This is a genomic window from Pseudomonas sp. LBUM1679, assembly GCF_059695565.1.
Map to the genome: position 1 here is coordinate 4,650,708 of NZ_CP166774.1, position 115,343 is coordinate 4,766,050.

A 115,343-nucleotide genomic window follows, 5' to 3' on the forward strand; every position below is an offset into this window, starting at 1 on the left:
GTACTGGTTGATCCAGACACTGCCCGCACGCAGGGCTTTTGCCGCCAGGTGCGCCTTCGACAAATCCCGCGTCCAGACCGCTGCCGCAAGCCCGTACGGGCTGTCGTTGGCGATCTCTACCGCCTGCTCCAGGGTGTCGAAGGCGATCACGGACAGCACGGGACCGAACACTTCTTCCCGGGCAATCCCCATGGCATTGTCGACCTCGTCAAACAGTGCCGGCTCGACATAGGCACCGCCACTTTCAACACGCATTTGCCGACCGCCACTGCGCAAGGTCGCGCCCTGTTTTTGCGCCTCGGCAATGTGCGCCAGGACGCTTTCCAGGTGCTGGTGATCCACCACGGCACCCGCCATGCTCGAAGGATCCAGGGGATGTCCGGGTGTCCATGCCTGCAACGCTTCAATGACCTTGGCAACGAACTCGTCTTTGATACTGCGCTCGACCAACAGGCGCGAACCCGCCGTGCAGACTTCACCCTGATTGAATGCAATTGCCGCCGCTGCGGCTTGCGCTGCCAACTCCAGATCCGGAGCGTCAGCACAGACAATATTGGGGCTTTTACCGCCGGCTTCGAGCCAGACCCGTTTCATGTTCGACTCCCCGGCATACACCAGCAACTGCTTGGCAATACGGGTGGAACCCGTGAACACCAATGTGTCGACGTCCATATGCAGCGCCAGTGCCTTGCCAACGGTATGACCATAGCCGGGCAACACGTTGAACACACCCGCGGGAATGCCCGCGTCCAGCGCCAGTTGAGCCAGACGAATCGCGCTCAATGGCGAGCGCTCCGAGGGTTTCAGAATCACCGAGTTGCCGGTGGCGAGTGCGGGTCCGAGTTTCCACGCACTCATCATCAAGGGGAAATTCCACGGCACGATTGCCGCGACTACGCCGATCGGCTCCCGCGTCACCAGACCCAATTGATCGTGAGGCGTGGCAGCTACCTGGTCGTAAATCTTGTCGATCGCCTCGCCACTCCAGCGGATGGCTTCGGTGGTTGCTACCAGGTCCATTCCCAGCGCATGAGCGATGGGCTTACCCATGTCCAGGGTTTCCAGCAACGCCAGTTCTTCGCTGTGCTGCTCGATCAACGCCGCGAAACGCAACATGATCTGTTTACGAGCGCTTGGCGCCTTGCGAGACCAGTGTCCGACTTCAAATGCCTTGCGCGCCGCGGCTACAGCCAATTGCGCATCTGCGGCGTCGCAGCTGGACACTTGACCCAGCACACGACCATTCACCGGGCTAATGCACTCGAACGTTGCACCGTTCATGGCCGCTGTATAACGCCCATCGATAAACGCACGGGTTTCGATCGGCAGCGACAGAGCACGCTGCTGCCACTGAGCATGGGTCAATTGGGGCATGGGAATTCCTTGGCAATAGAGGGAGGTCAATCAGCGGTGCAGATCGCTCATGCGCATGTCCGGACCGAGAAGGTCCTGGGGGATGCGTATCTCGATGATGCTGAACGTGTCGCTGCAGAGCGCTCGATCAAGCGCCCCGGCGAATTCTTCGGTCTTGATCACCGTTTCACCGTGACCACCGAAAGCGCGGGCGTAGTCGGCGAAATCCGGGTTCACCAGATCGGTGCCGCTGATGCGCTGAGGATGATGGATTTCCTGGTGGGTCCTGATGGTCCCGTACATGCCGTTGTTCAAGACGATAATCAGCGGCTTCACGCCCAAGCCTCGGGCCACCGTCAGCTCTTGGCCGTTCATCATGAAGCAACCATCGCCGGCCACCGAGACCACTTGGCGCTGTGGATGCGCCAAGGCGGCAGCGATGGCGGCCGGAACGCCGTAGCCCATCGACCCGTTGCGTGGTGCCAATTGCGATGGGTAGCCGTTAAAGCGCAAGTAACGTCCGGCCCATCCGGCATGATTACCAGCCCCCCATGTGCCGATGGCATTGTCTGGCAGCGCTCGCTGCAAGTGCTCGAAAATAATATTGAGGTCGATATCACCGCCCAGATTGGGCGGCTGACGGTAGCGTTCGCCCGCCTCACGCAGCCCTCGGGTACGGTCGCCCCAGCGCACCGCTGAAGATGGCGTCAGGGTGTCCAGTGCGCAGGCAAAACCGGGCATGTCCGAAATGATGCGCAACGCTTGAGGATGCATCGCGCCCAGGCAATCACTGTCAGGTAATACTGTCAGCAATTTGGAGGCATGACCTTGTACCGGCAGCAGTGCCCAGCTATCGGTCACAATGTCGCCCAAAGGTGAGCCAATCCCAATGACTAGATCAGCTTCTCGCAAGGCATCAGCCATGGTTTGCGAGCGACCATAACCCAGTGACCCGACATAAGACGGTGACCGATGGTCGATCAGGTCCATGCAGTTAAAGTCGACAGCCACTGGCAACTCATGCCGTTCGGCCCAATGCTGGATCTGTCGGGTGGCCTGCGGCGTCCAGCCTCCACCGCCGAGAATCACCAGCGGCTTCAAAGCAGTGGCCAACAGGTGCTCCAACTGGGCAATGGCGTCCTGTCCGGGGACGCTTTGCAGTGTACGGATGGGTTCGACTGCCTGAGCCTGCACGCGATCACGCAGCATGTCCTCCGGCAGTCCGATGACTACCGGGCCCGGCCGACCTGTGCGCGCCAGCGCAAAGGCCCGAGCAACGATTTCAGGAATACGCTCGGCGTGCTCAATCTGGAATACGCCTTTGGTGGTGGTACCGAACCAGCCATTCAGATCGAACTCCTGGAAAGACTCTCGGTAGGTTTCAGCGCGTGGAATGAGCCCGACAAATAGCACTAAAGGCACACTGTCTTGCCAGGCAGTGTGTAACGCAACCATGGCATTAGCCGCACCGGGACCTCGCGTCACCATGAACACGCCCGTCTTTCCAGTCACTCGAGCGTGGGCATCGGCCATGTAGCCCGCCCCACCCTCCTGCCGACAAACAACCAGCTTGATGGGCGAATCGCGCAACGCATCAAGCACTTCCAAATAACTTTCACCCGGAACGCAAAATACTGTCTGCACGCCTTCATTCGTTAATTGATCAACGACAAGTTGGCCACCACTGCGTTCGGACATCGCCCATTCCTCGATAATTTTGAGATACCGGGCGCGCCAGGCGCCTTAGGTAATGCGGCAAAGCCTAAGGACACGGAACAATGTCGTCTAATGCTGAATAATTGTAGTTTCAATGCTTTTTTTACATGGCTATCACTGCTCTATTTCGCAGATGAATACTTGGCTGATACTGATGTGACGGCCACTCGGATTAACGGCCCCGCAACCGCCAACAACGTCGCCGCCCCGCCGGCTTACGGGGGACGCCCCTACAAGTGGAGGAAACTCGCTACTGGAGAAATTCTTTATACTGATAGAATCGTACTAGCTGCTCATAACACCCCTCTGAGAATTGGCATGAACCCAGAATTAACTGAAGAAGAAATGCGCCGGGCCCTTTTTGGTGCTGACGAGCAGGTTGTGCAGGGCAATGCGCCTGCAGTGCAAAAGCCTCTCCCGGATAGCGTGATCACGCCGTCGGCGAAGGTGGCAGAGAAAAAGAAGGTCGCGAAAGCCTATACACCCAGGCTGAGAGTCACACTTCGGGTGGGTAATGAATTTGAAGGCCAGACGCACGAGATGGTCCATGAGGCCGATACGTTGAGTACCCTCCTGGCTGAGCAAGAAGCGACTAAGGCGGCCAGGAAAAAATTCCGCTTTGTGGAAGTGGTTTCGACCCAGTCGATGTAGATGGATGTTCAATGACGTGCACTCGATCAAATCCGAGGATCCAGGGCCGTCAATACTTCGTGGGCGGCTTTCACCCTCGCAGGGATGGGATAGTTCTTGTTTGCCAGCATCACGAAGCCCAAACCCTTGGCTGGAATAAAGGCCACGTAAGCACCGAAACCTTCCGACGAGCCTGTCTTGTTAATGAGCACGTTGCCCTGCGGTGGCAGCGGAGAGTTGAGTCGGGTAATTTCATGGGCCTCAAAGATCATTTTGTACGCGTTACCCGCGAGCAAGCGGTCGAGCTCTATTGGATAAGGGTAAAACTCCCATCCCAGGCCCTGTGTCATATCTGCGACCTTGTAGTAGCCTGTATGCGTTGCAGTGATCGCACGTTGCAGAGGCTCATCCAGATCCGCCGCCTGCATGTTTGCCTCGACGAAATGAATCATGTCCGCCGAGCTGGATTTCACGCCATAAGCCTCGGCATACAGAACAGCTGGGGCCATCCTCGCCGGTTTGCCCTCTTTGCTATAGCCGTACGCGTAATGACTCATCTGCGCTTGAGGAACCCTGATGTAACTTTGCTTCAGGCCGAGCTTGGGAAACAGCCTCTTTTCCAGTAGATCTTCGAAAGGCTCGCCCATGCTCTCGGCGGTCAGAAAACCGAGCAGACCGATGCTCGGGTTCGAGTAGACCCTGTATGTTCCGGCGGCATAGGTCGGTTGCCAGTTTTGGAAATAGCCGATCATCTTTTCGTGACTGTCCACATCGCCCGGAAACTGCAGCGGTAGACCGCCGGCCGCGTAGGTTCCAAGATCGAGCAGGCTGATGCTGTCGAGACTGCTGCCACGCAACGAAAGCAGATAGTGGCTTGCGGGATCAGACAGCGAGAGCTTTGCGCTTTCCTGCGCGTAGGATGCGAGTGTCGCCGTAAAGGTTGTACTGAGCGAGCCGATCTCGAAAATCGTCTCCTCGGTGACCTTCTGCGCTCCTTCTTCCATGGAGATGACGCCGTAGTTAAAGTAATACTGCTTCCCATGGAGTGTTACCGCCACCGCCATGCCAGGAATGGCATGCTCTTGCATAACCGGCCGAATAGCGGCGTCCACGACAGCCCTGACCCTGTTTTCTACATCATCCCCAGCGACGCAACTGCCTGCGCCGAGGAAAAATGCGGTAACGGCAAAGCCGCCCAGCCAGGCCATCGTCTTTTCGTACATGATTGAAAGATCCCCATGTAATGTGATGGGCTTGAGCGCTGGTGATGGTCTGCTCCCAACTAACAACGGCTTTACCTGGCACGGTTATAACTATTTAAAGTCGCACCACCTTAATGACCGGCGAACAACTCAACCTCACACCCCTATATATTCAAAGCGTATTTTCTCGTCGGCTTGATATTAGCCCGCCAATATCGACACATTAGAATCAATGGAAATATTTATTATAGCCCTCATAGGGCTATATAAATCACACGACTGACTGCGCAAATGATCCGACACCCGCCATGTCGGCCATTGTCAAAGTCCGCCCCCTCCAGGGTCGCGCGCAGCATCATTTCACCGTCGCCAAACCCGTGACGCATTCGCACCTCCTGCTCCTCTACCCCGCCTTTGGCACTCTTCAGCAACCACGCGATGCGCAGTCCCTTGCGCCAGGCAATGATGCAATCACCCTGTCCGATGCATTCACAGCGGAGCGGGCTCTGCGCTGGATACCCTTGATGTTTTCACAAAGCACATTACAAGTATCATTTGATAACTCATCACATTTGCGTATGATACAGATTCTCATTAACAACAAGCCAAATGTGAGTGCACATGTACACCCCAATCTCCCTGTGTTCACAAAACACCGTTCCGCCCCGCGCGCAGCTGGCTGTGCGTCCCCTGGCCCTGGCCGTACATATGCTTGCAGCCGGTATCGCCTTCGCTGCGCCATCTGCGCAGGCGGCGGAACAGACTGAGCAAACAGAGACAGGGAGTTCTCTGACCTTGGCACCTATCGCTGTCACGGAGACGGCCACTCGCGAGCGCAACGCGGTCACCGAAGACACCCACTCGTACACGACCGATGCGGCACGCACGGCCACGCCACTGAGCATGTCCCTGCGGGAGACGCCGCAGTCGGTCAGCGTCGTCACCCAGCAGCGCATCCAGGACCAGGACCTGCATACGATCCTCGACGTGGTCAACAATGCCACCGGTGTCTCGGTCAACCGCTACGAGACCAGCCGGGCGCAGTTCAACGCCCGTGGCTTCGAGCTCAACTCGCTGATGATCGATGGCGTGCCCACCATCTACGAGCAGCCATGGAGTTCGGGGGAGATTTTCAGCAGCCTGGCCATGTATGACCGCGTTGAAGTGGTCCGTGGCGCCAACGGCTTGATGACCGGTGCCGGCGACCCTTCCGCGTCCATCAACATGGTGCGCAAGCGCGCCAGCAGTACTGACCTTAAGGGTTCGCTGGAACTGAGCGCCGGCTCATGGGACACCTATGGCGTCGAGGCTGACGTGTCCAGCGCGCTGAACCAGGAAGGCACCATTCGCGGACGATTGGTCGCCGAGAGCAACGAGGGCGACACCTGGATCGACATGAACTCGAACAAGCGCCAGACCGTCTACGGCACCATGGACATCGACCTGACGCCCGACACCACGCTCTGGTTCGGCTTGAGCCGCCAGGAAAGCAACGCCGACTCGCCGATGTGGGGCGGCTTGCCGGTCTGGTACGCGGATGGCGGCCGTACCAACTGGAGCCGCTCGAAGTCGACCTCCGCCAAATGGAGCAAGTGGGACACCACCTACGAGACCTACTTCGTCAATCTCGATCACACCTTTGCCAACGACTGGCAAGTCAACCTCAGCTACAACCGCGGCGAGCGCACCGGCGACTCTTCCCTGCTCTACCTGTCGGGCAATCCAGGCCGGAACGGCAGCTCCGGCATGTTTTCGTTCCCGGCGACCTACAAGACCGAGACCACCCAGGACGACTACGCCATCCGCTTCAATGGCCCGTTCAAGCTGTTGGGCCGTGAACACGATCTGGCCTTCGGTTATGTGGACAGCAAGCAGAAGTTCGACGCCGACTCGCTCGACGCGCAAACAGGCTTTGACGGCGTTGCCGATTTCGATGCCTACAACGGCAATTTCGCCGAGCCGGTTTGGGGCCCACGGACAGACTACGGCTACAGCGAGACCCGGCAGAAGGGCCTCTATGCGGCCACCCGCCTGAACGTGACCGACGATTTGAAAGTGATTCTTGGCGCCCGTGAAAGCTGGTACGAGAAGACCAGTGATGACATCTTCTCGGACGTGAGCAAGGTCGATGTCGATCATGAGCTGACGCCTTATGCAGGCGTCGTCTACGACCTCACCGACAACCTCTCGGCCTATGCCAGCTACACGGAAATCTTCCTGCCGCAGTCGGTACGCGACAGCAGTGGCCAGGTATTGGAGCCGATCGTTGGCGAGAGCACGGAAATCGGCCTGAAGGGTGAGTACTTCGACGGCCGCTTGAACGCCTCCGCGGCCATTTTCCAGATCAAGCAGGATAACCTGGGCCAGAACACCGGCCAGCTGATCGATCCTTCGAACCCGGTCGGCGGCTTCGCCTACGAGGCCAGTGAAGGCGCGACCAGCAAAGGCTTCGAGCTGGAAGTGTCCGGCGAACTCGCCACCAACTGGAATGCATCGGTGGGCTACACCCAGTTCACCGCCGAAGATGCCAACGGCGACAACGTCAACACGCTGTACCCGACCAAGTTGCTGCGGACCTTTACCACCTACCGCCTGCCAGGGGCTTTCAACAAGCTGACCATTGGCGGCGGGGTCAACTGGCAGGACTCGATCTACACCTACGCCACCAATCCGGCAGGCAACTCCGAGAAGATCCAGCAGGACGCCTATGCGCTGGTCAACCTGATGGCCCGCTACGAGATCACCGAAAACCTCTCGGCCCAGGTGAATGCCGACAACATCACCGACCAGAAGTACTTCGACATCTTCGATGCCTATGGTGCCCTGACGTACGGCGCTCCACGCAGCATCACGGCTTCGGCGAAGTATCGCTTCTGAGGTATCCGGCTGGGTGGCGCTCCTCTACCCGAGATGAACGCGAAGAAGAAAAAAAAACACCGGCCTCGCGCCGGTGTTGTGCCAATCCCCTGTAGGAGCCCGGCTTGCCGGCGAAGGCGTCATCACAGCCGCCGCAAGACTCAAGGCCGCCTTCGCTGCGGTGCGGCGATCCGACAAGCCAGCAGTTGATTTTCACTGCACACGAAATCCCTGAACGAAACCAATCCCCTGTAGGAGCCCGGCTTGCCGGCGAAGGCGTCATCACGGCCGCCGCAAGACTCAATGCCACCTTCTGCTTTGCAGCACGCCGACAACTGGAATCCGCACGGACAGGACAGAATTTAATGATATGTTATAGAATATCATTAAATATGCTATCGGTTATCTACCGACAGCACTATTCACCCCCTGCCTGCGACTTGCGATGACCCACTTCACTCAAATCCCCCCCGCCACAAGCGTCAACCAACGCCTGATGTCCATCGATGCCCTGCGGGGATTGGTGATCATCTTCATGCTGCTGGATCACGTGCGCGAAACGTTCTTCCTGCACCGTCAAGTCGCCGACCCGATGGCCATCGACACCACTGACCCGACGCTATTCTTCAGCCGGACGCTCGCGCATTTATGTGCGCCGGTATTCGTTCTGCTCACGGGCCTGTCCGCTTACCTGTACGGAGAAAAGCACCAGGGCAAGAGCGATGTGTCGCTGTTCCTGTTCAAGCGTGGCCTGTTCCTGGTTTTGCTGGAATTCACCCTGGTGAATTTCGCCTGGACATTCCAGTTGCCGCCCACCGTGATCTACCTGCAGGTAATCTGGGCGATTGGCGTCAGCATGATTGCCCTCGCTGCACTGGTCTGGCTACCTCGGCCAGTCCTCTGTGTCCTGGGCCTGATCATCGTCGCCGGACACAACCTGCTCGATCCCCTGCACTTCCCGGTCGGATCAACGATGCATGTGCCATGGGCGATCTTGCATGACCGAGGCTGGCTCGAATTCTCGGACAACCTGCGCCTGCGCAGTTCATACCCGGTACTGCCATGGATCGGCGTGATCGCCCTGGGTTACTGCATCGGCCCCTGGTTCTCTCACTCAGCCTCTACCGCCGTGCGTCAGCGCTATCTGTTACTGACCGGGGCCGGCGCGTTGATCGGCTTCGTTGCACTGCGCCTGGTCAACGGTTATGGCGAGGCGCATTGGCTGGTCTATGAAAGCACCCTGCACACCGTCATGAGCTTCTTCAACATCACCAAATACCCCCCTTCCCTGCTCTTCCTTTCCCTGACGCTAGGGGTGGGCCTGCTACTGCTGCTTGGCTTTGAGCGGGCCCAGCAACGCAAGTGGATCAGCACCTTGGCGGTATTTGGCGCGGCGCCGATGTTCTTCTACCTGCTCCACCTGTACATACTGAAAGTGATGTACCTGATCAGCGTGGCAATGTTCGGCTTGAATCATGGCAACTACTTCGGCTTCGACGGTATCTGGGCGGTGTGGCTGACGGCGGTGCTGCTGGCTGCAACGCTGTATCTGCCGGTGCGCTGGTTCGCCGCATTGAAGGCGCGCCGTCGCGATATTGGATGGCTTAAGTACTTTTGAACGGGACACAGGTGGCGGGGGCGTGCGCTGGCAAGGCGTTTGTCCACACCTTCTTTTTCCGATGCTGACCGAGCAGGTGTCGGCCGCAGTCAATCAAATGGCGGCCACCACGCAGGAGGCGATTTAACCGATAACTCATCTACTTTTGTCTAGTCCTGAAATAGGTTTACACCTGTTTCACCCGAACGCCCGATGTACAGCCTCGGTCGGTTGCTGCCCTTCGCAATAGGCAGGAATCGGCCAACAGCGGCACCCCGACAAGGTGGGTCAATATCTCCAGAAAACTGGAGTTACGAGTACCAACACAGTCAGGATTTCCAGCCTGCCTAGAAGCATTCCAACGGTCAGTAGCCATTTGGCGGCATCCGGTAATGATGAGAAATTACCTGCCGGCCCAATGATCGTGCCAAGCCCTGGCCCGACGTTACACACCGCAGTAGCTGCGCCGCTCAATGCTGTTGTCCAATCAAGTCCAATGAGAGCCAAGCCCAACGCGATGGCAGCAATAGTGATGGTGAAGAAAAACGAGAAGGTCAAAAGCGAGCGCAAGATCTCCTCGTCGATGGGATGACCGTTGTACTTCTTCTGAATCACGGCTCGAGGATGGATCAACTGCTTCAAACTACTGACCAGTAGGGCGCCAGCAACCTGAAAACGGAAGATTTTAAGACCGCCTGCAGTTGAGCCTGAACATCCTCCGACAAAGGTCAGATAGAAAAAGAGCAAGACAGCGAAGCTGCCCCATAACGTGTAGTCGCCAACCGCAATTCCGGTGGTCGTGACGACCGAGGTCACATTGACTGCCACGATACGAAACGCATCCCACCATCCGTAATCGCTGTGAAAACACAGCCAGGTACCCACAGCCAGCGATGTGACGAGCAAGAATCCAATGAATCCGCGTACCTGGTGGTCCTTGATCAGCGCACGCCGATCGCCCCGCAATGACGCGACGTACAAGGTGAATGGCAGGCTGCCCAGAATCATGATAGCCACTGCCACCCAGTGAATCTCTGGTTGCGTCCAATGCCCAAGTGAGGCATCCGAAGTTGAGAACCCCCCGGTAGAGATCAACGACATGGCGTGGTTGACCGCTTCAAATGGCGTCATCCCGGCGAGCCAGAGCGCCAGAGCTCCGATGCCAGTAAGCCCCAGATAGAGTAAAAGAATGTACTTGGCTGCCACATGGGAACGCGGTGTCACTTTCTCCGACCAATCTGAGGACTCTGTCTGGAACAGACGCATGCCGCCTACTCGCAACAGTGGAAGGATCGCCACAGCCATGCCGATAAAACCGATGCCTCCCAACCAATGCAGCATGGAGCGCCATATCAACAAGCCGGGAGATGAGCTATCCAAACCGGTGAGTACAGTCGAGCCAGTGGTTGTGATGCCAGACATCGTTTCAAAGAATGCGTCGGTGTAGCTGATATCGCTGATAAACACCATTGGCAATGCTGCGAATATGCACACAACTACCCAGCTTGCGGTAGTCAGCAGGTACATATCCCTGGGACGAAGCTGGCCAGCATCCGGGCGCCCCCGCACGATCAACAGGAGGCCACAGATGAAGGTAATCAAACTCGACCAGAGAAATGCCGACAGATCGTCGCTACGCTCATAGACCACCAAAGTGATCATGGGAATGGCCATGCTTACGGCCAGCGTGATCAGAAAAATGCCTAAGATGAAGCCGATAAGCCGAATTGCTGCGAGGGACATAACAGTAGCGTTCCAAATTAGCACCGCGCAGTATCGGATGCCCAACCTAAATGCCCCGTAAATTTTGCGTAAAACTTTTACGAGCAATCGGTCGGGCAGCGCGCTGAACTAATCCTCGTCTTCACACAACAGCTCTGTAGATCGAAACAGAAGGAAGTCGAACCCTCCACTGCGACGGTAGAGGCTAGCCGTCGCTGTCCGGGCAAAAGCGGCCGGTGGTCGTTGCATTTCGCTTGTCGCTGGCGTGTGGCTAAGCTTAATAAATCGGGGTTAATTGAAACTTGGGTGATAGCGGCCATCAGCAGATCTGGATAGGCATCAAGACGCTGCTCCCAAAGGAGACGACTATGTATGCGGTTATAAGAACCTACTTGGGTACTGGAGCAAAGCAGCTTTTCGAGCTTTTGGAAGAGCGCAAAACCGACGTCGAAGCTACCCTGCGGACAGTGCCTGGCCTCGTAAGCTACACACTGCTGAATACTGGTGATGGTGGTATGTCGGTGACTGTTTGCACGGACAAGGCCGGCAGCGATGCGAGCTTGAAAGTCGCACGTGAGTGGATTCAGAAAAATGCATCAAATATTCACGCGGACCCGCCGATCGTAACGGAAGGTCCGGTCATTGTGCAGATCAATTAACGCGCCCGTCTTGCATAAAATCTGTCGGTGTTTGGATAGTCAGCAGACCTGAACGTTACGTAGGAACGCTTAAGAAAAGCCCGCAGCTCGACTGCCGATTTGTGCAAGGCTGCTTACTCGGTGACGGTGACGAGCCCGAATGGGGCAACCTAAGCGCCAGGAAAGATGACGTGACACGGCAGACCGCCGGCTACTTTTCGACTCGCCTGAGCCTCACCGATGACCTGTCCCTGCTGCTGGGTTCGCGCCTGACGGACTACCGCCTGACCGGCAGCAACGACTCCAGGGAAACCGGGAAACTCATCCCTTACGCCGGCCTGGTGTATGACCTCGACGAACACTTCTCGGCGTACGCCAGCTACACCGAAATTTTCATGCCGCAGATGCTGCGCCCCGACCGAAACAACAAAATGGTCGAGCCCGACGAAGGCAAAAACTACGAAGTGGGCATCAAAGGCGAGTTCTTCGACGGACGCCTGAACACCAGCCTCGCCTACTTTGAAATCCATGAAGAAAATCGGGCTGAAGAAGACACCGAATACAACAACAACCTCCCGCCCAACGCGCTGGTGGATTGGGCCTACGTCGGCATCAAGGCAAAAACCAAAGGCTACGAAGCGGAGATCTCCGGCGAACTGGCACCGTGCTGGCAAGTTCAAGCGGGCTACACCCACAAGGTGATCCGTGACGACAGCGGGAAAAAGTTTTCGACCTGGGAGCCTGAAGACCAGCTCAACTTCTACACCGGCTACAAACTCACCGGCAGCCTCGACCGACTCACGCTCGGCGGGGGCGCGCGCTGGTAAGGCAAAGGCTGGCAAGACGTGTACAACAGCGGCAAAGGTGTGACTCAAGAGTTTTCCCAGGACCCGTACTGGCTAGTCGACCTGATGGCGCGCTACCAGGTGAGCAAAAACCTGTCCGCCTCAGTGAATGTGAACAACGTGCTCGACAAGAAGTACTTCACCAATATTGGGTTCTACAGGTCGTCGTACTACGGAGACCCGCGGAATGTGATGGTGTCGACGCGCTGGGATTTCTGACCTCTGCTCTCATCGGCAAATAGCGCAGCAGACAACAACAAACTCTTTCCTGTGGTGCGCTCGCCCCCCATCAATCTTTAACTGAGACCACGAAACCTGCACAATTGCCGGCTTTTTCTCGACAGGAAGTCCGACCATGCAACGGATTGTAATTCTCGGCAACGCCGGCAGCGGCAAATCCACCCTCGCCCGCGCCCTCGGCAGGCGCCTTGGCCTGCCCGTGGTGCACCTGGACACATTGTTCTGGGAGCCCGGCTGGGTCGAACCCGACGCTGAGCAGTTCCGCGCACGGGTCAGTGAAGCGATTGCGCCGGATGCGTGGATTTGTGAGGGCAACTATGCGCGGCGTACATTCGATCTTCGCCTGCCCCGTGCTGACTTGATCATTTGGCTCGATACGCCGCGGGTTACCTGTTTAGCCCGGGTGATCGTGCGCAGCGTGATGAACCGGCCTCGGCCTGATCTGGCAGCAGGTTGCACAGAGAAGATTGACCGGGCGTTTTTGACCTTTCTGGATTTTGTGTGGAATTTCGATCGTGGGTATCGTCCGGGTATCGAGGCGGTGCGGTTGGCTGTAGGGCCGCAGATTCGAACGGTACATTTGTGTGGTAGTCGGCAGATTGCAGCATTTCTTGATGGCTTGCCTGCGATGGCTGAAGGCTGTCTTGGATAGATCGACAGCGGCATTTGCCACCCTATGGTTATGCGAAGACACCTACGGTCGTACGTGATGAGGGACGAGCAGAAACGGCCTCCATCACGAACGTCCGGTGCAGGTCGGTTGCAACACTTCGCGACAGGCAGCAACCGGCCCAGACCTCGGCAATCGCATGTGCAAGGCTACGTCGTATCATCTCACTAACATAGGCGTACCCTTTGCGACAGAGTAAACTGCGATCCAGGTCCATCGGAGCAACTTTTAATCAGGAATTACTGTGTCCAAACCAGTTGAGGATAATGCATCCCTCGAGTCCTTTTCGCTCGAAAGCCCTTCCCCGCTATATGCACGGGTCAAGCAAATCATCATGCAGAAGATTCGCTCTGGTGCGTGGCTACCCAATTCCAAACTGCCCTCTGAAAGTGAACTGCTGAATCTGCTCGGTGTGAGTCGCATGACCATCAACCGGGCGCTGCGAGAACTGACTATCGAGGGTTCGCTGGTGCGCATGCAGGGTGTAGGCACTTTTGTAGCCGAGCCAAAAGGCCATGCGGCGCTGTTCGAGATCCACAATATTGCGGAAGAGATTGCGGCCCGAGGTCATGAGCATCGCTGTGAAGTGGTCGTGCTTGAAGAGATGCCTGAACGGGCGCGAGCTTCGATGCCCTTTCCCCTCGAGGGGGTCAAGCGCTTGTTCCATTCGGTTGTCGTGCATCACGAAAATGGTGTGCCGGTGCAAATAGAAGAGCGCTTCGTCAATGCCGAGGTCGCACCCGCCTATCTGCAGCAGGACTTTACCAAGGTCACGCCTTACGCCTATCTGATTCAACTGGCCCCGCTGACCGAAGGCGAGCACGTGGTCGAGTCGATTCACGCCAAATCTGCCGAGTGCAAACTTCTGCAAATCAAACGCTACGAACCGTGCCTGCTGATTCGTCGCCGCACATGGGCGGCAATGGGTCAGGTGGGTTGCGCACGCTTGGTCTACCCAGGTTCGCGCTATCGCCTGGAAGGCAAATTCGGCAACTGACTCACAAGTCGAGCGGCCCCCGCCTGCCGCTCGATAGACATCTCCCCTAGCCATCCCTCTGAAGCTGTTACCCGCGCCGCCCCCATTGGCAAAATGGTGACACTCCTCAAGCAGCACGCTAAAAAGTGTTACATAACGCACAGCTGTGGTGACTACCCATCGAAGAATTGCAACAACATTTTCGTCCCTCTCGTTTTGTTCAGAACTTTAAAAAAATCTTAACTATTTGATTTACAAATATTTTTTATATTTAAAAATTTTGACGTGGCTTTCATCAGGCGATTTTGGCCCTTCACTTGCATTCACTTGTACATACAGGTTGGTATAAGCTAATACACACATCGTAAACGTGACGACCACCCCGCTAACCACTGAATGAGGAGATAACCATGACCACCAAGACCACTCGCCTGCGTGATGTCGAAATCCGCTCTGCCCGCGGTAACAAACTGACCGCCAAGAGTTGGCTGACTGAAGCGCCGCTGCGCATGCTGATGAACAACCTCGACCCGGAAGTGGCCGAGAACCCTAAAGAACTGGTGGTTTACGGTGGTATCGGCCGCGCGGCACGTAACTGGGAATGCTACGACAAGATCGTCGAAAGCCTGACCAATCTGAACGACGACGAGACCCTGCTGGTGCAATCCGGCAAGCCGGTCGGCGTGTTCAAGACCCACACCAACGCCCCGCGCGTACTGATCGCCAACTCCAACCTGGTGCCACACTGGGCGAGCTGGGAACACTTCAACGAACTCGACGCCAAAGGCCTGGCCATGTACGGCCAGATGACCGCCGGCAGCTGGATCTACATCGGTAGCCAGGGCATCGTCCAGGGCACCTACGAAACCTTCGTCGAAGCCGGTCGCCAGCACTACAACGACAACCTCACCGGTCGTTGGGTCCTGACCGCAGGCCTCGGTGGCATGGGTGGCGCTCAGCCACTGGCTGCAACCCTGGCCGGTGCGTGCTCGCTGAACATCGAATGCCAGCAGAGCCGCATCGACTTCCGCCTGAACAGCCGCTACGTCGATGAACAAGCCACCGACCTCGACGACGCGCTTGCGCGCCTCGACAAATACACCCAAGAAGGCAAGGCGATTTCCATTGCCCTGCTGGGCAACGCGGCTGAAATTCTCCCGGAGCTGGTCCGTCGCGGCGTGCGCCCGGACATGGTCACCGACCAGACCAGCGCCCACGACCCGCTCAACGGTTACCTGCCAGCCGGCTGGACCTGGGAAGAGTACCGCGCTCGCGCCAAGACCGAGCCTGCTGCCGTGGTCAAAGCCGCCAAGCAATCGATGGCTGTGCACGTCAAAGCCATGCTCGAATTCCAGAAAATGGGCATTCCAACCTTCGACTACGGCAACAACATCCGTCAGATGGCCCAGCAAGAAGGCGTGGAAAACGCATTCGACTTCCCAGGCTTCGTACCGGCTTACATCCGTCCACTGTTCTGCCGTGGCATCGGCCCGTTCCGTTGGGCTGCGCTGTCTGGTGACCCGCAGGACATCTACAAAACCGACGCCAAGGTAAAAGAACTGATCCCGGACGACGCCCACCTGCACAACTGGCTGGACATGGCCCGCGAGCGCATCAGCTTCCAGGGTCTGCCGGCACGTATCTGCTGGGTTGGCCTGGGCCTGCGCGCCAAGCTCGGCCTGGCGTTCAACGAAATGGTGCGCAGCGGTGAATTGTCCGCGCCAATCGTGATCGGTCGTGACCACCTGGACTCCGGTTCGGTCGCCAGCCCGAACCGCGAAACCGAGTCGATGCAGGACGGTTCCGATGCCGTGTCCGACTGGCCACTGCTCAACGCCCTGCTCAATACCGCGAGCGGCGCGACCTGGGTTTCCCTGCACCACGGCGGCGGCGTCGGCATGGGCTTCTCCCAGCACTCGGGCATGGTGATTGTCTGCGACGGTACTGACGAAGCGGCCGAGCGTATCGCTCGCGTGCTGCACAACGACCCGGCGACTGGCGTCATGCGTCACGCCGATGCCGGTTACCAGATCGCGATCGACTGCGCCAAGGAACAAGGCCTCAACCTACCGATGATCGGCAACGTCTAAGCCCCGGAATCGAGGAGCCTGCACCATGAGCAGCATTCCGTTTACCCAACAACTCCAAGGCATTCGCGTGCTGGATTTGAGCCGCGTTTTGGCCGGCCCACATTGTACGGCCATGCTCGCTGACCTGGGCGCCGACGTCATTAAATTCGAAGTCCCTGACCACGGCGATGACAGCCGCCATCTGGGCCCTTTCAAGGATGGCGAGAGCGTCTATTTTGGCCTGATCAATCGCGGCAAGCGCAGTGTCGAAATGGACTTCAAGTCCACTGCTGATCGTGCCCGGCTATATGAGCTGGTCCGTGACGCGGACGTCGTCGTGGAAAACTTTCGTCCCGGCGTGACACGGCGCCTGGGTATCGACTTCGATACCCTCAAGCAATACAACCCCAAGCTGATCTACGCGAGCATCTCCGGTTTCGGCCAGCATGGTCCGCTGTCGGGTAACCCGGCCTATGACATCGTCGCCCAGGCAATGTCGGGTTTAATGAGCGTCACTGGGTTTGCAGAGACAGGTCCTACCCGCAGTGGCGAAGCCATCGGTGATCTGTGCGCCGGCGTTTATGCGGCGTGGGCCATCAGCTCGGCGCTGTTCGCTCGCGAACGTCATGCACCCGGCGCCCAGTACATCGACGTCGCCATGTTCGATGTGTTGTTCAGCTTGCAAATGACCGGTCTGTCCAATCTTTTCGCCAATGGCGTTGCGCCTGGGCTGGTGGGCAACCGCCACCCGGTTTCGACACCCTTTGACACTTACCGCGCCGCCGACGGCCAGGTGGTCATCGCCGTGGCGAGCAACAAGCTCTTCCAACGGTTATGCGATTGCCTGGGCAGGCCAGAACTCGGCAAAGACCCACGCTTTGCCGATGACCCGCAACGCACACTCAACGAGCCCACACTACGAGCCGAAATCGAAGCCTGGACGCAGCGACTCAGCGTTGATCAAGTCTGCGACATCCTGCTCGAGGCGGGCGTGCCGTCCTCCCCGGTGTGGAACCTCGCCCAGGCGGCCAGCAGTGAACAGGCCCAGGTACGACAGTTGCTGATTCACCCCGAGGGCTCTGCGCAGCCGCTGGTACCGCAACCGGTTTTCTTCAATGGCCGCAAACCCCACGCAACTACCCACGCCCCACGCCTCGGCGCCGACAACGATGCATTCGGACTGAACAAACAGGAGCTTTCCCATGAACTTTGAATTAGATCAAGTCGAACTGGCCGTTATCGAAACCGCTGAAAAACTGGCTCGCGAGGTGATCCAGCCGCGCGCCCAACATTACGACGAAACCGAGACGTTCTGTGCCGAGAGCCTGCAAGCATTGGCCGAGCTTGGTGGCATGGGTATCAATTTGCCCGAAGAATATGGCGGACTGGGCATTGGCAGCCTGGCCATGAGCCGCGTCGTTGAAGCCGTGGCTGGCGCCTGCGCCTCCACTGCATCGGCGTTGACTGCGCATTTCCTGGCAACCGACTCGATCCTGATCGGCGGCACCGAAGAACAGAAACAGGAGTGGCTGCCTCGCGCAGCGAGCGGAGAATTACTCGGCGCCTTCGCACTGACAGAGCCGGCAGCGGGCTCCAATCCAGCCGACATGCGCTGCCGTGCACTGCGTGAAGATGGCGGTTGGCGGGTGCGTGGCAGTAAGCACTACATTACCAATGCCCGTGAAGCAGGCTTCATTGTGCTCTATGCCAAGACCGACGCCGAAGCCGGCCACAAGGGCATCAGCGCCTTCATGATTCCCCAGGGCACCGCAGGGATCAGCTTCTCCAATCCGGAAAAAACCATGGGGCTGCGTGGCAGCACGATCTATGAGCTGGCGCTGGACTGCTGGTTGCCCGATTCGGCATTGCTGGGCATCGAAGGTGCCGGCTTCAACACGGCCATGGCGGTGTTGGATCGGGGTCGCGTTGAAGTGGCGGCCATGTCGCTGGGTATCGCCAATGCCGCCTTGCAAGCGAGCTTGAACTGGGCCCGCGAACGGCAGATCGGCCCCAAGCCGCTTGCCGCCTACCAAGGCACACAGTGGCGCCTCGCCGATATGTACGCACAGCTGGAAGGTGCCCGCATGCTGACCTGGAAAGCCGCCGCCCGCCGTGACAGCGGTGAACGCTTCAGCCTGGACTCGGCCACCGCCAAACTGGTCGCCGCCGAATGCGCCGGTTTCATCACCGATGCTGCGCTTCAGCTCCATGGCGGTTATGGCTACATTCGCGACCTTCCACTGGAACGCTACGTACGCGACGCACGGATCCTGCGAATTTTCGAAGGCACGTCCGAAGTGCAGAAAATCATCATTTCGCGAAGCTTGCTCGACGCCCAGCGCTGATCGAGCGAAAAACCGGGCCTGTTTAACAGGCCCTCCCCCTGAGTCACTCCCCCCACGAGAAGGCTGTCGTACTGTACGACGCCCGAGAGGAACTGCCATGTCCGCCACCAAAGAAAGTGCGCAGCGCAAGACGTATATAGAACGGCGATCCATCGATTACATACCTGAGTCCGAGCGTCATGGTCGGCTGCTCAGTCAGTTCACTCTGTGGTTCGGCGCCAACCTTCAAGTCACTGCGATCGTCACTGGCGCGCTGGCTGTCGTATTGGGCGGCGATGTGTTCTGGTCACTGATTGGCTTGTTGATCGGGCAACTGTTGGGCGGCGCAATCATGGCGCTGCATGCTGCTCAGGGCCCCCAGTTGGGCCTGCCGCAGATGATCTCCAGTCGCGTGCAATTCGGCGTATACGGCGCCGTCATCCCTATCGTCCTGGTCTGCCTGATGTACGTGGGCTTTTCTGCCAGCGGCTCGGTGCTTGCGGGCCAGGCCATCAGTCAACTGGTCAATGTCAGTGACGCCGCTGGCATCCTGATTTTCGCGGTGATGATCGTTGTGCTCACCGTGCTGGGATATCGGACTATCCATTTGATCGGACGCCTGTCGAGCCTGATAGGCGTGGTGTCTTTCTTCTACTTGTTCTACCGCTTGCTGTCAGCTCATGACATCAGCGAGCTGCTGGGAAATCGACACTTTTCACTGGCCAGTTTTCTCTTGGCAATATCACTCTCGGCTTCCTGGCAGATCGCATTCGGCCCCTATGTCGCTGACTATTCGCGCTACCTGCCGAGAAAGACTTCGGCCTGGAAAACCTTCTTGGCTGTGGGCCTGGGCTCAGTGATCGGCACTCAAATCTCCATGATCTTCGGTGTATTCGTCGCCGCCCTGGCGGGTGATCAGTTTGCCGGCCACGAGGTGTCCTACATCGTCGGTATGGGGGCCAGCGGCGTCGTCGCGTCACTGCTGTTTTTCAGTATCGTGTTCGGGAAGGTGACCATTACCACACTCAACGCCTACGGTAGTTTCATGTCTCTGGCTACCATCATCAGCGGTTTCAGAGGCAACCAGGAAATTTCCAAAATCGTACGGTTGATTTACATCCTGATCATGGTCGGATTCGCCACTGCACTGGCGCTGTTGGGGAGGCATTCGTTCCTTCATGACTTCTCAGCGTTCATCCTGTTCCTGCTGGCCTTTTTCACGCCCTGGAGCGCCATCAACCTGGTTGACTTTTATCTGGTGACCAAGGAGCGCTATGACATCCCCGCCCTCTCCAATCCGGATGGTCGATACGGACGCTGGAATGTCACCGGCATAGCGGTCTACGCCCTCGGCGTAGTGATTCAGATGCCCTTCATTACGACCAGTTTCTACACCGGCCCCTTGGTTGAAACCTTGGGTGGGACGGACATTTCGTGGTTGATCGGCCTAACCGTACCAGCCTTCATTTACTACTGGGTGGCGCGTAATTCAACGCAACGGATTCCCGCGCAACTGATTCTTCCGGAAGAAGCTAATCCAGCCTGATTACACACTCACGACAGGGCGGTCCACCAGGACCGCCACTGCATAACTCTCTCAACGCCGAGCGCCTGACCTCCTATGCTTGCCGCAAACTTACCAAAGCACCCCGCACCGAGTGCCCGCGACCGCCTGCTCGATGTAGCACTGGAACTCTTCGCGACGCGCGGTTACCAGGCCATTGGCCTGCGCGACCTGGCTGGCCAGTTGGGGCTGCATGCCGGCTCGCTGTACAACCATATCGAGAACAAACAAAGCCTGTTGTTCGAACTGATCGAAGGCGCGGTCTCCGACCTGTTGGCCGGTACCAAGCGCCGCATGCGGGGAGCCCGGACGCACCGCGACCGTCTCCAGCGCTTTGTGCACGCATTTGTGGTGTTCAACCTGACCGAGAAACACCGACTAATGCTGGTGACACGAGAGTTCGTCAACCTCAGCGATGAGCAACAACAGGAGATCAATCAGCTGAAGAGGAGCTACGCCACGCTGCTGAAGGCCATCGTTTCCGCCGAGTGTGGCGAAACTGGTTGCATCAGTGACCGCACAGGCCTGATCACAGAGGCCGTCATCGGTATGCTTTACGGACAATCCCTCTGGCAAAGCATTGACGTCCCGGAGCAAAAACTCACGGATGCCCTGACTCACTTTGCCTTGGGCATCATTGCCTGCAGCAGAGACTCAGGGCTCAAGGCTTGAGCACTATGCACCCGTTACGACATTCGCTTCATGACGAACTGCACGCCCGCCCTTCCCTGTACTTCAGCGAGCCGGCTTATGTTTTTCACCTGGCCGTCATGGGCAGCGACAATGAGCGCCTGGCACTGCTCAACAGCCTCTACGACGAACCGGTCAGTGGTGAAATCCCCCAAGGCATTACCAGGTTTGATGAGCATTGGCTGAAATGGGAGCGACATGCCGAGTTCTTTACTCTTACTTACGTCGTCACCGCGACCACGGATCGCCCGCACTGGACTTCCTTGCCTGAGGCCCTGGCGGCAAAGATCAGCCCTTACACCCAGCTGCTGATCAACAGCGTGCAAATTGTGGTGCGCAACCATGACTCATGGGACGGGGATCTTGCGGCGTACGGATTCAAGGACCCGTGCGGCTCGTCCATCGGGGGTGGCGATGCGGCGGTTTGGAGCGACTTCCGGCTGAGCAAATGCGGTGAAAACAGATTTTTGTTCATCAACACTCACCTCAACGCCTACCGCCAAGGGCGAATGATTCGCCGACTACTTGAGATTGAAACCTATCGCATGATGGCCTCGCTTGCGCTTCCAACAGCGAAGCAATTGAGTTCGCAACTCAATGCCTTCGATAGAACCCTTGTCGACCTGTCGGAGCGAAACGCTGCGCCCGACTCCAGCAATGCAAAAAAACTACTTTCAGAAATTGCAGCATTGTCGGCCAAAGTCGTCAGTCTCTCAGCCAGGCACCGGCATCGCTTCAGTGCCACACAAGCTTACGCGCAGCTCGTATTCGAACGACTGGCAGAACTGCGAGAGAATCGCGCAGGTGACTACCAGCGCCTGGGCATCTTCATTGAGCGACGCTTCAAACCGACGGTAAGGTACTGCGCCGTGATGGAACAACGGCTCGATGTGCTGGCCAAGAGCGTGGCCAATCTGGGTGACCTTTTGCAGGCGCGCGTCCAGGTAGAGATGGAAGAACAGAACGCCGAGATCCTGAAAAGCCTGAATGCTCGGGCCGATGCTCAGATCAAGATTCAGCGGGCGGTTGAAGGCCTTTCCATTATTGCCATCACGTACTACGTGCTGAGCTTGTTGAAACTACTGTATTCGGGCGTCCATCTGCTGGGAGTGGACTTGTCACCAAGATCTGCCGTGATTGTAATTGCGCCCGTTGCAGCACTCATACTTTTACACATAATGATGCGGCTTAGAGCCGTAAAACATCACTAAATCGTACTGCAAACTGCACTATCAAGAGGTGGGTGACCCCACCTTACTGTTGATATGACGTTCTTTACGATGAGTCAGCCCAGGCCGAAATCAGCTGACCGCAACCGACTGCTTTCAGTTGAATCCACAGTCGAAATCAGCCCTTAACGACAGGCACCTATCGGCCCAGAGTGTGTAAAAACGCCTTCGCAAACCCTTGCTATGATTTCTGAGGATTTCATCGCAAGGATCGCCCATGAAGCGCTTTATTCAAGGTGAACATCGAGGCCAAAGTACCTTCCTTCCCGAAAGCCTCGACGACTACGTCACGGATACAAATCCGGTGTGCGTAATCGACGTCTTTGTCGACGAACTTGACCTGGTCAAACTGGGTTTTGAAGGCGCTATACCGGCAGATACTGGCCGGCCGGCGTACCACCCCGCTGTCCTTCTGAAGATCTATATCTACGGCTATTTGAACCGCATTCAGTCGAGCCGGCGCCTGGAACGAGAAACCCAACGCAACGTCGAGCTGATGTGGCTGACCGGGCGTTTGATGCCCGATTTCAAGACCATCGCCAACTTCCGAAAAGACAACAGCAAGGCCATCCGAGGCGTCTGCCGCCAGTTCGTGATGCTGTGCCAGCAGCTGGGATTATTCGGAGAAAATCTGGTTGCCATCGACGGCAGTAAATTCAAGGCAGTCAACAATCGCGACCGCAATTTCACCAGCGCCAAACTGAAGCGGCGCATGGAAGAAATTGAATCGAGTATCAATCGGTATCTGACTGCGCTCGACGAAGCCGATCAGCAAGAACCCTCAATCGCTCAGCCCAAGGCTACCCGTCTGCAAGAGAAAATCGACAAGCTCAAAGCCCAGATTAAAGAGTTACAGGTCATTGAAACTCAGCTCAACGAATCGCCAGACAAACAGGTCTCACTGACCGATCCAGACAGCCGCTCCATGATGACGCGCGGCACGGGAATCGTCGGCTACAACGTGCAGACAGCGGTCGATACACAGCACCATTTGATCGTTGCGCACGAGGTGACCAACGTCGGTTCCGACCGCGATCAACTCAGCTCAATGGCCAAGCAAGCCCGCGAGGCGATGGCGGCAGATACGTTGTCGGTAGTGGCTGACCGAGGTTACTTCAAAAGCGAACAAATCCTGGCTTGTCACGATGCAGGCATCACCGCCTATGTGCCCAAGCCGATGACCTCTGGAGCCAAGGCTGACGGGCGTTTCAATAACGATGCCTTCATCTATGACGCGGCAAAAAAACGAATACATTTGCCCGGCTGGAGAGGCGCTGATCTGGCACTATTCCTACGTTGAAAAAGGCCTGAAGTTGCATCGTTACTGGAGTTCGAAATGCCGGGGCTGTGCAATGAAACCGCAGTGCACACCGAGCACAGAACGGCGGGTTTGATGCTGGGAGCATGAAGTCGTACTGGAGGAAATGCAGGACAGGCTAAGCAACGCGCCGGAAATGATGCAGATCCGAAAACGGACTGTTGAGCATCCCTTCGGGACGCTCAAACAATGGATGGGTGCGACGCACTTCCTGACCCGAAAGCTGGCCGGGGTGAGTGCGGAGATGAGCCTGAATGTGCTCGCCTACAACATGAAACGGGTCATGAAAATCATCGGCACTACTGGCTTGACGAAAGCATTAACGGTGTAAAAACCGTTCTTTTTTTACCCCATCCGAAGGGCTTTAACAGGCTACTGAGCCGTTTTAACTGTTCCTGAAAATGTCGTGACCTTGATCAGGTTGCGAAGCGTGAGCACGGTCTCCTAGCGTCGATATAGAAACCCAATCTCACGTTTTTACACACTCTGGGCCAGAAGCGAACAACGATCGATACTACGATCAGTCTTCACGCTCGTATTGCTGACTTGCCAACCCAGTACCGCGCAGCTACTGTCAGCCCTATGAACCAACCACCAATTACCTTGACCACGACTACCACGACCGCCAAAGGCGGGTCGTCAGAGGTGTCGTGAGCCGATAACGCACGAACTTCAAAGGCCCGCCAGTGATGGACAGGGCCTTTTCTTTTGCCCTTGTGTCGCTGGCTAAAAACGCAAGGAAAAGCACTATGTATGCACTGTTGATTCTCGATATGCAGGTTGGATTGTTTCATGGCGCGGATACGCCATGGGCTGGCGAAGCGCTGGTAGACACCTTGAACAATCTGTTGAATAAAGCCCGGAGTGCGGGCGCCCCCATTTTTCTCGCCCGTCATATTGGTCCACCAGGTTCGCCAATCGAGCCTGGAAGCCCGTTGACGCAGTTGGTGCAGGACCTGGTGCTGCAGGGCGACGAAGTGATTTTCGAAAAAAGTCGACCCAACGCCTTCACCAAGACAGTTCTGGCCGATCAGCTGCGGGCTTGTGGTGCTCAGGGTGTGGTCATTGCCGGAATGAAGACCCAATACTGTGTCGATAGCACCTGCCGCGCCGCACGAGACTATGGTTTCGATGCGGTGCTGATCGCCGATGGTCATACCTGCACGGACACCTCTGCGCTGAAGGCCGAAGAAATTGTCGCTCATCACAATGCGACCCTCGCGGGTCCATTCTGTCGTGTCGTAAACGCTGAGGACTGGTGTTTCTAACCGCCATCGACGGACCGGTCCACGTCAGGGCCGATCCTTCCACTCTGGATCGTTTTCAGCCCTTTGTGCAAGGCAGAAATCGGCCAAAAGCAGACGATCGAGACGCCTACGAAGTCAGGGGCGATCAATTTGCTGATCGCGTTCCAACGTTAATACCGTTAATTAGATCCATCTGGCAATTGCACCTTTCTCTTAAGGCTTTTGAAAAGCAAAACAGTGCCTGCGAGCAAGAGTGGAAGGTAGAGTGCAGGATAGTGGATGGTCTGTATCCCGAACCCGCCTGCCAAGGCGCTGAAAGCGCCTACTACTGTAAATCCCAGAAAGATTGGCCAAAACCCAATACCGAAGGCAGTACCTGCCGCTGCTATTCCGATGTTACCTACAATTACCCAGACACCGGCTCCGAGAGCTGCGGAGGCGGCTCCGCCGATCATTACCGGTCCTATCCCAGGTAATTTGAGCGCGATTGCACTACCAAAAAAATGGGCTATCAGTAGCCCTCCTGTGATCAGGGTAGCTGCAACCAATCGCATCAGTGCGTCGCGGCGCTTCCAAGCGAGAGCTAACCCGGCCAAAGCTACTAACAACAGCACGATGGTAAAGAAAAGTCGCATTTTCATTCGCTCTCGAGTCGATTCGCTACTTTACATGATTCCACTACACGTCCTCCGATGATCTAGTTACTAGAGCAGACAAGCCGTGAAGGGCAGCTATGGGTCGATTCTGTCGAAAAAGTCGGAATTTCAGGCTGAAAGGCTTCGAGTTCGGCTGTCACTTCAGAACCCGTTCACCACGTTGGATGGCTTTTCGGTTCTGCGTTTATCGTTTCAGCTTGGTCAGTGGGTTAATTTGAGGTTTTTTGCTTACTCGGGCGCACCTATCCCGTAGTTGGCGGCCCTTGAGAGGTGAGTTTGGCCAGTCTCCGCAGATTCTGTACCGCTGCCGCCAATGTAAATTCATCGTTCGCACCGCTTATCCTCGTAGTCGCAAACGATCCAATCTCAGTATTCTCTTGAGGTGAGCGAACAACATTTCGACCTTCTTCCGTTCGTGGCGTGAGCACACGTATTCGGTACCGCGCTTTATTGAGCCGGGCGACGACCAGGACGAGGGCCTGGCACTGCCGCTCTACGTCAGCCGGCAGGTGGATGACAAGACCCGTCGCGCTCAGGAGGCGCGCAAGCGGCTGTTGGCCGCGGCTCTGCTGCAGCAGCAGAGGACCTACGCCTTAAACAACGGCTGAGCGCGCGAAAAACACCGGCAGAAGCACGGTAAAAGAACGCTACGAACGGGCAAAGAACGGCAGGCGCAACGGGTTAAGTCGGCTGAATAAGCGGGCAAGACAGGTGAAGTGGGCCTACCGGCCCCCTTCACACCTTGCCCATTCGCCTGCGGCTCAAGGGGAACGTTCGCGGCTGCGAAACGGGCGCAATGGTGGGGTGGTGTGCCTACCAGTACTTTTAGATCTGTTAAAGCTTTTACAATCTTTTTCCACATGGGTGTTGATCCTAAGATTCGGATCATCCTCTGTGCACCATTCCGTCCCTGGTACACAGCGGAGAAAACATGCCTATGCATCCTCCTTAGGAAGTCCTATTGCTAAGTTCAACAAATGAGGATTTTATTGGCTGGCGGGAAGTCGATACCGCACAGCATTGCGACACTCGACAAGGTCCACGGTGTAGCGCTGGTGAGGGATATTGTGGGATGGGAAAACACACACATGAACAGTAACCCACATCAGCGGTTCGCTCACTCTTTGGCACGCGCCGCGTTATGCGCTGGTGCGCTCTGCTTAAGCGCGGCAAATGCGCAAGCACGGCCGCACGACCAGGAAGATTTGCGCTCCTATATGCATGGCATCGAAGCGGTCAAAGGAGCCGACGGCCGTTTTTTGATTTTCATTAGCAGTTCCGGAATTCCACCAAAAGGCGAGGACGAAAACGGCAACTGGCCGCACGACATCTACCTTTCGAAATGGGGAATCAATGATACGCGGATCAGTCCGCCCACACTATTCATCCAAAAGCCGGAAGCGCAAGAACCGGTGTCGGTCGCCCAAACAACTGACGGCAATGTCATGCTTTCGTTTGAAGACGGCTGGAATACCACGAACGAAGTCAATCAACGTTATGGCGTTTACGATGCGAAGCTGCGACCGATCGCGCCGTATCCGCGCGACGTTGCGACCGGCGGACATTCCGGCCATGTTGCCGCGGCAGGAAAGCATTTCGTCGTGTTGTATTCCGAGGACTGGGTCAACGGTGGCGGTGTCGATGATCTCGGTACCGGCAATGGTGTATATGCAAAGGTCTTCGATAGTCACGGCCACCTGCTCAGTACGTCCGATGTCGCACCCCAGCGGCGTGAATGGTGGCCGATGATTGCTGGTTCCAGCAATCGCGCGCTACTGGTCTGGCAACAATTCGTACCTGATCAAACCTCTGCAAATTTGAAGATAACGGTACTCGATCCTGAGACCGGGAAACTCTCCGCCCATAAGATCCTGAGATCCGGCTTGAATTACTACACCTACAAAGCCAAATATATTCCATTGATCGATCGTTTTCTCGTGACCGGTACAACGGTGAACGGTAAAGGTTTTGCGTACTTGATCAACAACGACGGCAAAGTCAGCGCGACGTTGGAATGCATGCCGGCAACTGTGAGGGGAGCCGATGTTGTCGCCAGCGAGAATATCGCCTATACGCCTTCGCAAGACAACCGCCTTCTGCACCTGGAGCTCACACCCTCTTCAATCAAGCTGAAAGCTGTGCAGCGCTCGCCGCTGACTTGGTCCTATATCGGGAGCCTCGGATTGATGCGAAATCCCTCTTCAATTCATTGGATATCGCTGACAAAGAATGGAGTCGAGGAAACCGATTTTGATTTGCGCAATGCGGTGCAACCCGATCGATCCGACCTGTGCCGATGATGGTTGCGCCAAGGCGGAAGGGTAAATTTCTGTCATTACCGAAATTTTTTCTGCCGCACCCCAACCTCTATAAGTGGAACATTCAACTGGGCAAGCGCAGCCTTGGCGCTGTCTTAGTACCCAATCACTCGACGTTTTCCAAGAATCGTCACGGCCGTTTCCGGGACAGCGATCTGTTTCGCTGGTTGTTCAATGAAGGGCTGCGTTGTTCTCGCTGACAGACAATTGACCCCTGTTAAAAAATCGCATCAGCGCCAACAACTAAACCCCAGACGCAAAAAGCCGGACGCCGAAGGGTAACCCCGCGTCTGACGAGTAACGGAGATCTGTGAAGGCTCCTGAGTGCTTTTACTACTCCTCGAAAAGGTCAGCGTGGGTTGATGCCAAACCTTACATGAGCAATATTCCTCCATGGCCCCACTTTCTGCGGGAACTTGACGCTAGGGGATACCGGGCAGAGGCTGCCCTTATTCGTCGGCAGCTCCCAAGGGTGTATTGGCCCGAAAATTTCTTTCGTAAGTAGAAGGCTAGTGGAGCATCTATCGGCTGACACCGACCGTGAATGTCGGGTCTTGGCGAATAGCGACCACGACACATGCCATACAAGTACTCTGTAGGCGTAGACCAATACGTGGTCATAAAGTAGGGTCCCCGCCCCTTCGAGTGTCTGCTTATGGCCAGAGTGTGTAAAAACCCTCCCGAGAGTTAATCTTGAAGACAGGACGCAGTGCTGTCCGCGCAGATAAGTCAGGCAGGGTGCCAAAGCGAACACGGGGATATCCAGTGGTTACGTCAATGGGCGAACTGGCGATACGTCAGATCTCAGCGCTTCCTCCGGAAATCCTGGTACTTGAAGCGGAGGCAGTAACAGAATGTTTTAGGTTTCTCACGCGCTTGCTTGCAAATTGGAAAAACGGGTCAAACCGATTCGATCAACCAGGTGAATGCCTTTTTGGAGCCTTCCGCAACGGGCAACTGATCGCCATCGGTGGTCTTTCATATGATCCATATGCTGGGTCGGACATCGGGAGGTTGCGGAGGGTATACGTCGCGCGTGCATCAAGGGGGCAGAATGCGGGTAAAGCCCTGGTGCAGCAGCTTCTGGAATATGCGGCTCGGCGATTCCGTGTCGTACGCCTGTCCACGGATACACCGGAGGGAGTCGCATTTTACCTTCGCTGCGGGTTCCTACAGATACAGGACGATTTTGCTACTCATGTGAAGTCGTTGGTCGATGACACGTAACCAGGGCGAAGTCATCTATGAAGCGCCTCATCTAAGGTGAGCATCGTGGCCAGAGCACTTTGCTTCCCGAAAGCCTCGACGACTACGTTAGCCATACCAATCCAATGCGTGTAGTCGACGTTTTCGTCGATGAATTCGCCCGACGTTGCTTCGTTATTGGAGTTCAAATGCCAAGGTTGGTCATGACTTCGCGTTGTTCGATCAAGCAAATTAAACATGCGCGAAACGCGCATGTTTAAGCGTCCTACTGCTCACTTCCTGAAAGCTACAAGACCTTGCGCCGTTGCCTACGGGTACGCCAGAATCCGCCGGCTTGTGCGCCTGTGGTCCGCTCGGTAACTTGATTTCCGTCACTGCTCATCAGTGATCGGGTTTAGCAGCTCGTGGTTTTCCGGTGAAGTGCACAAGCTCTTTCAGTCAGGCATTGCCTGCACTCGATGGTAGCTGTGCGCAGGGCGCCTTCGGGCGCGCCGGTTTGCTGGATCCCCGGTCTGCTAACCTGCGTACAGCTGCCTCCCTTCTCGTTTAGCAGCAGGAGGGCCGGCACTCCATTGAGGATCCCGCAAATGGTAAAGCCTTCACCCAATCCCCCGGACACAGATCCGGCATCCCCATACGAACCCGATTCAAACACACTCAACGAAGCCGCCGAACGCGCCCTCGACCCCCACTTCCCCTCGACCGCCGACATCAAAGCCACCCCACGCACACCCAGCACCCTGTTCACCGTCGACCCGCACGCCACAACCGAAACCCTGGCGGTTTATCTGGTCGAGACACTGGCCTCAGTCGACGTGATGGTTCATCACCTGGTGGATCATCTGGACGGCGGATCGCGCCACGCCTTGTTGGGCATTTCCAACAGCATCATGCTCGCGGAAATCACAGCGAACCGGATGCTGGATCAGATCGATCCACCCGCTTGAGGCAAACGCGTCCGCGATGCGGGCTATGTAGCGGTCCCTTTTTTATTGGGGACCGCAATTCAGCGGAGGCTCATTCCACTAACCAAACCAGCCGCGGCTCTATCGAACGATCAAGCACCCCTACCCTATCGGCTGCTTACTCGACATCTTCGTAAGGCAACCCCACGTAGTTCTCCGCAATGTTGACCAAACCAGCGAGCGAGTTGAAGTAGTACTCACGATCGGCCTGTTGCATCTGCTGCTCCCACGCATCTTTATGGTCGCCGAAGTCGTGCAGCAGGTTGGTCATGAACCAGCTGAAACGCTCGCCTTTCCAGACACGCCGCAGTGCCAGTTCGGAGTATTTCTCCAGCAAGTCGATGCGACTTTCCTTATAGACCTTGACTTGAGACCGGCTAATGGGTGTCCCCTTTCGGTCCAATGCGGTCACCGAGATTGTGGCCACTGATCCTGGATTTCATACCAGGACGCCTTGAAGGTCACTTCGACATGCTGCTGCTTGTCGGACGTAAACGAAGTGTCCAGCGTCCCCAACGCTATGGAAATCCAGTCCGCGTAGTCACCTCGGCTTCTCGACCAGAACAGCGAGGAACCGCACTGACCGCAAAATTGACGAAGCACCGATTCGGAAGAGCTGTAAGACGTGATGCGCTCAGTACCCTGGATGAGATGCAGGTCAGCGCGCGGCACGCTGCCATAGCTGGCAAATGCTGCTCCATGGCTTTTGCGGCATTGGCTGCAATGACAATGCGAAAGCGCTTTCGGGCGTGATTTGATTTCGTAACTGACGGCGCCGCAGAGGCAACTGCCTTGGAAAGTACCGGTCATTCTTGAAGCAGCCTGGTCATTAAGAGGGGCCGATTTAACGGTTAGCAGGTGCAGTGTCGAACGACTGCTTCGGGCCGCTTTCTGCCTCCTGAGTAATGACGTGCATTGTGAGTCTGTCATCGCAGCTTGCTATGCAGCTAAGGTATTACGATGCCGATAATATTATAAGTTGCGATATTTTCTCAGGCAGTCGCCGCAGCCTGGTTTGGTCGCCGGCACCCCCGGCTTGCCTAGCCAGCCCGCCGGCCATACGATTCGACTATTCCTCAGGCGGAGGAGTCATTGTGAAGCCGGTGATGTTTCTGACGCGCATCCTGGCGCCTGCCATCGCTCTGGCGCTGGCATCCGCCGGCCTGCATGCCGACGACCCGTTCGCGCCGTTGCGCGACGCCATGGTGCGGGAGATCGCCGACATGTCGTCCATCACCCGCGACGAAACCCGCAGGGCCGAGTTTGCCGCGCCGGTGATGGCCGCGATGGCCAGGGTGCCACGCCATAAGTTCGTCCCGCCCGACGAGGTGCCCTACGCCTACGAGAACCGCCCGCTGCCGATCGGTTACGGCCAGACCATCTCCCAGCCTTACATCGTCGCCCTGATGACCGACCTGACGCAGGTCGGGCCCGGCGACGTGGTACTCGAGATCGGCACTGGCTCGGGCTACCAGGCGGCGATCCTCGCCGAGCTGGCGCAGGCGGTCTACACGATGGAGATCATCGAGCCGCTGGCAGTGCAGGCCGGGGAGCGCCTGGGCCGGCTGGGATATGCGAAGGTGCAGGCCCGGCTGGGCGATGGCTACCACGGCTGGCCCGAGCACGGGCCTTACGACGCCATCCTCGTCACCGCCGCCGCCAGCCATGTGCCGCCGCCACTGATCGCCCAGCTCAAGGCCGGCGGGCGGATGGTAATCCCGGTCGGCGCGCCGTTCATGATCCAGTACCTGCTGCTGATCGAGAAGGCCGGCGATGGCAGTGTGTCCACCCGGCAGGTGCTGCCTGTGCGCTTCGTGCCGCTGGTCGGAGGCGGCTAAGCATGCATTCGCCGCCGTTGCTCGCCCTCGCGCTGCTGTCTGCCTCCGCAATCGGCTATGAGGTGCTGCTGCTGCGGCTGCTTTCGATCATCCAGTGGCACCATTTCGCCTACATGATGATCAGCGTCGCGCTGCTCGGCTACGGCGCTGCCGGCACCGCAGTGGCGCTGGCGCGGCCGGTGCTGGCGCCGCGCTTCCACGGCGTATTCATCGGCGGCGCGGTGCTGTTCGGGCTGAGCGCCATCGCCTGCTTCAGCCTGGCCCAGCAGGTTCCGTTCAATCCCCTCGAGATCCTCTGGGACGCGCGGCAGTCGGCGCGCCTGCTGATGATCTACCTGCTGCTGTTCGTGCCGTTCTTCTGCGCGGCGGTGTGCATCTGCCTGACCTTCACCTGCTTTCAGGAACAGATTCACCGGATCTACGCCTTCGACATTCTCGGCGCCGGCGTGGGCAGCCTGGCGATCGTCGCCGCGCTGTTCGCGCTGACGCCCGTCGATGCGCTGCGGCTGCTGGGCGGCACCGGCATCGCCGCCGGGGCGCTGGCCGGCATGGCTTGCACGGGGCATAGGCACTGGCTCGTGCCGTTGCTGCTGGCGGCGGCGGTCGCGGTGCCGGCCGGCGTGCCCGGGCGCTGGATCGCCCTGTCGCCCTCCGAGTACAAGGAACTGAGCCAGACGCTGCGTATCAAGGATGCGCGCGCAATCGCCCAGACCTGGAGTCCGCTGGGCCTGCTCACGGTCGTCGACAGCCCGACCATTCCCCTGCGCCACGCGCCGGGCCTGAGCCTCAACGCGACGCAGGAACCGCCCGCACAACTGGCCATCTTCACCGACGGCGACGGCCTTTCCGTGCTGAACCGCTATGACGGGCGCCGCGAGCCGCTCGCCTACCTGGACTACCTGACCTCGGCTCTGCCCTATCACCTGCTGCGGCAACCCCGCGTGCTGGTGCTGGGCAGCGGCGCCGGCGCCGATGTGCTGCAGGCGATCTACCACGGCGCCAGCGCCGTGGATGCCATCGAACTGAACCCGCAGGTGATCGATCTGGTCCAGCGCCGCTTCGCCGACTTCTCCGGCAAGCCGTACAGCGCGCCCAACGTCCGTGTGCTGATCGGCGAGGCGCGCGGCCTGGTGGCTTCGCGCAGCGAGCCTTACGACCTGATCCAGATCGCCTTGCTGGACTCCTTCGGCACCGCCTCGGGCGGCCTGCATGCGCTGTCCGAGAACTACCTGTACACGGTGGATGCCTTCGCCGAGTACCTGCGCCATCTCGCGCCCGGCGGCCTGTTGGCCATCACCCGCTGGGTCACCCTGCCGCCGCGCGATGTTCCCAGGCTGCTGGCCACCGCGGCCGCGGCCATCGAGCGCGACGGGCAGGCCAGCGCGGCGCGCCGCATTGTCATGATCCGCGGCTGGAAGACCGCGACGCTGCTGGTCAGCAACAGGGATTTCGACGACGCCGGCATCGCCGTGCTGCGGGAGTTCTGCCGGGCGCGCTCCTTCGACCTGGCCTACTACCCCGGGATGACCGTGGCCGAGGCGAACCGCTACAACCTGCTCGACCGGCCCTGGTTCTTCGAAGCGGCGCAGGCCCTGCTGTCCGGCGAGCGCGCGAAGTTCCTGGCACGCTACAAGTTCGACGTGCGTCCAACCATGGATGACCGGCCGTATTTCTTCCACTTCTTCAAGTGGCGTTCGCTGCCGGAACTGCTGGCGCTGAAGGCGCAGGGCGGCCTGTCAATGCTGGAGTGGGGCTATCCGGTGCTGATCGCCACGCTGCTGCAGTCCAGCGTGGCCGCCGTGCTGCTGATCCTGGCGCCGCTATGGGTGGCGCGCAGGCGCCAGCGGCGCTCTCGGAATGCGGCTTTGGCCAGGTTCGAACGTCGGGTCGTGTGCTACTTCGCCGCCATCGGCTTCGCCTTCATGTTCGTGGAAATCGCCTTCATCCAGAAGTTCACCCTGTTCCTCAGCCATCCGTTGTATTCGGTGGCGGTAACGCTCAGCGCGTTCCTGATCTTCGCTGGCCTCGGCAGCCGTTACTCCGGCCGGCGGCGGGGGGACATTGGCACTGGCGTGGGGCCCCGTCATCCGCTCGCGCGGCCAGTCCTGGCGATCTGCGCGATCGCCCTGCTTTACCTGATCGCCCTGCCCCCGTTGTTCCAGCTGCTGGCGCCGGTGCCGACCCTCGCCAGGTTCGGCATCTGCGCCGCGCTGGTAGCGCCGCTGGCGTTCGCCATGGGCATGCCGTTTCCGCTCGGACTCGGGCGCGTCTCCGCGCGCGCCGAGGCACTGGTGCCGATCGCCTGGGGCGTCAACGCCAGCGTATCGGTGGTGGCGGCCGTGCTGGCGACCCTGCTGGCGATCCACCTGGGCTTCACCGTGGTGTTGCTACTGGCGTTGCTGCTGTATCTCGCGGCGGCGGTCGCGTTTCCCTGATCGCGGTGCCGCGCGTCATCGTGGAGCTGGATTTCAAAAAACCAACAAACGGACAAATTATTAAGTGAGGGTGTAAATCCCGCCTATTTTCCATGATAGGCCTCAACGACGCTTATATTGATACCCGTTTTTTCCAGATCACCGGCGCTACCACTGCGACGTACCAGTAGTTTGTATCTACCTTTCTTCAAAACAACCCTACAAGTTTCAGCATAAAAAGCGCTTCCGCCAATAGAAGTGAGCTTAGGATGCGATATTGATGACCGATGCACTTCTGTTCCGGACTTTACGTCGGTAATTATCGTTTCAAGATCAAATGGTGCGCCTGCCGCTGCCCAATTTCCGGGCCCTAGACGCAAGTCCCCACCCGCTGTTTAGGTCACTACCGTTGGCACGCCGATCCGAAGGGTGAAGACTTTATTGGATTTGCTCCTCGATCGGCTACCAAGTGGCTAGCGGTCAGTGAACTCAACCGCGCGGGCGGCAGATGCCCTCGCAGCCGACTATGCTTTCGCGGGCGCAACGCGCTCGCTGCGTTGCTCCTTCAGCCATCACATGGAAAGCAGGTCTATGAAACCGATCCGGTCTTTTGCTCCCGCTGTTGCCCTCGCCTCACTCATGTCCACCGCCAGCTTTGCGGCCCATGCAGCCGATGTGCCGCTGGGCAGTACTGCTCTGGAGAGTCATATCATTACGCACGTACTGGCTGTCGATGCGGCGAACTATCAGGTCACTGTGGAAGGTCCCGACAAAAGCCAGGTACCCATCCAGCTCACCGACCAGGCCAAGGCCCTGCATAACCTGGAGGTCGGTGATAAGGTCGATATATATGTTATCCGCTCGGTTGCCTACACGCTCGACACTGATGTTAATAGCGATAGAGGTGTCAGCACCAAATCAGCGATTGCCCGCGCTGACAAGGACAACCCTAATCCGGGCGGTGAGGCGTTTCGTCAGGTCAAGGTCACGTCGAAGATCACCCACATTGACTTGAAAAAGCATGAAGTGACCTTGCTTCCTCCAGAAGGAAAAGTGAAAGTTGTCAAGGTCGAGGACCCCGAGCTCCAGGCCCGCATGAAGAACCTCAAGGTCGGTCAGACGGTCGACGCCACCTACACCGAAGTGCTGGAAATCAAAACCTCACGCTAGCAACGTGCGCTGACCAGAGAAGGCCTCGCCGAAGACAATCTGCACAGTACTGTGCTTGCACACTCTGGTTGGCGATCCGTCCTACCTTGCCGACCGGGACCGGTTATCCCCGGTCCCGGTCAAAAACAAACAGTCGTTGATGACAGCATCTGACAAAAGACCGCCGTTCAGATTTGTCTATAAAGCCAGGGTGATTTCAGTTTCCTGGATGCATCCGACTGGCTGTTTTTGGCCCATATTCTGCCTGTCACGAAGGGCCGCAAACGGGCCAAAAGCAGCCGGTTGCCGGTCATATTCAATATAAATTAAAATTTTTCAGGAATATTGAATTGTAAACATCTAGCATCGAGCCAGCCCACAGTCCTTTTGGCGGAACTCCGCTTACCGGTTTGCGCGTTGGGTAGCTCGCCGGCTGGGCCCAGCACCAACACTACCCTATCCTTGCGCGTCCGCCAGCCAGTTCTACACTGCAAAACGTTACTTAAAATACGACTCAAAGCCAAACAAGACGCGGCTTTGCACATTGCGTGGTGGCCTTTACGTTCGGCACTGCGCGGGCGGATTGAATGACAGGTGTCATCCTCCACCCTTTCATCGGAGGTCGCGATTATGCCAAGCGCTTCGGGCGTGCGCCCCGTATGTCGGTACTGTGGGAAATACAAAGCAATTTGCGCAGGCAAATTGCTATTAATCATCTGTTGATGACTTAGCGCAGGGTCGATGTTCTATCCCAGTACCTAAGCGCCGGGGTGGTAGCTATGCCGCCTGCTTGTGGCGCGGTACGTCACCGGTGGACCAGCGCTGTCACGCTGGGGGCTCGTACATGCTGAGCAAACAGTAAAGGATGAGTGCATCCGCAACGCTCTGCTTGCCCCTCAAAACCAGACTGACGGCAATGACCTTATCCGCTTCGAAAATTTCGTAGAAGACGCGATAACCATCTGTGTTGAGTTCACGATACTGCATGACACCCAGTTCGCTCAGCTGTGGGCTTACGGGGTAACCATAGGGCGCGTCCAGGAGCTTGCGCTCGATGACGTCAATGACGGAGAAGACCCGCGTTTCGGCGGTGTTCCAACCGTGATAGGCGGCCAGATGTTCAATCTGGTCTCCGATACTGAATTCAGCGATTTCGGTGTTGCGTACTGTGAACTTGCTCATTTATTCCCCTGTATTATTTGTTGGCAAATCTCCTGCTCAAACGTGCTTTCAGATCATCGGTAGAACAGTGTTTCCCCTGGGCATACTCGCGTGAACTGATTGCGAGCATTTTCACCAGTGCAATTGCTTCGTCACGGCGCTTACGCTCAACGTAAGATTCCACAACGTAAGCAGGCACACCGTTCTGAGTGACGACCATAGGCTCATCAAGAGGCAGGTCAGATGCGTGTTTTTTCAAAAAGCTAATCGTCTCTACTCTCATGAGTAAAAACCCTCCTGTTCGTCCGTCCTGGACTTTTAACAACTACGGTTCTGCTATGTGCTGCACAGAACTATTCGGGCCAAATTGCCACATTCACCATTATAGCCTAAATTTGGACCAATACTAGACCCCAGATGAAATTTATTATTGGCAGATTGTCAATTCTTATTTTCGATGATCCGACTTTCGGTGACGCTGAGCACCGTACAACAAGGTTTGCTATCAATCGGCTGATCGCAGATCCGCCCTCAGGTTGAGAACTGCTAGCAGAACAAGGCTACGCCCAGCGATGGCCAGCGCATTCTGCTAGCAAGCTCGGAGCGCCCTCCTACCCCGCCCGCCGATGCGCGCCAAACTCCACGTCGTACACGAAAACCGGATGCAGCTCGCCGTTGCACACCTCGACAATGTCCGTCACCTTGCGGCCATAACGCGGGTCCCGCGAGAAATGAATCATCAGGTCAAGAACACCGAGAATTATACGACCGGCAAGGTCGTAATTGATGAGGCCGGATGAGGACGTCAGATACTGCAAACGTGGAACTCTGTGTCCTCTGGACCATTCGTGTGCAGCGATGCAGCGATGCATCGGATCATCCGCTGTGACCGGTGTAGATGAACTGAAAAAATGCGTCACAAGCAGCCGTATCACGAATTTCACAAAGTAGAATGCGATTCGCAACGAGCGTCCGATTTTGGCCGTTTTCTACCCGTCTCGTAAGGCAAGAATCGGCCCAGAGTGTGTAAAAACGCCTTCGCAAACCCTTGCTATGATTTCTGAGGATTTCATCGCAAGGATCGCCCATGAAGCGCTTTATTCAAGGTGAACATCGAGGCCAAAGTACCTTCCTTCCCGAAAGCCTCGACGACTACGTCACGGATACAAATCCGGTGCGCGTAATCGACGTCTTTGTCGACGAACTTGACCTGGTCAAACTGGGTTTTGAAGGCGCTATACCGGCAGATACTGGCCGGCCGGCGTACCACCCCGCTGTCCTTCTGAAGATCTATATCTACGGCTATTTGAACCGCATTCAGTCGAGCCGGCGCCTGGAACGAGAAACCCAACGCAACGTCGAGCTGATGTGGCTGACCGGGCGTTTGATGCCCGATTTCAAGACCATCGCCAACTTCCGAAAAGACAACAGCAAGGCCATCCGAGGCGTCTGCCGCCAGTTCGTGATGCTGTGCCAGCAGCTGGGATTATTCGGAGAAAATCTGGTTGCCATCGACGGCAGTAAATTCAAGGCAGTCAACAATCGCGACCGCAATTTCACCAGCGCCAAACTGAAGCGGCGCATGGAAGAAATTGAATCGAGTATCAATCGGTATCTGACTGCGCTCGACGAAGCCGATCAGCAAGAACCCTCAATCGCTCAGCCCAAGGCTACCCGTCTGCAAGAGAAAATCGACAAGCTCAAAGCCCAGATGAAAGAGTTACAGGTCATTGAAACTCAGCTCAACGAATCGCCAGACAAACAGGTCTCACTGACCGATCCAGACAGCCGCTCCATGATGACGCGCGGCACGGGAATCGTCGGCTACAACGTGCAGACAGCGGTCGATACACAGCACCATTTGATCGTTGCGCACGAGGTGACCAACGTCGGTTCCGACCGAGATCAACTCAGCTCAATGGCCAAGCAAGCCCGCGAGGCGATGGCGGCAGATACGTTGTCGGTAGTGGCTGACCGAGGTTACTTCAAAAGCGAACAAATCCTGGCTTGTCACGATGCAGGCATCACCGCCTATGTGCCCAAGCCGATGACCTCTGGAGCCAAGGCTGACGGGCGTTTCAATAACGATTCCTTCATCTATGACGCGGCAAAAAACGAATACATTTGCCCGGCTGGAGAGGCGCTGATCTGGCACTATTCCTACGTTGAAAAAGGCCTGAAGTTGCATCGTTACTGGAGTTCGAAATGCCGGGGCTGTGCAATGAAACCGCAGTGCACACCGAGCACAGAACGGCGGGTTCGACGCTGGGAGCATGAAGTCGTACTGGAGGAAATGCAGGACAGGCTAAGCAACGCGCCGGAAATGATGCAGATCCGAAAACGGACTGTTGAGCATCCCTTCGGGACGCTCAAACAATGGATGGGTGCGACGCACTTCCTGACCCGAAAGCTGGCCGGGGTGAGTGCGGAGATGAGCCTGAATGTGCTCGCCTACAACATGAAACGGGTCATGAAAATCATCGGCACTACTGGCTTGATGAAAGCATTAACGGTGTAAAAACCGTTCTTTTTTTACCCCATCCGAAGGGCTTTAACAGGCTACTGAGCCGTTTTAACTGTTCCTGAAAATGTCGTGACCTTGATCAGGTTGCGAAGCGTGAGCACGGTCTCCTAGCGTCGATATAGAAACCCAATCTCACGTTTTTACACACTCTGGGCCAGAAGCAGCCAGTCGTCAAACCCGTCTTATCGTTGCTGAAAAGCCTCTTTCCCAGCAGCACCGCTGGGCCCGGGATTAAAAAAGACCGATGACGACGGCTACATACGTCACGATAGAGGCCAGATCAAACATCGCTAGTCACCTCAAGGCAGGACAAGGCAGGACAAGGCAGGACAAGGCTGCAGTTATCCTGATATGAACGTTGAAAGCAATATGGGAAACCTGAAAGGAGGAACACCATGAGCCGCACCCGCCATACCTGCCTGATGGCGACCTACAACGAGTGGATGAACGCAAAGATTTATCAGGCGGCCAACAGCCTGTCTGACGAAGAACTCGCAGCGGACAGGAAAGCATTCTTTGGTTCCATTCTCGGGACGCTGAATCACTTGGTGGCCGGGGACACTGTCTGGCTCAAGCGATTCGCCACGCACCCGGCGAACTACCTGGCACTGGAGCCGATTCGGCAGCTGCCTGCCCCCAGGAACCTCAACGAGTTACTGTTCTCGAGTATCCGCGAGCTGTCGGCACATCGAGTGTGGCTCGATCAGGTCATTGTCGAGTGGTCTCGCTCCATTACCGAGTCGGACCTGGATCACATTCTCAAGTACTCAAGCATGAAGGGTGTGCCCGCTGACAAGAACTTTTATGGCTTGGTCATGCACTTCTTCAACCATCAGACCCATCACCGCGGACAAGTAACGACCTTGCTTTCACAAGCGGGTGTCGACACAGGTGATACGGATCTGGTCATCCTCATTCCATCCGAACCCTGCAAGTAGTAGAGAATCCCAACGCCGCAGCGGGTTTTGTCACATCACGTCGGCTTGGCTAAACAGCGCAGCCAACCATGATGGTTGTCAAACCCGAGTGACGGCAAACGGCCAGAATAGCCATTCGGGTGTGCGTAGAAAAACCGACAAGGAAATACGAGGATCAAAAATGGAATTCATCTTCGACATCGTAATCAACCTGTTGGCTCATCGCATTGGCGTTTACGTGCTGGGCTTGCTTAGTGGCGGCCGTTTCAAGGGAGAAAGCGGTTTTGCCTGGGGCTGGGCAGTCGCCGTCGGCGTCTTGGTACTGTTCGCTCCTTTCGCGGCTTTCATAGCCTGGCTCATCCTTTCCGCCGCGGAGTCGTAGAGGATCAGCATAACCTCCCCAAGCTGCTCACCCGATTCGAACAGACACATGGCCTCAGCGTGATCGTTGCCTTGCCCGAAAGGCACCTCCAGCACCTTCTCCAATTGATCCATAAAGACCACGCTTTCCTTGTCGGACGCGAAACCGCCGCGCCAGCGCAAGACCGATACCGGACCGTCCAGGTCCATGGTGGGACCCGCCAGGATCAGCAGATCGTCATCGCTAGTGCACAGGTCACGCAAGCCCAGGCCATTTAGCGCGAAGAAGTGCTTGCGGTAGCGGCGTCCATCCGGACCGATCTTCTTGAGCACCAGCGTGTCAGTCGAGTCGCCGTCCGACTCGGGCTCGATCTCCAGCAGCACACCCAGCAGAAGGCGCGAGCCGATCACCGCCAACCCTTCGATATCGAAGCCGTTGTCTTTACCCGGGAGACTCAGGAAGTCGCGTAGCTGAGGATCTTCAGCGAATGCAACGGTCAGGTCGTTACCGACCTCGCTGCCACGTAGCTGCGCCGCCGTACGTCCATCGGCGTCCACCTTCCTGGCGAGTGCATAGCCGTCGTTCTGCTGTACCACAGGGATGCGGGCCAGCAGAAAGCGATTGCCGTCCGCCTCTACCGTCGACAGGCGCTTGATATTCTTCTGTGCAGAAGTACCGGTCTCGGCGTTCTTTCGCTTCAGACTATGGGAGCCCACCACCCAGAGGTAACCACTGTCATGGGCATAGGCCAACTGCGGCGTCACCGACCAGAACCAGCTTGCCTTACTGCATCGGCTCGACCACCGAGCTGCGCAGTGGGGCGATGCTCTTTTCCAGCGAAGGACCGGTCACCAGTCTGTCGGCCACGTCTTGCGGCAGGCGGGCCTTGCGCTCATCCCAGAAGCGCTCATCGGACCACTGTTCGACCTTGTCGGTCAGCGGCACTTGCAGGTAGTAGCGGCTACGGGTCAGCGAGCGATGGCTGCACAGGACGAAACCGCGGTCGTGGTGGGCATCGATCAGTTCATGGTTGACTGGTGGGGTGTCGGATAACAGGCCCAGCCAGCCGAACGGATAGTCTCGCTCGTAGTGCGTGAACACCTCTGCGGGGATGCTCTGGCGTGCAACGCTGTGGAAGCCGTCGCCACCGGCGATGTAGTCGCAATCGATCCGGTGGGTTTCGCCATTTTTTCGTAGGTGACATAAGGGCTTTCACCCTTGACCGAAAATAAATCCGAGCCCCTTTTTTCGACGCCTTTTTTCGACGATTACAGCTTCGTCACAAAAGTCCGAGCCTGATACAGCGCAAAGCTGCTAAGCACAATAATAACGGCGACTGCGAGCATGTCGGCGCCCGGAAAACCCCAGAAATCAGACATAATGCTTCCTTAGTGATAATAGTGAGTGGCAACAACCATCAGGCCAGCGCAGTGTCGCGCATGCGTTGGCGACCAAAGTCGCTGACCCTGAACTTGAACAGCACTCGGCCAGGACCAAAATAGGCCTGATCATCCAGCTTCTCCTCAACACTTTCGATGATGCCGCTGGAGAACAGGTCCGTCAGGGTGACGCGGGTGTTGCCGCGCCAGTAGGCACCGCAAATACCGTATTCACTCATCAGCGCATCGGTGATTTGCCAGTCCCAGATGCCGACGTCCTGCTGATCGTTGATCAACTGGAGAATGCGGCCCTTCATATGCAGCTTATTCATGGCTTGCTCCAACCATCACGAGTTAACAGCATCAACGGCGGTGCCAGGTTTTTTGCTGTCGGTTGATACGGCGCGCACGACTTCGAGCACCTCATCACTTTCGGTGAACATCACAAACCCGCCCGCCACAAACAGCACCAAACCAGCCAAGAAGTTCCACTCGGGAAACTTCAGCGTGAAGGCGGCGAGGAAGATCACCGCAAACAAACCATACAGCGCGGCAATTGCTTGCCCGCGGCCGACGCCAATCAGTGGGAACGACTTGTACCAAGAGACGTAGCAGAACCCGAAAGTCACGCCCGCTAACGTCAGCCAGCCGATGGCAGCCCAATTGAATGTGGCGACCACCAGTTCGACTACTGGTTGATCGGTAAACAAATAGATGGCCGGCAAAATCAGTGCGACCCAATACAGCACCTCGGCGGTAAAACGCACCGTAATGCCTACATCCGGGTCGGCAACATCGAGCCCGCGACCGGCGATTGCGCCTTCTACACCCCAGCCAATAGCAGCCATTGCACCGCCTAGATAGCCCAGCCAGCCGGCGTCACCGGTGCCGGTGATTTCAGCAATGATGCCGGGGGCATACACCGTCACACCGCCGGCCAGGATAATAAAAATACCCATGGCTGCACGCCGGGTGATTTTCTCCTGGTACCAGAGCCTGGCCAGCGTTGCGCCGATGATGGGGTACATCAATGCGGAAATGGCCGCGAAGGCCCCGCCGATGTAACCGATCGCCAAATACGAGCCGAAGATGGCCATCGGGCCGCCAAAGATGGCGCCGATGAAGAACCACTTAGAGATGTAACGCATCTGTTTGATGGTGCGAACGTACTCGCCCCACTTGCCCAGCACCCCGTTCCAAACGAACAGGAAGAACAACACGGCAACGGCGTTGAAGGTGGTCAACACGGCTGCCGCCAACATGAACTCGGCATTGGTGTCGTACTTCAGGTCTGCATAAGGCGCTTCGAACCAAACTGCGGAGCCTGGAACGTACCAAGCCCCCCAGAGCACGGCGCACCACAATGCCCACGTAAAACCCCAGCGGATGCTGCTGGTGGTGAAGCGCGACCGTGCCTGGCTCAGGCTTGGCTGATTCATGTAGATGCCGTTGCTGGCTTCGATTGCTTGTCGTGCAGGAAGGCTTCCAGTGAATCGTCCATCGCATCCATCCACGGCGTGTGATGCACGGGCGCCATGGTGCCGGTCAGCGTGGAGCGGTAGCTTTTGTTGCGATAGCCGAGGATATCGGCTGCTTTGTGATGCTCCCACTCCTTGAAGATATCAGCCACGGCGAGAACATCGAAAGGCGGGTAATCGGTTGGCTCAAGCAGGTCGAGTATGTAGGCGGCTTGATAGTCGATGGCTTCAAAGGGATCGGCCACTTGCTCTTCGCGGGCCACCCATTCACGGCTGTCGCTGGCCATGGCTTGTTCTGCTGGCAGCTTGATACGACCCAGCATAATGTCCCGGGCATACCAGGCCTGGGCATCGAACATGTTGAAGGTGTAGTACTGATCCTGCATGCCGAGGAACATCAGCTTCGGATTGGACAAAGACACGATGCCTTTATACAAGCCTTCCGGGTACAGCCGGTTGCGCGTGTCCAGCGTTAGCTCGTTGGGCAGGAACGGGAAGTGATGCCGATACCCGGTGCACAGGATGATCGCGTCGACCTCTTTGCTGGTGCCATCCTTGAAATGTGCGGTCTTGCCGACCACATGGGTGAGCAACGGTACTTCGGCAAAGGATTCCGGCCAATCAAAGCCCATAGGCTTGGTGCGATAGCTGAAAGTAACCGACTTGGCGCCGTACTTGTGGCACTGCGTGCCGATGTCTTCTGCCGAGTAACTGCTGCCAACCAGCAGCAAATTTTTGCCTTGAAACTCGCACGCATCGCGGAAATCATGGGCGTGCAATACGCGACCGGGAAACTGCTCCAAGCCTTCGAAGTAAGGAGCGTTGGGGGTCGAAAAGTGCCCGGTGGCGACGATGACGTGATCAAACTCTTCGGTGATCAGTTGGTCTTGCTTGAGGTCGCGCACGGTGACCGCGAACTTGCCGGTGCTCTCGTCATAGGCAACCCAATGCACCGCTGTATTGAAGCGGATGTGCTGGCGCACATTGCTTTTGGCGACGCGGCCGATGATGTAGTCACGCAACACGGCGCGTGGCGGGTAGGAGGGAATCGGCCGGCCGAAGTGTTCTTCGAAGCTGTAATTGGCGAACTCCAAGCATTCCTTGGGGCCGTTTGACCAGAGATACCGGTACATGCTGCCATGGACGGGCTCGCCATACAGATCCAACCCGGTGCGCCAGGTGTAATTCCACATGCCGCCCCAGTCGTTTTGCTTTTCGTAGCAAACGATCTCGGGGGATTCAGCGTCGTCGCAACGGGCGGCTTCAAATGCACGTAACTGTGCCAAGCCGCTAGGGCCGGCGCCAAGAATGGCAACTCTAAAAGTCATAAAGACTCCTTACTTCAGGCGGTTCATCGCACGCGGGATCTTGTTGGCCCTGGCGACGACTGAGCGCGGAAAAGAGTGACGCTCGTACCGGTAACGGTCGGGCCATCAAGCTCTGGGTGATGCGCACTAAAATCGGATTAACCGAGGGCGCAATGTGATGAAGGCTGCATCTGTCGGTGAAACAGAAGGCCGGGGGTGGGCAGGCCACCAATGAAGCGAGGGTTCTCGAGAAAACGCTGGAAGGCAGCGTTCGATCCGGTCAAACAGGAGAAGAAATGCTTGAAACCGGTCAGAACCTTAACACACCTGACGTAGGGAGAAGCCTTTTTCCTGCAAATAACCATTGATGATGGTGAAGATCGCATGAGCTAACTTATTTTTTCAGCAGGACGTACGGATCTGTGCGGGGGGTGGCAGGTAACTGCCATCCCTACCGCGACCGGGTGCCCGGACGGTTACCCATTAGCTGTACTGCTGACCACTCAACAGTAAGGGCAGTTGTCATATCGCCGATTATTTCTGTTTTTTGGGTGAATATTAGTGCAAGTTTAACCGAGAAACAGCTATTTTACGATCTGCCTTTTTTCATGATTTCTTCTATCATTTTAAGCGTGTCCGAGCCACGACCCTCGATAAGTTCAACATAAAAATTGCTGTAAGCATCCGAAAGCTCCCGATATTTCCGAAGGTTTGACTCATCCATGATGCGATGGCCTGGTATATCCCTTGCTTCAACTTGGGCATTGATTTCACCACGCTCAGCTGCGGACATCAAATATTCCATTTGTCCGTACAAAGCCAGTGCTGCCGGTTCTTTTTCTTTATACAGCGCTCCACCAACGCATTTGCCATGCCTTGCCGCCGATACTGAGGAAGGACAACCAAATGCTGCAAATATCCTCTGCGGCCGTCGTGTCCACACATGATGCAACCGCAGAGAACGGCTCCGACTTCAGCAACGAAGCTCATCCCGGGATTTCGTTCTAAATATTTCGAGGTCGATTCACGAGAGTCAGCATCACGGAAAGAGACGCCTGGAGTACGCTTCATGAGGTCGATGACCGCATCGTAATCGTCCATGGTCATGACACGGATATTGAACATTGATTGAGCTTTTCTTTGTTAACTGGCTGGCCCAGCAGACTAGCAGAAGCAGCTTAGAAGTTGCTGCGCCGATTCGCGTAATCGAAACATAGAAGGGGTCAGCATTTACGCGGGATCGTCCATGAAACGCTTCATCCAAGGTGGGCAACAATTTCGCCCGGCAAAGCCCCAACCCCGCTTCGCGTGCGTACAGCCACATCCTGTGAAAAGTGGTGAGGGTGTAAATCCCGCCTATTTTCCATGATAGGCCTCAACGACGCTTATATTGATACCCGTCTTTTCCAGATCACCGGCGCTACCACTGCGACGTACCAGTAGCTTGTATCTGCCTTTCTTCAAAACAACCCTACAAGTTTCAGCATACAAAGCGCTTCCGCCAATAGAAGTGAGCTTAGGATGCGATATTGATGACCGGTGCACTTCTGTTCCGGACTTTGCGTCGGTAATTATCGTTTCAAGATCAAATGGTGCGCCTGCCGCTGCCCAATTTCCGGGCCCTAGACGCAAGTCCCCACCCGCTGCTTTCCATACCTGTTCGCGATTCGATGAATCTTCAGCATCAAAAAAATAGCTGAGCTCCACTGCATACTCATCCTCTTCTCTGATCGTGAAATCGAGCATTGACTCACCAGCAACCCCACCTGAATTCATAGGAATCTCCAAGGCTGGGTACGTAGGTGACTTATTGGCGATACACCACATAAACAGGACTGACAGCACCTTCACAACCTTGGACACACCCAACTCCTTTTGACCCACCTGAGATAAGATATCCAACCGCTTGAATCTCGTTCCGCAGCCCTCTCCCCAGCTTGGCCGTTCGCCATGGCGAGCCTAGCAGGCTCAGCAACAAAGCATCCTCATTTCGATAGGTGCGGCGAATAGCTTTATAAATCGTTGGTGACGGTAAAACCGCAACGCCCGGAGAAAATGAAAATGCCCGTTTTCCGAGTACTTGAACCTTAGAAATCTGCTCTCAACAAAAAGGCAGCGAGCGTGACTAAACAGTAATTGGCCATTCTCCGAAAGCGACTGACGCCTGGTGTATTTTAGTCTCTGGCTCATCTTGAGCCCCGATTTTGGGTCGAATGCTGCCAGACTGAGTTGAAGCCATCACAAAGTTATGCCATGGAAATTATTATCGAAGTCGTGTTCCATATCGTCTGTTACCGGGTCGGTTATTGGGTGCTCAAAGCCATTACACTCGGTCGATTCACGGGCAAAAGTAGCTATTGGTTTGAAGTAATTTGCACTGTGGGAGCCTTGGTTTTATTGTCTCCAGTCATCACGTTTGTTGCTTGGAAACTGATAACCGGCGCCAAGTGAATCCTTATCAGGCTGCGACCGGTGACTGCCTCCCAGGCCTTGAAGATCGAACGGAATCCAGCGTTTTTACACACTCTGGGCCAGAAGGTGCCATCCGAATCATTGAGCTTGATGCACCAAATTCTGCTGGCAAGGACTCTGTAATCGTTATTAAAGAAACGAAATTCGTCGATCTTGGTCAAGCCACTAGCCACCAGAGATGGCTATGCAGCGGCGCAATGGCCGGTGAGCTGGACGCCATGACGCATCCCTGTGAAGGTCAATGTCCGGTTTGGGACAACCGTGTGAGGCGGCCACACTGACGCATCTTCGGTGCCGGTATGGCGGATGGGCGAGTGGCAGTGAACCTTCAGGTTCCAGGTGTTGGCACCTATCGCGATTTTGATACTTAGTGAGAGGCTTTCACTTCCCTAGGATGGCGACGACTTCTCTCAAGGAAACAACCATGCTGCCAACCACTCATCAACTGCCGACGCTAGGCTACCTGCACAAGGTCGTGTGCGACTGCCTGGGGCTATGGAACAGCGACAACCAAGACGTCACCTTCCACTTAGCCGCCACAGAGAAAGATCGGCGCACCGCGTTGCGGCAGGCTTTCGAGGCAATTAAAAAAGACGATGGCGTGTATGGCTCTCTCAACGACCTGGTCGCGGTGACGGCCCAGCTTGCCCCAAAGGATGCGCAGAAGGTCAAGAAAAGCAGAACGATCCAGGCCTATGTCAATCACCTATCCAAAACCGACTTTGAATCCTTCGATGAGTACATAGAGTTGCGCCAGTACATCCAGGCACTGATCACTGAGCGTTACTCCCGCTGGGGCGTATCCGAACTGGCTGTAGGCTTTTACGTGTCAGCGCTTGCCCACTATAGGGAGTTTGTCAGAGAGCACGCCTGCAGCGCGCAGAGCCAGAAGTACAGCTATCAGTGCTTTCTCAGCCAAGATCTTCGCCTAATGACGGCGACGCTAGCCGGCGCGCTGTTACCAGGCGATGCCTGGCCAGATGCCGAGCGGGATGAACAGTGGCCCTTGAGAGGGTTCGCTGACGCCGCTTGCCGGATCACTGGCATTTCGCTGCATAAACTTCACCAGTACCACGAGTTTCAGAAAGAGGAGGCGCTCGATGAGCAAGCCTGGGACCGTGACTTCACCTCCCAGCCGGTCAATACTCAGTCTAAACAGGTGATCGACCGACTACGTAAGCACGGCCGGATGAAGTGGGAAACCTTTTATCCAACCCTTCAACCGCTGACCTACCACCTGCCGAAGGCCATCCGTGAAGAGGCATTCGCGATTCACGCCTTTGCGGCCATGATCGCTCACAACCTAAATGTCCATGTGGCTGATTGCGGGCCATTCGAGCCTCCGGCACGGGGCCGCCTGACGCCCGACCAGGTTGAGCACAGCCACTCAATACCCAGCAGCGACTTGCTTGATCTGTTATTCAACGACTATTCCATCGGCCATGAAGCCTTCGCCCAGCAGGCGCCCAACCGCTATCAAGCTCTGCTCGACGGAATCAGGGCCTTACCTGGCTCACTGAACCTCGCTGCAGACATTCCGAACAGCCTGGAGCTAGTTTACAAAAATGAACATAGGCGGTTCACCGAAGGGGCCTGGCACGTAGCGTTAGTGAACGGCCCCAGCTGGCTCAACGAATGGGTACGCGCCCGGGATGCCATGTTTGCCGGTGACGGCCTGCTGGCGCTCACGCACTTCAATACAGCACTCGAGCAGGCAAAGTACGTGGCGGGGCCATTATTTATCCCGTTTTACATCCAGGTGTGTGCGTTCTGCAAATCGCAGTATCGGCTGCTTTCAAAGCGAAAAGAGGAGGAGTTGTTCGAGCGGTTTTACGCAGGCTTGGGCAGTAATGCCGCGCTCTACGCAGGATTGGTGGGCTACACCCCACATCACGTGCGAGACCCTGAGACTTTGATACCCCACACCATGCTGCCTCTGAGGTCTCAGTTGATGATCGGTGAAATCGACGCACTGGCAAGAGCTCTGGCACAGCCGTTTGCCGCGGGTGCCGACCCTTCCTAGCTCGGTAGGCACCGCCGCTTCGTAACGCTGCGCTGGGCTTGGTAACCGCCCCAACGAGAACGCCAGGGTGCCCTGGCCGAGGGCCTTCGAAAGCGTCCGCATGCCTTGAGCATGTTTTGGCTACAGCGGGGTTACCTGACCGAAGGTCTTTTCACTTCGACCCGAGGCAGTCGGCTGAGGCGGTTGTTCGGCGACGAGCATGCAGCCAGGACGACAACGCTCTGTTAGCTTTTCCCTATTTCCGTTCTGTTCCTCGCCCTCTCCCTCCATCAGCCTTAGCGTGCCAGGTAACCCCCATCGACATGGAGCGGGGAGCCCGTCACGAAGGAGGCTTCATCCGAGGCCAGGAAGAGGATGGCGTTGGCCACCTCCTCCGGCTTCCCAAACCGACCGAGGACATGGGCGGCTGCACCGCCTTTGCGAATGTCTTCTCTGATTTGGGGCGAGTCTGTCATGCCTGCCAGGGCCGTCTCCACCATGTCGGTGTCAATGAACCCTGGACAGACGCAATTCACCCGGATGTTGTCACGCCCGTAGCGTACCGCCAACGCCCTGGTGAGTTGCAAGACCGCGCCTTTGGAAGTCACATAGGCCGGCGCCAGGCCCTGTGGCCCATCCAGTGCAATAAAGCTGACAATCGAGCCCAGATTGACAATCGAGCCACCTCCTCCTTGGATCATGTGGGGGATCACGTATTTACAGCACAGGTAGATCCCCTTCACGTTGATGGCCATGGTGCGGTCCCAGTCCTCTTCCTCCAAATCGAGGATGTCCGGCGGGAGGTAAATGGCGGCATTGTTGTCCAAGATGTCGATCCGCCCGTAGCGCGCCACCGCCGTCTCCGCGAGGGCTTTGGCATCTGCAGCCTTTGCCACATCGCCCACCACGACCGCGGCCTCTCCGCCCTGCGCTGTGATGAGCCTGGCGGTCTCCTGGACCAACGCTGCTTGGAGGTCATTGAGCACGAGCTTGGCCCCCTCCTTGGCAAAGAGCAGCGCGGTGGCGCGGCCAATACCTCGACCTGCCCCCGTCACGATGGCAACCTTGTTGTTCAATCGCATCTGTCACCTCCTTTTCATTCCCTTACGTGTCGGCGCTGATTGAAAACTGACCCACCCTGGCGATTGAAAACTGACCCACCCTGGCGATTGAAAATTGACCCAGGGCGTATTGCTGATTTTTGCATCAGCAATTGTGGATAAGCTTAGCAGCAGTGTCCCGGTGATAGATGCACGAGCCCCACCGCATGGAGACATGCGGCAGGGGCCATTAGATGACGCTTACGACTGGCAGTGGCTGCTCAATCTGCCTGAATCAGATGGCCGCGACACCTGCTTAGCTCTTACCTCTGAACTCGATATGCTAGAGCTATCAGATCTTCCCTTGATTGAACGTGGACAGTACTGACTTGAAACTGAATGTGGGCTTTAATGTCCGTGCTTACATGCAGCCACATTAGCTTCGACTCCCTACGAAGGTGGATGCGCCTAACGGCGGGTTCAGGTTGCACGCACTGGTCTGATCAAGGAAGAAACGACATTGAAAATAGCTATTAGCGCCCTATTGTTGACCTGTCTTACTACTATCGCACTCGCTGACGAGAACCCTGTCGGCTTCCAATCTTCCACACTGTCGGACTCGCACAATGACCGCTCACTGGAGATGGTCGTCTGGTACCCCAGCGCAACTACCGCCGCCACGCAATTGATCGGCGATGATGTGGTGTTCGTCGGGGCTTCTGCCGTTCGTGACGCGCCGCCCGCTGCTGGCAAGCATCCATTGTTGGTGCTCTCCCACGGGTACAGAGGTAACTGGAGCAACCAGATCTGGCTTGCCAGTGCTCTGGCTCATAGGGGTTACATCGTCGCCGCCATCAATCACCCTGGCACCACCACTCATGACCGTAGCCCTCAAGCAGCGGCACAGTTATGGCAGCGGCCCGTTGATGTGCGCCGAGCCATTGATAGCGTCACGACTCAACCTGAAAAATTCGGCTTGGTCGCCAATGACCGAATTGCAGTAGTGGGCCATTCACTTGGCGGCTGGACCGCCCTGGAGATCGCCGGTGCTCGTTTCGATCCTGACCGCTTCGCCCATGACTGCAAAGTCCACCCGCAGTTAACAAGTTGCACCGTCTATGGAAAGATGAACCCTGCAAGCACCTCAGAATCACAGGCCGCGTTGGCCGCCGATTGGCGCGATAAACGCGTCACTGCCGTGGTTACATTGGACCTGGGGCTTTCACGGGGCATGACCGATGAAAGCCTGGCCGCGCTGCCGGTACCAACGCTGGTGATCGCTGCCGGCGTACCGTCGCACGACCTTCCCGCTGAGTTAGAGTCTGCCAACCTGGCCAAACGCTTGCCTGCGGCGTCAAGCCGTTACGTCGAAATCAGCGACGCAAGCCATTTCAGCTTCTTGTCCGTGTGCAAACCTGGCGCGGAGGCAATGCTTGAAGAGGAAGTACCAGGTGATGGCATCATTTGCCGGGACGGCGACAGCGGTCGCCCGCGTGGGGTGATTCAACAGCAGATTACATCGCTGATAGCAGAGTTTCTTCAGTCATCTATCTACAAAGAAAACAGTTTGTAAACTCGTGGTACGAGAACTGCCGCAGCTCAACAAAAAAACGCTGGAGCAGAAGCAGCTTAGAAGTTGCTGCGCGTAGTCGACGTCTTCGTCGACGAACTCGACCTGGGCAAACTGAACGATGCAAGCTGATCTACAGGCCGCGATAACGTCGAGGTGCGTGGCTAATTCATGATGAACAGGTCCCCTTCCACATCCGTATCGCCGTGTTTACGACTTTCCGCCGCGGAGTCGTAGAGGATCAGCAAAACCTCCCCAAGCTGCTCGCCCGATTCGAACAGACACATGGCCTCAGCGTGATCGTTGCCTTGCCCGAAAGGCACCTCCAGCACCTTCTCCAATTGATCCGTAAAGACCACGCTTTCCTTGTCGGACGCGAAACCGCCGCACCAGCGGAAGACCGTTACCGGCCCGTCCAGGTCCATGGTGGGACCCGCCAGGATCAGCAGATCGTCACCGCTAGTGCACAGGTCACGCACGCCCAGGCCGTTTAGCGCGAAGAAGTGTTTGCGGTAGCGGCGCCCATCCGGACCGATTTTCTTAAGTATCAACGTGTCAGTCGAGGCGTCGTTCAGCTCGGGTTCTATCTCCAGCAGCACAGCCCAGCCGCGAAGGACCGGTCCCCGCAGCCCCAGCAGAAGGCGCGAGCCGATCACCGCCAACCCTTCGATATCGAAGCCATTGTCTTTACCCGGGAGACTCAGGAAGTCGCGTAGCTGAGGATCTTCAGCGATTGCAACGGTCAGGTCGTTACCGACCTCGCTGCCACGTAGCTGCGCCGCCGTACGTCCATCGGCGTCCACCTTCCTGGCGAGTGCATAGCCGTCGTTCTGCTGTACCACAGGGATGCGGGCCAGCAGAAAGCGATTGCCGTCCGCCTCTACCGTCGACAGGCGCTTGATATTTTTCTGTGCAGAAGTGCCGGCCTCGGCGTTCTTTCGCTTCAGACTATGGGAGCCCACCACCCAGAGGTAACCACTGTCATAGGCCAACCCCTCGATATCGATCTCGGCGTCTTGCTTCGGCAGGGGCAGATCCAGATACTCCAGGAGCTGAAACGATTGGTGCTCATCGCACGTTACGACATCGCCGGGCGCAGCATCCTGGATTTTCAGACGTTCCAGGCTCGTGGTTTCGTCGTTGGCCACCCAAAGTGTGTCGCCAATCTGCTGAGCGACCGAAAGGCCATCGCGCAACGACGCAAACGCCGGACCAAATCTCAACATCGCTGCATTGCTTCGGTCGCTCATGAGCGGTCTCCTGTCTTTATAAAGCTCTGAAATGCGCTATTCGGCGTCGAGCAAAGTCTCATGCTGCTATGCCAAAGCGCTCCCCTTGTCCGCCGAGGACGGCCTCGCTTGGGGAGACACCTTGAGCATAGCGCGCAAGAACCCCCTGAATAACTGTATTCGTTATGCCGGCCGATCCGGTGGTCCGCCGGATACTCGTCACATGGCACTGGCCGAGTGCAGAAATCAGGCGTGCAGCAATGTTCGATCAAGCAAATTAAACATCCGCGAAAGGTGCATGTTTAAGCGTCCTACTGCTTACGTCCTGAAAGCTACAAGACCTTGCGCCGTTGCCTACGGTTACGCCAGAATCCGCCGGCTTGTGCGCCTGTGGCCCGCTCGGTAACTTGATTCCCGTCACTGCCCATCAGTGATCGGGTTTAGCAGCCCGTCGTGACGAAGCGCATTTGCATCCAGACAGTCAGGTCATTTCAGGCCTGCACTTTATGGTAGCTGTGCGCAGGGCGCTCTCGGGCGCGCCGGATTCGTCTCCGCCGGTCTGCTAACCTGCACACAGCTGCCACCATTCGTTTAGCAGCGGCTCGGTGACGGCTCCATGTTTTGGAGCGTACAAATATGATTAAGCCTTCTCCCAATCCGCCGGAGACCGATCCGGCATTCCCCTATCAAAGCCCCGATTCAAACAAACTCAACGAAGCCGCCGAACGCGCCCTCGCCTCCCACTTCCCCTCGACTGCCGACATCAAAGCCACCCCACGCACACCCAGCACCCTGTTTACCGTCGACCCGCAGGCCACAACCGAAACCCTCGCGGTCTATCTGGTCGAGACACTGGCCTCAGTCGACGTGATGGTTCATCACCTGGTGGATCATCTGGACGGCGGATCGCGCCACGCCTTGTTGGGCATTTCCAACAACATCATGCTCGCGGAAATCACGGCGAACCGGATGCTGGATCAGATCGATCCACCCGCTTGAGGCGAAGGCGTCGGCGATGCAGGCTGTACAGCGGTCCCTTTTGTTGGGGACCGCATTTCAGCGAATGATCATTCCAGTAACGAAACCAGCCGAAGCTCTATCGAGCTATGACCACTACGTAGCGAATAACCCAGCAGAGGCCATGGAAAAGCCGCTCTGCCGTCAGCCCGCCATCGTCGCGGGCTTTGGTAGTACTATGGCGCGGGTTTCGCGTCCAAACGAACAGGCTATCGCACGACCCACAGTCAAATAGGAAAAGCCGGGTGAAAATCCGAGCCTTGGAAGGAGTCAGAATGCTGACGAGTATTCGTATCGAGGGATTTAAAAGCTATCGGAACCAGCGGCTGCCGCTTTCGCCTTTGACGCTGATGATAGGTGCCAATGCCTCAGGCAAGAGCAACGCGCTGGAGGCCTTCCGCTTCCTATGCTGGCTTGGCCAAGGTCAGAAACTGTCGGTGTTACGCCAGCGGGTCGATGATTCGGAGCAAATACTCCGTGGCCAAGTCAGGGATCTCGCCTATTTGCGTGGCCAGTCATTTATTTTGGGTTGCGAAACCGACGATAAAGAGTGGAATACTCTCAGCGTCGAAATCGCACTACGCGACGATGAGTTGCATATCGTTCAGGAAACTATCAAATCGCCTCGAACAAAAATGCCGCTTTATCGCATTGAGCAGCCCTCCAGTGGCCTAAGTACCGACGCGCGCGTTGCCTACAACAATTTTGCACGGGGTGGTAAAAAACCGCAGGTCACTTGTACCGATCAGATCGCCATTTTTAACCAGCTGGCCAGTTCCGCACTGTTCGAATCCGGGCACAAGGCGGCCCAAAAGATCATCCCGGAAACCACGAGTCACTTTCAGCGCCTATTGGCCAATACCTTGTTCCTCGATCCCGTGCCTTCACTGATGCGCGGCGACAGTTACCCGGACAAGAAGCTACGTGGCGACTGCTCGAACCTGTCCGGAGTGCTTTACTCCCTTTGGCAGGATGAGGAGGTTCGCCCTGCCATCATCGAGTTCATCAAGAGTCTGCCAGAGCAAGACGTCAAGGATGTCCGCTTCTTCGAGGATCGTCGCGGGCGCGTATCCCTTGAGCTCGTCGAGAGTTTCGGTTCGGTCGAGCGCAACTGGTCTGTGGAACTGCTTTCCGATGGCACTCTCAGGGTTTTGGCGATTGCTGCCGCCCTCTTGTCTGCACCGGCAGAGTCGACTCTAGTAATTGAAGAAGTCGATAACGGCGTTCACCCATCACGTGCCAGGCAGTTACTGAGCACGATGCGCGATCAAGCAGAATTGCGTGGAGTGCGCCTACTGTTAAGCACCCACAATCCGGCTTTGATGGATGCACTGCCAGACAGCGCGTTAGGTGATGTGGTGTTTTGCTACCGTGATTCACAGGACGGCGATAGTCGCCTGGTGCGCCTTGCCGACCTGCAGGACTACGCGGGGCTGGTCTCTCAAGGGCCTCTGGGAGAACTGGTAACCAATGGCATTGTCGATCGCTTCGTCAAGTGTCCGGTCACAGTAGAGCAGAAACGGCAAAACGCATTGGCTTGGTTGCAGAGCATGCAGGGAGAGACCGAATGAGTGCGGTCTGCTTGATTGATACCAGCGTGTTTCTAAATCTACTCAATGTGCCGGGACTTAATCAGAATACAAAACGCGTGGCTGCCGAGTTTGTCGATTATGTTGGCAATAGCTGCACGTTTATTCTACCAATGGCCACCATCCTTGAAACCGGAAACCATATCGCTCAAAACGGCGATGGCAGACTCCGTCGACAAACAGCGCAACGCTTCTGCAAAGCAGTAAACGATGCTTTCACCGATGCGCCGCCGTATAGACTTAGCGACTTTCCCAGTACTAGAGAAGTGCTCGACTGGCTAGCCGAGTTCCCTGACAGGGCAGGTCAAAACAAGTCTGCCACCCGCACCGGTGAAGGCACTAGCTTTGGTGATCTCAGCATCATCAAAGAATACGAGAAATGCTTACAGCGATTCCCCATGAGCGAGCTTTTTATCTGGTCTCTCGACAGTGACTTGGAAGCGTACCATCACATACCGAAACGTCGATGATGGCGTAACAGCGTATTGATGCAGCTCGACTGCGGGTTTACGGCAAGGCTGCTTACTCGACATCCTCGTAAGGCAACCCTACGTAGTTCTCCGCAATGTTGACCAAACCAGCGAGCGAGTTGAAGTAGTACTCTCGATCGGCCTGTTGCATCTTCTGATCCCACGCGTCTTTATGGTCGCCAAAATCGTGCAGCAAGTTGGTCATGAACCAGCTGAAACGCTCGCCTTTCCAGACCCGGCGCAGGGCCAGTTCGGAGTATTTCTCCAGCAAGTCGGTGCGGCCTTCCTTGTAGACCTTGACCAAAATTCGATACAGGTAGTGCACGTCGGAGGCGGCCAGGTTCAAGCCTTTCGCGCCGGTCGGTGGCACGATGTGCGCGGCGTCGCCGACCAGGAACAGCTTGCCGTACTGCATCGGCTCGACCACCGAGCTGCGCAGTGGGGCGATGCTTTTTTCCAGCGAAGGACCGGTCACCAGTCTGTCGGCGACGTCTTGCGGCAGGCGGGCCTTGAGTTCATTCCAGAAGCGCTCATCGGACCATTGTTCGACCTTGTCGGTCAGCGGCACTTGCAGGTAGTAGCGGCTACGGGTCAGCGAGCGCTGGCTGCACAGGACGAAACCGCGGTCGTGGTGGGCATAGATCAGTTCATGGTTGACCGGTGGGGTGTCGGACAACAGGCCCAGCCAGCCGAATGGATAGTCTCGCTCGTAGTGCGTCAGCACCTCTGCGGGGATGCTCTGGCGTGCAACACCGTGGAAGCCGTCGCAACCGGCGATGTAGTCGCAATCGATCCGGTGGGTTTCGCCATTTTTTTCGTAGGTGACGTAAGGGCTTTCACCCTTCATGTCGTGGGGCTGCACGTTCTCGGCCGAGTAGATGGCCGGGGCGCCGTTAGCGGTGCGGGCCTCCATCAGGTCACGGGTGAGTTCGGTCTGGCCATACACCATGACTGTCTTGCCGCCGGTGAGCGTTTTCAGGTCGACATGGATGCGCTTGCCGGCCACTTGCAACTCGACACCCTCGTGGACCAGGCCTTCGGCATCCATGCGTTCGTGGACGCCGGCTTCGCGCAGCAGGTCGATGGTGCCTTGCTCGAGTACACCGGCACGAATACGGTTGAGGATGTAGTCCGGCGTCTGGCGTTCGACGATGACGTTGTCGATGCCGGCGCGATGCAGCAGTTGACCGAGCAAGAGGCCGGACGGGCCGGAGCCGATGATGGCGACTTGGGTTTTCATGGCGGTGATCCTGTCTTGTGCAACTGCAGGCGTGACACCTCGCAGTCTGTTTGTTTTTGTTACCTGTATTTTTAGTGGATGAAGCAGGGATAAGAAGGCACTATCTGATGCATTCCATGGACTTTTCGTGGATGGTCGCAAGGGAGGGGGAAATGTCGAAATCACTCGCTACGCCGGTTCCGGTGTTCAAGCTTTACGGTGAGACCGGCGCTTGGCCGACACCGGATCTGATTCATTGCGAGTCGATTCCCGAGCGCAGCAAACTGCACGGCTGGGAGATAAAACCCCATCGGCACAGCGATCTGGTGCAGCTGTTATATGTGCAGTCGGGGCAGGCGACGCTGAAAGTCGAAGACGTGATCCACCACATCGATTCACCTTCGCTGCAAGTCGTGCCCGCGCTGAGCGTGCACACCTTCAAGTTCTCCGAGGATATTCAAGGTCACGTGCTCAGCCTGGCGCAGCCGCTGGCCGAACAGCTCGGCGCCTCGCTCAACAGTCCCGTGCTTACCACTGCGGCCTGTTACCCGATCGGTTCCGCGCACCTGTATCTGGACACGCTGTTTTCCGCCATCACCCAGGAGTACAGCCAGCCCCAGCCCGGTCGTGATCCGATGCTGCAATCGTTGATCACGGTGCTGTCGATCTGGCTCAGTCGCCGCAATCTGGAACAGTCATTACCGGACGCGGTGCAGCTTGACCGGGGACGGGAGTATTTGAAGGACTTCAGCCGGACGCTGGAGCTGCGCTTTCGCGAGCACCTGCCCATCGAGCACTATGCGGCGACGCTGGGGATCAGCGGCGCGCACCTCAACGCCCTGTGCCGGCGCCTCTCGGGGCAATCGGCGTTGCAGATGATCAACCAGCGCCTGTTGCTGGAGGCCAAGCGCGACCTGGTCTACACCACCATGACCATCAATCAGGTGTCCGACAGCCTGGGCTTTTCCGAACCGGCTTACTTCTCGCGCTTTTTCAAGCGCGGCACGGGGCTGTCACCGAAGCAGTTCCGCATTCAGCGTGAGGGGTGATGTCGAGCCACCCGGCCCCGGCGATGTACCGGTTTGACTTGGTTTCTGAAGAGTTCGTAGCGCTCCTCGGCAGCTATCGGTTCCTGCTGCGTTCGTAGGCTGCCAGAACGGTGCGCTCCGATTGCACCAGATAGGCTTCGAGCATCTGGGTTGCCTCCTCTGGTCGCCCCTCTTCTATGCAGCGCAGGATTGAAGCGTTCATGTCGATGAAAGGCATATGCAGGAATTCGGGATCATTGAGCAAGCCGAAGGCCAACCGCAGTTCGGCAGATATCTGCCCATAGAACACCACCAATCTCGGGCTGTCGGCCAACTCGACGATAGCCTTGTGGAACATCATGTTCGCGGTGCCGACTGCCATCCAATCCTTGGCTTCACGCGCTCGTACGCCTACCTCCACTGCTTCACGCATATGCAGTGTTCCCGGATGCAGCGGGTAACCCTGGGCAATGGCCTTGCATTCGATAAAGCGCCGTACACGATAGATGTCAATGATCGACGCCATATCAGGTTCCGCCACGGTCACCCCTCGATTGGGCTCATGCTTGAGCAACCCCTCACGGGTCAGGACCCGGAACGCCTCTCTCAAGGTGTTGCGTGAAATCTGCAGGGTTTCGGCCAGGGCCGCTTCGGACAGCCGTTGGCCCGGAGCCAATTCACCTTCGACCAGCATTCTGCGGACCTTCTGGGTAATGGATTCTCCCAGCGAGCGAGGAAGGGCAGGTGAAACGTCGTTCATATGCGATCCAGAGTCAGAAAAAGTCATTTTGATGTTCCACCAGAGCTCAGCGCATGGCAAGAAGCAAGGGTGCCGTGTGCATCATTAAGTAACACGCAGGAGTGATAAGGTTACAAACTGGTGCACATTGTCGACCCATCACCTGATCATTGTTCAACAATCAAGTGGCCATGTATCAACACATTCAGCCCGATGATTGAATCTTGGCACGCTCATTGCTCAATCAAACCATCTCCAACCGTAGGAATGATGCCGTGACACAGACAGCCGTGACACAGACCGCTCAAGATTTTACAAAGGCGCGACGCTCTTCCCTGATCGCCGCAATCTTCATGATGGCGACTTCTGCCATCGGCCCTGGATTCATCACCCAGACCGCCACGTTCACGGCCAAGATGGGTGCGGCATTTGCGTTCGGTATCCTGGCGTCGATTCTGATCGACTTCGTGGTTCAACTTAACGTCTGGCGTATCGTCTCCCTGACCCGAATGCGTGCCGCAGATCTGGCCAACAAAGCGATTCCAGGCAGTGGTTATCTGCTCGCGGTGCTGGTGATCTTCGGCGGTCTGGTGTTCAACGTCGGCAACATCGCCGGTGCCGGGCTGGGTCTGAACGCGCTGATGGGGCTTGATGCAAAATGGGGCGGCGGTCTAAGCGCCCTGCTGGCCATCGGCATCTTCCTCTCCCACCGCGCTGGATTGGCCGTCGACCGCCTGATCGTCGTGCTGGGTCTGGTGATGATTGGCCTGACGCTGTTCGTGGCCTTTGCCTCTAACCCGCCACTGGGTGAAGCCCTCTACCAGACCGTACTTCCCGACCAGATCAACTTCGCCACCATCACCACCATTGTCGGAGGCACGGTCGGCGGTTACATCACCTATGCGGGGGCTCACAAACTGCTGGACCGCGGTACTACCGGGGTCGAAAATCTCGAGGCAGTGACCAAGGCAGCCCTGAGCGGCATCCTGGTCACCGGTCTCATGCGCTACATCCTGTTTCTCGCCATCCTCGGCGTTGTTGCCAGCGGCGTAATCATCGACACCTCGGGTCAGGGCGCCAATCCGGCCGCACAAGCCTTCCAGGCAGCGGCCGGGCAGATCGGCCTGCGCGTCTTCGGTCTCATCCTCTGGGCCGCCAGTATCACCAGCGTGATCGGCGCCGCTTACACCTCCATTTCCTTTATCACCGTGTTCAAGCCGAACATCACTGAGCAGGGTCGCAACCGCGCCACCACAGTGTTCATCGCCCTATCGCTGCTGATCTTTGTCCTGATGGGTACTGCTCCTGCCGCACTGCTGCTCTTCGCGGGCGGTTTCAACGGCCTGATCCTGCCAATCGGCCTGAGCCTCTTTATCTACGTCGGCTGGCGCCGGCCGGACCTCATGGGCGGTTACCATTACCCACGCTGGCTGCTGGTGCTGGGCGCCCTGACCTGCCTGCTGACCTGGTACATGGCCATCAACTCCGTCGGGCCGATCTTTGCCTTCCTCAACATCGCCTGAGCCCGATAACGAACAAGGAGTCACGTTAATGCCAACGATAGATATCAACAGCGACCTGGGCGAAAGCTTTGGCGCCTGGAGCATGGGCGACGATGCCGCGATGCTCGATGTCGTGACCAGCGCCAATGTCGCGTGCGGTTTTCACGCCGGCGACCCGGCCGGCATCCTGCGGACACTCAAAGCTGCAGCAGCAAAAAACGTCACCATTGGTGCCCATGTCGCTTACCCGGACAAAGTGGGCTTTGGCCGACGAAACATGGACGTGGCCAGCGATGAGCTGACTGCCGACGTGATCTACCAGATCGGCGCGCTGCAGGGCCTGGCCAAGGCTGCCGGCACCTGCGTGCGCTATGTGAAGCCCCATGGCGCCTTGTACAACACCATTGCTCACGATCGCCGTCAGGCGCTGGCCGTGATCGAAGCCATCCGCGCGATCGACTCCAACCTCATATTGGTGGCCTTGGCAGGCTCAAGCCTGATTGAACTGGCCCGTAACGAGGGTTTGCAGTGCATCGCCGAAGCGTTCGCTGACCGTGCCTATACGCCGCAGGGCACCCTCGTCTCTCGCCGCGAACCAGGCGCCGTGCTGCACGATCCCAAGCTCGTCGCCCAACGTATGCTGCGCCTCGTTGAAGACGGCACCATCGAAGCGATCGATGGCAGCCTGACCAGAATCCAGGCCGACTCGATCTGCGTCCATGGCGACAGCCCGGCAGCGGTGGAAATGGCCCGCGAGCTGCGCCGCGTGCTGGAACAGGCCAACATGTCCTTGCAACCCTTTGCCGGAGGTCGTCGATGAACGCCCTTGATCGCGCGCGTCAGGCGGCCATCGCCGCTGGCCGTGAAGCACGCTCCGCCTACCGTGGCGGTCTGGTCACCCCCACCGCCGGTGTCGCACCGGGCATGACTCAAGCGAACCTGATTGCCTTGCCGCGTGACTGGGCCTATGACTTCCTGCTGTATGCCCAACGCAACCCGAAAGCGTGTCCGGTCCTTGACGTCACCGATGCCGCAAGCCCAGGCACCCTGCTGGCTGAAGGCGCTGATCTGCGAACTGATCTGCCCCTGTACCGCATCTGGCGTGACGGGAAGCTGGTGGAGGAAGTCAGCGACGCCACGAAAGCCTGGGCCGAACACGACGACATGGTGACCTTTCTGATCGGCTGCAGCTTTACCTTTGAAACGGCCCTGCAAGAGGCCGGCATTGAAGTGCGGCATATCGCCGATGGCTGCAACGTACCGATGTACCTGACCAACCGTGCCTGCCGTCCGGCCGGACGTCTGAAAGGTGACATGGTGGTTTCCATGCGCCCGATCCCCGCCGATCGCGTGGCCCAGGCCTGCGGTATCTCCGGGCGCTACCCCTCGGTCCATGGCGCCCCGGTGCACATCGGCGAGCCTGCGTTGCTTGGCATCCAGGACTTGGCTCGACCCGACTTCGGCGACGCCGTACGCATCGAGCCGGGAGAGATCCCGGTGTTCTGGGCTTGCGGAGTAACGCCTCAGGCGGCGGTCATGGCCTCGGGCGTGCCCTTCGCAATCACCCATTCGCCCGGCCATATGTTCATCACCGATGTGCCTGACAGCACGTACCACGTCTAGGAGTCTGCTGTGCGTTTTTTACCGGTCAACCTGGACGCCCTGCTCGTCGAATTGAACGACCTGGACGAGACCCTGGCATTGTTCGACGCCCTGACGGCGGAGCCTATTGCGGGCGTGGAAGAAATCATTCCTGCCGCACGAACCCTGCTGATCCAATTCCGCCCCAGCGCCATTGCGCAGCAGGCGCTCGTCAATCGTATCGCTGGCCAGGACCTGAGCCAGCGCCGCGCGATCGAGCATCGCCGGGTGGAAATTCCCGTTCACTACACGGGTGAAGACCTCGACGAGGTCGCCACGCTGCTGGGGATCAGCCGCGCCGAGGTGGTCCAGCGCCACACCGCCCATGACTACAGCGTGGCCTTCTGCGGATTCGCTCCGGGCTTCGCCTACCTGACCGGCGGTGCGGGTTTCCAGGTGCCTCGAAGGCAAACTCCGCGCACCCGCATACCCGCAGGTGCGGTTGCCTTGGCGGGGGAATTCAGCGGTGTTTATCCGAAAGCCAGCCCCGGTGGGTGGCAGATCATCGGCGTCACGCCTTTGCAGATGTGGGACCTGAACCGCGCTGAATCGGCCCTGCTGCGTCCCGGCTATAAAGTGCGTTTTACCGATGCCGGCCCGCTCCCGGCGGGCGGCCTGCCCGCCCCCACGGTGCCTGCAAGTGCCGCCGCGCCCAGCGGTGCCTATCTGGAAATCATCACGCCCGGTTTGCACTGCGTCTTGCAGGATATGGGCCGTCCCGGCCAGACCGGCCAAGGCGTATCCCGTTCCGGCGCGCTGGACCTCGGCGCCCTGCGGGCGGCCAACCGCGCGGTCGGCAATCCCTCGGACATGGCCTGTGTGGAAGCGGTACTCGGCGGCCTGAGCTTCATCTGTCATGGCCGTGCGGTAATAGCAATCACCGGCGCGCAAACCCCGGTCATCATCACCAATGCCAGTGGCCTGCAATGGCCTGCCGGCAACTACCAGCCCATCGAGCTGGAGGCCGGTGACAAGGTCAGCCTGGGTTCACCTTTGGCAGGGTTGCGCAGCTACTTGTCGATTCGCGGCGGCTTTGAGGTCGCTCCGGTACTCGGCAGTCTGTCGACAGATACCCTCGCCCAGGTCGGCCCCCCTGCTCTCGCGGCCGGTGACCAACTGGGTTTTACGACGCTTACGACAGGCACCAGCGTATCGCTGAACGAAGCACCCGCCTTTGATCTGCCCACTACGGCCAACATCGTGACCCTCGACGTGGTCATGGGGCCGCGAACTGACTGGTTTACCGAAGACGCCATCGCGCGTCTGAGCAGCCAGCTCTGGCGCGTCACCTCACAGTCCAACCGCGTCGGTATTCGTCTGGCCGGTGAAACGCCGCTGGAGCGCAGCAACCACCAGGAATTGCCCAGCGAAGGCACTTGCGTCGGCGCCATTCAGGTTCCGGCCAGCGGCCAACCGGTCCTGTTTCTCGCCGATCACCCGTTGACCGGTGGCTATCCGGTGATCGCCGCAGTCGCCAGCTACCACCTCGACCTGGCTGGCCAGATACCTGTCAATGCGCAGATTCGCTTCAACCCTTTGGACGGCTTCAAAGAGATTCAACCCATTGCGCAAGCCTCTTCTTCAACTGCGGACGTGAACAAACTCCCATGAAAAAATTACTGATTGCCAACCGTGGTGAAATTGCCGTCCGCATCGCCCGCGCCTGCCGCGACTATGGCGTGCAGTCTGTCGCGGTCTATGCCGACGCGGACATCGACGCCCTGCACGTGCGCCAAGCCGACGAAGCCTACTCACTGAATGGCCAGCGCCCGGCCGAGACCTACCTGGATATCGGCAAACTGATCGCCGTCGCCAAACGCAGCGGCGCCGATGCCGTGCACCCCGGCTATGGTTTTCTGTCTGAAAGGGCCGACTTCGCCCGGGCGGTGATCGAGGCCGGGCTGATCTGGGTCGGTCCCAACCCAGAGACCATCGACGTGCTGGGCGACAAGGTCGAGGCGCGAAAAATTGCCCACCTGGTCGGTGCGCCTCTGGTGGCCGGTACGCCTGGCCCGGTCGAAAGCGCCGCCGAAGTACTGGCCTTTGCCGAACAGCACGGCCTGCCAATTGCCATCAAAGCTGCCTTTGGCGGCGGCGGACGCGGCATGAAAGTCGCCTGGCGCATGGATGAAGTGGCTGAATTGTTCGCCTCCGCCGTACGCGAAGCGCAAGCGGCCTTTGGTCGTGGCGAATGCTACGTCGAACAGTTCCTCGACCGTCCCCGGCACATCGAAGCGCAAATCCTCGCCGACAAACACGGCAAGGTCGTCGTCGTCGGCACGCGTGACTGCTCCTTGCAGCGGCGCAATCAGAAGCTGGTGGAGGAAGCGCCTGCGCCCTTTATCAGCGACGAACAGCGCCAGCGTATTCATCAGTCTGCTCAGGATATTTGCGCCAAGGCCGGCTACGTCGGTGCTGGCACTGTGGAGTTCCTGCTCAGCCAGGATGGCACCCTGTCGTTCCTCGAGGTCAATACCCGCTTGCAGGTCGAGCACCCGGTGACCGAAGAGACCACTGGGGTTGATCTGGTGATCGAACAACTGCGGATCGCCGACGGTTTCCCCTTGTCCTTCAGTGAGACGCCGACCCCGCGTGGCCACAGCTTCGAATTTCGCATCAACGCGGAAGACCCGGGCAAGGGCTTCCTGCCCACCCCCGGTCAGATCACCGATTTCCTGCCACCGTCTGGCCCGGGTGTGCGTCTGGACAGCGGCGTGATAAGCGGCTCGCGAGTTCCCAGCACCTTCGATTCGATGATGGCCAAACTGATCGTCACCGGCGCCACCCGCGAACAGGCTATCGTCCGCGCCCGGCGCGCCTTGGCTGAATTCAACATTGAGGGCATCGCCTCGGTACTGCCGTTCCACCGGGCCGTGATGGACCATGACGACTTCACCGGTGCCGATACATTCGCCGTACACACGCGCTGGATCGAGACCGATTTCGCCGAACAGATCACGCTCGCCCCACGTGCTGCTGTGTCGGCCGACCCTGGCATCCTGCGCACGTTCGTCGAGATCGATGGCAAACGCCACGAACTGGGCCTTCCGGCTGCGCTGCTGCGAGGCGTCAGCCTGAATGCAGCGGGCACCGCCAGCGAAAGCACGGCCCCCTCCGAGGTCACTGATCCGCAGGCGGTACTGACACCCGTGGCGGGGAATCTGCATACCTGGGTCGTCGAAGACGGCGAGTCGGTGAGTGCCGGGCAAGTGATCGCGGTGGTAGAAGCCATGAAAATGGAGACTTCGGTCCTAGCACCTTGTGAAGGTCAGGTGCAGATCGCCAAACAGGCAGGCGACTATTTTGAAGCCGGCTCGGTGATTGGCCGCATCAAGACCCTCAATTGATTTAAACGCTTTTCTTTTTGCAGGCATTACGCGCAACCGGTTAACCACCCGGTTGCCGCGTACTGCCCGCAGAAAATTGTAGATGTGATTTTTCATGAAAAACAACAATAAAACCTGATCATTAAATCTGCCGTTTATCTGGAGCATAAAGAGCATGTCAATCAACAAGGCTTTCGCTATTGCGGGAACCTGCACGCTGGTTTTTCCATTAATAGCCTCTGCCGACTTTATTGCCGACAGCAAGGCAAGTGTGGAACTGCGCAACTTCTACTTCAATCGTGACTTTCGTAACGGCCCGCCCACGGCACAACGTGACGCTGCAGCAGAGTGGGCGCAGGGTCTGATTTTGCGCGTCGAGTCGGGTTATACCGCGGGCACTGTTGGTTTCGGCCTCGACGCCATCGGCATGCTCGGCCTCAAGCTTGACGGCGGTGATGGGTCCGGTGGCACTGGCCTGTTGCCCGCTGACCTCAGCTCGAAGAACGGCCGCGGTTCGCAAAGCGAGTACTCCAAGCTGGGCCTGACGGCCAAGGCGAAGGTCTCTGCAACGGAACTGAAGGTCGGCTCACTGGCTTTCCGTACGCCAGTGGTGTCGAGCAATGACACGCGCCTGTTGCCTTCCACCTTCGAAGGTGCACTGCTGACCTCAAAAGATATCGACAAATTGGCCCTGCAAGGGGGCAAACTGCAGCAAATCAAGTTCAACAGTTCTTCAAACTATCAGGACTTCACCGGTAACCGCATCGGCGGCGTCAGTGATGACTTCCGTTTTGCCGGTGGCACCTACAGTTTTAATAAAGCCCTAAGCGCAAGCCTGTTTTACGGCAATCTGGAAAACATCTATCGCCAGTACTTTGGCGGTGTAGTCTATGAAATCCCCCTCGCCGCGCAACAGTCACTGAAGTTCGACCTGCGCTATTCGAAAAGTACCGATGACGGTAATTTCCGCCCTCTCGATAACCGGGCAGCGAACGGACAAGTGGCCTACACCCTGGGCGCCAGCGTATTGACCGCCGCCTATCAGCGAATGAGCGGTGATGACCCGTTCCCGTACATCGCCAATAGCGACCCTTACCTGGTGAACTTCGTGCAGATCAACGACTTTGCCAACGCTGAGGAGCGCTCATGGCAGGTGCGTTATGACTACAACTTCGCCGCGCTGGGTATTCCCGGGCTGACCTTCATGACTCGTTACGTCTACGGCGACAATGCGCAGGTAGCGGGCAGTAATTCGGGCAAAGAGTGGGAGCGCAATACCGATATCGGTTACGTGGTGCAAAGCGGTTCGCTGAAGAATCTTGGGGTCAAAGTCCGAAATGCCACGGTCCGATCGAACTTCGGCAATGACCTGGATGAAACACGGCTGATCCTGAGTTACACATTGGCATTTTGGTAAAGCCGACGCGCTTCAACGACGTTCAAACGGCGAGGGGTTTGACGCGCATTCCACGCCCTTCGCTCCTCACCACCGGCCTGCTGTTGAATGTCCGCTCGGCCCGGTGGTCGGTTTCCACCACAGTGACAAGTTCCACACCGCTGTGGGTGTCGACTTCGTACTACCCACCAGCGGCGAATACGACAATCAAGCTGGTATCATTGAAAAATTGACAAGCTGAGCAGAAAAGCATGAATCGTCGCAAGAAAATAAAGCAGCTATTAAAGGCTCACGCCAAGAAGGCCAGTGCCAAATTGGCACCGCCAAGCAAGGATAAATACGTCAGTAAAGCTGACCGATTGAAACTGGCTGCTGAAGAATCCAGTCACGACTCAATAGGTTCCTCTGAGAGCTGAGCAACGTGAAGAATCTTTTTTTGGGGGGCGTTCACTGGTTTGGAGGCCACTTCATTTTCCAGCTTGGGCACCGTCCCTTGTAGGAGCCGGCTTGCTGGCGATGATCGTTAACGATAACGCGTGCGATCTGGTTAAACGCGGCGCACTTGAGTCCATCGCCAGCAAGCCGGCTCCTACAGGTATTTGCGTTATCAGTGTTTCCCTGAATTGCGTGAAGCATCAAAAAAGCCCCGTACTTCAACCGAAGGCGGGGCTTTTTGTCTGGCTGGCGTCACTGCACATCGGTTACATCGCGGTATGGAAAATCTGCTCGATCTCGTCCTGATTGGCAGGACGCGGATTGGTAAAGCCGCAGGCATCCTTCATGGCATTGGTGGCCAGGATCGGGATATCGTCGGCCTTGGCGCCCAGTTCGGCGAGGCCGCTCGGAATACCGATATCCAAAGACAGTTTACGGATGGCGGCGATGGCCGCGGCGGCGCCTGTTTCCGCATCCAGATGCTGGGTGTCGACCCCCATTGCGTTGGCGATGTCTTTAAACCGCGCCGGGCATACGCTGGCGTTGAAGCTGGCGACATGGGGCAGCAGGATCGCATTACAGACGCCGTGGGGCAGGTCGTAGAACCCACCCAATTGATGCGCCATGGCGTGGACATAGCCCAGCGAAGCATTGTTGAAAGCCATGCCGGCAAGAAATTGCGCGTAGGCCATATTTTCCCGGGCGCTCATGTCGTCACCCTGGGCAACGGCAGTGCGCAGGTTGGCCGAGATCAATTCCACGGCCTTGAGTGCACAGGCATCGGTGATCGGCGTTGCCGCAGTCGATACGTAGGCTTCGATAGCGTGGGTCAGCGCGTCCATGCCGGTGGCGGCGGTCAGGCCTTTGGGCATGCCTGCCATCAGCGAAGGATCGTTGACCGACAACAGTGGAGTGACGTTACGGTCGACGATGGCCATTTTCACGTGCCGGACTTCGTCGGTAATGATGCAGAAACGGGTCATTTCACTTGCCGTGCCGGCGGTGGTATTGATCGCGATCAACGGCATCTGTGGCTTGGCGGATTGATCCACGCCTTCGTAATCACTGATGTGCCCGCCGTTGGCGGCGCACAGGGCAATGCCCTTGGCGCAGTCATGGGGTGAACCGCCGCCCAGGGAGATAATGAAATCACAGTCGCTGCGACCCAGCAGTTCAAGGCCTTTCTCGACATTGCTGACCGTCGGATTCGGTTTGGCGCCATCAAACAGAGTGGAGTTGATGTCCTGCTGGGCCAGAAGGCTGGCGACCTTGGCGGCCACGCCGGCTTTGGCCAGGCCTGCATCAGTGACGATCAAGGCTTTACGGAAACCATATTTGCGGATGGCGAGCATCGCTTCGTCGAGACTGCCTATGCCCATCATGTTCACGGATGGAATGAAGAAGGTGCTGCTCATGATAAATCCTCTTTTATTCTGGATACCCGGAAATCAGGTGAGGTCTTCTACTCATATCGCAGGCTGTGAGGCTCGTCTGATGGTCATCATTGACGAAGTTCAGCGGGAGAGGTGCTGCATCAAGTGTTCAGGCGAACAGTGTTTAAAGATGCAGAGGTGGAGGGGCCATCGCAGCCGGTATCTCTTGATCAGGGGATTGAGCCTAAACCTATGACGCCAGACTGGAAGGGTCCTTTAGCTTGCATTGGCTCCTCCTTTAGTACTGGGAGGTAATGCGCCCCGACAAGGTAGGCGCGAGACCTGTGGGAGCCGGGCTTGCCCCAGAACAACGCTTCCCGCCTGCAGAGCGCCAAGCGTTTCTGGTGGATCGCTACTCGGAACGCAAGGAGACCGCCGAGCAATCATGGCCCGAGTAAACCAGCGTTCACGCTCATACCTGATCCATAACCTCGGCCACCCCCCGATCCTCACCCAGAAACCCGCCACTCTGGTGGTGCCACAGCCGCGCATAGATGCCGTTCCTGGCGAGCAATTCGGTGTGGGTGCCCTGTTCGATGATGCGTCCGTCATCCATGACAATCAGTCGATCCATTGCCGCAATCGTGGACAGCCGATGGGCGATGGCGATCACGGTCTTGCCCTGCATCATTTCATCGAGGCTTTCCTGAATGGCCACTTCGACTTCCGAATCCAGCGCGCTGGTAGCCTCGTCAAGTAGCAGGATCGGGGCGTTCTTGAGCATCACTCGGGCAATCGCGACGCGCTGGCGCTGGCCGCCCGAAAGCTTGATGCCGCGCTCGCCGACCAAGGTGTCATAGCCGCTGTGGCCTTGTCGGTCACTCAGTTGGCTGATGAACTCATCGGCCTGGGCATTGGCCGCAGCACTGCGGATTTGCGCGTCGCTCGCATCGGGGCGGCCGTAGGCGATATTGTCGCGAATGGAACGGTGCAACAGGGAAGTATCCTGGGTGACCATGCCGATGGCGCTGCGCAAGCTGTCTTGCGTTACGTGCGCGATGTCTTGCCCGTCAATGCGAATCTGCCCGCTGTCGACGTCGTAAAAGCGCAGAAGCAGGTTGATCAGCGTGGATTTGCCGGCGCCAGAGCGGCCCACCAGACCGATTTTTTCGCCCGGGCGAATGTTCAGGCTCAGGCCATCGAGCACCTGGCGTTCGCCGTTGTAGTTGAAGCTGACATTGTCGAATGTTACAGCCCCACCGGAGGTCACCAGTACACCCGCGTCCGGCGCATCCTGCACCTTGGGGCCGCGGGTCAGTGTTGCCATGCCATCCTGCACGGTGCCGATGCTTTCGAACAGCGAGGTCATTTGCCACATGATCCAGTGCGACATGCCATTGATACGCAACGCCATGGCGGTGATGGCCGCCACGGCACCTGCGCCGACCTCACCTTGGTGCCACAGCCACAGGGCATAACCACCTGCTGCCATGATCAAGGCCACCACCAATGCCTGGTTGACGATCTCGAACTGGCTGACGAGGCGCATCTGGCGAAAGCCGGTCTGCTTGAAATCCTCCATGGCCGCACGCGCGAAGTGCGCTTCACGATTGGAATGGGAGAACAGCTTCACGGTCGTGATGTTGGTATAGGCGTCCGAGATACGTCCGGTCATCGAGGAGCGCGCATGCGCCTGTTCCTGCCCCACTTTCCCCAAGCGGGGTACGAAGTAGCGCATGGCTAGCCCGAACAACAGGATCCAGGCAATGAAAGGCAGCATCAGTTTCAGTGCGAAGCCGCCGGCCAGCGCAATGATCGCGATGAAATACACCCCGATTCCGGGTGCGATCTCAATCAGGGTGAACAGCACGTCGCGCACGGCCAGCGCAGTCTGCATCACCTTGGTGGTGACCCGGCCGGAAAACTCATCGGAAAAGAACGAAAGACTTTGTCGTAGCATCAAACGGTGGAAGTCCCAACGCAGCCGCAACGGCAGGTTGATCGCCAATATCTGGTGCTGCACCATGGTGCGCGCCGCCACCAGTGCGACACTGGTTGCCATGACGATGGCCATGCCCCACAACACGCGACTTTCCTGCGCCGCCGCATCACCGCCTGCCTTCCAGGTCGAAAGTAGATCCACGACCTGACCGAGGAAAGAAAACAGCCAGGCTTCGTAGATCGACACACCGGCACTCAGCAGCGCAAACGCCAGAATATAGCCGCGGGCGCCCCGTGTGCACGCCCACAGGAACCGAGCCAGGCCCTCGGGTGGCGGTGGTACCTCGTCAGGCGGAAAGGGGTCGAGCCTTCGTTCAAATGCGCCAAGCATGGTGGTCTCCAAAACGATCAAGTTGGGGAGATTCTGCCATTGAACGGTTGCTTTGAGGGTTTTGCGGGGTTGAGGCATGTCGCTGTTGGCAGCTTGTTTTGTGTGTAGGGTTGCCGGACGCGGGGCATTCATGCGTTGCCAGAGACACAGTTGGCAGGGCAGCTCAGGGCATCGATAGCCTGCTACATCAGTGGCTCGCCTGTTTCGATTATTCCCTGTAGGGTCCGCTTCATTGATGCTTACCTCGTGATAGTCAGGCCAGTCCAGTGAGACGCCTGCACGAACCGACAGCCCAACGGATAGGACAAATGACAACAGCAGAGAATGGCGGCTCTATCTTCATCTCGTACGCCTGGGGCGCTGGATTCAAAAAAAAGGAATGGGTTCGGAAAGGCATTGTTGCCAGCCTGAGTTGGAAGCACGACGTCTTCTGGGATCGTGACACCCTGGCATTTGGCGAACTGGTCGAACGCACCATTGGTATAGCTCTGGCAAAACGACCACTCCTCGTCCTGTGCTTGTGTGATGAAGACTACCTGGAGGCGGCCCAGCGAATTGGATCGGGCTTGTACGAAGAGCTACGTCTGTTGGAGCAGATCGCCGACAAGCCTGGGGTCAGGATTGTTCCACTGATTCTGGAATCCGGCTGTGCAGAACGCCTCCCTGTCCCCCTGGTGGGTCGTCTCTATCTGAACCTGCAGCCCCTGCACAGCCTGAACCTCGACATCGGGATGACAATCTTGGGAATGGCTGAGGGATTGAGCCAGGCGCAGTTGCAAAGCGACATTGACGATAGGTTGGCAGTCTTCCATTTGAGGCAGCGAGCCCTCAGCTTTCTGAAGCAACGTCCATTGACGATCTGGGGCAGTGGCCGGAATCATGAAGTGACGGTGCGACCGGATGATGCAGCGCCTTACCTGCTGAAACCGCCTCAATGGATGTGGGAAAGCAGTCGCTGGAATTACTTGCTTGACGACGATGGACCAACATTCTGCCCTACCAAGGGACGCTGGCATTGGGAGTACGTCCAAATCTCGACAGAGATGCGCCCCCTGGGTACCGCTGTGGTGTCGGCATTCTTCCCCCAACTAGCTGGCAAAAGGGAACAGGGACTGCTGAACACGGTAGGCACGCTACTGGCCTCCAAGTTCTTCAGGATGGTCGAGATTCGCGAGCCATTCACTTTCGATGCGGATGATCTGGTGAATCACCTGACCCATGACCATGAAGGGTTCGATGTTTTGAAGCAGCTACTGGATGTTGCAGAGGCCAGTTCCGGCCGGTAAGTCCTTCGAATAATCCGCTGCAACCTTTGCGCAGCACCTCCCGTTAAAGGAAGCGAGCGCCAACAAACAACACAACGCGTAATGGAGAATCATGGTGAAAGGCTATTGGATCATTTTCGGCTCTGACGTGGTTGACCCGGCTGCACAACAGGAATATGGCCGGCTGTGAGCCCCTATCGGCGAGAAGTACAGTGCCAAGCTCAAGGTGTTGGACCCCAGCGCGCTGGTCGAGTCCCAATCCAGCAACCGGGTGCTTGCCGTCGAGTTTCCCGGTTACGAGCAAGCGAAGGCCTGCTACAACGACCCCGCCTACGCCGAGGCGAAGCAATTTGCACTGCGCGCTTCTCGCCGCGAGCTGATCATCATCGAAGGTGACCTGGCTTAGCATTCAAGGACCGGTGGGCCTCCTCGGTGAGGTCTGCCTGGGATTACCCCTTCACGATTTATCAGCGCCACCCATCAACATCCACATCCCCGCGCCATCTGCCCCACGCTGTTTCATACGCGAAACAAATCCGCTATTTCCCCCCATAAGGCGTTACCTGAAAAGGCACTGCGCGCTCGCGTTTTTCCGGGCCACGCACAATCGATGGGCAATTTCGTGCCAAATAGGAAACCACGTTTCATATATGAAACGCTCGAAACAACCTGAAATCTTCTTAAACATCTAATAACAAAGGAGTTTTTGACAAAAAACAAAACGCTCACATCTCTGGCATTGTTCATGCACTAAACGGCGTATCACCTATAAAACAGACCAGAGACCCTTCCCAATGGCTGTGAACGAGATGTACGCCGTCGCCCCGCAATGGAATAAGCCCGCTCCCAAGGACAATCCGGAGCCCACCGAAATTGAATTCCGCAATGTCGGCAAATGCTTCCCGGCCAAAGGCAAGTCCGAAGCGCCGTTTGCCATTCGCGAGGTGAACTTCAAGATCCGCCGCGGTGAAGTGGTGTCGATCATCGGCCCTTCCGGTTGTGGCAAGAGCACCATCCTGAATATGGGTTCCGGGCTGTATCGCCCCACCGAAGGCGAAGTCTTCGTCGGGGGTGAAGCCGTCACCGGCCCGGTCCGTCAGGTCGCGTTTATGCTGCAAAAAGACCTGCTGATGCCGTGGCGCAGTATTCGCCGCAACGTCGAACTGGGCCTGGAAATCCAGGGTGTGGCGGCCGCCAAACGTCAGGCGGTGGCCAAAGATCTGCTCGATCGCTGCCACCTGCAAGGTTTTGCCGACCACTACCCCTTCCAGCTGTCGGGGGGCATGCGCCAACGTGCTGCGCTGGCCCGCACCCTGGCCATCGACCCGCAGGTGTTGTTCCTCGACGAACCGTTTTCGGCCCTGGATGCGCAGACCAAGATGATCCTGCAGCAAGACATGGCGCGGATGCTGTTTGATGAAAAGAAAACCGCCTTGTTCATTACCCATGACCTGATCGAAGCCATCGCCATGTCCGATCGGTTGCTGGTCATGAGCGCCCGCCCCGGCACCATCATCGAAGAAATCACCGTCGACCTGCCGTTTCGCGACAACCCGCTGGAGCGCCGCAAGCTGCCGGAGATCGGCCCGCTGGTGGGTCGCCTGATGGAGTTGCTGCAGGTCGGCGAAGACACCGAACTGCATTGATCAACGCCCTTGTGGCCATCAACCTTTTCAGGAGTACGCATGCTCAAGTCTCTGTTTCAACGCTTCAGCCAGGCCAGCGCCGTTGCGCTCGGCCTGGGCCTGGCCTTCGCTGCCCAGGCGCAGTCGACCGACGTGACTTACCTGTTGCCGGCACCGCCGAATTCGCCGGCGTTCGCCCCGTGGATCATCGCGCAGCACAAGGGCTACTACACCGCGCAAAACCTGAACATGACGTTCATTGCGGCCAAGGGCGGCGTGGATGTGGCGAAACAGATCGGTGCCGGTAACGCGATGCTCGGCGGTGCCATCGGCGACACCCCGATCGTAGTGCGGGCCAACGGCATTCCGGTGCGCGCGGTGGCGGTACTGGGTGGCGGTGGCGTGACCATGATTGCCACCAACGCGGCGGAAAACATCAATTCGATCACCGACCTCAAGGGCAAGACGATGACGGTGATGTCCTACTCCGATACCACCTACTACGCCCTGCTCGCTTCCCTGCGCAAAGCCGGCCTGAGCAAAACCGATGTGAACATCCAGGCCGCCGGCCCTTCGGGCGTCTGGCAGTTGTTCTCGGCCGATAAAGCCCAGGCGATGGCCGGCGTGCCGGACTGGGTGGTCAACGCCGAAGAAGCCGGGGTCAAGATCAAGCTGATCCCGCAGGCGCAGATTTTCGACAGCATGGCCCAGGCAATCCTCGCCTCCGACGACGCTATCAAGAACCATCCCGAGATCGTGCGCGGCGTGGTCCAGGCCACCCTGCACGGCATGCGCGACATCATCGAGGATCCCAAGGCCGCGGCAGCCACTTTCGCCAAGGCAGTGCCCGCCTATGCCGGCAAGGAAGCGTCGCTGGAGAAGGTGTTCAAGCTGTACGTCGAGCATGTCTACGCCAACCAGGTCGTACCGGGGCGCATCGATCCGGCGCGGCTGGAAACGGTCCGCCAGTTCTATGTCAGCGAAGGCATCGTCACCCAGGAGCCCAAGCTCGACGACCTGTACACCAACCAGTTCATCGACACCCAAACCGCCGCGCAATGACGGTCAGTGACAACAAGGTAACGACACGATGAAAAACCTCAATAACTCCATGCTCGGCAGCGTCGCCCTGCTGATCCTGTTCCTGGTGCTCTGGCAATGGGGCCCGGGACTGCTCGGCATGCCCGAGTTCGTCATGCCGCAACTGAGCCGGGTGGCCCAGGAAAGCGTAGTGATGTGGCAGACCGGCGGCCTGTTGCAGCACACCTTGATCACCGCGTTCGAGATCATTGTCGGCTTCGGCCTGGGCGCCCTGCTCGGCGTGGCGATCGGCGTGTCGCTGGGCCTCTCGCCCGCTGCTGAAGCCATGCTGTCGCCGTACATCCTGGCGCTGCAGATCGCGCCGAAAGTCGCCTTCGCCCCGCTTTTCGTCATGTGGCTGGGCTACACCATCTACCCGAAGATCCTGATCGCGATCCTGATCGTGTTCTTCCCGGTGATGATCAACGTGCTGTCGGCGATCCGTACCGTGGACCCGGACATGATCAACCTCGTGCGGACCATGAACGCCAGCCGCTGGCAGATCTTCCGCCTGGTGGAATTTCCATCGGCCATGGCCGCGTTGTTCTCCGGCTTGCGCATTGCCTCGACCCTGGCCGTGATCGGCGTCACCGTCGGTGAACTGGTCGGCGGCAACCAGGGCCTGGGCTTCCTGCTGGTGGATGCCGAAGGCCAGGGCAATACCGCCGGTGTGTTCGTCGCCATCGTCATGCTGACGCTGATCGGGGTGCTCGCGTACGGCGCGGTGGTCTGGGCCGAGAAACGCATCCTGCATTACATGCCCAAAGCCATGCTGAGTACTCAATGATGACGACCCTCAATCGTTTGCTCGAAGGCCGTCGCGTATTGGTCACCGGGGGCGCCCGCGGCCTGGGTTACGCCTTCGCCCAGGCCATCGGCCGCGCCGGTGCCCAGGTAGTGATCGCTGACATTCTCGCCGAGCGCGTCCAGCAATCGGCCGCCGAACTGGTCGCCGAAGGCCTGACCGTTTATGGCGTGACCCTGGACCTGGCGCAACCGGACTCGATCGAAGCCTGCATCGCCGAAACCACCCGATTGCTCGGGGGACTGGACGGCCTGGTGAACAACGCGTCGATCACCAATTCCGGCGGCAAGACCTGCGAAGAGCTGAGCCTCGAGACCTGGGATCAGGTGATGCAGGTCAACGTGCGCGGCACCTGGCTGATGACCAAAGCCTGTCTGCAGGCCCTGCGCGCCAGTGGCCATGGCGCCATCGTCAACGTGGCGTCCGACACCCCGCTGTGGGGCGCGCCGAACCTGTTGGCCTATGTCGCCAGCAAGGGCGCGATCATCGCCATGACCCGCAGCCTGGCCCGCGAGCTGGGCGGCGACAACATCACGGTCAATGCCATCGCGCCTGGCCTGGTGCTGGTCGAAGCCACCGCCTACGTGCCCGAAGCGCGTCACCGTTTGTACAACGACCAGCGGGCGATTCAGCGCCCACAACTTCCCGAAGACGTCAGCGGCGCCGTGCTGTTCGCGCTGTCCGACCTCGCCCGTTTCATCACTGGACAAACCCTGCCGGTCAACGGCGGGTTCGTCATGCCTTGATCAGGAGACTGCCATGACCGATCTATCCGCCAACTTGAATGCACACGCTGCTTCAGAGCAGGCCACGCCGAAAAGCTGGGAACAACCCGCCGGCAGCGACCTTGCAAGCTGGATGCAGACCCGCATCGCCCGCTACGACACGCGCAAGTACGACTGGAACGCGCTGAAGTTCCAGGCCGACTACGACCCGAAATTCCGCCGCGCGCAGATGCGCTACATCGGCACCGGCGGCACGGGCGTCAGCACGGACATGAACACCATCCCGTCGGAGAACTTCACCTTCTCCACCATGGTGATTCCCGCCGGTCACGAAGGCCCGCCGCACCTGCACACCGACGTTGAAGAAGTGTTCTTCGTGCTGCGCGGCAAACTCAAGGTGGTGATCGAAAAGGACGGCGAGCGTTTCGAAACCATCCTCACCGACCGCGACGTGATTTCCGTGCCGCCCGGCGTGTACCGCGAAGAGATCAACATCGGCGATGAAGACGCGTTGATGTGCGTGATGCTCGGCGCGAAAAAACCCGTCACCCCGACCTACCCGCCAGAACACCCTCTGGCCTCGATCAAGCGCGGATAAGCCCATGTTGCACGCCATCGACACGCTCGCCTCTGCGCTCACGGCCGACCTCCAGGCCCAACTGGCCCTGGACTTTCCCCAGCGCATCCTGGAGCTCGCAGGCGCCCGCCAGGCCGTGCGCGAATGCGGGGCCGGGCCGGCCATCGTGTTGCTGCACGGGATCGGCTCGGGCTCGGCGTCGTGGCTGCAGGTGGCCCAGGAGCTACAAGCGGCGCAGGCGCTTGGCCAGAGCGCCCGGGTGATCGCCTGGGACGCTCCCGGCTACGGTGACTCCACGCCGCTCAGGGCCTTGGCCCCGGACGCTTCGGACTACGCCGAACGGCTGCTGCAGATGCTCGATGCCCTGGACATCCAGCGGTGTGTGCTGGTGGGTCACTCCCTGGGTGCGATCACCGCCACCGCGTTGGCCAGCGGCGTGCACCAGCAGCGCATCAGCCGGCTGGTCTTGATCAGCCCGGCCCAGGGCTACGGCCATCCATCGCGCGCCCTGCAGCGTCAGGAAGTGCGCAACAAACGCCTGCGTGCCCTGGAACAACTGGGCATCCAGGGCATGGCCGAGCAACGCAGTGCCCACATGCTCTCGCCCAACGCCAGCCCCAAGGCACAGGCCTGGGTGCAGTGGAACATGGCCAGGCTCAACCCCGAGGGCTATCGCCAGGCCATCGAACTGCTGTGCGGCGATGACCTGCTGCGCCACGCCCCGCTGTCGATGCCGTGTGAAGTGCATTGCGGCGAAGCCGACGGCATCACCGCGCCCGAAAGCTGCCTGACCCTGGCCAAGGCCCTGGGCGGCACGTTCAACCTTATCGCCGATGCCGGGCACGCCAGCCCCATCGAACAACCTTGTGTGGTGGCGGGCCGTCTGGCCTGTGCCATCAACCAATCCCTGACAGGTGCATCGCTATGAACGATTCAGATCTGCTGAAGGACGCTCAGGACAAATACATCGTGCCGGGCCTGGAGCGCGGCCTGCTGCTGCTCTGCGAGTTCAGCCGGCGCAATCGCACGCTGACCGCGCCGGAACTGGCTCGCCGTCTGGCGCTGCCGCGCTCGACGATTTTTCGCTTGCTGACGACCCTGGAAACCATGGGGTTCGTCACCCGCAGCGGCAATGAATATCGCCTGGGCATGTCGGTGCTGCGCCTGGGTTTCGAGTACCTGGCCTCGCTGGAGCTGACCGAACTCGGCCAGCCGCTGCTGGCCCGCCTGTGCGACCGCCTCAACTACCCGAGCAACCTGGTGGTGCGCGACGGCCGCTCGATCGTCTACGTGGCCAAGGTCTCGCCGCCGTCGGTGTTCTCCAGCGCGGTGAATGTCGGCACCCGCCTGCCCGCCCACGCCACGGTCCTGGGGCGCATTCTGCTCGAAGACCTGTCGCTGGCCGAGTTGCGCGAGCTGTACCCGGAAGATCACCTGGAACAGTTCTCGCCCTGCACGCCGAAGACCGTGATGGAGCTGTTCGACATGGTCCAGGCCGACCGTCAGCGCGGGTTTGTCAGTGGCGAGGGCTTCTTCGAATCAGCGATTTCGACCGTCGCCGCGCCGGTACGCGATCAATCCGGGCAGATCGTCGCAGCCCTGGGCGTGACCATTCCGACCACGCAAATCGCCCACGTCAACTTCAACGAATTGCTCCTGCAGGTGCGTCGCAGCGCCGATGAGCTGTCGCGGTTGCTCGACTACAACAGCGCTGCCGGCCTTGACGGCCAGCAGCGCGTGACCGCCCTGATGAGGGATTGAGATGAGTCTCTATCAACTGCAGGACAGCACGGCCATCGTGACCGGCGGCTCCTCGGGGATTGGCCTGGCCTGTGTCGAGTTGCTGCTCGAAGCCGGCGCCGCCGTGGCTTTTTGCGGTCGCGACGCAGATCGCCTGCGCAGCGCCGAAGCCGACTTGCGCCAACGCTTTCCCCAGGCGCGGTTGCTGGCCCGGGTGTGCAACGTGCTCGACGCGGATTCGGTCAACGCCTTTGCCGCCGCCAGCCTGGCGGCACTGGGCCCGGCCAGCGTGCTGATCAACAACGCCGGACAAGGTCGGGTCTCGACCTTCGCCGACACCACCGACAGCGCCTGGACCGAAGAGTTGAACCTGAAATTCTTCTCGGTGATCCACCCGGTTCGTGCCTTCAAGGCGCAGCTGCAAGGTCAACCGAACGCCGCCATCGTCTGCGTCAATTCGCTGCTGGCCAGCCAGCCAGAGCCGCACATGGTCGCCGCCTCGGCCGCGCGTGCCGGGGTGATGAACCTGGTGCGCTCGATGGCCACCGAATTCGCCACCGATGGCATTCGGGTCAACGGCATCCTGATTGGCCTGGTCGAGTCCGGGCAATGGCGCCGACGTTTCGAAGCCCGCGAAGAGCGGGAGCTGGACTGGAGCCAATGGACCGCCCGCCTGGCTCGACAAAAACACATTCCCTTGGGGCGCCTGGGCCTGCCGATTGAAGCGGCCCGCGCGATCCTGTTTCTGGCCTCGCCTCTGTCGGCTTACACCACAGGCAGCCATATCGATGTTTCCGGAGGCCTGTCCCGCCATGCGTAATGAAAATACTGTCACCGTTGGCGCTGCCATCACCGCGTTCCTCGAGCAGTGCGAGGTCAAGGCCGCGTTCGGCGTGATCTCGATCCACAACATGCCGATCCTCGATGCGTTCGCCGTGCGCGGCAACATCCGCTTCGTCATGGCCCGGGGTGAAGCCGGCGCCACCAACATGGCCGATGCCTATGCCCGCACCACCGGTGGCCTGGGCGTATGCCTGACGTCCACCGGCACCGCGGCCGGTAACGCCGCCGGGGCGCTGGTCGAAGCGCTGACCGCCGGCACACCGCTGCTGCACATTACCGGGCAGATCGAAACGCCGTACCTGGATCAGGAGTTCGCCTACATCCACGAAGCCCGCGATCAACTGACCATGCTCAAGGCCGTGTCGAAAGCCGCGTTCCGGGTGCGCAGCGTCGAAACCGCTATCAGCACCCTGAAGCTGGCCGTGCAGACCGCACTGACTGCGCCGACCGGGCCAGTCAGCGTGGAAATCCCGATCGACATCCAGTCGACCTTTATCCCGATGCCGACCGACCTCTCGCCGCTGCCGATTCCGGTGGCCGTGCCCGCGCCCGAAGCGCTGGACCTGGTCGCCGAACGCCTGGCCAGTGCCACCCGTCCCCTGCTGTGGCTGGGCGGTGGCGCGCGGCACGCCGGGCCGCAAGTCAAACGCCTGCTGGACATGGGCGTCGGCGTGATCACCTCGACCCAGGGTCGCGGCGTGGTCAACGAAGATGACGAGCGCTGCCTGGGGGCGTTCTCGCAGAACAAACTGGTCGAGCAGTTCCTGCAAAGCTGCGACGCCCTGCTGATCGCCGGCTCTCGCCTGCGCAGCAACGAGACCTTCAAATACGCGCTGAAGTTGCCGCGCAACACCTTGCGCATCGACGCCAACCCGGCCATCGAAGGTCGCAGCTACAACAGCGAGCTGTTCATCTGCGGTGACGCGGCGCTGGCCCTCGAAGGCCTGGCCGATCGTCTCGAAGGTCGTCTGCAGATCGACCCGACGTTCCTCGCCGAGCTCAAGGCCGTTCGCGAAAAATCCCGCACGCAGCTGATCGCCGACCTCGGCCCGTACTCGGCGATGGTCGAACAGCTGCAAGCCATTACCGGGCGCAATTTCACCTGGGTGCGCGATGTCACGCTGTCCAACAGCATCTGGGGCAACCGCCTGCTGACGTTGTACCACCCGCGCGCCGGCGTGCATGCCCTTGGCGGCGGCATTGGCCAAGGCCTGTCGATGGGCATCGGCGCCGCCGTGGCCGCGGCGGAAACCGCGCCGGAGCGCAAGGTCTTCGCCCTGGCCGGTGACGGCGGTTTCATCCTCAACCTCGGTGAGCTGGCGACCCTGGTGCAAGAAAACGCCAACGTGGTGATCCTGCTGATGAACGACCAGCGCTATGGCGTGATTCGCAACATCCAGGACGCGGTCTACGGCAGCCGTCACTGCTACGTCGACCTGCACACCCCGGATTATTCCAAGCTGGCCGAATCGCTGAACCTGCGCCACGGCCTGGTCACCGACCTCAAGGATTTCGGGCGCGTGGTCGACGGCGCACTGGCGCAACCCGGTCCGTTCCTGCTGGAAGTTGACATGCTCGCCGTCGGCAGCTTCGCCACCCAGTTCGCCGGTCCGCCCAACAGCGAAACCAAAGCGCAGAAAGCCACGGCTTGAGGACTTCGTCATGTTGCACATCACCATGATCGGCTGCGGCGCCATTGGCGTCGGCGTGCTCGAACTGCTGGAGAAAGACCCGCAGCTGTGCGTCGATTACGTGATCGCCTCGGCCGGCTCGGAAGCACTGGTACGCCAGCGGCTGGCCAGTTTCAAACAACCGCCGCAGGTACTGACGGCGTTGCCGGCCGATGCGCGCCCCGACCTGTTGGTCGAGTGCGCCGGCCATCGCGCCATCGAAGAACATGTGTTGCCGGCGCTGGAGCGCGGCATCGCCTGCCTGATCGTCTCGGTCGGCGCGCTGTCCGAAGTCGGCCTGGTCGAACGCCTGGAAGCGGCGGCCGAGCGCGGCCAGACCCGCATCGAATTGCTGCCCGGCGCCATCGGCGGCATCGATGCGCTGTCGGCGGCCAAGGTCGGTGGCCTCGACTCGGTCAATTACACCGGGCGCAAGCCGGCACGCGCCTGGAAAAACACCCCGGCCGAACAGGCCTGCGATCTGGACAGCATCAGCGAAGCCACGGTGATTTTTCAGGGCAGCGCCCGGGAAGCGGCCCGCCTCTACCCGAAGAATGCCAACGTCGCCGCGACCCTGTCGCTGGCCGGGCTCGGCCTGGATCGCACCCACGTGACGCTGATCGCCGACCCGCTGAGCGAGGAGAACGTGCATCACTTCGAAGCCCGCGGTGCCTTTGGCGGTTTCGAACTGAGCTTGCGTGGCAAGCCGCTGCTGGCCAACCCGAAGACCTCGGCGCTGACCGTTTACAGCGTCGTCCGCGCCTTGGGCAACCATGCCCATGCGATTTCGATATGAAAGCAGCCACAAGCTGCAAGCTTCAAGCAGCAAGTAAAGGCGCACTGCGTTGCCTTTGCTCCTCCTTGCAGCTTGCAGCTTGAAGCTTACAGCTGAGGTACTCCTATGACTCTCGAACAGACTTTACCGATCTGCATTGCCGGCGACTGGCGCCTGGGGCGCGGCGAGCGCTACGCCACCTGCTACCCCGCCACCGGCGAGGCCGTGGCCTGGCTCAACGCCGCCAGTGTCGACGACGTGGAAGACGCCGTGCAAGGTGCGCATCAGGCGTTTTTGCACAGCGGCTGGGCGCAGCGCAAACCCCACGAGCGGGCCAGCGTGCTGTACCGCGTCGCCGAACTGATTCGCTCACGCAGTGAAGAACTGGCGCAATTGCAGCGCCAGGACAACGGCAAACCGATCAACGAGACCCGGGCCCTGGTGGCCAGCGCGGCCGGCACCTTCCAGTTCTTCGCCGCGGCCTGTGAAACCCTCGAGGAAACCATTACGCCGTCCCGTGGTGACTTCGTCAGCATGAGCGTCTACGAGCCGATGGGCGTGATCGCCGCGATCACCCCGTGGAACTCGCCGATTGCCAGCGAAGCGCAGAAGGTCGCTCCGGCCCTGGCGGCGGGTAACGCGGTGGTGATCAAACCGGCGGAAATCACCCCGCTGATGGCGCTGCAACTGGCGCGCATCTGTGAAGAGGCCGGGTTGCCGAAAGGCTTGCTCAGCGTGTTGCCGGGCAAGGGTTCGCTGCTCGGTGATGCATTGACCCGTCACCCGCTGGTCAAGCGCGTGTCGTTCACCGGCGGCACCAGGACCGGCAAACACATTGCCCACATCGCCGCCGACAAGATGATGCCGGTGTCGCTGGAACTGGGCGGCAAATCGCCGACCATCGTCCTCGATGATGCCGATCTCGATCACGCGGTGGCGGGTGTGCTGTATGGCATCTTCAGCTCGTCGGGCGAAGCCTGCATTGCCGGCTCGCGGTTGTTTGTCGCCCGCTCGCTGTACGAACCGTTCATGGCGCGCCTGGTGGCGGCTGCAGCCGAGTTGCGGGTCGGCGATCCGGCGGATGAGCGCACGCAAATGGGTCCGCTGATCAGCGCCGCACACCGCGAATCGGTGGAGCGTTATGTTGCTCTTGGGATAGCCGAAGGCGGACGCCTGCTGCTCGGTGGCGAGCGTCCGAGCGGCGGCGTGTACGACCAGGGTTATTACTACCCGCCGACCATCCTCGAAGGCTTGAACAACAGCCAACAGGTGTGCCAGGAAGAGATTTTCGGCCCGGTGCTGGTGGCCATGCCGTTCGATGACGAGGCGCAATTGCTCGAACAGGCCAACGACAGCCTGTACGCCCTCGCCGCCGGCATCTGGACCCGCGATTACAAGCGCGCCTGGGCCCTGGGGCGGAAAATCCAGGCCGGCACGGTGTGGATCAACACCTACAAGCAGTTCTCGATTTCCACCCCGTTCGGCGGCTGGCGCGACAGCGGCCTGGGCCGGGAAAAAGGCCGCCTCGGCATCCTGCAGTACATGGAACAGAAAAGCCTTTATTGGGGCATGAATGAACAGCCACTGGCCTGGGCCGGTGTGCAAACGGAGGTTGGGTTATGAGCGTTTCAGGCATTGATGAAGTCACCTACGGCGTCGAGGACCTCGAGACCAGCGTGCGGTTCTTCAGCGACTGGGGCTTGAGCAAGGTCAGCGAGCAGCCTGACGAGGTGATCTTCGAAACCCTCAACGGCTGCCGCGTGGTGCTCGCCGACATCAACAAGGCTGGCCTGCCGCCGGCGATCGAAGCCGGCTCGACCGTGCGCGAAGTGGTCTGGGGCGTCGAAAGCGAGGCTGACCTGAAGCTGTACAGCGAGCGCATCGCCAACGATCCCGGCTTCATCGAAGCTGACGGGCGCATCGGTTGCACCGACCCCAATGGCCTGGCGATCCGCCTGCAAGTGACCCGCAAGCGCGAACTGCAGATCGAGTGCAGCGGCCACAACACCTGGCAAACCAAAGGCCGGATCAACAAGGCCGCGCCGATCTATGACCACGCCACGCCGATCGAAGTCGGGCACGTGGTGTTCTTCGTCAAGGACGTCAACGCCTGCGAAGCCTTCTACCACGAGCGTTTCGGCTTCCAGGCCTCGGACCGCTATCCGGACCGCGGCGCGTTCCTGCGCACCGCCGAGGAAGGCGGGCATCACGACCTGTTCATGCTGCAACTGCCCGCCCCTCGCGCCGGCCTGAACCACGTCGCCTTCACCGTGCGCGATGTGCACGAAGTGTTCGGCGGCGGCATGCACATTTCCCGCCGCGGCTGGGCCACGGAAATCGGTCCCGGTCGGCACCCGGTGTCGTCGGCGTTTTTCTGGTACTTCAAGAACCCGGCCGGCGCGCTGGTCGAGTACTACGCCGACGAAGACCAACTGACCGGCGAATGGGAGCCACGCACCTTCGAACCCGGCCCCACGGTATTCGCCGAATGGGCGATCGCCGGCGGCATCGATGGCAATACCCGGCGCCAGCAACATGTCGAAGCGCCCCAGGGCAAGTTCCTTACCGACAAACCGAAATCCTGAGCAGGAGTTGCCCATGTCTTCACTCAATATCGCGATTGCCGGTGCCGGAATCGGTGGCTTGACCGCCGCCATTGCCCTGCTCCGTGCCGGGCATAACGTCACCGTATTCGAACAGTCGAAAGCCTTTCTGCGGGTCGGTGCCGACATCAATCTGACGCCGAACGCCGTGCGTGCCCTGGATGGTTTGGGTGTCGGTGCTGCGGTGCGTATTCCTGCCGCTCGACCCACGCACCGGATCAGCCGGATGTGGGACAGCGGCGAGGAAACCTCGCGCCTGGAAATGGCCGACGCCGCCGAACAGAAATACGGTGCACCGCAGCTGACCATTCACCGCGCCGATCTGCTGGCCGCGCTGGCGGATGTCTTCCCGCAGGAACAGGTGAAGTTTGGCAAACGTACCGAGCAGGTCGTGCAAACCGCCGACGGCATCGAGTTGCGCTTCAAGGATGGCAGCTGCCACGTCACCGACCTGTTGATCGGTGCCGATGGCATCCATTCGGTGGTGCGCAATGCGCTGTTCGGTGATGAGCAGCCGCGCTTTACCGGGGTGGTGGCCTACCGGGCTGTCGTGCCGGCTGCCAGCGTCGCCCATGTGCCGAATATCCAGGCGTTCACCAAATGGTGGGGCCCTACTCCCGAAAGCCAGATCGTGACCTTTCCGCTGAATCAGGGCCGGGACATCTTCATCTTCGCCACCACCGCCCAGGACAGCTGGCATGAAGAGTCCTGGACCAGCGCCGGCGATGTCGACGAGTTGCGCAGCCACTATCAGGACTTCCATCCGGATGCCCGCGCCCTGCTCGACGCCTGCAACGAGGTGCTCAAGACCGCGCTGTATGAACGCGATCCGCTGCCGTTCTGGTCCAAAGGCGCGATGACCCTGCTGGGCGATGCCTGCCATCCGATGATGCCGTTCATGGCGCAAGGTGCCGGCCAGGCGATCGAAGACGCGGTGGTGCTCGCTCTCCATTTGCAAGACCTGACCAGCACCGCGCAGATCGCCGATGCCCTGCTCGCTTACCAGCAGGCGCGGCTGCAACGCACCAGCCAGATCCAGATCGGCTCGCGCGGCAACCAATGGCTCAAGGACGGCGGCAACGCCGACTGGGTGTATGGCTACGACGCCTGGGCCGTGCCGACATCAGCCGCGGCCTGAACCGGGACACGAACATGAGCGAATCCCTGCTGGTGACCGTGCTGCTCAAGCACGACCAATCGAAGAACCTGGAAGACATTCAGCGGCACATGAAGCAGCAGGACTGGTGGGAGCGGTTTCCCCCGCAAGGCGTCGAGGTGGTGTCCTGGACCGTGGCCATGGGCCTGGGCCAGATCGTCACCCTGCGTTTGCCGCCGAGCCTGCTGCCGACCCTCAACGTCGAGCTCGAACGCTCGGCCTGGGGGGTGTTCAGCACTGAAGTGTTCCCCACGTACGACTTTATTCCCGTGCGCGAAATGATCCGCGAACGGGTACGCAATGGAGGTCAATGAGATGAGCAATACCGAACCCTACCTGGAGCCCCATCAGGCTCGCAAACGGCCCAACACCCAGTTCGAAGAGTTGCTCGGCGACTCCATCGAACGCGCTTTCGGCAATGGCGTGACCGAGCTGCCCGACCTGCTCGCGCACCTGAACCTGGCCGGGCCGCCCTGCCCGCTGACCACCGGTGAGTGGACTGCGGATGCCTATAAAACCCTGATGGCTCGGCTGGGCGAATGACCCGCCGGAGGACAATAAGAAATGAACATGAATACAACCGTCGATCCTGTTGAAAACCTCTTGGCCAACGGCTTGAAGAACCTGTGGTTCCCGGTGCTGCCGTCCGATCAGCTGGGTGAAAAACCGCTGTCGATCCGTCGCTTGGGCTACAAGATTGCCCTGTGGCGCGACAATGACGGCAGCGTGCATGCCCTGGAAGATCACTGCCCGCATCGCGGCGCGCCCTTGTCCCAGGGCCCGGTGCTGGGTGACCGCCTGCAATGCCCTTATCACGGCGTCGAAGTGCGCTGCGATGGCACCGTCACCAAAGTCCCCGGTAGCCCGGGTTGCAAACTCGAAGGCAGCCGCCCGACGCGGATGTTCCACACCCGTGAAGCCGCTGGCGCGATCTTCCTCTACAACGCCGTCGACCCGCACGAGGACACCCCGCCGGAACTGGTGCTGCCCGAGCAACTGACCTCCCCGCAATGGAGCAGCTTCCTGTGCTACACCGAGTGGAAAGGCGACTACCGCTACGTCATCGACAACGTCATGGACCCGATGCACGGCACCTACCTGCACAAGATGTCGCACTCCATGAGTGAAGGCGAAGCCACGGCCAGGTTCGTCACCCGCGACACCGACCACGGCTTCTTCTTCGAGAAGGAAGGCCAGCGCGGGGTGAATTTCGACTGGACCGAATTCATGGACAATACCTGCCACTGGCTGCGCCTGGAAATTCCGTACCCGAAAACCGGTGGCCCGGGCGGCAACTTCACCATCATCGGCAGCTACACGCCAAGCAGCCGCTCGTTGTCGGCGGTGTTCCACTGGCGTTGCCGTCCATTGACCGGCTGGCAGCGTGACACCTGGCGCTTCCTCTACAAGAATCGTCTGGAAGCGCGGCACTGGGCGGTGCTGGAACAGGATCGGGTGCTGCTCGAATTCATGGAGCCGGACGCCAACCAACGGGAAAACCTGTACCAGCATGACCTCGGCGTGGTGCGCCTGCGCCGCTACCTGAAAAATGCGGCCAAGGCCCAGCTGGAGCTGATCGACGCGAAGCAGTTGCCATGAACGCAGCCGTGCAACGTGTACAGGCCGATTCGTTGAGCGAGTCGGCCGGCAGCACCTGGTCCAATGCCTTGCTGATCGGCAACGAAGTGGTGATGTCCGGCATGACCGGCCATCCCGCTACGCGCCAGGCCGTTGAGGCTGGTGCGCCGCTCGATACCTATGCGCAGACCCTGGTGGTGTTGCACAAGATTCGCACGCTGGTGGAAGCTGCGGGCGGGTATGTCGGCAATATTTACCGGCTGACGGTGTATGTCACCGCCATTGCCGACAAGGACGAAGTGGGTCGCGCGCGGCGTGACTTCTTCGCCGGGCAAGCGCTGTTCCCGACCTCCACGCTGGTTGAAGTGAGCGCGCTGGTGTTTCCCGAACTGCGGGTGGAGATCGAGGCCGGCGCGCGTCTCGATCTCGATTTGCGAACTGTCGAAAAGAGGTGACCGATGTCCAATTCCTCCCCCCTCACCGCGCTCGTGCACACCCTGCGCTACGAAGCCGAAGGCATCATCAGCGTCGAGTTGCGGCCCTATGGCGACACCGTCTTTCCTCCGTTCGAAGCCGGCTCGCACATTGACCTGCACCTGCCCAACGGCCTGGTGCGCAGCTACTCGTTGCTCAATTCGCCGAGCGATCGCGGCCGTTACGTGGTCGGCATCCTGCGCGATCGCAACAGCCGTGGCGGCTCGGAATTTGTGCACGGGCAATTACGGGTCGGGATGCAGCTGCCGATTTCGTCGCCGCGCAATAACTTCCAGCTCGACCTCAACGCCAGACACAGCGTGCTGGTGGCCGGTGGCATCGGCATCACGCCGATCTACTGCATGTTCCGCCAACTGCTGGCCCTGGGAAAATCCGCCGAGCTGATCTACTGCGCCCGTTCACGGCAGGAAGCCGCGTTGGTCGAAGAACTCAGCGGTCTGAGCGCTAAGGTGCTGTACCACTTCAACGATGAAAAAGGCATGCCGCCGGACTTGAGTGCCTACCTGGCGGGTCAACCGGGTGATACGCACTTTTATTGCTGCGGGCCGACTCCGATGCTCGATGCCTTCGAAAGCACCTGCGAAGGTCTCGGTTATCCCCATGCGCATATCGAGCGCTTCGCGGCGGCGGAGTTGCCGCCGTCGGAAGATGCGCAGAGCAGTTACAGCGTCGAGCTGAAAAAAACCGGCAAGACCCTGTCGATCGAGCCGGGTTTGAGTTTGCTTGACGTGTTGCTCGAGGCGGGTTGTGACATTGAATACAGCTGTCGCGAAGGGGTGTGTGGTTCGTGCGAAACACGGGTTCTGGAAGGTGAAGTCGATCATCGCGACGGCGTGCTGACCAAGGCCGAGCGTGCGGCGAACAAGTCGATGATGGTTTGTGTGTCGGGTTGCAAGAGTCGGCGGTTGGTTCTCGATTTATAACCGCTGTTCTATTTCATCCATTAAACAGGCCGACACTTTTGTCGGCCTTTTTTTGGGGGGGCGTTCACCGGTTTGGAAGCCACCTCATTTTCCAGCCTGGGCACGGCCCCCTGTAGGCGCTGGCTTGCCAGCGAAAGCGGTGGGTCAGGTAACATTATTTCGTCTGGACGGACGCCTTCGCTGGCAAGCCAGCTCCTACATGGGATCGGTGTCATGTTCGGCATTGAAGGCTGGCGCAAGACCTGTAGGAGCTGGCTTGCCAGCGATGATCGTTAACGATAACGCGTGCGATCTGGTTAAACGCGGCGCACTTGAGTCCATCGCCGGCAAGCCGGCTCCTACAGGTATTGCGTTATCTGTGATTCCCCGTGAGAGGCATTTTTTATCCGAGTCGAGTAAGGACGCACACATAACGTGCAGTTTCGTTACTCCTTGAGGCCCGCGTTTCACGGGCAATACAAGGAAATGCGTTTCCCATATAAACAATTGTTTTTACTGAAGTTTATTCGATACAGAAGCACCACCCTACAGTTGGCATAGTTTCTGCTCTATTCACACTAAGTTCATAGATCAAACGCCGTATCACCTACAAAACAGCAAAAACAAAAACGCACTCCAATACCGCAACACTCGAAGTCACTCGCCCATTGCCACTTTCAAGGCAAGCGGAAAAGTGTTGCCGGTCACTTTGTAGCGCTCAATATTGCAGGGGAAGTGAGCATGAAGAATTACGTGATATGTCTCGGGCTGATGATAACCAGCTGCGTCAGTTTCGCCGGCGAACCCGGCCCTGCCGCGCCCGTGACATCGACTACCGGTAAAAAGCCCTTCCCGCACATCGCCTGGCGCAGCGACGATGGCCAGAGCAGCCTGGATATCGGCGGAGCCTTGCGCACCAACTACCGCGACGAGCATTGGGACACCACCGAAAACAATGGCCGCTTTCTGTTCGACACCTTCCGCATCGACGTGCAGGCGACTTACAAGAACCTGTTCAGTGACGTCGGTTACTGGTTCCAGGATGACGGCAAACGCTCCATCGATCGCGGCTTCGTCGGCTACCGCTTCAACAGCAATTCGAACCTGCAACTGGGCGCGCCGTTCAAGCCGTTCGGCCTGGAACCCTACCCGCAATTCGGCTGGAGTTACCACCTGCCCTTCTTCATGGGGTATGGCGTCAGCGCCGGTTCGGGTGTGAAGTACAGCTACAAGGACAAGGACTGGGATCTGCAACTGGGGTATTTCCCGCGCATGATGCCGTCGGACATTCGCTACTCGCCGGAAGTCGGCCGCTACGCCGACCTCAAGGACAACGCGATCCCCTTCACCCAGTCGCGCCAGGACAACGAGAAGCACAACCAGATCAACGCCCGGGTCGCGCGGACCTTTGTCAACGACGGCTGGAAAGCCGAGGTCGGGGCCTCGGTGGCCGCTGCGCAGCTGTATAACGCCACCACCCGGGATGACGGTGATTATTGGGCCGGCGGCATTCACGCCGTGATCAATGCCGGCCAATGGACCGTCAGCACCCAGGGCATCCGCTACGAGTACGACCCGAAAAACCCGGCCGGCGTCAGCAACGACTCGGTGTTGATGGGCGGCAACGGCCTGACGCCCGCGTACCTGATCGCCTCCAAGGCAACCATCGCTTCGCTGAACGTCGGCTATGACATTCCGACGCCGAAGCTGGGCCAATTGAAGAAGATCAAACTGTATAACGACTACAGTCGCATGATGAAAGACCAGAGCGGTTGGGACGACTCGCAGATGTACACCGTCGGCGCGCAATTCCTGGCGATGCCGATCATGGCGTGGGTCGACCTGACCTGGGCGAAAAACGCCAACCCCTACGGCGGTGCGGAAAACGGTACTGGCTTCACTAACACAAGCTCGATCGGCAGCAACGACTGGTACTACCGGACCAACATCAACATCGGCTACTACTTCTGATGGGGGTTGCCCTCTCCCCTGCGGGAGAGGGCAATGCCAGGCTCAGGTATGACTAATGTCCCGATCCTTGGTTTCCGGCATGAAGAAAATACCCAGGATGGCCGTCATCACCGCGATGATGATCGGGTACCACAGCCCGTAGTAGATATCACCCGTGGCCGCGACCATGGCGAACGCCACCGTCGGCAGGAAGCCGCCGAACCAGCCGTTGCCGATGTGGTACGGCAGCGACATCGAGGTGTAGCGGATGCGCGCCGGGAACAGTTCCACCAGCCAGGCGGCGATCGGCCCGTAGACCATGGTCACGTAGATCACCAGGATGGTCAGGAGCAGCAGCACCATCGGGTAGTTGGTCTTGGCCGGGTCGGCCTTCTCGGGGTAGCCGGCTTCCTTGAGCGAGGCGCCGAGGGTCGCGACGAACGCATCGTTCCTGGCCTTGAAGTCGGCGGCCGGCATGCCGGTGCCCTCGAAGCTCTGGATGACTTTCTCGCCGATGCGCACCTGCGCCACGGTGCCAGGTTCGGCCTTCACGTTCTCGTAGGGGATGGCCCGCTTGGCCAACACGGTCTTGGCCAGGTCGCAGGAGCTGGTGAATTTGGCCTTGCCCACCGGGTCGAACTGGAACGAACACTGGTCGGGATCGGCGATCACCTTGACCGGGTTCTTCTCCTGCGCGATGAACACGTCGGGGTTACCGTACTGGGTCAACCCATGGAAGATCGGGAAGTAGGTCAGTGCCGCGAGGATGCAGCCGGCCATGATGATGCCCTTGCGGCCGATGCGGTCGGACAGGCTGCCGAAAATGACGAAGAACGGCGTACCGATCAGCAGCGAACCGGCGATCAACAGGTTGGCGGTCTGCGGGTCGATCTTCAGCGTCTGCAGCAGGAAGAACAGCGCGTAGAACTGCCCGGTGTACCAGACCACGGCCTGGCCGGCAGTGCCGCCGAGCAGGGCCATGATGACGATTTTGAGGTTGTCCCAGCGGGCGAAGGATTCGGTCAGCGGCGCCTTGGAGGACTTGCCTTCGGCCTTCATTTTCAGGAACACCGGCGACTCGCTGAGTTGCAGGCGGATGTACACCGAGACGATCAGCAGCAGGATCGACAGCAGGAACGGAATCCGCCAGCCCCAGGCCTCGAAGGCTTCGGTGCCGAGGATGGTGCGGCAGGCGAGGATCACCAGCAGTGAAAGGAACAGGCCGAGGGTCGCGGTGGTCTGGATCCACGAAGTGAAGTAGCCGCGCTTGCCCTTGGGCGCATGTTCGGCGACGTAGGTCGCCGCACCGCCGTACTCACCGCCCAGGGCCAGGCCTTGCAACAGGCGCAGGGTGATCAGGATGATCGGCGCCGCGACGCCGATGGTCGCGTAGCCGGGCAGGAAGCCGACGATGGCCGTGGAGATACCCATGATCACAATGGTGATGAGGAAGGTGTGCTTGCGTCCGATCATGTCACCCAGTCGGCCGAACACGATGGCGCCGAAGGGGCGTACGGCAAAGCCCGCGGCGAACGCGAGCAGCGCGAAGATGAAGGACGTTGTCTCGTTGACCCCGGCGAAGAAGTGCTTGGCGATGATCGCGGCAAGCGAGCCGTAAAGGTAAAAGTCGTACCACTCGAACACGGTGCCCAGGGACGATGCGAAAATGACCTTGCGCTCCTCCTTGGTGAGCCCGTGGTGGGACGCGCTGCCCGTGGTTGTACTGTCGATTGCGGCCATAAGTCTTCTCCGTCTTTTTTGTTATGTTCAGGCCGGAGTACCCCACAACTCTTTTTGCCGCACCCTGGCCCTGGGGCTGATGTCATCGGATTACGGATTGCGCAAAGCATGCACACAGGTTGACGACCTCGCATCGCTGCAAGATTTCCTGAAGCATAATCGGCTTCGCGCAGATATCCACTCGGAGGCGACAGTTACTTGCCCGACCTCGACCCTTTTCGGCCAGAACCCCACACGGGCGGTCGAAGCGTTTCACCGATACCCGTGCTTGGTGTTAAATAGAACGCTCAGGGTGTCAGCCCGGCCCTGTCGCGTAATGCACTGCCTAGAGAACCGTTATGAGCCCGCATTTTAAGAACAGTTATGTCCTTGCCTCCAGGACCCAGCATGATGAAAACACTCAACGCGTCGCCCCTGCGCAGTCGGCGGTAACCGCATGATCGAGGTCACCGAAGTCTCCATTGCCGAACTGCGTGCGGCGCTCGAATCCGGCCAGACCAGCGCGGTCGAACTGGTCCAGGCCTATCTTGCCCGGGTCGATGCCTACGACGGCCCCGACACCCCCACCGCCCTCAACGCGGTGGTGGTGCGCAACCCCGATGCACTGGAGGAGGCTCGGGTGTCCGATGCCCGGCGGGCCAAAGGCGAGACCTTGGGTCCGCTCGATGGCATCCCCTATACGGCCAAGGACAGTTATCTGGTCAAGGGGCTGACGGCAGCCTCGGGCAGTCCGGCGTTCGCCAACCTGGTCGCTTATCGCGATGCGTTCACTATCGAACGGCTGCGCGCCGCGGGGGCGATCTGCCTGGGCAAGACCAATATGCCGCCCATGGCCAACGGCGGCATGCAGCGCGGGGTTTATGGCCGCGCGGAAAGCCCGTACAACGCCGACTATCTCACCGCCCCGTTCGCCTCTGGCTCGTCGAATGGCGCCGGGACTGCCACCGCCGCCAGTTTCGCGGCCTTCGGCCTGGCGGAAGAGACCTGGTCGAGCGGACGCGGGCCCGCGTCGAACAATGGCCTGTGCGCCTATACGCCGTCGCGCGGGGTGATCTCGGTGCGCGGCAACTGGCCGCTGACCCCGACCATGGACGTGGTGGTGCCGTTTGCCCGAACCATGGCCGACCTGCTCGAGGTGCTCGACGTGGTGGTCGCGGAGGATCCCGACACCCGCGGCGATCTGTGGCGGATGCAACCCTGGGTACCGATTCCGAGTGTCGCCTCGGTGCGCCCGGCCTCCTATGCATCGCTGGCGGCGAATAGCGCTGCGCTGGCCGGAAAACGCTTTGGCGTGCCGCGCATGTACATCAACGCCGATCCCGAAGCCGGCACGGCGGATGCGCCGGGTATCGGCGGTCCGACCGGGCAGCGGATCAACACCCGGGCCTCGGTGATCGGGCTCTGGGAAGAGGCTCGCCAGGCACTCGAGGCCGCAGGCGCCGAAGTGCTCGAGGTCGATTTCCCGATGGTCTCCAATTGCGAGGGTGATCGTCCGGGTGCACCGACGGTGTTTACCCGGGGCCTGGTGTCCAAGGCGTTCCTGCATCATGAGTTGTGGGATCTGACGGCCTGGGCGTTCGATGATTTTCTGCAAGCCAACGGCGATCCCAAACTGAATCGTCTGGTCGATGTCGACGGGCCGCTGATTTTCCCCCACGACCCGGGGACCCTGCCCAACCGCGAGGGCGACCTGGTCGCGGGCATGGACGAGTATGTGCGGATGGCCGAGCGCGGCATCACCCCCTGGGACCAGATCGCCACGGTGCCGGATGGATTACGCGGGCTGGAACAGACCCGTCGAATCGATCTGGAGCACTGGATGGACCGGCTGGGGCTCGATGCGGTGATCTTCCCGACGGTCGCCGACGTCGCGCCGGCGAATGCCGACGTCGACCCGCAGTCTGCGGATATCGCCTGGAGTAACGGCATCTGGGTCGCCAACGGCAACCTCGCCATCCGCCACCTGGGTGTGCCCACGGTCACAGTGCCGATGGGCATCATGCCCGACATCGGCATGCCGGTCGGGCTGACATTTGCCGGTCGTGCCTATGACGATTCGACGTTGTTGCGCCTGGCTGCGGCGTTCGAATCGACGGGAACGAAGCGCTTGATTCCGCCTCGGACCCCGCCATTGGCAAGTGGCAAAAAATAGCAGCAGCAGGAAGGGTGCCAGCCGACATTGATGCCAGATGTCAGTACGCCTTCGCGGGCAAGTCGGATCGCCGCACCGCCGCTCCCACAGGAATCGATGCCGTGCACACATATTGTGCCCAATACAAAACCCTGTGGGAGCTGGCTTGCCTGCGATGGCGGCGTGTCAGCCGACATCAATGCCGGATGTCAGTACGCCTTCGCGAGCAGGCTCGCTCCCACAGGAATCCCCGCCGTGCACACATATTGTGCCCAACACAAAACCCTGTGGGAGCTGGCTTGCCTGCGATGGCGGCGTGTCAGCCGACATCAATGCCGGATGTCAGTACGCCTTCGCGAGCAGGCTCGCTCCCACAGGAATCCCCGCCGTGCACACACATTGTGCCCAATACAAAACCCTGTGGGAGCTGGCTAGCCTGCGATGGCGGCGTGTCAGCCGACATCAATGCCGGATGTCAGTACGCCTTCGCGAGCAGGCTCGCTCCCACAGGAATCCCCGCCGTGCACACACATTGTGCCCAATACAAAACCCTGTGGGAGCTGGCTTGCCTGCGATGGCGCACTGACAGCTAGCCGATCCATTCGGACCGTACTCGATCTCCTGTCCACCTCGCCCACCTTCAAGCGGCCGCCACCCGTTCATTGTTGTTGGTCACTTCAAACTGCCCCACCAGTTTTTGCAGTTTGTTGGCATTGAGCCTCACGGTTTCGGCACTGCTCTGCAGCACCACCACCGTCTGGCGCATCTCGGTGGAAGACTGGTCGACCTGCCGGATCGTCTTGCCATAATCGAGGCTGTGCTTGTTGAGCTGCTGAATGATCGCAAACATGCTTTCCACGGCTTGATGCAACTGCACGTTTTCCGAGGAGGCATCTTCGGCCAGGCGCAGGCTGTTATCGACGTCCTTGACCCCCTCCTCCATGAAGCTCACGGCTTTTTGCGTTTCGCCCTGCAGGCCTTCGACCATCTGCCGAATATCGTCGGCCGCCCGTGACGTGCGTGAGGCCAGACTGCGTACCTCATCGGCCACCACCGCAAAGCCACGCCCATGCTCGCCCGCGCGCGCCGCCTCGATGGCGGCATTGAGTGCCAGCAGATTGGTCTGGTTGGTGATGTCGCTGATCAGGCTGGTGATGTTGCCGATTTGCGTCATCCGGCTGTCGAGCAACTGCACGCTTGAAGACGAACGCTCGACCACATCCCGAATCGACTGGGTGCCGGCCTGCACGGCGAGAAACTGTTCACGGGCCCGGGTGACGACTTCGTCCATCACCTGCTTCATCTGCTCGGCGCTGGCCGAGGCTTGCTGGATCTCGCCCAACTGGTCTTCAACGATGATCATCATGTGATGCACCGCTTCGGCCACCTCGGCGGAGGTGACGCCGGCTTCCTGGCTGCGGCCGAGCATCATCTGATTGGTGGTGCCGACGTTGCGACTGGCCTTCACCACTTGCCCGACCACCGAGTCCAGGTGGTCGATGAAACTGTTGATCCAGCGCCCCATATCACCGGTCTCATCGTTGGCCATGGTCTTCGGGTCCAGGCGCTGACGCAGGTTGCCCTCGCCCTCGGCAATGGTTCTGATCACACTCGTCATCCCGTCCAGCCGGGCCGCCAGGCGCTTGGGTCCCAGCTGGCTGAACAGGAGCGTGGCGCCCACCATGCTCACGACTTCGACGGTATCGATCAGGCCCTGCGTCAGGCCACTGTAATGCTGGACCAGGTAATTGCAGGCAAACAGGCCGGTCATGGTCGCCAGATAGGGCTTCATCAGGCCATGGCTGAGCGAGCGTCGGCGGTACACCTCCTCCAGGTCGGCCTCACACATCATGCCCCAGCGGTCAGGTGAGCCTGGCAACTGGAAGGTGACGCCCTTGCCGACCACGGGAACGTGCCGGTAATCCGAATAACCGGGATAGGTCACGAACAGGTTGGAGCCCTTGCGGATGGTCTCGCGTACACCCGGGTGCAGTTGCTGGGTCGCCGGGTCGGTAAAGCGCAGTTCCAGTTCGGTGTGGCGCTGGATCTGCACAGTCTTCCACGGTGTGTGTACGCCGCTCTTGAGGTTTTCACCGTGGGTAAAGGTGCCGTCCTCGAAACGTGAGCGCGACAAGGCGGTCCCCGGCTCGATGGCGGGATCGAATCGCGATTGCGCCATGAACAGATAGTTGTCGCCGGACTCGGCAAAAATGTGCCCGGCCTCGCGCTGGATCAGATCGCCCAGCACATCGTTGGGCACGCGACCACAGAGGCAGCCAACGACCTTTCCATCGGCCTTCAGGGGCTGATAGAACATCAAGGTGACTTCATCGTGGAAGCGTGAAGACGATGGACCGATGGGCAAGGTCAGTGGATCGCGGTAAGGCCCCTGGAGAAACGGCGCCTTCAAACCTTCGGCCAATGCGCGGGTGTGCTCGAACCGGTTGTTGCCCCGTCGATTCCAGGTCGAGGCGATGACGCGGCCGGCGATATCGACCACAAACAACTCGGAAAAATCTTCCGCCTGGCGCAGCTTGTCCATCAACGGTGTGTTGTCGAGACAGGCGAAATCACGGCCGAGATGGTCTGCCAGTTCAGCCAGGTGTTCCCACTGTTCGCGGGTCCAGTTGTGCAGCAACTGCACGCGGGTTTCGGCGATGGCTTCGAAGGTTTGTTCGATCACCGGGTACGCCGACCGATTGAGCCGGCACGACCAGCCCATGGCGATTTTTCCGGTTTTGCCGAACCAGGGTAACCAGCGCTTCTCGCTTGGGGATAACGGCATGGCATTACTTGATAGCGACATTCAATTCACCAACTGCGACATACAGATGGCAAATTGATAGCAAATACCAGGCCAATTCATAAGCACGCTAATCATTGCTCCGGGGGCTGCGCAGGACTCCAGAATGCGCAATCCCATGCTTCAACTCAGTGCGTCAATCGTGAGATGCCCTGGAACAGCGCTGACAGGGTGGGCATCGCGTTCTGCAGCAAACGGTAGAGCTACGGCAAGATCAAAAGATCGCAGCCTCGCTTCGCGAGACAGCTCCTACAGGGAATCGGGCGTACGCAAATTCCGTGACCGGCAAAGAACCAGTGTAGGAGCTGGCTTGCCAGCGAAAGCGGACTGGCAGCCGACATCGATGTCGACTGACATGCCCTCTTCGCTGGCAAGCCAGCTCCTACAGGGAATCGGGGGGTACACGGACTTGGGCTAATCCTTGGCTCCGTCGCGCTGCAACACCGACTCGCCTGCCTGTGGCGGCAGCCGCAGGTTGTCCAGCAAGGCGATGGCCGCCAGCACCGCCACACAGAGAAATGTCAGCTGAAAGTCACCGGTCGCGGCCTGCCCGGTCGTGCCGTGGATGTTCATCGCCAGACGCAGCAGCAACGCGCCGATAGCCACCCCCATTGCCATGCTCAACTGGAAGAACATGCTGAACAGGGTTGAAGCGTCGCTCATCTGCGCCTTGGGTATTTCGGCAAAGGCCAGGGTGTTGAACACGGTGAATTGCATGGAGCGTGACAAGCCACCGACGAACAGGATGAACAATATCAGCGCCGGACTCATGTGCTCGTCCAGCAACGCACACGCCGCGATCGCCAGTACGCCGAGGACGCCGTTGACCATCAACACCGGACGAAATCCCCACCGTTGCATCACCCGGGTGGTGAAGGGTTTCATCGCCAGGTTGCCGGCGAACACCGCCAGTACCAGCAGTCCCGCATCGAATGCGGAAAGACCGAAAGCCAGTTGAAACATCAACGGCAGGAGAAACGGCAAGGTGCTGATGGCGATGCGGAAAACCGAGCCACCGCCCAGGCAGACGCTGAAGGTATGAATACCTGTCACACCCAGCGCCAGCAAGGGTTGCGCATGCCGACGCATATGCCGCCAGGCAAATACCCCGAGCACCCCACCGGCAGCACTCAGTGCCAGCCCCTGCCACCAATCGGCACCGCTTTGCCCGAGCATCTCTACGCCGTACAGCAATGCCGCACTGGCCATGCCGACCAGCACAAAGCCACTGAAATCGAACGTCCTGGAACTGACCTCATCCCGTTTCGGAATCAACACCAGCGCGGCCATCAAGGCCAGCGCGCCCAACGGCAGGTTGAGGTAGAAAATCCACGGCCAGGAGGCATGGGTGACGATGAAACCACCCACGGGCGGCCCGAGTACCGGCGCGACCAGGCCGGGCCAGGTGATGAAGGAGATCGCCCGCACCAGGTCTTTCTTCTCGGTCGTGCGCAGCACCGCCAGGCGCCCCACCGGCACCATCATCGCGCCGCTGATCCCCTGCAGCACACGGGCGGCGACAAAGGTTTGCAGGCTGTCACTCAACCCGCACATCAACGAAGACAGACTGAACAGCACGATCGCCGAACTGAAGACCAGGCGCGAACCGAAGCGATCGGCCAGCCAGCCGCTGATGGGAATGAACACCGCGACCGCGAGCATATAGGCGCTCATGCCAATGTTCACGTCCACTGCCGCGACGCCAAAGGTCCTGGCCATGTCCGGCAAGGCAGTGGCGATCACGGTGGCGTCGAGGTTCTCCATGAAGAACGTGACGGCCACCAACAGAGCAATCAGGGTTGAGCGGCGTTGAGACATCGGGCGTTGCTGTTCGACACGCGGCGCCATGATTCAGCTCCTAACGGCGAATGGAATCCGGATGCTCGGCGTCATCGCGAACCATCAGCATGATGGCGTCGCGCTTTTCCAGCAGGTGGTGACGAAGAATGCTGCTCAAGCGTTTGCTGTCTCGCGCCTGCAAGGCCTCGATCATCTCTTCGTGATCGTGCAACGCCCTGTCCCACTTCGGCGCCTGCTGGTTGGACAGAAAACGCAACGCCTGGATGCGGCGGTTCAAGGACAGGTACACCTGGCGTAGCGCCGAGTTGCGTGCGGCCAGGTTGATAATGTCGTGGATGGCCCGGTTGCGCTGGTAATAGCCAGGCAGATCATTCTGATTCTTGCTGACCACCATGGCGTAGTGCAGCGCCTTGATCTCCTCGAGCTCCTGGGCCGTGATGCGCTCACAGGCCAACTCGCCGGCGAATGCTTCAATCCCGCTCATCAGCTCGAAGGTTTCGCGAATTTCCAGTTCCGACATGCGCGCGACACTCGCACCGCGGTTGGGGTTGATCTCGATCAGGCCTTCGACGGCCAGCACCTTCAACGCTTCGCGTAAAGGTGTGCGGGAGATGCCCAGGGTTTCGCAGAGCTCGCGTTCGTTGAGTTTCATTCCGGGTGCCAGCACGCCTTCGGTAATGAAGCTGCGCAGGTGTTCCACGACCATGTCGTGCAATCGCTGGCGCTCGACCTTGGGCATTAGCCGGGGGCTGCCGAGCTCAACAGGCTGGTCATTATTTTGCATTCAAAATCCTCTTTTGCAGCGCTTTAAGGCCAGGCCTTATGCGAAATCAGTCCAGATAACGCCCAATATTAGCGCAATTATAGCGTTTGACACAGGGAGATGAACTGCTAACGTATTTTGAATTCAAAATACAAAAACCAGGAGTTACCCATGCTGAAGCTCGATTTCCACCCCGCCGGCCGCCACTTTCTGCAAATCCCTGGCCCAAGCCCGGTGCCGGATCGCATCCTGCGCGCCATGAGCTATCCCACCATCGATCACCGTGGTCCGGAGTTCGGGGCGCTGGGACTCAAGGTGCTGGAAGGCATCAAGCAGATTTTCAAGACCCGTCATCCTGTGGTCATCTACCCCGCTTCGGGCACCGGTGCCTGGGAAGCGGCGCTGTGCAACACCTTGAGTGCGGGCGACGAAGTCCTGATGTTCGAAACCGGCCATTTCGCCACCCTCTGGCAGAAAATGGCCTTGAGCCTGGGGCTCAAGCCGCAATTCATTGGCCGGCCCGGCATTGAGGGCTGGCGCGGTGGGGTCGATGCGTCAATGATCGAAACGCACCTGCGCGCCGACGGCAGTCACCGCATCAAGGCAGTTTGCGTCGTGCATAACGAAACCAGTACCGGCGTGACCTCGGACATCGCCGCGGTGCGCCAGGCCATCGACGCCGCCGGCCACCCGGCGTTGCTGCTGGTCGATACCATTTCCGGCCTCGCCTCCGCCGATTATCGGCATGACGAATGGGGGGTGGACGTCACCGTGTCCGGCTCGCAGAAAGGCCTCATGCTGCCGCCGGGCATCAGCTTCAACGCCTTGTCCCCTAAAGCCATCGAAGCCAGCAAGACCGCCGGCCTGCCCCGCAGTTTCTGGGCCTGGGACGAAATCGTCGAGATGAACCAGACCGGCTACTGGCCGTACACCCCCAACACCAACCTGTTGTATGGACTGTCCGAGGCCCTGGACATGATCCTCGGCGAAGGGCTGGAGAATGTCTTCATCCGCCACAACCGCCTGGCCCATGCCTGCCGCACGGCCGTGAACGCCTGGGGCCTGGACATCCAGTGCGCCGATCCGAGCGTGTACAGCCCGGTGTTGACCGGCGTGATGACCCCCGACGGCATCGACGCCGATGTCGTGCGCAAGACCATCTACGAGCGCTTCGACATGTCCCTGGGAACGGGCCTGGGCAAGATGAAAGGCCGGATGTTCCGTATTGGCCACTTGGGTGACTGCAACGATCTGATGCTGATGGCGACACTGACCGGCTGCGAAATGGGCTTGCAGATGGCCGGAGTGAAACTGCAGTCCAGTGGCGTGCTGGCGGCCATGGATTACCTGGGAGGGCAATCCGTGCCGCTACGGCGCGAATGATGTGAAAGGCGCCGCGGCTTCTGCTGCGGCGCCTTGCTCCGACTAACTATCCCGAATCCTCGTGTTGGTCAGCGAGAACAATAAGAAACTGGAGATAGAACATGAAGTTTTTACGTCTGCGCCCCACTACGGTGGTGCTGTTCATGCTGTGCGCCATGTATTTCATTACCTACCTGGACCGGGTCAATGTCAGTACCGCTGCGGTCGGTTTCGGTAAGGAATTCAATCTGACCAAGACCGAGATCGGCATCGTCTTCTCTGCTTTTGCGTACCCCTACCTGGTGTTCCAGATCATCGGCGGCTGGGTCAGCGACCGGTTCGGCGCCAAGCGCACGCTGGTGGTGTGCGGGCTGATCTGGGCCGGCGCTACCGTGTTGACCGGCCTGGCTGGTGGCTTCGTCTCGCTGATCATCGCGCGGGTACTCCTGGGCCTCGGCGAAGGTGCCACCTTTCCTGCAGCAACAGCGGCCATGTCCCGTTGGGTCCCCAAGGAGAAACGCGGATTTGCCCAAGGCATCACCCATGCCTTCGCGCGGCTGGGCAATGCCCTGGCCCCGGCAGCGATGATCGCGGTCATGGCGACCTATGGCTGGCGCGAATCGTTCTACGTCTGCGCGGGCATCAGCTTTGTCTGGGTGATGCTCTGGGCATTGGTTTTCACGGAACTGCCGAAAGATCATCCGCGCATCTCGCAACAAGAGCTGGATGTGTTGCCGCCACCCAAGGTCAAGAGTAAGGAGCCGCTGGCCTGGGGACGCCTGTTCAAGCGCATGGCGCCGGTGACCATCGTCTACTTCTGCTATGGCTGGACGCTTTGGCTGCTGCTGAGCTGGGTGCCGATGTACTTCATGAACATGGGCCTTGATCTGAAGGGCACCGCCATCTTCGCCTCCACGGTGTTCTTCGGTGGTGTGGTCGGCGATACCCTGGGCGGCATCGTCAGTGACCGCATCTATGCTCGCACCAAGGATCTGCACAAGGCACGCAGCCTGATGGTCGCCGTGTGCCTGGGGCTGACGCTGTTATCGCTGGTACCGCTGATGTTCACCAAGGACATGCACATCTCCCTGGCGTGCCTGGCCATCGGCTTCTTTTTCTCCGAGATGACGATCGGCCCGATGTGGGCCATCCCGATGGACATCGCACCGGATCATTGCGGCACGGCCAGCGGCATGATGAACACCGGTTCGGCGATGGCCGCTATTGTCAGTCCCGTGGCGGCCGGGTTATTGATCGACAAGTTCGGCAATTGGCAGCTACCGTTCCTGGTCAGCATCATCCTGCTGGCGATCGGTGTGATCCTGTCCTTTCGCATGAAACCGCAGAACAGGTTCGAGTATGTGCAAGCGCCCCGGGCGCCGACCACCGAGGGGCAAGCCGCCCCGGTCATCAGTAAATAACATGCAGCCCCCCCCCGCCTGCGGGCGGGTCTTGAGCAATGGAGCGACACTTTGAATACAGCATCCACCCCTGCGCGCCTGGCGCAATTGATCGTCGACGCGCAACGCGAGCGCAGCCCGTTGGGCGAGCTCGACGCCGACCTGTACCCTGCGGATTTCGCCGCCGCCTACCTGACCCAACAGGAGATTCTTCGCCTGCGCGGCGTCGAGGCCGGCGGCTGGAAGATCGGCTCGAAATCCCCGACCGGTCCGATCCAGGGTTCACCGCTGCCCCGGGACTGTCTGTTTGCACCCGCCAGCCAGTTCGACCGTGGCGCTTATGCGCCGGTGGGCCTGGAACTGGAGATCGCCTTTCGCTTCAACCGTGCCTTCAGTCCGCGTGACCACGACTATAGCGACGAAGAGGTCATGGCCGGCATTGGCGAAATGGCCGCCACCCTCGAACTCGTCGCCAGTCGTTTTGCCGCCTGGCCGAAGGTCGAACCCTTGACGCAGTTGGCCGACCTGCTGAACCACGGGGCCCTGGTAGTGGGCGAATTCGTGCCATACGAGGAAAATTTCCCGTTCGTGCACCCCGCACTGGAACTGACGCTCAACGGCGACAGCATCGTGCCCGCGGCGGTCGCCAACCCGGCGGGTGATCCGCGCCGACTGCTGCCGTGGCTGGTCAATCATCACACCCGCCAGGGACTGACCTTGCCCCAGGACCTGGTCATCACCACCGGCTCCTACACCGGCCTGTTCCTCGCCGACGGCCCCGGCGAGCTGAGCGGCCAGATCCGTGGCTTGCCGCCCGTGTCGCTGTCGCTGATCTAGCTGCGAACCCAATAACCCGGCCGGCTGTAGACCTCCTTGAGGAAGGCGATGAAGAACCGCACCTTGGCCGGCAGGTAATGTTGCTGCGGGTACACACCCTGGATGTCGTAGCTGGGCAAGGCGAACTCATCGAGCACCGTGATGAGTTCGCCGCTGAGCAGCTCGCTCTGGATTTCCCAGACCGAACGCCAGCAAATGCCCAGGCCGCGCTTGGCCCAGTCAAACAGCAGTTCGCCGTCGTTGCAGTACAGATTGCCGGCCACTTTGACCGCCACCTGCCGGCCGTCTCGCTGGAAGGTCCAGCCCCGGTGTTGCCCGCCCTGCAGGCTGAAAGCCAGACAGTTGTGGTGAGCGAGATCATCAAGGGTGTTCGGGGTGCCGTGGGTGGCAAAGTAACCCGGTGCACCGCAGACCACCCGGCGGTTGGCGGCCAGGGTAATCGCCACGTAATTGGGGTCCAGCACTTCACCGATGCGAATGCTCATGTCGTAGCCCTCGCGCACCAGGTCAATGACGTTGTCGGTCAGGTCGAGGGACAGCTTGAGATCCGGAAAACGCGCCTGAAATTCCGGCGCATGCGGGGCCACATGCCGTCGGCCGAAGCCGGCCGGCGCGGTGATCATCAGGTGGCCGCGCACCGCGCCGCGGTTCTCGCTGATGCTCGCATCAATCTCCTCGAACGACTGCAGCAAGACCTTGGCCTGCTCCAGGTAGGCCTCGCCCAATTCGGTGAGCGTCAGCCCGCGGGTTGAACGATGGATCAGCTTCACCCCGAGCCGCTGCTCCAGTGCGGTCAGGCGCCGCCCCATGATCACCGGTGTCACGCCGTCGACCAAGGCCGCGGCCGCAAAGCTGCCACGGGACGCTACGAGCACGTAGCTGCGTAATTCCGTGTAACGATCCATTCGATACTCCTGATACCGACAGAAACGATAAAATATCCAATTCACAAAACAGGCTAACAAATGGAGGCTATCGATGTACAAAAAATATCGAATCCAGGAGAGCCCCCAATGCCCCTCATGAAAGCTATCGAAGCCGCCGTTCTGGTGATGCGCCGCGAAGGCATCGACACCGCATTCGGCATTCCCGGCGCGGCGATCAATCCGCTGTATGCCGCGCTCAAAGCACTGGGCGGCATCGATCACGTACTGGCCCGCCACGTCGAAGGCGCGTCGCACATGGCCGAGGGCTACACCCGCGCCGTGGCCGGGAACATCGGCGTGTGCATTGGCACCTCGGGCCCCGCCGGTACCGACATGATCACCGGCCTGTATTCGGCGTCCGCCGATTCGATACCGATCCTGTGCATCACCGGCCAGGCACCGCGGGCCCGTCTGCACAAGGAAGACTTCCAGGCCGTGGATATTTCCCGCATCGCCGCGCCGGTGTGCAAATGGGCGACGACCGTGCTGGAACCTGGCCAGGTTCCCTACGTTTTTCAGAAGGCCTTCCAGATCATGCGCAGTGACCGTCCGGGTCCGGTCCTGATCGACTTGCCCTTCGACGTGCAGATGGCCGAGATCGAGTTCGACATCGACGCCTATGAACCCCTGCCCGTGGTCAAGCCCAAAGCCAGTCGCCAGCAGGCGGAAAAAGCCATGGCCCTGCTCAATCAGGCCGAGCGCCCGCTGATCGTCGCCGGTGGCGGCATCATCAATGCCGACGCGTCGGCACTGCTGGTGGAGTTCGCCGAACTGACCGGCATTCCGGTGATTCCGACCCTGATGGGCTGGGGCTGCATTCCCGATGACCACCCGCAAATGGCGGGCATGGTCGGCCTGCAGACGTCCCACCGCTACGGCAACGCCACGATGCTTGAATCGGATGTGGTGATCGGCATCGGCAATCGCTGGGCCAACCGGCATACCGGCTCGATCCCGGTGTACACCGAGGGGCGCCGGTTCATTCACATCGACATCGAGCCGACTCAGATCGGCCGCGTGCTGATGCCCGAGCTGGGCATCGTTTCGGACGCCGGCAGCGCGCTGCTCATGCTGCTGGAAGTCGCCCGTGAATGGCATACGGCCGGTCGCCTGAAAAACTTCGCCACCTGGCTCAGCAGTTGCCAGGAACGCAAAGGCCGCCTGCAACGCAAGACGCACTTCGACAACGTGCCGATCAAGCCGCAACGGGTGTACGAGGAGATGAATCGCTTTTTCGGCCAGGACACCTGCTACATCAGCACCATCGGCCTGTCGCAGATCGCCGGCGCGCAGTTTCTTCACGTCTACAAGCCCCGCCACTGGATCAATTGCGGCCAGGCCGGGCCATTGGGCTGGACGATTCCGGCGGCACTGGGCGTGGTCAAGGCCGATCCGCAGCGCCAGGTCGTTGCGCTGTCCGGCGACTACGACTTCCAGTTCATGATTGAAGAGCTCGCGGTGGGCGCGCAGTTCAAGTTGCCCTACATTCACGTGGTGGTGAACAACTCCTACCTCGGCCTGATTCGCCAGTCCCAGAGAGGTTTCGACATGGACTATTGCGTGCAGCTGGCGTTCGACAATATCAATGCCCCGGAACTCGAAGGCTACGGCGTCGACCACGTCGCAGTCGCCGAAGGACTGGGCTGCAAGGCGCTGCGCGTGACCGATCCGGCGCATCTGCAGGCCGCCTTCGCCGAGGCCCGCGCGCTCATGGCCCAGCATCGCGTGCCGGTGGTGGTCGAAGTCATTCTGGAGCGCGTCACCAACATCGCCATGGGTACCGAGATCAACGCGATCAACGAGTTCGAAGAACTGGCCGAATGCGCTGCCGACGCCCCAACGGCGATTTCGTTGCTCGATTAATGACCGACCGCTCCCCTGTAGGAGCCGGCTTGCTGGCGAAAGCGATGTGTCAGATACATCAATGTCAATTGATACCCCGCTATCGCCAGCAAGCCGGCTCCTACAGGGGAGACCTCACAAATTCAAGGGAGACCACCATGCCGCGTTTCGCAGCCAACCTGTCCATGCTGTTCACCGAACAGGATTTTCTTGCCCGTTTCGAGGCGGCCGCCAAGGCCGGCTTCAGTGGCGTCGAATACCTGTTCCCCTACGAGTTCGGCTCAGCCGAGATCAAGGCCCAACTGGGTGAGCACGGCCTGACCCAGGTGCTGTTCAACCTGCCTGCCGGCGACTGGGGCCAGGGCGAACGCGGTATCGCCTGCCACCCCGACCGGGTCGAAGAGTTCCGGGCGGGCGTCGATCTGGCGATCGATTATGCCAAGGTCCTGGGCAATACCCAGGTCAACTGCCTGGCCGGCATCACCCCCGCCGATGTGGACCCGGCAACTGTGCGCCAGACCTTCGTCGACAACCTCAAGTACGCCAGCGCCAGGCTTGAAGCCGCGGGCATTCGCCTGGTCATGGAGATGATCAACACCCGTGACATCCCCCGCTTCTTCCTGAACACCACGGCACAGGCGCTGGAGATTCGCGAGCAGGTCGGCAGCGCCAATCTGTTCCTGCAATACGACATCTACCACATGCAAATCATGGAGGGCGATCTGGCCCGCACCCTGGAGGAGCACCTGGCGCTGATCAACCACGTACAGCTGGCGGACAATCCCGGCCGCCATGAACCGGGGACCGGCGAGATCAACTATCGTTTCCTGTTCGAACACCTGGACCGTATCGGTTACCAGGGTTGGGTTGGCTGTGAATACAAGCCGCTGACCACCACTGAAGCGGGTCTGGGCTGGCTTAAAACCCATAGCGCAATCTGAACGAACAACACAAAACCCTGTGGGAGCGGGCTTGTCGGATCGCCGCACCGCCGCGATGACGTCGGCACAGCACACATCAATGTTGCCTGACCCACCGCCATCGCAGGCAAGCCAGCTCCCACATGAATCTGCTGCGTCCCCAAGACTGCATTGCCGCATCGGAATATGCGTCAAATAAAGAGGAATTTCTCATGGCTAAAATCGGATTTATCGGCACCGGCATCATGGGCCTGCCCATGGCGCAAAACCTGGTCAAGGCCGGCCACCAGCTGTTCCTTTCCAGCCACCACGGCACCCCGCCCACAGCACTCACCGAGACCGGTGCCCAGGTGTTGGCGAATCCCCGTGAAGTGGCGCGACAAGCTGAGTTCATCATTGTCATGGTGCCGGACACGCCCTATGTCGAAGCGGTGCTGTTCGGCAAGGATGGCGTCGCTGAAGGCACTGGCCCGGACAAAGTAGTGATCGACATGAGCTCGATTTCCCCATCCGCGACCAAGGCGTTCGCCGAAAAAATCGTCGCCACCGGCGCCCGTTACCTGGATGCACCGGTCTCCGGCGGCGAGGTCGGTGCCAAGGCCGGGACCTTGAGCATCATGGTCGGCGGCGATCAGGCCGTGTTCGACCGCGCCCTGCCACTGCTGCAATGCATGGGCAAGAACATCACGCTTGTCGGTGGTAATGGCGACGGTCAGACCGCCAAAGTGGCGAATCAGATCATCGTTGCGCTGAACATCCAGGCCGTGGCCGAAGCCCTGTTGTTCGCTGCGAAAAACGGGGCCGACCCAGCCAAGGTCCGCGAGGCGCTGATGGGGGGCTTTGCGTCGTCGAAGATTCTCGAAGTCCATGGCGAACGCATGATCAAGGGCACCTTCGATCCGGGCTTCCGCATCGCCCTGCACCAGAAGGACCTGAACCTGGCGCTGGAAGGCGCCCGCGAGTTGCACCTCAACCTGCCCAATACCGCCAACGCACAGCAGGTGTTCAGCACCTGCGCGGCCCTGGGCGGCAGCCAATGGGACCACTCGGCATTGATCAAGGGGCTGGAACACATGGCCGGTTTTTCCATCCGCGACGCCAAGGGCTGAAGCTTTCGACAAGCAAAAAATCCGCCGGACTGGTGCAATGCTGTTCACTTGGCATCTGCCATCACAACGATCACCTGTAGGAGCTGGCTTGCCAGCGAAAGCGGTGGGTCAGTCGACCTGTTTATCGCTGGACGGACGCCTTCGCTGGCAAGCCAGCTCCTACTGTACGAAACCGCCAGTCGCCGTACTGGCGGGATTTTCTTGCCTGCTCCTTTACTCCGGACGGCGCGCGTATTGGCGATAGACCGGCTGCCAGAAATGCTGCTCGATGGCCGCCGACAAGGCTTGCTCGGACAAAGGCGGGGCAACGCTGTCGCGCTGTGCCGCCATGCCGACCGCGAAGGCGATGCGCTTGCTCACCGCCTGGACTTCACGTAACGGTGGCAGCATCTGCCCGGCGCCGGCGCTCTCGGCCAACGCTTGGGCAGAGGCCATGAGCATGCCGTCAGTGATACGAGTGGCCTTGCTGGCAATCGCCCCCAGGCCGATGCCGGGGAAGATGTAGGAGTTATTGCACTGGGCAATGGGATAGGTCTTGCCGGCCAGTTCAATCGGCAGAAACGGACTGCCGGTGGCCACCAGCGCCTGCCCGCCGGTCCATTGCAGGATGTCCTTGGGGTGCGCCTCGATCTGTGAGGTCGGGTTGGACAGCGGCATGATGATCGGTTGCGCACAATGGGCATGCATGGTCTCGACGATCTGTTGGGTAAACAGACCGGATTTGCCCGAAACACCGATCAACACCGTGGGTTTGGCGTTGCTCACGACTTCCTGCAGCGACGGCCAGTCAGCGCTGAAGTCCCACTGCGCCAGCGACTCGCTGGTGTGTGCCAGGCGTTGCTGGAAATCGTAGAGATCGGGCTGGCGATCGGTCAGCAGCCCTTTGCTGTTCAGCAAGTAAACCCGACTGCGAGCCTGGGCCTCGCTCAAGCCTTCCAGCTGCATGGCGGCGATGATCTGTTCGGCAATCCCGCAGCCGGCCGATCCGGCGCCGACAAACGCCACGGTCTGTTCGGACAGGCGCTGCCCCTTGACCTTGCACGCCGCGAGCAAGGTGCCCACGGTCACGGCGGCGGTGCCCTGGATGTCATCGTTGAAGCAGCACAGTTGATCGCGATAACGCGCCAGCAACGGCATGGCATTGGTCAGGGCAAAGTCTTCGAATTGCAGGATCGCCTCCGGCCAGCGGCGCTGGATACCTTCGACAAACGCTTGCAGGAACTGATCGTAGGCAGCCCCGCGGGTACGTTCTTCCCGACGGCCGAAGTACAGCGGATCGGCCAGTAGCGCCGGATTGTTGGTGCCCACATCCAGCACCACCGGCAAGGTGTAGGCCGGGCTGATGCCGCCACAGGCCGTGTACAACGACAGCTTGCCGATGGGAATGCCCATGCCGCCGACACCCTGGTCACCGAGCCCGAGGATACGCTCGCAATCACTGACGACGATGACCTTCACATGGTCCTTGGTCACATTGTTGAGGATCTCGTCGATGCGATCCTGATCGGCAATGCTGATGAACAAACCGCGATGGCTGCGGTAGATGCGGGAGAATTCCTGGCAGACCTTGCCGACGGTGGGCGTGTAGATAATCGGCAGCATTTCGTCGAGATGGTCATCGACCACGCGATAGAACAGAGTCTCGTTGGAATCCTGGATCGAACGCAACAGGATGTGCTTGTCCAGGTCGGTGCCGCAGGCCTGGTATTGCTGGTAGGCTCGCGCGGCCTGCTGCTCGATGGTTTCGACCTGTTGCGGCAGCAACCCTCGCAGATGCAAGGTATCACGCTCTTGCTCGCTGAAAGCGGTGCCCTTGTTCAGCAGCGGCGTGCCCAACAAGGCAGGGCCGGCGAAAGGAACTTGTACGGCTCGATCGATAGGGTTACTCATCTCAACCTCCTGTGCTTTTGTATTTTGAATTCAATATACACAGATGAATCAGGATGCCAAGTGCCAACGATGACAACTACCGCCTGAATGTACGCAGTGCCTTCACGTCCTTCGTCGGAACGCCGCCCGGAGCAAGCTCGCTCCTACAGGACCACGAAATTCAGTAGCCGCGCACCAACATCTCCTCCAACGCCAGCTCCAACGCCGACAACCCAATCTCCGGCCCATCACCGTAAAGTGCAGTCCGGCGAGCACAATCGATAACCACCCTCACCCCTGTCCCCATCCGATCCCCTGGATACTTGCGCAACATGACCTCAAGCAATGTCTCGCTCAGCCAGGTATCACGATGCAATGACCAGCGATGATCTACAAATTTCAACAGGCAGAAGTCGAGCTCGGTATCAACGATATGCGGCGAATACACCCAGTGGCTATTACCCGCCTCCCAAACCGTTGCCTCAACACGATAACGCCCCTCGGGAGACAGTGACAAAACTTCAATTTCATCCATAAACAACCCTCGAACGCGGTCCATTGAACGGGATGGATCACCCACGTTTGCGGGCGACGATGATGGCTTCGTAGCGGCTCGAAACACCCAGCTTGATGAACATGTTCTTCAGGTTCCACTTGACGGTCTGCACACTGATGTTCAATGAGCCCCAGGCGGTAGCCAGACGCAAGCGCCGCTTGCAGGGTGCTGTGGGCAGCTTCGTCCTGATCCAGTTTCTCTCAGCCTCGGAAATGGCCCGGCAATTGGCACGCTTGCCGGCCCATGGGGTGATCGAAGCACGCCGCATATTCGACGCCGCGCAAAGCAATGATTTGCCCACACAGCTGGAATATGAGGCCAACCGCCAACGCCAGTTGCTCGATCTGCCGACGCTGGAAGAAGGGGTTGCAGCTTTCTTCGAAAAGCGTCTGCCCAATTTTCCTGGTCGAAGCTGATCGATGCCCGCCTTACCCGTTACTGGTGGTTATGCCGGCCGCGTAAACGTAGGTATTCATTAGGTTTTTTTTGATTTCGTGCTTGACGTCTCAACCGTAAAAAACGTTTAATTCCGCCGCGGCCCAGATAGCTCAGTCGGTAGAGCAGGGGATTGAAAATCCCCGTGTCGGCGGTTCGATTCCGTCTCTGGGCACCATTACTTCCAAACCCCTGACTCCTGATGGCTTCAGGGGTTTTCTTTTTTTGGCGCCGCTGCGATTGGTAAAAATACGGTCTATCTGCCTACTCCCCTTGCGACAGCCCTGAAGCCCAGGCTTTGATTGAATCGCAACAGATAACCATCCGGATCCAGCACCAGAAAATTAAGCTCTCCATGCTCGCGCTGATTATCCCGGTACCAGCATTCTTCAATGGGCCTGTGCAACTCCAATCCTGCATCCGCAAGGGCCTTGGCCAAAACCTGGATATCAGCGCAGCGGATCGAAAGGTTCATCCCTCGGCCATAGGGTGATTCCAGAGGGCCAACCCGCCATGGCGACGCTTGCCGGTCATCCTCTTCCAGCATCAATTGGCTGCCTTGAAACGACAGGAAAGCGAATTTGTGTTCGGGCCTTTCGTATTCAATCTGAAAGCCCAGTACCCGGCAGTAAAACGCCAGGCTTCGTTGCAAGTCAGTGACAATCATCTCTGGAACTAATGCATTCATCTCCATGAAGGGACTCCTTGTCGTTGTAGAACACCTCTGGCAGCGAAACGTTGTCGCTCCCTGCCGGGCCGGTTGTACCATGATTGATGCGCAGGTGCCTTACATCGATCACCGCCACTTCCAAACGGACTTGTCCAATACCGCAAAGGAGTTCCACCGTTGCCCGAACATCGCATCCGCCCCCTCGCCCTCTGTATCTTTCATCATCACGGCAAGATCCTGGTCAACCAGTTCCACGACAACGACAACCAACGAACCCTCTTCCGCCCCAAATTCGACAGGCAGCAATCGACAAAAAGCAGTCGTTTGGCACCAGACGCTGTCTTAACAGCGGGTAGGCCAAGGGGGACATCATGACCACGCGCAAATTAACCATTGAAGACTTGCAGTTGAACGTTTCAATCCGCGGCCAAGGCTCACCGCTGCTCTTGCTCAACGGCCTGGGTGGTTTGATCCGTACCTTCGATCCCCTGCGCGATGAACTGGTGGACTACAGGACCATTACGCTGGATGTGCCCGGGGTCGGCAAATCGCAAATGCCCCGCTGGCCGATGCGTCTGCCGCGCCATGCCGACCTGATCGCTAAGATGCTCAAGCAATTGGGAATCGAACAGGTCGATGTGTTCGGCCTCAGTTGGGGCGGTGCGTTGGCGCAAGAATTTGCCCTGCGTCATCCGAGCATGGTGCGCCGGCTGATCCTCGCGGCGACCTCGGCCGGCCCGGCGATGCTGGTGAAGCCCGCCGACATCCTGGATTTTTTTGGCAGGCGTAAAAGCGCCAAACTGCACAAGCAGGAAGGCTCGCGCAACTCGATACAGACGCTAATGCGCTTCGGTATGGTGAACGGCATGCTCACGGCAAACCCGCTAACCTATTACCACCAGCTCACCGCCTTGGTCGGCTGGACCAGCCTGCTGCGGCTGTTCCGTCTGCGCCAGCGCACGCTGATCCTCACCGGCGAACGCGATACCCTGGTGCGGCTGTACAACGCGCACATCCTGCGCCGCGCCATTCGCCGTGCCGAACTGCACGTCCTGCCGGGCGAGGGGCATTTTTTCGTGGTGACCAGCGCCCGGCGAACCGCCGAAGCGATACGCGAATTCCTCTGCCAGTAGCACGGCGATGAAGAGCCCGCGCCGAACAGCCTGAGGAAGCTAGGGCGTAAAGCCCTAGCAGACAGCAGATGTCACTTTTTCTTTTTCGCCGGCTTTTCTGCCTTCTCTGACTTCTTGGCCTTTTCTGGCTTGCTATCAGCTTTTTTTGCAGATTTCTTTGGTTCGGCATCTTTTTTCTTGTCTTTCTTATCGGAAGATTTCGAAAGAGCCGAGGCCGCAGCTGATTTCTTTGCCGGTGATGACTTTTTGTCTTTCAATTCCTTGCTGGCTTTCGAAGCGTCACCTTTGCTTTTCTTCTCGTCTTTAGCCACGTTGCCCACCTCTCGGGGTATGCCGGTATTGGCAAATTGCCTGTGGGATTATCCACAAGCTGATCATTAGGCGAGCGCGTCTAAAAGCGGTTCAAATTTTTTTGATGCGTCGAGATAGGCTTTGGGTGATGCACTGATAGGTACCGAGGGCTGGACGGCTTAAATAGGTCATCAGCTACGCCTCGGGATCGCGAGTTCCAAAATTTTCTTCAGTAGCTCTGGCTGCCCATACCAAGACTCTGGCTTGGTGGTCGGGCATGATCCTCGATTTCGGGCACACTTGCAGGATCATTCAGGGCTTCACTAAAAGGAATTACGATGCGAACGTTCAGCCGCAAGCTAGTCATGCTGTGTTTGGCCTTCTCGATTCAAGGCGTTGCAGCGGTTCAGGCTGCGACGGAGCAGCCGACGAGCGAGGCAAGTACTCCCCAGAGGATTTCCGTGCTCGCGGGCAAACTGAGTTACACATTGCCGCAAGGTTATGTCGAACGCGAGTTGCCTGAGCTTGATGCGAAGGCCAGAGCCAGAGGCATGACGGGCACGATGTACGTCAACGCCGCGCAAAAACGCATGGTGGTGGTGACGCAGACCCCAGTGCCGGAAGGATCGATTGAGGGGGATAACGATGGGGAGTTTCTGCTGGGATTGGCAAACGGCACCATCAGCAAGCATGAAAGCGGTTACAAGGACTTCAGGATTCTGCGAGAGAAAGAGGTGGTCAAGAACAACGGTCTTGGCATTCTCGAGATTGATGCCTACGGAACACTGGGCAACGATCAGCTCCTCAACACTACGCTATTGGCGGCCTCTGGAACGACGGCCGCTTATATTCACTTGATCTCACCGCGTGACGCTCGCAAGACCCATATTGCATTGATCAAGGCGATCATTGGCGAATGACGGGACCAGTCGCTCCTGCCCGCTCGATAACCCTCACGACGCAATAATATGTAAAGCCTCATATCGCGCCATCGAGTCAATCAGCCGCTTCTTTAAATAACTGTTCACGTGGCCCAGGTTATCGCAAATGTGGTGGGACTCTGCCAGATATGACATTCGCTTTTCATTTGTCCACGTAGCAGGCGGCGATTGAAGGTTGGTGATGCGGTCGCACAGCTTGATGGACGCAGCCTCCTGAGAATGCGCTGCAATGCCCCGCAAATACTTCTCCTCGGAAAATGGCATGATGAAATTCTTGCTGAGGCAGGCGACGGTCGATGCCACCTCAACGCCGAAGATGCCTGCAAGCTCCTCCTGCGTCGTTGGGGTGTCTTCTAGGACGTCATGCAACAGCGCAGCAGGCAAGGCAATATCCAGAACGCCTACGGACTCGTTGAGGTTGGCAAAAATCAGCTCATTGGCGACCATCGCCACATGCGTCGAATACGGGAGCCCGGAGCTCTTCATCTTTTGCTCTATGTGGGCCTGGGACGCGAACAGCCAGGCTTTGTTATACAGGTGCTGCAAGTCAACGACACTCATGACGGTTTCCCCGTTAAAAGGATTGGTGAAAGGGGGGCAGTCGGCGCGGCTCAATGGGCATGACCCGTACGCTTGGCCCAAAGGACGCCCTCACCCGCTGGCCAACGCAAGTGCTAGGCGGCAAGCTCGACGTAGCTCGACTCCCCGCCTCCAGTCGCGCCCGACAACCAACCCCATACGAAGGTCAGCGTGGTCCGTCCTGCGTGGTCAACGCCTACCGTGCCACGAGACCAGCCGGCGAGCATCTCGCCATCCGTGGTCAAGCAGTGGTAAAGAAGCTCGATGGTATCGGGACCCGTCGCGCGTCCGACTTGATGACCCATGCGGATCCGGCCGCCTTGGTAGGTGCCCGAAATGGCATTTCCCTCGACATGGTAATGAAATACGGTGCCGGCACCGGATAGCCCGTGGCTGTTGTCCGCGACCGTAAACTGGCGATTGTTCAAGCGCTCGCTGATTTGAGCAAAAGGGATTTCCATAAATGTCGCGTCCTTGTAGTCGAGATAATCCAATGCAGCCCTTCGAT

The 115,343-nt window shown here is 58.9% G+C and carries 101 protein-coding genes, 1 tRNA gene and 10 pseudogenes (1 of these 112 only partly in view); 75 read left to right on the forward strand and 37 right to left on the reverse strand.

Annotated elements, in window-relative coordinates:
- Both ACA062_RS21160 and ACA062_RS21165 read right to left on the reverse strand, forming a co-directional pair.
- Positions 1-1,374: the 5' portion of an aldehyde dehydrogenase gene (locus tag ACA062_RS21160; protein ID WP_497452847.1), read on the reverse strand. It extends 120 nt beyond the left edge of the window; 1,374 of the gene's 1,494 nt are visible here — the first part of the coding sequence; the start codon lies at positions 1,372-1,374; its stop codon lies off the left edge, out of view.
- Positions 1,375-1,404: 30 nt separating this feature from the next.
- Positions 1,405-2,997 carry a thiamine pyrophosphate-dependent enzyme gene (locus tag ACA062_RS21165; protein ID WP_497452848.1) on the reverse strand — a complete coding sequence of 531 codons (1,593 nt, stop codon included), beginning with the start codon at positions 2,995-2,997 and terminating at the stop codon, positions 1,405-1,407.
- 390 nt (positions 2,998-3,387) lie between these two features.
- On the opposite strand from ACA062_RS21165, the gene ACA062_RS21170 reads away from it, so the two are divergent.
- On the forward strand, positions 3,388-3,720 hold the full coding sequence (locus ACA062_RS21170) for a hypothetical protein (RefSeq protein WP_497457468.1): 333 nt from the start codon (positions 3,388-3,390) through the stop codon (positions 3,718-3,720).
- Between the two features lie 26 nt (positions 3,721-3,746).
- Here ACA062_RS21170 and ampC read toward each other — a convergent pair whose 3' ends face one another.
- Positions 3,747-4,922, reverse strand: coding sequence for a class C beta-lactamase (gene ampC / locus ACA062_RS21175; protein WP_497452849.1), 1,176 nt, complete (start codon positions 4,920-4,922; stop codon positions 3,747-3,749).
- A gap of 774 nt (positions 4,923-5,696) precedes the next feature.
- On the opposite strand from ampC, the gene ACA062_RS21180 reads away from it, so the two are divergent.
- Both ACA062_RS21180 and ACA062_RS21185 read left to right on the forward strand, forming a co-directional pair.
- Positions 5,697-7,778, forward strand: coding sequence for a TonB-dependent siderophore receptor (locus ACA062_RS21180; RefSeq protein WP_497452850.1), 2,082 nt, complete (start codon positions 5,697-5,699; stop codon positions 7,776-7,778).
- Between the two features lie 424 nt (positions 7,779-8,202).
- Complete coding sequence (locus ACA062_RS21185) at positions 8,203-9,375, forward strand: acetyltransferase domain-containing protein (RefSeq protein ID WP_497452851.1); 1,173 nt, start codon at positions 8,203-8,205, stop codon at positions 9,373-9,375.
- A 267-nt stretch (positions 9,376-9,642) separates the two neighbouring features.
- Here the strand turns inward: ACA062_RS21185 and ACA062_RS21190 are convergent, their stop codons facing one another.
- Positions 9,643-11,097 (reverse strand): TrkH family potassium uptake protein, encoded by a 1,455-nt coding sequence (locus ACA062_RS21190; RefSeq protein WP_497452852.1) that lies wholly within the window; start codon positions 11,095-11,097, stop codon positions 9,643-9,645.
- A gap of 347 nt (positions 11,098-11,444) precedes the next feature.
- On the opposite strand from ACA062_RS21190, the gene ACA062_RS21195 reads away from it, so the two are divergent.
- The 12 genes and pseudogenes from ACA062_RS21195 (at position 11,445) to ACA062_RS21250 (ending at position 24,907) form a co-directional block, all read left to right on the forward strand.
- On the forward strand, positions 11,445-11,735 hold the full coding sequence (locus ACA062_RS21195) for a hypothetical protein (protein WP_497452853.1): 291 nt from the start codon (positions 11,445-11,447) through the stop codon (positions 11,733-11,735).
- A gap of 119 nt (positions 11,736-11,854) precedes the next feature.
- A pseudogene (locus ACA062_RS21200) lies at positions 11,855-12,778 on the forward strand (TonB-dependent siderophore receptor); the annotation flags it as partial.
- 136 nt (positions 12,779-12,914) lie between these two features.
- Positions 12,915-13,451: a P-loop NTPase family protein gene (locus ACA062_RS21205; protein WP_497452854.1), complete on the forward strand. Its 537-nt coding sequence runs from the start codon at positions 12,915-12,917 to the stop codon at positions 13,449-13,451.
- 262 nt (positions 13,452-13,713) lie between these two features.
- Entirely contained in the window at positions 13,714-14,466 is a 753-nt protein-coding gene (hutC, locus tag ACA062_RS21210) for a histidine utilization transcriptional repressor HutC (RefSeq protein WP_497452855.1), read from the forward strand.
- A 389-nt stretch (positions 14,467-14,855) separates the two neighbouring features.
- On the forward strand, positions 14,856-16,535 hold the full coding sequence (hutU, locus tag ACA062_RS21215; protein ID WP_497452856.1) for a urocanate hydratase: 1,680 nt from the start codon (positions 14,856-14,858) through the stop codon (positions 16,533-16,535).
- Positions 16,536-16,560: 25 nt separating this feature from the next.
- Positions 16,561-17,727, forward strand: a complete 1,167-nt coding sequence (locus ACA062_RS21220; RefSeq protein WP_497452857.1) for a CaiB/BaiF CoA transferase family protein — start codon at positions 16,561-16,563, stop codon at positions 17,725-17,727.
- A complete protein-coding gene (locus ACA062_RS21225) occupies positions 17,717-18,859 on the forward strand; it encodes an acyl-CoA dehydrogenase family protein (protein ID WP_497452858.1) in 1,143 nt (380 codons plus the stop codon). The genes ACA062_RS21220 and ACA062_RS21225 overlap by 11 nt, the downstream gene beginning before the upstream one ends.
- A 97-nt stretch (positions 18,860-18,956) precedes the next feature.
- Positions 18,957-20,384: a purine-cytosine permease family protein gene (locus ACA062_RS21230; RefSeq protein WP_497452859.1), complete on the forward strand. Its 1,428-nt coding sequence runs from the start codon at positions 18,957-18,959 to the stop codon at positions 20,382-20,384.
- A gap of 75 nt (positions 20,385-20,459) precedes the next feature.
- Positions 20,460-21,074 carry a TetR/AcrR family transcriptional regulator gene (locus tag ACA062_RS21235; RefSeq protein WP_497452860.1) on the forward strand — a complete coding sequence of 205 codons (615 nt, stop codon included), beginning with the start codon at positions 20,460-20,462 and terminating at the stop codon, positions 21,072-21,074.
- A 5-nt stretch (positions 21,075-21,079) separates the two neighbouring features.
- Entirely contained in the window at positions 21,080-22,303 is a 1,224-nt protein-coding gene (locus ACA062_RS21240) for a DUF3422 domain-containing protein (protein WP_497452861.1), read from the forward strand.
- A 235-nt stretch (positions 22,304-22,538) separates the two neighbouring features.
- A pseudogene (locus ACA062_RS21245) lies at positions 22,539-23,970 on the forward strand (IS1182 family transposase).
- Positions 23,971-24,388: 418 nt separating this feature from the next.
- Positions 24,389-24,907 carry a cysteine hydrolase family protein gene (locus ACA062_RS21250; RefSeq protein ID WP_497452862.1) on the forward strand — a complete coding sequence of 173 codons (519 nt, stop codon included), beginning with the start codon at positions 24,389-24,391 and terminating at the stop codon, positions 24,905-24,907.
- A 158-nt stretch (positions 24,908-25,065) separates the two neighbouring features.
- On the opposite strand, the gene ACA062_RS21255 is transcribed toward ACA062_RS21250, so the two are convergent.
- Together ACA062_RS21255 and ACA062_RS21260 are read right to left on the reverse strand one after the other, a co-directional pair.
- Positions 25,066-25,527 (reverse strand): hypothetical protein, encoded by a 462-nt coding sequence (locus tag ACA062_RS21255; RefSeq protein ID WP_497452863.1) that lies wholly within the window; start codon positions 25,525-25,527, stop codon positions 25,066-25,068.
- A 257-nt stretch (positions 25,528-25,784) separates the two neighbouring features.
- A pseudogene (locus ACA062_RS21260) lies at positions 25,785-25,972 on the reverse strand (transposase); the annotation flags it as partial.
- A 658-nt stretch (positions 25,973-26,630) separates the two neighbouring features.
- On the opposite strand from ACA062_RS21260, the gene ACA062_RS21265 reads away from it, so the two are divergent.
- From ACA062_RS21265 to ACA062_RS21285, 5 genes and pseudogenes are all read left to right on the forward strand, one after another.
- Positions 26,631-27,842 carry a hypothetical protein gene (locus ACA062_RS21265; protein WP_497452864.1) on the forward strand — a complete coding sequence of 404 codons (1,212 nt, stop codon included), beginning with the start codon at positions 26,631-26,633 and terminating at the stop codon, positions 27,840-27,842.
- 56 nt (positions 27,843-27,898) lie between these two features.
- Positions 27,899-28,048: pseudogene (locus ACA062_RS21270) on the forward strand (IS5/IS1182 family transposase); the annotation flags it as partial.
- Between the two features lie 577 nt (positions 28,049-28,625).
- Entirely contained in the window at positions 28,626-29,087 is a 462-nt protein-coding gene (locus ACA062_RS21275) for a GNAT family N-acetyltransferase (protein ID WP_497452865.1), read from the forward strand.
- A gap of 17 nt (positions 29,088-29,104) precedes the next feature.
- A pseudogene (locus tag ACA062_RS21280) lies at positions 29,105-29,221 on the forward strand (hypothetical protein); the annotation flags it as partial.
- 432 nt (positions 29,222-29,653) lie between these two features.
- Entirely contained in the window at positions 29,654-30,013 is a 360-nt protein-coding gene (locus ACA062_RS21285) for a DUF6124 family protein (RefSeq protein WP_497452866.1), read from the forward strand.
- 136 nt (positions 30,014-30,149) lie between these two features.
- On the opposite strand, the pseudogene ACA062_RS21290 reads toward ACA062_RS21285, so the two are convergent.
- Positions 30,150-30,407, reverse strand: a pseudogene (locus ACA062_RS21290) (4-hydroxybenzoate 3-monooxygenase); the annotation flags it as partial.
- Positions 30,408-30,439: 32 nt separating this feature from the next.
- Complete coding sequence (locus ACA062_RS21295; protein WP_497452867.1) at positions 30,440-30,841, reverse strand: GFA family protein; 402 nt, start codon at positions 30,839-30,841, stop codon at positions 30,440-30,442.
- Positions 30,842-31,125: 284 nt separating this feature from the next.
- On the opposite strand from ACA062_RS21295, the gene ACA062_RS21300 reads away from it, so the two are divergent.
- From ACA062_RS21300 to ACA062_RS21310, 3 genes are all read left to right on the forward strand, one after another.
- Positions 31,126-31,869 carry a protein-L-isoaspartate(D-aspartate) O-methyltransferase gene (locus ACA062_RS21300; protein WP_497452868.1) on the forward strand — a complete coding sequence of 248 codons (744 nt, stop codon included), beginning with the start codon at positions 31,126-31,128 and terminating at the stop codon, positions 31,867-31,869.
- A gap of 2 nt (positions 31,870-31,871) precedes the next feature.
- Positions 31,872-34,304: an SAM-dependent methyltransferase gene (locus ACA062_RS21305; protein WP_497452869.1), complete on the forward strand. Its 2,433-nt coding sequence runs from the start codon at positions 31,872-31,874 to the stop codon at positions 34,302-34,304.
- Between the two features lie 570 nt (positions 34,305-34,874).
- On the forward strand, positions 34,875-35,453 hold the full coding sequence (locus tag ACA062_RS21310) for a hypothetical protein (RefSeq protein WP_497452870.1): 579 nt from the start codon (positions 34,875-34,877) through the stop codon (positions 35,451-35,453).
- Positions 35,454-36,257: 804 nt separating this feature from the next.
- Here the strand turns inward: ACA062_RS21310 and ACA062_RS21315 are convergent.
- The 3 genes from ACA062_RS21315 to ACA062_RS21325 all read right to left on the reverse strand — a co-directional run bounded on the left by ACA062_RS21315 (position 36,258) and on the right by ACA062_RS21325 (position 37,411).
- Complete coding sequence (locus ACA062_RS21315) at positions 36,258-36,614, reverse strand: type II toxin-antitoxin system RelE/ParE family toxin (protein ID WP_497452871.1); 357 nt, start codon at positions 36,612-36,614, stop codon at positions 36,258-36,260.
- 13 nt (positions 36,615-36,627) lie between these two features.
- The gene (locus tag ACA062_RS21320) at positions 36,628-36,876 is read right to left on the reverse strand and encodes a type II toxin-antitoxin system prevent-host-death family antitoxin (protein ID WP_497452872.1); all 249 of its coding nucleotides are present in this window, start codon (positions 36,874-36,876) and stop codon (positions 36,628-36,630) included.
- Between the two features lie 328 nt (positions 36,877-37,204).
- A complete protein-coding gene (locus ACA062_RS21325) occupies positions 37,205-37,411 on the reverse strand; it encodes a hypothetical protein (RefSeq protein WP_497452873.1) in 207 nt (68 codons plus the stop codon).
- A 269-nt stretch (positions 37,412-37,680) separates the two neighbouring features.
- Here ACA062_RS21325 and ACA062_RS21330 point away from each other — a divergent pair, with 269 nt between their 5' ends.
- Together ACA062_RS21330 and ACA062_RS21335 are read left to right on the forward strand one after the other, a co-directional pair.
- The gene (locus tag ACA062_RS21330; RefSeq protein WP_497452874.1) at positions 37,681-39,111 is read left to right on the forward strand and encodes an IS1182 family transposase; all 1,431 of its coding nucleotides are present in this window, start codon (positions 37,681-37,683) and stop codon (positions 39,109-39,111) included.
- Positions 39,112-39,512: 401 nt separating this feature from the next.
- Positions 39,513-40,055: a DinB family protein gene (locus ACA062_RS21335; RefSeq protein ID WP_497452875.1), complete on the forward strand. Its 543-nt coding sequence runs from the start codon at positions 39,513-39,515 to the stop codon at positions 40,053-40,055.
- Positions 40,056-40,268: 213 nt separating this feature from the next.
- Here ACA062_RS21335 and ACA062_RS21340 read toward each other — a convergent pair whose 3' ends face one another.
- The 8 genes and pseudogenes from ACA062_RS21340 to ACA062_RS21375 form a co-directional block, all read right to left on the reverse strand.
- Positions 40,269-41,159, reverse strand: coding sequence for a DUF3616 domain-containing protein (locus tag ACA062_RS21340; RefSeq protein ID WP_497452876.1), 891 nt, complete (start codon positions 41,157-41,159; stop codon positions 40,269-40,271).
- Between the two features lie 22 nt (positions 41,160-41,181).
- Positions 41,182-41,612 (reverse strand): annotated as a pseudogene (locus ACA062_RS21345) (FAD-dependent monooxygenase); the annotation flags it as partial.
- 200 nt (positions 41,613-41,812) lie between these two features.
- On the reverse strand, positions 41,813-42,106 hold the full coding sequence (locus tag ACA062_RS21350; RefSeq protein WP_497452877.1) for a hypothetical protein: 294 nt from the start codon (positions 42,104-42,106) through the stop codon (positions 41,813-41,815).
- Positions 42,107-42,121: 15 nt separating this feature from the next.
- Positions 42,122-43,213 carry a DMT family transporter gene (locus ACA062_RS21355; protein ID WP_497452878.1) on the reverse strand — a complete coding sequence of 364 codons (1,092 nt, stop codon included), beginning with the start codon at positions 43,211-43,213 and terminating at the stop codon, positions 42,122-42,124.
- Complete coding sequence (locus ACA062_RS21360; RefSeq protein ID WP_497452879.1) at positions 43,210-44,580, reverse strand: trimethylamine monooxygenase; 1,371 nt, start codon at positions 44,578-44,580, stop codon at positions 43,210-43,212. The genes ACA062_RS21355 and ACA062_RS21360 overlap by 4 nt, the downstream gene beginning before the upstream one ends.
- A gap of 568 nt (positions 44,581-45,148) precedes the next feature.
- Complete coding sequence (locus ACA062_RS21365; protein ID WP_497452880.1) at positions 45,149-45,352, reverse strand: hypothetical protein; 204 nt, start codon at positions 45,350-45,352, stop codon at positions 45,149-45,151.
- Entirely contained in the window at positions 45,352-45,684 is a 333-nt protein-coding gene (locus ACA062_RS21370) for a GNAT family N-acetyltransferase (RefSeq protein WP_497452881.1), read from the reverse strand. The genes ACA062_RS21365 and ACA062_RS21370 overlap by 1 nt, the downstream gene beginning before the upstream one ends.
- A gap of 231 nt (positions 45,685-45,915) precedes the next feature.
- A complete protein-coding gene (locus ACA062_RS21375) occupies positions 45,916-46,422 on the reverse strand; it encodes a DUF5625 family protein (RefSeq protein ID WP_497452882.1) in 507 nt (168 codons plus the stop codon).
- A gap of 390 nt (positions 46,423-46,812) precedes the next feature.
- Between ACA062_RS21375 and ACA062_RS21380 the strand changes: the two genes are divergently transcribed.
- Together ACA062_RS21380 and ACA062_RS21385 are read left to right on the forward strand one after the other, a co-directional pair.
- Positions 46,813-47,010 (forward strand): hypothetical protein, encoded by a 198-nt coding sequence (locus ACA062_RS21380; RefSeq protein ID WP_497452883.1) that lies wholly within the window; start codon positions 46,813-46,815, stop codon positions 47,008-47,010.
- A 445-nt stretch (positions 47,011-47,455) separates the two neighbouring features.
- Complete coding sequence (locus ACA062_RS21385; RefSeq protein WP_497452884.1) at positions 47,456-49,054, forward strand: SGNH/GDSL hydrolase family protein; 1,599 nt, start codon at positions 47,456-47,458, stop codon at positions 49,052-49,054.
- Between the two features lie 275 nt (positions 49,055-49,329).
- Here ACA062_RS21385 and ACA062_RS21390 read toward each other — a convergent pair whose 3' ends face one another.
- Positions 49,330-50,115 (reverse strand): SDR family NAD(P)-dependent oxidoreductase, encoded by a 786-nt coding sequence (locus ACA062_RS21390; RefSeq protein ID WP_497452885.1) that lies wholly within the window; start codon positions 50,113-50,115, stop codon positions 49,330-49,332.
- 478 nt (positions 50,116-50,593) lie between these two features.
- On the opposite strand from ACA062_RS21390, the gene ACA062_RS21395 reads away from it, so the two are divergent.
- Complete coding sequence (locus ACA062_RS21395) at positions 50,594-51,646, forward strand: alpha/beta hydrolase family protein (protein ID WP_497452886.1); 1,053 nt, start codon at positions 50,594-50,596, stop codon at positions 51,644-51,646.
- A gap of 161 nt (positions 51,647-51,807) precedes the next feature.
- Here ACA062_RS21395 and ACA062_RS21400 read toward each other — a convergent pair whose 3' ends face one another.
- A complete protein-coding gene (locus ACA062_RS21400) occupies positions 51,808-52,893 on the reverse strand; it encodes a DUF3616 domain-containing protein (RefSeq protein ID WP_497452887.1) in 1,086 nt (361 codons plus the stop codon).
- 22 nt (positions 52,894-52,915) lie between these two features.
- Here ACA062_RS21400 and ACA062_RS21405 point away from each other — a divergent pair.
- The 4 genes and pseudogenes from ACA062_RS21405 to ACA062_RS21420 all read left to right on the forward strand — a co-directional run.
- Positions 52,916-53,119: pseudogene (locus tag ACA062_RS21405) on the forward strand (hypothetical protein); the annotation flags it as partial.
- Between the two features lie 389 nt (positions 53,120-53,508).
- Positions 53,509-53,871, forward strand: coding sequence for a DUF6124 family protein (locus ACA062_RS21410; protein WP_497452888.1), 363 nt, complete (start codon positions 53,509-53,511; stop codon positions 53,869-53,871).
- A 293-nt stretch (positions 53,872-54,164) separates the two neighbouring features.
- Positions 54,165-55,460 carry an AAA family ATPase gene (locus tag ACA062_RS21415; protein ID WP_497452889.1) on the forward strand — a complete coding sequence of 432 codons (1,296 nt, stop codon included), beginning with the start codon at positions 54,165-54,167 and terminating at the stop codon, positions 55,458-55,460.
- Complete coding sequence (locus ACA062_RS21420) at positions 55,457-55,948, forward strand: hypothetical protein (protein WP_497452890.1); 492 nt, start codon at positions 55,457-55,459, stop codon at positions 55,946-55,948. The genes ACA062_RS21415 and ACA062_RS21420 overlap by 4 nt, the downstream gene beginning before the upstream one ends.
- Before the next feature lie 52 nt (positions 55,949-56,000).
- Here the strand turns inward: ACA062_RS21420 and pobA are convergent, their stop codons facing one another.
- Positions 56,001-57,188 carry a 4-hydroxybenzoate 3-monooxygenase gene (gene pobA, locus ACA062_RS21425; protein WP_497452891.1) on the reverse strand — a complete coding sequence of 396 codons (1,188 nt, stop codon included), beginning with the start codon at positions 57,186-57,188 and terminating at the stop codon, positions 56,001-56,003.
- 152 nt (positions 57,189-57,340) lie between these two features.
- Between pobA and ACA062_RS21430 the strand changes: the two genes are divergently transcribed.
- Positions 57,341-58,216, forward strand: a complete 876-nt coding sequence (locus ACA062_RS21430) for a helix-turn-helix domain-containing protein (protein ID WP_497452892.1) — start codon at positions 57,341-57,343, stop codon at positions 58,214-58,216.
- Positions 58,217-58,289: 73 nt separating this feature from the next.
- Here the strand turns inward: ACA062_RS21430 and ACA062_RS21435 are convergent, their stop codons facing one another.
- Positions 58,290-58,955, reverse strand: coding sequence for a GntR family transcriptional regulator (locus ACA062_RS21435; RefSeq protein WP_497452893.1), 666 nt, complete (start codon positions 58,953-58,955; stop codon positions 58,290-58,292).
- A 269-nt stretch (positions 58,956-59,224) separates the two neighbouring features.
- Here ACA062_RS21435 and ACA062_RS21440 point away from each other — a divergent pair, with 269 nt between their 5' ends.
- From ACA062_RS21440 to ACA062_RS21475, 8 genes are all read left to right on the forward strand, one after another.
- Positions 59,225-60,457, forward strand: coding sequence for an NRAMP family divalent metal transporter (locus ACA062_RS21440; protein ID WP_497457469.1), 1,233 nt, complete (start codon positions 59,225-59,227; stop codon positions 60,455-60,457).
- A gap of 28 nt (positions 60,458-60,485) precedes the next feature.
- Positions 60,486-61,256, forward strand: coding sequence for a LamB/YcsF family protein (locus tag ACA062_RS21445; RefSeq protein ID WP_307342391.1), 771 nt, complete (start codon positions 60,486-60,488; stop codon positions 61,254-61,256).
- Positions 61,253-62,059 carry a putative hydro-lyase gene (locus ACA062_RS21450; protein ID WP_497452894.1) on the forward strand — a complete coding sequence of 269 codons (807 nt, stop codon included), beginning with the start codon at positions 61,253-61,255 and terminating at the stop codon, positions 62,057-62,059. Before ACA062_RS21445 ends, ACA062_RS21450 begins: the two co-directional genes overlap by 4 nt.
- 9 nt (positions 62,060-62,068) lie before the next feature.
- Entirely contained in the window at positions 62,069-63,688 is a 1,620-nt protein-coding gene (locus tag ACA062_RS21455; protein ID WP_497452895.1) for a 5-oxoprolinase subunit B/C family protein, read from the forward strand.
- Complete coding sequence (locus ACA062_RS21460) at positions 63,685-65,424, forward strand: acetyl/propionyl/methylcrotonyl-CoA carboxylase subunit alpha (RefSeq protein ID WP_497452896.1); 1,740 nt, start codon at positions 63,685-63,687, stop codon at positions 65,422-65,424. The genes ACA062_RS21455 and ACA062_RS21460 overlap by 4 nt, the downstream gene beginning before the upstream one ends.
- A 154-nt stretch (positions 65,425-65,578) precedes the next feature.
- Positions 65,579-66,820, forward strand: coding sequence for an OprD family porin (locus tag ACA062_RS21465; RefSeq protein WP_497452897.1), 1,242 nt, complete (start codon positions 65,579-65,581; stop codon positions 66,818-66,820).
- 230 nt (positions 66,821-67,050) lie between these two features.
- A complete protein-coding gene (locus ACA062_RS21470) occupies positions 67,051-67,215 on the forward strand; it encodes a DUF2986 domain-containing protein (RefSeq protein ID WP_497452898.1) in 165 nt (54 codons plus the stop codon).
- Positions 67,216-67,306: 91 nt separating this feature from the next.
- A complete protein-coding gene (locus ACA062_RS21475) occupies positions 67,307-67,540 on the forward strand; it encodes a hypothetical protein (protein ID WP_497452899.1) in 234 nt (77 codons plus the stop codon).
- Here ACA062_RS21475 and yiaY read toward each other — a convergent pair.
- Positions 67,501-68,649 carry an L-threonine dehydrogenase gene (yiaY, locus tag ACA062_RS21480; protein ID WP_497452900.1) on the reverse strand — a complete coding sequence of 383 codons (1,149 nt, stop codon included), beginning with the start codon at positions 68,647-68,649 and terminating at the stop codon, positions 67,501-67,503. The two genes, ACA062_RS21475 and yiaY, sit on opposite strands and share 40 nt — an antisense overlap.
- 344 nt (positions 68,650-68,993) lie before the next feature.
- On the opposite strand from yiaY, the pseudogene ACA062_RS21485 reads away from it, so the two are divergent.
- Positions 68,994-69,076: pseudogene (locus ACA062_RS21485) on the forward strand (arsenical resistance protein ArsH); the annotation flags it as partial.
- Between the two features lie 3 nt (positions 69,077-69,079).
- On the opposite strand, the gene ACA062_RS21490 reads toward ACA062_RS21485, so the two are convergent.
- The gene (locus ACA062_RS21490; RefSeq protein WP_497452901.1) at positions 69,080-70,939 is read right to left on the reverse strand and encodes an ABC transporter ATP-binding protein; all 1,860 of its coding nucleotides are present in this window, start codon (positions 70,937-70,939) and stop codon (positions 69,080-69,082) included.
- Between the two features lie 308 nt (positions 70,940-71,247).
- Between ACA062_RS21490 and ACA062_RS21495 the strand changes: the two genes are divergently transcribed.
- The 21 genes from ACA062_RS21495 to ACA062_RS21595 all read left to right on the forward strand — a co-directional run bounded on the left by ACA062_RS21495 (position 71,248) and on the right by ACA062_RS21595 (position 90,749).
- Positions 71,248-72,225 (forward strand): TIR domain-containing protein, encoded by a 978-nt coding sequence (locus ACA062_RS21495; RefSeq protein ID WP_497452902.1) that lies wholly within the window; start codon positions 71,248-71,250, stop codon positions 72,223-72,225.
- A gap of 175 nt (positions 72,226-72,400) precedes the next feature.
- Complete coding sequence (locus ACA062_RS21500; RefSeq protein ID WP_497457470.1) at positions 72,401-72,610, forward strand: DUF1330 domain-containing protein; 210 nt, start codon at positions 72,401-72,403, stop codon at positions 72,608-72,610.
- 403 nt (positions 72,611-73,013) lie between these two features.
- Positions 73,014-73,850: an ABC transporter ATP-binding protein gene (locus tag ACA062_RS21505; protein WP_497457471.1), complete on the forward strand. Its 837-nt coding sequence runs from the start codon at positions 73,014-73,016 to the stop codon at positions 73,848-73,850.
- A 39-nt stretch (positions 73,851-73,889) separates the two neighbouring features.
- A complete protein-coding gene (locus ACA062_RS21510; RefSeq protein WP_497452903.1) occupies positions 73,890-74,891 on the forward strand; it encodes an ABC transporter substrate-binding protein in 1,002 nt (333 codons plus the stop codon).
- Between the two features lie 28 nt (positions 74,892-74,919).
- The gene (locus ACA062_RS21515; RefSeq protein ID WP_064678597.1) at positions 74,920-75,696 is read left to right on the forward strand and encodes an ABC transporter permease; all 777 of its coding nucleotides are present in this window, start codon (positions 74,920-74,922) and stop codon (positions 75,694-75,696) included.
- A complete protein-coding gene (locus ACA062_RS21520; RefSeq protein WP_497452904.1) occupies positions 75,693-76,460 on the forward strand; it encodes an SDR family oxidoreductase in 768 nt (255 codons plus the stop codon). The genes ACA062_RS21515 and ACA062_RS21520 overlap by 4 nt, the downstream gene beginning before the upstream one ends.
- Positions 76,461-76,473: 13 nt before the next feature.
- A complete protein-coding gene (locus ACA062_RS21525; RefSeq protein WP_497452905.1) occupies positions 76,474-77,037 on the forward strand; it encodes a cupin domain-containing protein in 564 nt (187 codons plus the stop codon).
- A gap of 4 nt (positions 77,038-77,041) precedes the next feature.
- Positions 77,042-77,944, forward strand: a complete 903-nt coding sequence (locus ACA062_RS21530; protein ID WP_497452906.1) for an alpha/beta fold hydrolase — start codon at positions 77,042-77,044, stop codon at positions 77,942-77,944.
- Positions 77,941-78,777, forward strand: a complete 837-nt coding sequence (locus ACA062_RS21535) for an IclR family transcriptional regulator (RefSeq protein WP_497452907.1) — start codon at positions 77,941-77,943, stop codon at positions 78,775-78,777. The genes ACA062_RS21530 and ACA062_RS21535 overlap by 4 nt, the downstream gene beginning before the upstream one ends.
- Before the next feature lies 1 nt (position 78,778).
- Positions 78,779-79,576, forward strand: coding sequence for an SDR family oxidoreductase (locus ACA062_RS21540; RefSeq protein WP_497452908.1), 798 nt, complete (start codon positions 78,779-78,781; stop codon positions 79,574-79,576).
- Positions 79,569-81,251, forward strand: coding sequence for a thiamine pyrophosphate-binding protein (locus ACA062_RS21545; protein ID WP_497452909.1), 1,683 nt, complete (start codon positions 79,569-79,571; stop codon positions 81,249-81,251). The genes ACA062_RS21540 and ACA062_RS21545 overlap by 8 nt, the downstream gene beginning before the upstream one ends.
- Positions 81,252-81,261: 10 nt before the next feature.
- Positions 81,262-82,065 carry an aspartate dehydrogenase gene (locus ACA062_RS21550; RefSeq protein WP_497452910.1) on the forward strand — a complete coding sequence of 268 codons (804 nt, stop codon included), beginning with the start codon at positions 81,262-81,264 and terminating at the stop codon, positions 82,063-82,065.
- Between the two features lie 105 nt (positions 82,066-82,170).
- Positions 82,171-83,667, forward strand: a complete 1,497-nt coding sequence (locus ACA062_RS21555) for an aldehyde dehydrogenase (RefSeq protein ID WP_497452911.1) — start codon at positions 82,171-82,173, stop codon at positions 83,665-83,667.
- Positions 83,664-84,629, forward strand: coding sequence for a VOC family protein (locus tag ACA062_RS21560; RefSeq protein WP_497452912.1), 966 nt, complete (start codon positions 83,664-83,666; stop codon positions 84,627-84,629). Before ACA062_RS21555 ends, ACA062_RS21560 begins: the two co-directional genes overlap by 4 nt.
- 13 nt (positions 84,630-84,642) lie before the next feature.
- On the forward strand, positions 84,643-85,785 hold the full coding sequence (locus ACA062_RS21565) for an FAD-dependent monooxygenase (protein WP_497452913.1): 1,143 nt from the start codon (positions 84,643-84,645) through the stop codon (positions 85,783-85,785).
- 14 nt (positions 85,786-85,799) lie between these two features.
- Complete coding sequence (locus ACA062_RS21570; protein WP_497452914.1) at positions 85,800-86,117, forward strand: hypothetical protein; 318 nt, start codon at positions 85,800-85,802, stop codon at positions 86,115-86,117.
- Between the two features lies 1 nt (position 86,118).
- Complete coding sequence (locus ACA062_RS21575) at positions 86,119-86,346, forward strand: recombinase-like helix-turn-helix domain-containing protein (RefSeq protein WP_027923567.1); 228 nt, start codon at positions 86,119-86,121, stop codon at positions 86,344-86,346.
- A gap of 21 nt (positions 86,347-86,367) precedes the next feature.
- Positions 86,368-87,402 carry a Rieske 2Fe-2S domain-containing protein gene (locus tag ACA062_RS21580; RefSeq protein WP_497452915.1) on the forward strand — a complete coding sequence of 345 codons (1,035 nt, stop codon included), beginning with the start codon at positions 86,368-86,370 and terminating at the stop codon, positions 87,400-87,402.
- Complete coding sequence (locus tag ACA062_RS21585) at positions 87,399-87,836, forward strand: Rid family hydrolase (RefSeq protein ID WP_497452916.1); 438 nt, start codon at positions 87,399-87,401, stop codon at positions 87,834-87,836. Before ACA062_RS21580 ends, ACA062_RS21585 begins: the two co-directional genes overlap by 4 nt.
- Before the next feature lie 3 nt (positions 87,837-87,839).
- On the forward strand, positions 87,840-88,799 hold the full coding sequence (locus ACA062_RS21590) for a PDR/VanB family oxidoreductase (protein ID WP_497452917.1): 960 nt from the start codon (positions 87,840-87,842) through the stop codon (positions 88,797-88,799).
- Positions 88,800-89,519: 720 nt separating this feature from the next.
- Positions 89,520-90,749, forward strand: a complete 1,230-nt coding sequence (locus ACA062_RS21595) for a putative porin (protein WP_497452918.1) — start codon at positions 89,520-89,522, stop codon at positions 90,747-90,749.
- A gap of 42 nt (positions 90,750-90,791) precedes the next feature.
- Here the strand turns inward: ACA062_RS21595 and ACA062_RS21600 are convergent, their stop codons facing one another.
- The gene (locus tag ACA062_RS21600) at positions 90,792-92,468 is read right to left on the reverse strand and encodes an MFS transporter (protein WP_497452919.1); all 1,677 of its coding nucleotides are present in this window, start codon (positions 92,466-92,468) and stop codon (positions 90,792-90,794) included.
- Between the two features lie 436 nt (positions 92,469-92,904).
- On the opposite strand from ACA062_RS21600, the gene ACA062_RS21605 reads away from it, so the two are divergent.
- Positions 92,905-94,620, forward strand: coding sequence for an amidase (locus tag ACA062_RS21605; protein WP_497452920.1), 1,716 nt, complete (start codon positions 92,905-92,907; stop codon positions 94,618-94,620).
- A 619-nt stretch (positions 94,621-95,239) separates the two neighbouring features.
- On the opposite strand, the gene ACA062_RS21610 is transcribed toward ACA062_RS21605, so the two are convergent.
- The 3 genes from ACA062_RS21610 to ACA062_RS21620 form a co-directional block, all read right to left on the reverse strand.
- Positions 95,240-97,405, reverse strand: coding sequence for a methyl-accepting chemotaxis protein (locus ACA062_RS21610; protein ID WP_497452921.1), 2,166 nt, complete (start codon positions 97,403-97,405; stop codon positions 95,240-95,242).
- A gap of 411 nt (positions 97,406-97,816) precedes the next feature.
- On the reverse strand, positions 97,817-99,220 hold the full coding sequence (locus ACA062_RS21615; protein WP_497457472.1) for an MFS transporter: 1,404 nt from the start codon (positions 99,218-99,220) through the stop codon (positions 97,817-97,819).
- Positions 99,221-99,260: 40 nt separating this feature from the next.
- A complete protein-coding gene (locus ACA062_RS21620; protein WP_497452922.1) occupies positions 99,261-99,986 on the reverse strand; it encodes a GntR family transcriptional regulator in 726 nt (241 codons plus the stop codon).
- 150 nt (positions 99,987-100,136) lie between these two features.
- Here ACA062_RS21620 and ACA062_RS21625 point away from each other — a divergent pair, with 150 nt between their 5' ends.
- The 3 genes from ACA062_RS21625 to ACA062_RS21635 all read left to right on the forward strand — a co-directional run bounded on the left by ACA062_RS21625 (position 100,137) and on the right by ACA062_RS21635 (position 103,564).
- Positions 100,137-101,348 (forward strand): pyridoxal-phosphate-dependent aminotransferase family protein, encoded by a 1,212-nt coding sequence (locus tag ACA062_RS21625; RefSeq protein WP_497452923.1) that lies wholly within the window; start codon positions 100,137-100,139, stop codon positions 101,346-101,348.
- A 101-nt stretch (positions 101,349-101,449) separates the two neighbouring features.
- Positions 101,450-102,748: an MFS transporter gene (locus ACA062_RS21630; RefSeq protein ID WP_497452924.1), complete on the forward strand. Its 1,299-nt coding sequence runs from the start codon at positions 101,450-101,452 to the stop codon at positions 102,746-102,748.
- A 51-nt stretch (positions 102,749-102,799) separates the two neighbouring features.
- A complete protein-coding gene (locus ACA062_RS21635; protein WP_497452925.1) occupies positions 102,800-103,564 on the forward strand; it encodes a 2-keto-4-pentenoate hydratase in 765 nt (254 codons plus the stop codon).
- Here ACA062_RS21635 and ACA062_RS21640 read toward each other — a convergent pair.
- Positions 103,561-104,469, reverse strand: coding sequence for a LysR family transcriptional regulator (locus tag ACA062_RS21640; RefSeq protein WP_497452926.1), 909 nt, complete (start codon positions 104,467-104,469; stop codon positions 103,561-103,563). The genes ACA062_RS21635 and ACA062_RS21640 overlap by 4 nt on opposite strands.
- 108 nt (positions 104,470-104,577) lie before the next feature.
- Here ACA062_RS21640 and gcl point away from each other — a divergent pair, with 108 nt between their 5' ends.
- The 3 genes from gcl to ACA062_RS21655 all read left to right on the forward strand — a co-directional run bounded on the left by gcl (position 104,578) and on the right by ACA062_RS21655 (position 108,361).
- Positions 104,578-106,353: a glyoxylate carboligase gene (gene gcl / locus ACA062_RS21645; protein ID WP_497452927.1), complete on the forward strand. Its 1,776-nt coding sequence runs from the start codon at positions 104,578-104,580 to the stop codon at positions 106,351-106,353.
- Between the two features lie 137 nt (positions 106,354-106,490).
- The gene (gene hyi, locus ACA062_RS21650) at positions 106,491-107,273 is read left to right on the forward strand and encodes a hydroxypyruvate isomerase (RefSeq protein ID WP_497452928.1); all 783 of its coding nucleotides are present in this window, start codon (positions 106,491-106,493) and stop codon (positions 107,271-107,273) included.
- 191 nt (positions 107,274-107,464) lie between these two features.
- Positions 107,465-108,361 (forward strand): 2-hydroxy-3-oxopropionate reductase, encoded by an 897-nt coding sequence (locus ACA062_RS21655; protein ID WP_497452929.1) that lies wholly within the window; start codon positions 107,465-107,467, stop codon positions 108,359-108,361.
- Between the two features lie 213 nt (positions 108,362-108,574).
- Here the strand turns inward: ACA062_RS21655 and ACA062_RS21660 are convergent, their stop codons facing one another.
- From ACA062_RS21660 to ACA062_RS21670, 3 genes are all read right to left on the reverse strand, one after another.
- Positions 108,575-110,251, reverse strand: a complete 1,677-nt coding sequence (locus ACA062_RS21660) for an NAD-dependent malic enzyme (RefSeq protein ID WP_497452930.1) — start codon at positions 110,249-110,251, stop codon at positions 108,575-108,577.
- Between the two features lie 160 nt (positions 110,252-110,411).
- Positions 110,412-110,765, reverse strand: coding sequence for a hypothetical protein (locus ACA062_RS21665; RefSeq protein ID WP_497452931.1), 354 nt, complete (start codon positions 110,763-110,765; stop codon positions 110,412-110,414).
- 37 nt (positions 110,766-110,802) lie between these two features.
- On the reverse strand, positions 110,803-110,898 hold the full coding sequence (locus tag ACA062_RS21670; protein ID WP_497452932.1) for a helix-turn-helix transcriptional regulator: 96 nt from the start codon (positions 110,896-110,898) through the stop codon (positions 110,803-110,805).
- A gap of 4 nt (positions 110,899-110,902) precedes the next feature.
- On the opposite strand from ACA062_RS21670, the gene ACA062_RS21675 reads away from it, so the two are divergent.
- Positions 110,903-111,202 carry a hypothetical protein gene (locus tag ACA062_RS21675; RefSeq protein ID WP_497452933.1) on the forward strand — a complete coding sequence of 100 codons (300 nt, stop codon included), beginning with the start codon at positions 110,903-110,905 and terminating at the stop codon, positions 111,200-111,202.
- A gap of 121 nt (positions 111,203-111,323) precedes the next feature.
- A tRNA-Phe gene (locus ACA062_RS21680) sits at positions 111,324-111,399 on the forward strand.
- A 78-nt stretch (positions 111,400-111,477) separates the two neighbouring features.
- Here ACA062_RS21680 and ACA062_RS21685 read toward each other — a convergent pair.
- Positions 111,478-111,915, reverse strand: a complete 438-nt coding sequence (locus ACA062_RS21685; RefSeq protein WP_497452934.1) for a bleomycin resistance protein — start codon at positions 111,913-111,915, stop codon at positions 111,478-111,480.
- A 153-nt stretch (positions 111,916-112,068) separates the two neighbouring features.
- Between ACA062_RS21685 and ACA062_RS21690 the strand changes: the two are divergent.
- Both ACA062_RS21690 and ACA062_RS21695 read left to right on the forward strand, forming a co-directional pair.
- A pseudogene (locus tag ACA062_RS21690) lies at positions 112,069-112,179 on the forward strand (NUDIX hydrolase); the annotation flags it as partial.
- An 83-nt stretch (positions 112,180-112,262) separates the two neighbouring features.
- Entirely contained in the window at positions 112,263-113,024 is a 762-nt protein-coding gene (locus tag ACA062_RS21695) for an alpha/beta fold hydrolase (RefSeq protein WP_497452935.1), read from the forward strand.
- A gap of 71 nt (positions 113,025-113,095) precedes the next feature.
- On the opposite strand, the gene ACA062_RS21700 is transcribed toward ACA062_RS21695, so the two are convergent.
- Entirely contained in the window at positions 113,096-113,344 is a 249-nt protein-coding gene (locus ACA062_RS21700) for a hypothetical protein (RefSeq protein ID WP_497452936.1), read from the reverse strand.
- Positions 113,345-113,653: 309 nt separating this feature from the next.
- On the opposite strand from ACA062_RS21700, the gene ACA062_RS21705 reads away from it, so the two are divergent.
- The gene (locus tag ACA062_RS21705; protein WP_497452937.1) at positions 113,654-114,235 is read left to right on the forward strand and encodes a DcrB/PsbP domain-containing protein; all 582 of its coding nucleotides are present in this window, start codon (positions 113,654-113,656) and stop codon (positions 114,233-114,235) included.
- A 33-nt stretch (positions 114,236-114,268) separates the two neighbouring features.
- On the opposite strand, the gene ACA062_RS21710 is transcribed toward ACA062_RS21705, so the two are convergent.
- The gene (locus tag ACA062_RS21710) at positions 114,269-114,817 is read right to left on the reverse strand and encodes an HD domain-containing protein (protein WP_497452938.1); all 549 of its coding nucleotides are present in this window, start codon (positions 114,815-114,817) and stop codon (positions 114,269-114,271) included.
- A 113-nt stretch (positions 114,818-114,930) separates the two neighbouring features.
- Positions 114,931-115,296: an avidin-fold protein gene (locus ACA062_RS21715; RefSeq protein WP_497457473.1), complete on the reverse strand. Its 366-nt coding sequence runs from the start codon at positions 115,294-115,296 to the stop codon at positions 114,931-114,933.
- Positions 115,297-115,343: the final 47 nt, after the last annotated feature.

Bases quoted from the DNA above. Each gene is read 5' to 3' on its own strand.
- ACA062_RS21170 (WP_497457468.1), top strand. From the start codon at position 3,388: ATGAACCCAGAATTAACTGAAGAAGAAATGCGCCGGGCCCTTTTTGGT.
- ampC (WP_497452849.1), bottom strand. From the start codon at position 4,922: ATGTACGAAAAGACGATGGCCTGGCTGGGCGGCTTTGCCGTTACCGCA.
- ACA062_RS21185 (WP_497452851.1), top strand. From the start codon at position 8,203: ATGACCCACTTCACTCAAATCCCCCCCGCCACAAGCGTCAACCAACGC.
- ACA062_RS21190 (WP_497452852.1), bottom strand. From the start codon at position 11,097: ATGTCCCTCGCAGCAATTCGGCTTATCGGCTTCATCTTAGGCATTTTT.
- ACA062_RS21195 (WP_497452853.1), top strand. From the start codon at position 11,445: ATGTATGCGGTTATAAGAACCTACTTGGGTACTGGAGCAAAGCAGCTT.
- ACA062_RS21205 (WP_497452854.1), top strand. From the start codon at position 12,915: ATGCAACGGATTGTAATTCTCGGCAACGCCGGCAGCGGCAAATCCACC.
- hutU (WP_497452856.1), top strand. From the start codon at position 14,856: ATGACCACCAAGACCACTCGCCTGCGTGATGTCGAAATCCGCTCTGCC.
- ACA062_RS21220 (WP_497452857.1), top strand. From the start codon at position 16,561: ATGAGCAGCATTCCGTTTACCCAACAACTCCAAGGCATTCGCGTGCTG.
- ACA062_RS21225 (WP_497452858.1), top strand. From the start codon at position 17,717: ATGAACTTTGAATTAGATCAAGTCGAACTGGCCGTTATCGAAACCGCT.
- ACA062_RS21230 (WP_497452859.1), top strand. From the start codon at position 18,957: ATGTCCGCCACCAAAGAAAGTGCGCAGCGCAAGACGTATATAGAACGG.
- ACA062_RS21235 (WP_497452860.1), top strand. From the start codon at position 20,460: ATGCTTGCCGCAAACTTACCAAAGCACCCCGCACCGAGTGCCCGCGAC.
- ACA062_RS21240 (WP_497452861.1), top strand. From the start codon at position 21,080: ATGCACCCGTTACGACATTCGCTTCATGACGAACTGCACGCCCGCCCT.
- ACA062_RS21250 (WP_497452862.1), top strand. From the start codon at position 24,389: ATGTATGCACTGTTGATTCTCGATATGCAGGTTGGATTGTTTCATGGC.
- ACA062_RS21255 (WP_497452863.1), bottom strand. From the start codon at position 25,527: ATGAAAATGCGACTTTTCTTTACCATCGTGCTGTTGTTAGTAGCTTTG.
- ACA062_RS21265 (WP_497452864.1), top strand. From the start codon at position 26,631: ATGAACAGTAACCCACATCAGCGGTTCGCTCACTCTTTGGCACGCGCC.
- ACA062_RS21285 (WP_497452866.1), top strand. From the start codon at position 29,654: ATGGTAAAGCCTTCACCCAATCCCCCGGACACAGATCCGGCATCCCCA.
- ACA062_RS21295 (WP_497452867.1), bottom strand. From the start codon at position 30,841: ATGACCGGTACTTTCCAAGGCAGTTGCCTCTGCGGCGCCGTCAGTTAC.
- ACA062_RS21305 (WP_497452869.1), top strand. From the start codon at position 31,872: ATGCATTCGCCGCCGTTGCTCGCCCTCGCGCTGCTGTCTGCCTCCGCA.
- ACA062_RS21310 (WP_497452870.1), top strand. From the start codon at position 34,875: ATGAAACCGATCCGGTCTTTTGCTCCCGCTGTTGCCCTCGCCTCACTC.
- ACA062_RS21315 (WP_497452871.1), bottom strand. From the start codon at position 36,614: ATGAGCAAGTTCACAGTACGCAACACCGAAATCGCTGAATTCAGTATC.
- ACA062_RS21320 (WP_497452872.1), bottom strand. From the start codon at position 36,876: ATGAGAGTAGAGACGATTAGCTTTTTGAAAAAACACGCATCTGACCTG.
- ACA062_RS21330 (WP_497452874.1), top strand. From the start codon at position 37,681: ATGAAGCGCTTTATTCAAGGTGAACATCGAGGCCAAAGTACCTTCCTT.
- ACA062_RS21335 (WP_497452875.1), top strand. From the start codon at position 39,513: ATGAGCCGCACCCGCCATACCTGCCTGATGGCGACCTACAACGAGTGG.
- ACA062_RS21350 (WP_497452877.1), bottom strand. From the start codon at position 42,106: ATGAATAAGCTGCATATGAAGGGCCGCATTCTCCAGTTGATCAACGAT.
- ACA062_RS21355 (WP_497452878.1), bottom strand. From the start codon at position 43,213: ATGAATCAGCCAAGCCTGAGCCAGGCACGGTCGCGCTTCACCACCAGC.
- ACA062_RS21360 (WP_497452879.1), bottom strand. From the start codon at position 44,580: ATGACTTTTAGAGTTGCCATTCTTGGCGCCGGCCCTAGCGGCTTGGCA.
- ACA062_RS21365 (WP_497452880.1), bottom strand. From the start codon at position 45,352: ATGTCCGCAGCTGAGCGTGGTGAAATCAATGCCCAAGTTGAAGCAAGG.
- ACA062_RS21370 (WP_497452881.1), bottom strand. From the start codon at position 45,684: ATGTTCAATATCCGTGTCATGACCATGGACGATTACGATGCGGTCATC.
- ACA062_RS21380 (WP_497452883.1), top strand. From the start codon at position 46,813: ATGGAAATTATTATCGAAGTCGTGTTCCATATCGTCTGTTACCGGGTC.
- ACA062_RS21385 (WP_497452884.1), top strand. From the start codon at position 47,456: ATGCTGCCAACCACTCATCAACTGCCGACGCTAGGCTACCTGCACAAG.
- ACA062_RS21390 (WP_497452885.1), bottom strand. From the start codon at position 50,115: ATGCGATTGAACAACAAGGTTGCCATCGTGACGGGGGCAGGTCGAGGT.
- ACA062_RS21400 (WP_497452887.1), bottom strand. From the start codon at position 52,893: ATGAGCGACCGAAGCAATGCAGCGATGTTGAGATTTGGTCCGGCGTTT.
- ACA062_RS21410 (WP_497452888.1), top strand. From the start codon at position 53,509: ATGATTAAGCCTTCTCCCAATCCGCCGGAGACCGATCCGGCATTCCCC.
- ACA062_RS21415 (WP_497452889.1), top strand. From the start codon at position 54,165: ATGCTGACGAGTATTCGTATCGAGGGATTTAAAAGCTATCGGAACCAG.
- ACA062_RS21420 (WP_497452890.1), top strand. From the start codon at position 55,457: ATGAGTGCGGTCTGCTTGATTGATACCAGCGTGTTTCTAAATCTACTC.
- pobA (WP_497452891.1), bottom strand. From the start codon at position 57,188: ATGAAAACCCAAGTCGCCATCATCGGCTCCGGCCCGTCCGGCCTCTTG.
- ACA062_RS21430 (WP_497452892.1), top strand. From the start codon at position 57,341: ATGTCGAAATCACTCGCTACGCCGGTTCCGGTGTTCAAGCTTTACGGT.
- ACA062_RS21435 (WP_497452893.1), bottom strand. From the start codon at position 58,955: ATGAACGACGTTTCACCTGCCCTTCCTCGCTCGCTGGGAGAATCCATT.
- ACA062_RS21445 (WP_307342391.1), top strand. From the start codon at position 60,486: ATGCCAACGATAGATATCAACAGCGACCTGGGCGAAAGCTTTGGCGCC.
- ACA062_RS21450 (WP_497452894.1), top strand. From the start codon at position 61,253: ATGAACGCCCTTGATCGCGCGCGTCAGGCGGCCATCGCCGCTGGCCGT.
- ACA062_RS21460 (WP_497452896.1), top strand. From the start codon at position 63,685: ATGAAAAAATTACTGATTGCCAACCGTGGTGAAATTGCCGTCCGCATC.
- ACA062_RS21465 (WP_497452897.1), top strand. From the start codon at position 65,579: ATGTCAATCAACAAGGCTTTCGCTATTGCGGGAACCTGCACGCTGGTT.
- ACA062_RS21470 (WP_497452898.1), top strand. From the start codon at position 67,051: ATGAATCGTCGCAAGAAAATAAAGCAGCTATTAAAGGCTCACGCCAAG.
- yiaY (WP_497452900.1), bottom strand. From the start codon at position 68,649: ATGAGCAGCACCTTCTTCATTCCATCCGTGAACATGATGGGCATAGGC.
- ACA062_RS21490 (WP_497452901.1), bottom strand. From the start codon at position 70,939: ATGCTTGGCGCATTTGAACGAAGGCTCGACCCCTTTCCGCCTGACGAG.
- ACA062_RS21495 (WP_497452902.1), top strand. From the start codon at position 71,248: ATGACAACAGCAGAGAATGGCGGCTCTATCTTCATCTCGTACGCCTGG.
- ACA062_RS21505 (WP_497457471.1), top strand. From the start codon at position 73,014: ATGTACGCCGTCGCCCCGCAATGGAATAAGCCCGCTCCCAAGGACAAT.
- ACA062_RS21510 (WP_497452903.1), top strand. From the start codon at position 73,890: ATGCTCAAGTCTCTGTTTCAACGCTTCAGCCAGGCCAGCGCCGTTGCG.
- ACA062_RS21515 (WP_064678597.1), top strand. From the start codon at position 74,920: ATGAAAAACCTCAATAACTCCATGCTCGGCAGCGTCGCCCTGCTGATC.
- ACA062_RS21520 (WP_497452904.1), top strand. From the start codon at position 75,693: ATGATGACGACCCTCAATCGTTTGCTCGAAGGCCGTCGCGTATTGGTC.
- ACA062_RS21525 (WP_497452905.1), top strand. From the start codon at position 76,474: ATGACCGATCTATCCGCCAACTTGAATGCACACGCTGCTTCAGAGCAG.
- ACA062_RS21530 (WP_497452906.1), top strand. From the start codon at position 77,042: ATGTTGCACGCCATCGACACGCTCGCCTCTGCGCTCACGGCCGACCTC.
- ACA062_RS21535 (WP_497452907.1), top strand. From the start codon at position 77,941: ATGAACGATTCAGATCTGCTGAAGGACGCTCAGGACAAATACATCGTG.
- ACA062_RS21540 (WP_497452908.1), top strand. From the start codon at position 78,779: ATGAGTCTCTATCAACTGCAGGACAGCACGGCCATCGTGACCGGCGGC.
- ACA062_RS21545 (WP_497452909.1), top strand. From the start codon at position 79,569: ATGCGTAATGAAAATACTGTCACCGTTGGCGCTGCCATCACCGCGTTC.
- ACA062_RS21550 (WP_497452910.1), top strand. From the start codon at position 81,262: ATGTTGCACATCACCATGATCGGCTGCGGCGCCATTGGCGTCGGCGTG.
- ACA062_RS21555 (WP_497452911.1), top strand. From the start codon at position 82,171: ATGACTCTCGAACAGACTTTACCGATCTGCATTGCCGGCGACTGGCGC.
- ACA062_RS21560 (WP_497452912.1), top strand. From the start codon at position 83,664: ATGAGCGTTTCAGGCATTGATGAAGTCACCTACGGCGTCGAGGACCTC.
- ACA062_RS21565 (WP_497452913.1), top strand. From the start codon at position 84,643: ATGTCTTCACTCAATATCGCGATTGCCGGTGCCGGAATCGGTGGCTTG.
- ACA062_RS21570 (WP_497452914.1), top strand. From the start codon at position 85,800: ATGAGCGAATCCCTGCTGGTGACCGTGCTGCTCAAGCACGACCAATCG.
- ACA062_RS21575 (WP_027923567.1), top strand. From the start codon at position 86,119: ATGAGCAATACCGAACCCTACCTGGAGCCCCATCAGGCTCGCAAACGG.
- ACA062_RS21580 (WP_497452915.1), top strand. From the start codon at position 86,368: ATGAACATGAATACAACCGTCGATCCTGTTGAAAACCTCTTGGCCAAC.
- ACA062_RS21585 (WP_497452916.1), top strand. From the start codon at position 87,399: ATGAACGCAGCCGTGCAACGTGTACAGGCCGATTCGTTGAGCGAGTCG.
- ACA062_RS21590 (WP_497452917.1), top strand. From the start codon at position 87,840: ATGTCCAATTCCTCCCCCCTCACCGCGCTCGTGCACACCCTGCGCTAC.
- ACA062_RS21595 (WP_497452918.1), top strand. From the start codon at position 89,520: ATGAAGAATTACGTGATATGTCTCGGGCTGATGATAACCAGCTGCGTC.
- ACA062_RS21600 (WP_497452919.1), bottom strand. From the start codon at position 92,468: ATGGCCGCAATCGACAGTACAACCACGGGCAGCGCGTCCCACCACGGG.
- ACA062_RS21605 (WP_497452920.1), top strand. From the start codon at position 92,905: ATGATCGAGGTCACCGAAGTCTCCATTGCCGAACTGCGTGCGGCGCTC.
- ACA062_RS21610 (WP_497452921.1), bottom strand. From the start codon at position 97,405: ATGTCGCTATCAAGTAATGCCATGCCGTTATCCCCAAGCGAGAAGCGC.
- ACA062_RS21615 (WP_497457472.1), bottom strand. From the start codon at position 99,220: ATGTCTCAACGCCGCTCAACCCTGATTGCTCTGTTGGTGGCCGTCACG.
- ACA062_RS21620 (WP_497452922.1), bottom strand. From the start codon at position 99,986: ATGCAAAATAATGACCAGCCTGTTGAGCTCGGCAGCCCCCGGCTAATG.
- ACA062_RS21625 (WP_497452923.1), top strand. From the start codon at position 100,137: ATGCTGAAGCTCGATTTCCACCCCGCCGGCCGCCACTTTCTGCAAATC.
- ACA062_RS21630 (WP_497452924.1), top strand. From the start codon at position 101,450: ATGAAGTTTTTACGTCTGCGCCCCACTACGGTGGTGCTGTTCATGCTG.
- ACA062_RS21640 (WP_497452926.1), bottom strand. From the start codon at position 104,469: ATGGATCGTTACACGGAATTACGCAGCTACGTGCTCGTAGCGTCCCGT.
- gcl (WP_497452927.1), top strand. From the start codon at position 104,578: ATGCCCCTCATGAAAGCTATCGAAGCCGCCGTTCTGGTGATGCGCCGC.
- hyi (WP_497452928.1), top strand. From the start codon at position 106,491: ATGCCGCGTTTCGCAGCCAACCTGTCCATGCTGTTCACCGAACAGGAT.
- ACA062_RS21655 (WP_497452929.1), top strand. From the start codon at position 107,465: ATGGCTAAAATCGGATTTATCGGCACCGGCATCATGGGCCTGCCCATG.
- ACA062_RS21660 (WP_497452930.1), bottom strand. From the start codon at position 110,251: ATGAGTAACCCTATCGATCGAGCCGTACAAGTTCCTTTCGCCGGCCCT.
- ACA062_RS21665 (WP_497452931.1), bottom strand. From the start codon at position 110,765: ATGGATGAAATTGAAGTTTTGTCACTGTCTCCCGAGGGGCGTTATCGT.
- ACA062_RS21675 (WP_497452933.1), top strand. From the start codon at position 110,903: ATGTTCAATGAGCCCCAGGCGGTAGCCAGACGCAAGCGCCGCTTGCAG.
- ACA062_RS21685 (WP_497452934.1), bottom strand. From the start codon at position 111,915: ATGGAGATGAATGCATTAGTTCCAGAGATGATTGTCACTGACTTGCAA.
- ACA062_RS21695 (WP_497452935.1), top strand. From the start codon at position 112,263: ATGACCACGCGCAAATTAACCATTGAAGACTTGCAGTTGAACGTTTCA.
- ACA062_RS21705 (WP_497452937.1), top strand. From the start codon at position 113,654: ATGCGAACGTTCAGCCGCAAGCTAGTCATGCTGTGTTTGGCCTTCTCG.
- ACA062_RS21710 (WP_497452938.1), bottom strand. From the start codon at position 114,817: ATGAGTGTCGTTGACTTGCAGCACCTGTATAACAAAGCCTGGCTGTTC.
- ACA062_RS21715 (WP_497457473.1), bottom strand. From the start codon at position 115,296: ATGGAAATCCCTTTTGCTCAAATCAGCGAGCGCTTGAACAATCGCCAG.